Source organism: Pseudescherichia sp. L3, from assembly GCF_024656065.1.
Lineage (GTDB): Bacteria > Pseudomonadota > Gammaproteobacteria > Enterobacterales > Enterobacteriaceae > Pseudescherichia.
In genome coordinates this window covers 1,610,308-1,725,067 of record NZ_JANKYC010000001.1, presented here as the reverse complement: position 1 = coordinate 1,725,067, position 114,760 = coordinate 1,610,308, and the positions used below count along the sequence as shown (strand labels likewise).

Below are 114,760 nucleotides of genomic sequence, written 5' to 3'. Positions count from 1 at the left end.
GCGGATAGGTTCATACAAGCGTCCTGACCGGGAGATCCATATGACACATCACTGCCCCCAGTAATCAGCAGTTGATGCGTCTATGGTCTCGCCTGACCGAAACGCCTCAGCTATTCGATCCGTACGTGCCACGTTTTGCAACGAGTATGTTGACACGCACATTTCCGGGAACAGGAAATTGGCTACTCCCCAACGACGGGCGCAACCTTAACATATTTTGATAAACTAAAACAATAACCGAAGTTCATTATTTCACTGTGCTAGTGATAACGATTTTCATTTGACCGCAAGAGTAAAAATAACGTTAAAAAAGAGGGTGAATTGCGCGGGTAATAATATAGCCACGGCTATGTTTCAGGAGGTCTGTATATCATAAACATAGACGTGGCTATATTTTAAATTATTGAGTTTTAACCATAATCTTGTAGATTTTTTCCAGATCGTCGATATTTCGTACACGAATCAGCAGGCGGCGCTGCTCTAATTGCACCACCAGCACGCCATCTTCTGATAGCTGCATCGCTTTAATACGCCCATATTCAATCCAGATATTCGCAAAGAAAAAGCCGTTTTCTTTGAAGATGATTTTTGGGGCGCGGATCCAGAAAAGATATATAACCACCAGCGCTAGCATAGATAATAGCCACGTGGTTAAAATAGCACCATGATGCGTGACGTTATTATAGATAACAATAGCCAGCAGGCCGGTGAAGATCACGCTATCGGCGCGGCTGCGGCGCAGCAGGGGAGCGGTGAGCAGCGTTGCGCCGTGGCGGCGCGGCATAATAAACTCGTCATAGATAGCGTAAGCCAACAGCCCAGCCACGCACAGCACCAGCACGTAGTCCGTTAACGACATTCATCCTCCAGAAATAAAAACCGGGGGCAGTGCCCCCGGCGTGATATCTACCGCTTACAGGCCGAGCAGGCCAACGGCGTAGCCCGCAATACCGATGACGAAGAAGCCAACGATAATCCACAGCGGGTTCACTTTCCTACGCAGCAGCCACATGCAGGCGAAGGTCAACAGCAGCGGCACCAGGCCCGGCATCAGCTGGTCCAGGATAGTCTGCACGGTGGTAACGTTCGTCTTCCCGGTCTGGTCGGTGATCTCCGATACCACCAGCGGGATATTAACATGCGTCCACTTGTTTACCAGCGCCCCCATGACAAACAGGCCGAGGATTGACGCCCCCTCGGTCAGCTTCTGCAGGAAGCCGCCGCCCATATCTTTAACGATGTCTACCCCTTTACGGTAGCCGTAGGCAACCCCGTAGTAGCGGGTTGCCAGACGTACCACGTTAAAGAGGATAAAGAACAGCAGCGGGCCGAGCAGGCTGCCGCTCATGGCGATCCCCGCCCCGAGCGCGGCAAACACCGGACGCACCGTACCCCAGAAGATCGGGTCGCCGACGCCTGCCAGCGGCCCCATCAGGCCAACTTTGATGCCGTTGATGGCCCCATCGTCAATCTCTGCCCCGTTGGCACGCTGCTCCTCCATCGCCAGGGTAACGCCGAGCACCGGCGCGGCAACGTAGGGGTGGGTGTTAAAGAACTCCAGATGGCGTTTGATCGCCTGACGGCGTGCCTCGTTATTCTCCGGATAGAGGCGTTTGATAGCCGGTACCATAGAGAAGCAGAAGCCCAGCGCCTGCATACGCTCGAAGTTCCATGACCCCTGGAAGAGGTTAGAGCGGAGGAACACGCCGCGGATATCGCCAGGCGTGAGTTTTTTCTCGGACGTCGTTTTTGTCATATCAACCATGTCGCTCACCTGTTAATCCAGTTCGTTATCGAGATCGTTAGCACCGGCAGCCTGAACAGGCGCGCCCGCCGAGCGGTTATATTTCGGGCTAAGCTGAATGTAGAGAATGGCCATCACGGCACCGATTACCCCCAATGCCACCAGGTTAAAGTTGGTGAAGGCGGCGGTAACGAAGCCCAGATAGAAGAACGGCATCAGGTAGCCAGCGCGCATCATGTTGATGACCATCGCATAACCCACTACCACGATCATCCCACCGGCAATGTTCAGGCCGCTGGTCACCACTTCCGGAATGGCGTTGAGCATGCTCTGTACTTCACTGGTACCCACGGAGTAGGCCACGATCACCGCCGGGATAGCGATACGCATTGCCTGCAGGAACAGGGAAGAGACGTGGATCCAGGAGAGCGCCGTCAGGTTGCCGTTTTCGGCCGCCTTATCCGCTGCGTGCTGGAAAGCCACGGTAATGGTACGAACGATAATGGTCAGCACCTGGCCTGCCGCTGCCAGCGGAATAGCCAGCGCGATACCGGCCCCAATGCTCTGACCACCGGCGATAACCAGCACGGTTGAGATGATGGATGCCAGCGCGGCATCTGGTGCGACCGCCGCACCGATGTTCATCCAGCCGAGGGCGATCATCTCCAGGGTACCGCCGATGATAATGCCTTTTTGCATATCACCCAGCACGATACCGATTAACGTACAGGCCACCAGCGGACGGTGAAACTGAAATTCATCCAGCACCGACTCCATACCGGCAATACAGGCCACGACAAACACCAGCACAATCTGAAGAGTGGTAATCTCCATTGTACTTCTCCTATAACAATACAGAATAAAGTGTAAAAACAGCGTCGCTCAGCGGATGCTGGTTACTTCGCCACTTTGCTGATTAAATCCATCATTTTCAGGCGTTGATCGCTGGACACTTTCCGCACCTCCAGTTCAATGCCCTGGGCGTTGAGCTTTTTAAACGCGGCGATATCCTGCTCATCCACCGACACGGCATTATTCACCTGGGTTTTACCCTGGCGGAAGGCCATGCCGCCAATGTTGACAGAGGTAATCTTTACCCCCTCATCAACGAGGCGTACCACGTCGGTAGGATTGGTAAACAGCAGCATTACGCGCTCACCAGCATATTTCGGGTTATTGTAAACGCGGACCATCTTGGCGACATCCACCACGTGCGCGGTAACGCCGGGCGGTGCCACCTGGGTGAGCAGCGTCTTGCGTACAGTGTCGGCGGCGACTTCGTCACTGACGACAATAATACGTTGCACGTTGGTCTCTTTGGTCCAGCGCGTGGCCACCTGACCATGAATCAGACGATCGTCGATTCGCGCCAGGCCAATGGTCATATAGTCCGCTGGCCCCATCGGTTTTTGCGGCACGGCGGCGCGGGGAGCGGCGGCAGGGGCGGGAGCAGCAGGCTGCGCCTTCTCCACCGGCTGCGCCTTCAGCGCCTTCACGCCTTCGCGGCCTGCCTCAACGGCGACGGCCACCAGATCGTCAAACGTCGGGTTGTCATCGCGGCCCATCAAGGTCTCAACCAGCATAGGAATATTGACCCCGGCCACGACCTCATAGTGCTCTTTATCGACGACAATACGGCTGGCAGCGTTAAACGGGCTGCCGCCCCATGTATCGACGAGAAACAGCACGCCCTGACCGGTGTCGAGCTTCGCCAGCTGCGCGGTGTATTTTTCGATCAGCGTTTCGGCGTTTTCACCTGGTACGAAATCGATCCAGCCTACGTTCTCTTGTTCGCCCAATAGCATTTCAGCTGTTTTAAGCAGCTGCTCTGCAGCCCAGCCATGTGTGCCTATCACAATAGCAATGGTCACTTGCTACCTCCTTTATTATCGTGAACACATCCGTAGCAGATGCATTGTGAATCGTTACGTCATAGCGAATCGATTCAGAGAGGGATGACATAGAAAATTCAGTCTTCGCGAATTATTTTAGATAGTGAAAAAATAATTTATGTGATTCAGATCCGTAATTTAGCTTTAATGAGAAAAGAAATTTTGTTGCGCAAAATATCTCCGAAAATGCAAATTCTGGTAAATCTTTGCAAAATCTTAATTCCCTCTGTTATGTTTACTTTCTGTTTATAATCACTGGAGTAGAGGGCAGCTGCCCACCGTATGGACCGTCACCGACGTCAGTTTACCTTCAGGCCGCGTAGCGCCTGTGTTAACCCCCTTTCTGTTGTCATCACGCCTGCATGTTGTAAGGCCCCCTTGTTTTGTCACTCCCTTAGCAGGAGCCTGTCATGGAATTCTTAATGGACCCCTCCATCTGGGTGGGATTGTTGACGCTTGTCGTACTTGAAATCGTTCTCGGTATCGATAACCTGGTGTTTATCGCCATTCTGGCTGACAAACTGCCGCCGAAGCAGCGAGACAAGGCCCGACTGATTGGCCTCTCCCTTGCGCTGGTGATGCGCCTGGCGCTGCTCTCCGTTATCTCGTGGATGGTGACGCTGACCCAGCCGCTCTTTTCGGTAATGGATTTCACCTTCTCTGGCCGCGATCTCATCATGCTGCTCGGGGGGATATTCTTACTCTTTAAAGCGACAACAGAATTACATGAGCGCCTGGAGAACCGCGAGCACGATAGTGGCCAGGGGAAAGGGTACGCCAGCTTCTGGGTGGTGGTGGTACAGATCGTTATCCTCGATGCGGTCTTCTCTCTTGATGCGGTGATCACTGCGGTAGGGATGGTGAACCATCTGCCGGTAATGATGGCGGCAGTGGTGATCGCCATGGCGGTGATGCTGCTGGCCTCGAAGCCGCTGACGCGCTTTGTTAACCAACACCCTACGGTGGTGGTGCTCTGCCTGAGCTTCCTGCTGATGATCGGTCTGAGCCTGGTGGCGGAAGGCTTTGGCTTCCACATTCCAAAAGGCTACCTCTACGCGGCAATTGGCTTCTCGATCATCATTGAGTTCTTTAACCAGGTGGCGCGTCGCAACTTTATTCGCCATCAGTCCACGCTGCCGCTGCGGGCGCGTACCGCCGATGCGATCCTCCGTCTGATGGGCGGCCGCCGTCAGGCTGCTGTTCAGCACGAGCCGGACAGCCAGTCACCGGTTTCGGTGCCGGAAGGGGCGTTTGCGGATGAAGAGCGCTACATGATCAACGGCGTGCTGACCCTGGCGTCACGCTCTCTGCGTAGCATCATGACGCCGCGAGGCGAGATCAGCTGGGTTGATGCCAACCTTGACGTGGACGCCATTCGCCAGCAGCTGCTCTCCTCACCGCACAGCCTCTTCCCGGTGTGTCGGGGCGAGCTGGATGAGGTCATCGGCATTGTGCGTGCGAAGGAGCTGCTGGTGGCGCTGGAAGAGGACGTTGACGTGGCGGCTATCGCCTCGGCATCACCGGCCATCGTAGTACCGGAAACGCTGGATCCCATCAAGCTGCTGGCGGTTCTCCGCCGCGCGCGGGGGAGCTTCGTGATGGTAACCAACGAGTTTGGCGTGGTGCAGGGCCTGGTAACTCCGCTTGACGTGCTGGAAGCCATTGCCGGTGAGTTCCCGGACGCCGATGAGACGCCAGAAATTGTCATCGACGGCGACGGCTGGCTGGTAAAAGGTGCGACCGATCTTCACGCGCTGCAGCATGCGCTACAGATGGACAACCTGGTGAACGATGAAGAGGATATCGCCACCGTTGCAGGGTTGGTCATTGCGATCAATGGTCAAATTCCCAAGCCGGGCGAGGTGCTGCAGCTTGCGCCATTAACCATTACTGTCGTTGAGGCGAACGACTATCGGGTCGATCTGGTACGCGTTGTTAAAGAGCAGCCGGTACAGGACGACGAAGAGGAGTAGCCTCGCTCAGCGTAGCGGCGTCATGGGCATCACATGCCCACTATAAGTGGCTGGGGGCGGCGTACTGCCTGCCAGCCACGTAGGGAAATCTTTTAGCGGCATAGGCTTCGCGTAGAGAAATCCCTGAAAAATCGTTACCCCGCGCTGGCGCAAACGCTGCGCCTGCAGCGGGGTTTCCACTCCCTCCGCAATCAGCTCAATTTTAAGCCGCCTACCCAGCGCGATAATAATATCTGTCACCGTCGAGTTCACCGCATCGGTGCCCACCGCCGAGGTATAGGACTTATCGATCTTCAGCACGTCCGGACGCAGCTTCTCCAGCCATGAGAGTGAAGTGTTGCCGGTACCAAAGTCATCAATCGCCAGCTTTACCCCGCGTCGGTGCAGGGCCCGCACGAGCCGGTAATCGATGTCGGTGATCGCTTCCCGCTCGGTCAGCTCAATGGTGAGCTGCTGAACCGGATGAGCATGGAACCAGAGGCGGTTAAGATCCTTCAGCAGCGCACCGTCACGGAAATGGCTGGCGGAGACGTTGATCCCGATATGGAACTGGCTGCTGGCCGGGAACAGGCCTATCTGGCGGTGGGTCTCTGCCAGCACGTAGCGCGTCAGAGGAGCAATCAGGTTCTGCTCCTCGGCAATGGGGATAAAGATATCCGGCGAGATCCAACCCTGCCGCGGGTTATTCCAACGCAGCAGGATCTCCACCCCCTCACACTGATGGGTACGGGCGTTCAGCAGCGGCTGGCAGAAAAGCTCAAACTCATGCGCCGCCATACCGAGATTGATCTCCCATGAGAAGCTCATCCGGTTAGCGGTGACAATCCAGGCGATATAGCCCATCAGCAGGCTGATGATCACTGCCAGCGGCAGTTGAGAAGGGAGGTGACGCAGCGCCAGCTCGCCTGCGCCTGGGCCCCGCACGCTAATGGTAAAGGGGAACTGGTCCGAGCTCTGCTGAAACCGCGTCTCGCTGACCAGCGGTGGCAGGCTATCCACGACCCCGGCACCGTAGATCAAATGCCGATTACCTACCGTTACGCTCGCCCCGGTAATCAGCGGTTTCTGCGGCTCCAGCATCATGCGGGTGAGCAGATCGATATTGATCACCTCCATTACCCCATCCTGTCCATTCTGGGTCAGGGGAAACCACTGGATCAGTATCGGGCTGCCGTGCAGCAGAGAGTTATCGGTAGTGAGCAAGAGCAGTGGCTGAGCGGTAGGGAGTGCGGGTTGAAGCTGGTGAAGGGGGACGTTGCGATAACCGAAAATGCTGGAGCAGTAGAGGATGCCGTTTTTGATGAGGCCGATAGAGCGTACGGTTTGCATCGTAGCGGCCTGCTTTCGTAGCGCCAGGTGCGCTTCGTCGCAGGGCTGGCCCACCAGCGGCAGAAGCACCCCCCGGCCCTGGGCAAGTGGGATAAGGATCCGATCCAGCGATGAGACCGCGTGATTGGTAAAAGAGAGGATCCGCTGCTGATTAGCGTTGCGCTCGGAAATGTAGCGCGAGCCAAGCGTCAGCAAGAGCGTGAAGATCGCGACAATCACGCAGACGATGGCGCGTTTTCGACGGTAGCTTCTTATAATTTGCTGTGCTGTTTGCATGTCCCGACGGTTCCCAGGAGGGCCGTTGGCGAAAAAGCAAACGGCAACACAGCAAGTGTAGTGGGGAAAAATTAATCGGCATCAAAAAGGGAAATAATTAGCCCTTTCGGGTGAAAGGGCTGGGTAACGTATTAGTCGCACTGCACCTTGATCGCCAGCCCGCCGCGAGAGGTTTCGCGGTACTTCGCGTTCATGTCTTTGCCGGTTTCATACATGGTTTCGATCACCTTATCCAGCGACACGCGCGGGGCGCTGGTACGACGCATCGCCATGCGGGAGGCGTTGATGGCCTTCACCGAGGCAATAGCATTACGCTCAATGCACGGCACCTGTACCTGGCCGGCGACCGGATCGCAGGTCAGTCCCAGGTTATGCTCCATGCCGATCTCTGCCGCCACGCAGACCTGCTCCGGGCTGGCACCCATCAGCTCCGCAAGGCCCGCTGCCGCCATAGAGCAGGCAACGCCAACTTCACCCTGACAGCCCACCTCTGCGCCAGAGATTGAGGCGTTCATCTTGTAAAGCGTACCGATTGCGCCTGCGGCCAGGAAGTAACGGGTGTAGATATCCGGGGTAACCGGCTCGATAAAGTGGTCGTAGTAGGCCAGCACCGCAGGCACGATGCCACATGCGCCGTTGGTTGGGGCGGTAACGACTCGGCCACCAGCGGCGTTCTCTTCATTCACCGCCAGCGCGAACATGTTGACCCAGTCAACTACTACCATCGGATCGCTGGAGTGCTTGTCGCTGGCGACCAGCAGGCGGCGCAGAGCTGAGGCACGGCGCGGTACCCGCAGCGGACCCGGCAGCACGCCTTCGGTGTTCATGCCGCGATCGATACAGGCCTGCATGGTCTGCCAGACGTGGGCGAAATAGTCGGCAATCTCTTCTTTGCTGTGCAGGGCCAGCTCGTTCTGCATCACCATGCCGGAGAGGGACAGGCCGGTCTCTTTGCACCAGTTCAGTATCGCCTGGGCAGAGTTATACGGGTAGGGCACGCTGACGGCCTGAGCGCTCTCTTTACCGAAGTGCTCTTCATCAACGATAAACCCGCCGCCGATGGAGTAGTAGGTTTTGCTGTAGATCTCTTTCTCGCCCTGATATGCATGGATGCACATGCCGTTCTCATGCAGCGGCAGGTTGTCGCTCTGGAAACGCATCCCGTTATCAGCAGGGAAGTCCACCTCATGACGTCCATGGGCCAGCAGCAGGCGGCCACGGGTCTCTACGTCGCGGATGAACGCCGGAATCGCATCGATATCGACGGTCGCTGGCTCGTTACCGGCGAGGCCCATGATAATGGCGATATCGGTATGGTGACCGCGGCCGGTCAGCGACAGCGAACCATAAACATCCACCGCCACGCGGGTGACGCTCTCCAGCAAACCCTTTTCGACCAGATCATCGACGAACTGTTTCCCGGCCTTCATTGGCCCAACAGTATGAGAAGAGGAAGGACCAATTCCCACTTTAAACATGTCGAATATACTAATCACGCTAACACTCCTGACAGGGTTGCCGGACCCTCCGGCAACGATGTAATAATTGGGCATAGTGTAAGAGGGAACCGGGGGAACGGTTTAACTATTCACATGAATTAAACTAATAGCCAACCTCTATTTTACTAATGCTGAGAGGCAGGTCACGCCCGGTGAAAAACGGGCGCTGTGTAAAGTATAGTCAGGGTTTGAGGCCGATTTGTAATGCCAGCTCACGAATAATGCCCGCCGTCATGCCCCAGACAAAGTAATGCTGATACCAGGAGAGCCACACCCGGTGCGCATTGCCGCGTCGGTGAATATCCAGCGGGTGATAACGACCCAGGCGCAGTGCTTCGGCCAGCGGCATCTCAAATACCGCTGCCACCTCATCCTCGCTGGCGTGATAGTGCAGATCCGGCGGGATAATGCCCACCACCGGGGTAACCTGAAAGCCGGTCACGCTGTCTACCGGCGGCAGAACGCCAATCACCTCAACCGACTCGGGCGGAATGGCGACCTCCTCCTCGGCCTCGCGCAGGGCGGCGGCAATAATAGACGCATCGCTGCTGTCTACGGCGCCACCGGGGAAGGCCACCTGGCCCGCGTGCTTACGCAGGCGCGCCGAGCGCTGGGTCAGCAGCAGCCCGGGCTGCTCGCGGCGCACCACGGGGATCAGCACCGCCGCCTGGCGATTGTTCAGGCTCGCACCGCTAGCCTGCGGGCGTAAAAGTTGAAAGCGTGATAAAAAATCGTCCAGGGTCAGGTTTGTGCTCTCCACCTGTTATCTCTCCAGCTGTTGCAGAATCCGATTAACTTTATCAAAGGTTTCCTGATATTCCGCCTCTTGCTGACTATCGGCAACGATGCCGCCCCCGGCGGAGCAGTAAAGCTGACCGTTGCAGGCGCTCAGGGTGCGGATAGTGATGCTGGTGTCCATAGTGCCGCAGAAGCTGATATAGCCAATGGAGCCACACCAGGCGCTACGCCGCTGCGGCTCCAGCTCGTCAATGATCTGCATCGCCCGCACCTTCGGCGCACCGGTGATCGAGCCGCCGGGAAAGGCAGCCCGCAGCAGATCGCAGGCGTGCTGCGAGGCGGGCAGGCGAGCGGTAACGGTGCTGACCAGATGGTGCACCGCAGGAAAGGGCTCCACCACAAACAGCTCCGGGACGCGCACCGATCCGGGCACCGCAACGCGGCCAATGTCGTTGCGCATCAGGTCAACGATCATCAGGTTTTCAGCGCGATCCTTCGGCGAGGTCGCCAGCTTTTCCGCCTGCTGGCGATCGGCCAGCGGATCCGCCAGCCGGGGCAAGGTTCCTTTGATAGGCCGGGTCTGAATGCGATCCCGTTCCAGATGGATAAACCGCTCCGGCGACAGGCTCAGGATCGCCCCTTCCTCAAGACGCACGAAGGCGCTGAACGGCGCGCGGTTGCTGGCGTTGAGGCGAATGAACGCCTGCCACTCATCGCCTTTATAGGTAGCCTGAAAGCGCTGGGCCAGATTGACCTGATAGCAGTCGCCGCTCTGCAAATAAGCCTGCACCCGGGCAAATTTATCGGCATACTGCGCTGGCGTCATATTGGCGTGCCAGCGGGAGGTGAGGCAAAAATCCTCGCTAACGGGGGGCTGCTGCACCTCCAGCCAGGCAAGACGGGCATTGACGTCGCCGTGGCTCAGCAGCGAAACACGTTTCTTATGGTGGTCGACAATCATCGCCCAGTCATAGAGCCCCACCGCCATATCCGGCAGGGCGATGTCGGCCTTCGCCCGCGTGGGCAGGTTTTCAAAGCGTCGACCCAAATCGTAACCAAATAGCCCCAGTGCACCGCCCTGGAAAGGAAGATCGGGATTGACCTCGGCAGGCAGCGCCAGCGACGTCAGCGCCTGCTGAAGCAGCGCCAGCGGATCGGCCGTGGAAACCTCCGTGCCGTCCAGCGTCATGCGCGTGCGCTCACCGGTGGTCACCAGCGTGCCACGCGGATCGGCGACCAGGATATCGAAGCGGCTGTAGGCGTGATCGGCATGGCCGGAGTGCAGCAGCATCGCCCACGGCAGGTGGCTGAGACGCGCAAACCAGAACTCGGCGGCGTCGTGACGCCACGGTAGGGTGATAACGGTAGGGGGAAGCGTGTTCATCTATGGCAAACAACCAGGCAGCGTGAAATAATTAGCGCTGATAATCTAGCAGGAGTTAACGATGTTTGCAGGTTTACCTTCGCTCAGTCATGAGCAACAGCAGCAGGCGGTAGAGCGTATTCAGCAGCTTATGTCCGAAGGCATGAGCAGCGGGCAGGCGATCGCAGTGGTCGCCGAAGAGCTGCGTGCCAACCACACCGGGGAGCGGATCGTGGCACGCTTTGAAGATGAGGATGAAGACGAGTAGTTCTATACCGCGGCGATAATTTTAATTTCGACCCGGTACTGCGGGTTCATCAGCGTCGCCTGTACGGTGCAGCGTACCGGCGCATGACCTGCTACCACCCATGCATCCCAGGCGCGGTTCATTGCCGCAAAGTCATCGCTGTTGGCCAGAAAAATCGTGGCGTCAAGAATGCGCGTTTTATCGCTACCCTGTTTTGCCAGCACGGCGTCAATCTGCGCCAGGGTGTTGGCGGTCTGCGCCTCGGCGTCGGCCTCAAGGTTCTCCGGTACGCCGGTATAGTACAGCGTCTGGTTATGGATCACGGCATCGGACCAGCGGGCCTCGGCATCAATACGTTTAATCGTCACTTTTCACTCCCTTATTGCTTTTTGGCAGGGCCAAGAGTGCCACACGGGTAGCGATCCTGTCACCACTTCGGCTAGCTAAAAATTCCCGCGCCTGACATAATCACTGGCGATATAACCAGGGGGCGGCGTGGCAGAGAACAGTGTAACGGACGATTTTGCACCAGACGGGCAGTTAGCGAAAGCGATACCGGGGTTTAAACCGCGTGAGCCACAGCGGCAGATGGCCCAGGCGGTCAGCGCTGCCATTGCTAATACCCAGCCGCTGGTGGTTGAGGCCGGAACCGGGACGGGGAAAACCTACGCCTATCTGGCCCCGGCCCTGCGCGCCGGGAAAAAGGTCATTATCTCCACCGGCTCGAAGGCGCTGCAGGATCAGCTCTACAGCCGCGATCTGCCCACCGTCTCCCGGGCGCTGGAGTATACCGGCCGCCTGGCGCTGCTGAAGGGGCGCTCCAACTACCTCTGCATCGAACGTCTTGAGCAGCAGGCGCTTGCCGGCGGCGATCTGCCGGTGCAGATCCTCAGCGACGTTATCCTGCTGCGGTCATGGTCGAGCCAGACCCTTGATGGCGACATCAGCACCTGCGCCAGCGTGGCGGAGGACTCCCAGGCCTGGCCGTTGGTCACCAGCACCAACGATAACTGCCTCGGCAGCGACTGCCCGATGTATAAAGATTGCTTCGTGGTCAAGGCGCGTAAGAAGGCGATGGACGCCGACGTGGTCGTGGTTAACCACCACCTCTTTCTCGCTGACATGGTGGTGAAAGACAGCGGCTTTGGCGAGCTGATCCCCGAGGCCGACGTCATGATCTTTGACGAAGCGCACCAGCTGCCGGATATCGCCAGCCAGTACTTCGGCCAGTCGCTCTCCAGCCGTCAGCTGCTGGATCTGGCGAAAGATTTCACCATTGCCTACCGCACCGAACTGAAAGATACCCAGCAGCTGCAGAAGTGCGCGGATCGCCTGGCGCAGAGTGCGCAGGACTTCCGTTTACAGCTGGGCGAGCCGGGCTATCGCGGCAACCTGCGCGAGCTGCTGGCGGACAGCCACGTCCAGCGCGCGCTGCTGCTGCTCGATGATGCCTTAGAGCTATGCTACGACGTAGCCAAGCTCTCTCTAGGCCGCTCGGCGCTGCTCGACGCGGCCTTTGAACGGGCTACGCTTTATCGCACGCGCCTCAAGCGGCTGAAAGAGATCAACCAGCCTGGCTTCAGCTACTGGTACGAGTGTACCTCTCGCCACTTTACCCTCGCCCTGACGCCGCTCACCGTGGCAGAGAAGTTCAAAGAGGTGATGGCCCAGAAGCCGGGAAGCTGGATCTTTACCTCGGCCACGCTCTCGGTGAACGACGACCTGCACCACTTTACCTCCCGCCTCGGGATTGAAACGGCAGAGTCAATGCTGCTGCCCAGTCCGTTTGATTTCGCCCGTCAGGCACTGCTCTGCGTGCCGCGCAATCTGCCGCAGACCAACCAGCCCGGCGCGGCGCGCCAGCTGGCAGCGATGCTCAGGCCAATGATCGAGGCCAACAACGGTCGCTGCTTTATGCTCTGCACCTCCCACGCCATGATGCGCGATCTGGCAGAGCAGTTCCGCGCGACCCTGTCGCTGCCGGTGCTGTTGCAGGGCGAAACCAGTAAGGGCCAGCTGCTCCAGCAGTTTGTCACCGCCGGAAACGCGCTGCTGGTGGCAACCAGCAGCTTCTGGGAAGGGGTGGACGTGCGCGGCGATACGCTGTCGCTGGTGATCATCGACAAGCTGCCCTTTACCTCACCGGACGATCCGCTGCTGAAGGCGCGGATGGAGGATTGCCGCCTGCGTGGGGGCGATCCTTTTGATGATGTTCAGCTGCCGGACGCGGTGATCACCCTCAAGCAGGGGGTAGGCCGCCTGATCCGCGACATCGACGACCGTGGCGTGCTGGTGATCTGCGACAACCGGCTGGTGATGCGTCCCTATGGTGCAACCTTCCTCGCCAGCCTGCCGCCGACCCCGCGCACCCGGGACATCGCCCGCGCGGTGAGATTCCTGGCCGGGGTCTCGACGCAGTAATTTGCCGCAGAGTGTGCTAAGATGCGCGCCATTTTATTGAATCAACACCCCGAGAGCGCGAAGACCGATGCGAATTCTGGCTATTGATACCGCCACAGAGGCCTGTTCCGTTGCCCTGTGGAATAACGGTACGACCTCTGCCCACTTTGAACTCTGCCCAAGAGAACATACCCAACGTATTTTACCCCTGGTTCAGCAGACGCTGAACGACAGCGGCGTCACCCTTGCCGAACTCGACGCGCTGGCCTTTGGCCGTGGACCGGGCAGCTTTACCGGCGTGCGGATTGGCATTGGTATTGCTCAGGGCCTGGCGCTGGGTGCCGAGCTGCCGATGATCGGCGTCTCAACCCTGGCCACCATGGCGCAGGGCGCGTGGCGTAAAACCGGCGCGACGCGCGTGCTGGCCGCCATCGATGCCCGCATGGGCGAAGTCTACTGGGCCGAGTACCAGCGGGATGAGCAGGGCGTCTGGCACGGCGAAGAGAGTGAGGCGGTGCTGAAGCCGGAAGCGGTCAGCGAACGCCTGGCCCAGCTCAACGGATCCTGGGCTACGGTGGGCACCGGCTGGCCGGCATGGCCTGATCTTGGCAAAGAGAGCGGGCTAACCCTCACCGACGGCGGCGTCCTGCTGCCTGCGGCTGAAGATATGCTCCCGCTCGCCTGCCAGCTTTTTGCCCAGCAGCGCACCGTTGCCGTGGAGCATGCGGAGCCGGTTTATTTGCGCAACGAGGTGGCCTGGAAGAAACTTCCGGGCAGAAAATGAATCTCAGCTATATACATAACGTAACAATGTAAATAGCAGGAAGGTGGTAAGTGAAGGTATCCCAACAGGTGGGGCAAAGCAGGTCCAGGCGCTGGCTGCTGGCAGGCTTAGCCGCCTTAGCGCTGAGCGGTTGCGTCTCGGTGCCTGACGCCATTAAAGGCAGCAGCCCAACGCCGCAGCAGGATCTGGTTCGGGTGATGAATGCGCCTGAGCTATACGTCGGCCAGGAGGCGCGCTTCGGCGGTAAAGTTATCGGCTTGCAGAACAAGCAGGGGCAAACCCGGCTGGAGATTGCCTCGGTACCGCTGGACAGCGGCGCGCGTCCCGTTCTGGGTGAACCTTCCCGCGGGCGTATTTACGCCGACGTGAACGGCTTCCTCGATCCGGTGGATTTCCGTAACCAGTACGTGACCGTGGTCGGCACCATTAGCGGCGTTGAGCAGGGCAAAGTGGGCGAGACGCCCTACAAGTTTATGGTCATGAAGGTGAGTGGCTATAAACGCTGGCATCTCCAGCAGCAGGTTATGCTGCCGCCGCAGCCAATCGACCCCTGGTACTGGGGACCGGGTCCGAATCCCTGGCGTTACGGCGGCTACGGCGGTTACGGCTGGTACAACGCCGGTCCGGCCCCGGTGCATACCGTCGTAACAGAGTAACTCCCTGTTAAATAAGAGAAGAGACAGCGGACTATCCGCTGTTTCTCCTTTTTTATGACCATAACAAGAATAAAAGAGTGACGCGCTTCGCAACCTGTGAATCGGCCAATTAATAAACTGGTACAATGAGTTAATATAATGTTAACGGCATGTTTATTAAGCGGAGTTGCGATGACGACGAATTTTCATTTCAGAGGTGACGCATTGAAGAAGGTTTGGCTTAACCGTTATCCCGCCGACGTGCCAGCGGACATCAACCCCGATCGCTATCAATCCCTTGTGGAACTCTTCGAAAATGCCGCCATCCGCTACGCGGACCAGCCGGCGTTTATCAACATGGGCGAGACCATGACCTTCCGCAAGCTGGAAGAGCGCAGCCGCGCCTTTGCCGCCTGGCTACAGCAGGGATTGGGGTTAAAGAAGGGCGATCGCGTTGCGCTGATGATGCCTAACCTGCTGCAGTATCCGGTGGCGCTGTTTGGTATTTTGCGTGCCGGTATGGTGGTAGTGAACGTTAACCCTCTCTATACCCCTCGCGAGCTGGAGCATCAGCTCAACGATAGCGGCGCGGCGGCTATCGTCATTGTCTCTAACTTTGCCCACACCCTTGAAAAAGTGGTAGATAAGACCCAGGTGCAGCACGTGATTTTGACCCGCATGGGGGATCAGCTCTCTGCGGCGAAGGGGACGCTGGTCAACTTCGTGGTCAAGTACGTTAAGCGACTGGTACCGAAATATCACCTGCCGGACGCCATTTCGTTTCGCCAGGCGCTGCACAACGGCTACCGCCTGCAGTACGTCAAGCCGGAGGTGGTCCCGGACGATCTCGCTTTCCTGCAATACACTGGCGGCACCACCGGCGTGGCTAAAGGGGCGATGCTGACCCACCGCAACATGCTGGCCAATCTCGAACAGGTGAACGCCACCTACGGGCCGCTGCTGCACCGGGGAAAAGAGCTGGTGGTTACTGCTCTGCCGCTGTATCACATCTTTGCCCTGACCATGAACTGCCTGCTGTTTATCGAGCTGGGCGGGCAGAACCTGCTGATCACCAACCCGCGCGATATTCCAGGGCTGGTGAAGGAGCTGTCAAAGTATCCCTTTACCGCCATGACCGGGGTGAATACCCTGTTCAATGCGCTGTTGAACAACAAAGAGTTTCAGCAGCTCGACTTCTCTACGCTGCACCTCTCCGCAGGTGGCGGGATGCCTGTCCAGCAGGCGGTCGCCGAGCGCTGGGTGAAGCTTACCGGGCAGTATCTGCTGGAGGGCTACGGCCTGACGGAGTGCTCTCCGCTGGTGAGCGTGAACCCGCACGATATCGACTACCACAGCGGCAGCATCGGCCTGCCTGTGCCCTCTACGGAGGTGAAGCTGATTGACGACGAGGGCAGGGAGGTGCCGCACGGCGAACCGGGCGAGCTGTGCGTCAAGGGGCCGCAGGTAATGCTGGGCTACTGGCAGCGCCCTGACGCCACCGACGAGATCATCAAAGACGGCTGGCTGATGACCGGCGATATTGCGGTAATGGACGACGAAGGCTTCCTGCGCATTGTCGATCGTAAAAAAGATATGATTCTGGTCTCCGGCTTCAACGTCTACCCTAACGAGATTGAAGACGTCGTGATGCAGCACCCAGGCGTGCAGGAGGTGGCCGCCGTCGGCGTGCCGTCAACCAGCAGCGGTGAAAAGGTAAAAATTTTCGTGGTGAAGAAGGATCCCGACCTCAGCGAAGAGGCGCTCATTACCTTCTGCCGCCGTCAGCTTACCGGCTATAAGGTACCGAAGCTGGTGGAGTTTCGTGAGGAGCTGCCGAAATCCAACGTCGGCAAAATTTTACGGCGAGAATTACGTGACGAAGCGCGCGGCAAAGTAGACAATAAGGTCTAAGCTTCGAGTGAGTCGCCCAACGCCGGTTAGCCCGGCGTTTTTTATGGGCGCAAACCAAAGAGAGTATGATTTGAACTACCAGATGATCACCACCAACGACGCGCTGGCGACCATGAGCGAGGCGGCGCGCGCGTTTCCGGCTCTAGCCATCGATACCGAATTTGTCCGCACCCGCACCTACTATCCGCAGCTGGGCCTGATCCAGGTCTACGACGGCCAGCAGGTTTCGCTGATCGATCCGCTGGAGATCACCGACTGGACGCCGTTCCGCGAGCTGATGATGGATCGCGCGGTCACTAAGTTTCTCCACGCTGGCAGTGAAGATCTGGAAGTTTTTCTCAACGTGTTTGGCGAGCTGCCGCAGCCGCTGATCGATACCCAGATCCTTGCCGCCTTCAGCGGCCGCCCGCTGTCGTGGGGCTTCGCCTCTATGGTTGAGGAGTATACCGGTCTGGCGCTGGATAAAAGCGAATCCCGCACCGACTGGCTGGCGCGTCCGCTGACCGAGCGCCAGTGCGACTACGCCGCCGCCGACGTCTGGTATCTGCTGCCTATCGCCCACAAGCTGATGGCGGAGACCGAGGCGGCGGGCTGGTTGCCCGCTGCGCTGGACGAGTGTCGCTTGATGCAGGAGCGCCGTCAGGAAGTGCTGGCCCCGGAAGAGGCGTGGCGCGATATTAGCAACGCCTGGCAGCTGCGTACCCGTCAGCTGGCCTGCCTGCAGCTGCTGGCGGCGTGGCGTCTGCGTAAGGCGCGCGAGCGCGATCTGGCGGTAAACTTTGTCGTGCGGGAAGAGAACCTGTGGGCGGTCGCGCGCTATATGCCGGGCAGCCTCGGCGAACTGGACAGCATTGGGCTCTCGGGGAGCGAGATCCGCTTCCACGGTAAAACGCTGCTGGCGATGGTCGCTCAGGCCCAGGCGTTGCCGGAAGCGTCGCTCCCGGAGCCGCTGCTGAACCTGCTTGATATGCCGGGCTATCGCCGGGCCTTCAAGGCAATTAAGGCGCTGGTGCAGGAGGTGAGCGTGGCAAAAGGGGTGAGCGCCGAGCTGCTGGCCTCGCGTCGACAAATAAATCAGCTGCTTAACTGGCACTGGAATATTAAATCGTTCGCCACCCTGCCGGAACTTATCTCCGGCTGGCGCGGTGAATTAATGGCGTCGAGCCTTCAGGCACTGCTGCTGGAATTTCCTCGCTAGCGAATGCGCCACTGTAAATAAACACAGTGAATACGCATAAATAAAAAAGGCAGCGCTTAATGGGCTGCCTTTTTAATGAAGGAGATAACGGTAAAACCTTATTTCGTCTCTTCGGCTTCCGGTAGGGTAACGTTCAGCTCAAGAATAGAAATATCGCCGTCTTTTTGTTCCAGCTGTACCGTCACCATTTCTGGATCGATCTGCACATACTTACAAATGACTTCCAGAATATCTTTGCGCAGCTGCGGCAAATAGTGCGGCTCGGCATCGCTGCGGCGACGCTCGGCCACGATGATCTGCAGGCGCTCTTTCGCTATGTTAGCGGTACTCTTCTTTCGTGAGAGAAAAAAGTCTAGTAATGCCATAATTTATCCTCCGAACAGGCGTTTGAGGAAACCTTTCTTCTCTTCTTCGATGAAGCGGAAAGGGCGTTCTTCTCCCAGCAGACGTTCCACGGTATCAGCATACGCTTTACCGGCATCTGATGTCGCGTCCAGGATCACAGGTTCGCCCTGGTTAGAGGCGCGCAGCACGGACTGATCTTCCGGGATAACCCCGACCAGCTTGATGCGCAGGATCTCCAGCACATCTTCCATGCTCAGCATGTCGCCTTTGCTGACGCGGCCCGGGTTGTAGCGCGTCAGCAGCAGATGCTCTTTGATCGGCTCTTGACCGTTCTCGGCACGCCGCGATTTGGAGGAGAGAATGCCCAGAATGCGGTCCGAGTCGCGTACTGAGGAGACCTCTGGGTTAGTGGTAATAACGGCTTCATCTGCGAAGTAGAGCGCCATCAGCGCACCGGTTTCGATCCCGGCAGGGGAGTCGCAGACGATGAAATCGAAATCCATCTTCTTCAGATCGTCGAGCACTTTCTCGACGCCGTCACGGGTCAGCGCGTCTTTGTCACGCGTCTGTGAGGCAGGAAGAATATAGAGGCTTTCCGTGCGCTTATCTCTGATCAGCGCCTGGTTTAAGGTGGCATCGCCCTGAATAACGTTAACGAAATCATAGACTACACGGCGTTCACAACCCATGATCAGGTCGAGGTTACGCAGGCCGATATCGAAGTCGATAACGACGGTCTTCTTTCCCTTCTGGGCCAAACCAGTCGCGATGGCCGCGCTGGATGTCGTTTTACCGACGCCCCCTTTACCCGAAGTAACAACAATAATGCGTGCCATAGGTGTTCCTTGTTATAAGGGCTTAATTCAATGGTTGAACAGTCAAAGCGTTATCCGCGAGGAGCAGGCGTGCCGCTTTGCCATAATATTCGGCCGGGATTTGATCGCTCAGCCAGTATTCTCCCGCGATGGAGACCAGCTCCGCGGTGAGATGTGTGCAAAAAATTTGTGCTTCTCTGTCGCCGTTGGCCCCCGCCAGCGCCCGTCCACGCATCATGCCATAGATATGGATATTGCCATCGGCGATCAGCTCTGCGCCCGCGCTGACGTTGCTGGTAACGATCAGATCGCAGCCCGGGGCATATATTCTCTGTCCGGAACGGACCGGAACATCAATTAAGCGTGTTTTTGTGATCGGCGCGACAACCGGCTCTTCAACAATTGGTGTCTTAACAATCGGCGCTTCAACGTCCTGGGCCTCAATAGCAGGCGGCTGGCGCAGTTTTTCTTTGCCTTCCGTCAGCAGTGGGAGCCCGGCGCGGTCAATCTCAGCCTTCAGCTCGGCCTGTTTACAGCCGCTGACGCCAATAACACGTAAACCGGTGCTGGCAATGGCTTTATGCAAGGCAGACCAGTTAACCGCTTCGTCCAGCGCGGAAATGTTAATAACAACGGGAGCATGCTGTAAAAAAGCGGGAGCCTGAGCGATTTTGTCTTCTAAGGCCTGACGAATAACCTCGGGTTTCGCATCATGCAAATGAACCACTGATAAGGTAAAACTACTGCCTTTAAGCTCGATGGGCGTGTTTGACATCCTGACCTTACTCATTTAGCTATTATCCCCCGCATAGCGGGTGATATTCCGAAGACTCTCAGGCATGTTATAGTCCCTGCTATATTGAGGCAAGACACCTCCCCTTAATTAAGAGTAAAAGTATGTTTTGTGTGATCTACCGAAGTGCTAAGCGTGAACAGACCTATTTGTATATCGAGAAAAAAGATGATTTTTCTCGGGTTCCTGAGGCATTAATGAAAAGTTTTGGCCAGCCGGTCATGACGATGCTGCTGCCCCTCGACGGGCGCAAAAACTTAGCCAATGCTGAACTGGACAAGGTTAAAGCGGCGCTCAAGGAGCAGGGATACTATCTGCAAATGCCGCCGCCGCAGGAGGATCTCCTTAAGCAGCATCTGCAAAGCAGCGGGAAGATTGACAAATCCTGAGACGGCGGTGATAGTCAAATTCCACACGCGTTCAAAGGGTTACTCAGGGGGTAATATGTATCAGCATCATAACTGGCAGGGTGCACTGTTAGATTTTCCCGTCAGTAAGGTTGTTTGCGTTGGCAGTAACTATGCGAAACATATTCAGGAGATGGGCAGCGCCACGCCGGACGAGCCGGTACTGTTTATCAAGCCTGAAACCGCGCTCTGCGATCTCCGCCAGCCGCTGGCCTTGCCGCAGGGGCTAGGATCGGTGCACCACGAAGTTGAGCTGGCGGTGCTGATTGGCGCTACGCTGCGTCAGGCCTCGGAAGAGCACGTTCAGCAGGCGATTGCCGGCTACGGCGTGGCGCTGGATCTGACGCTGCGCGATGTTCAGGGCAAAATGAAGAAGGCCGGGCAGCCGTGGGAGAAAGCCAAGGGCTTTGACAACTCTTGTCCGCTCTCCGGGTTTATTCCGGCAGCGGAGTTCGCAAGCGATCCGCAGAACACGCCGCTGGGGCTGAAGATCAACGGCGAGGTGCGCCAGCAGGGCACCACGGCGGATATGATCCACAAAATCGTGCCGCTGATTGCCTACATGAGCCGCTACTTCACCCTGCGCGCCGGGGACGTCATTCTGACCGGTACGCCGGAAGGCGTCGGCCCGCTGCACAGCGGCGACGAGCTGGAAGTGAGCTTTAACGGCCAGTCCCTTACCACCCGCGTGCTGTAAACCGTCTGTGTAATGTTTTGCCGTCGAAAGGGCGGCAAAACTTGCATCCCTGTGCCAGAGTGGTTATAAGGTGCAGCTGAAATTTCACGGCGGACTTCCTTATGAGCGATACACCTTTCTGGCAGAGCAAAACCCTTGAGCAGATGACCGATGCCGAGTGGGAGTCGCTGTGCGACGGCTGCGGCCAGTGCTGCCTGCACAAGCTTCAGGATGAAGATACCGACGAGATCTACTTCACTAACGTCGCCTGCCGTCAGCTTAATATCAAAACCTGCCAGTGCCGCAACTACGCGCGGCGCTTCGAGTATGAGCCGGACTGCATCAAGCTAACGCGGGAGAATCTGCCGACCTTTGAGTGGCTGCCGCCGACCTGTGCCTATCGCCTGCTGGCGGAGGGGAAAGCACTGCCGCTCTGGCATCCGCTGCGTAGCGGATCAAAAGCGGCGATGCACGCCGAGCGCATCTCGGTCCGCCACATTGCGGTAACGGAGTCCGAGGTGCGTAACTGGGAGGATCACATCCTCAACAAGCCCGGCGCTTAACGACCAAAGAGATCGCGTTTTTTCGGTTTGAACGCCTGGGCAATCAGTACAAGGATGGCCACGGCGAAGTAGGCGATAAAGATCCCTACCAGCCACTGCGGCATCTCCAGGGTCAGGAAGGACCACTGGCGTTCGGCGCAGTCGCCGGAGGCAACAAAGACCTGCGGCAGCCACTTATCCAGCGGCAGCCAGCTCGGGAAACGGGCGGCGAAATCGCAGGTCATAAACGGGTTAGGGTGCAGCTGGATCATCGTATGCTCCCACGCCAGCTGAATACCGCGCCATGCGCTGTAGAGCCAGATAGCAATCGCCACATAGCGCAGCGGCGTTTTTGGCGCGATTGCGCCCACCAGCCCGGCGCCCATTACGCCAAACAGGGCGCAACGCTCATAAATACATAAAACGCACGGTTTAAGCAGCATCACATGCTGGAACCATAAAGCCACCAGCTCAAGCGCCAACGCCGTCAGTGCCATAAGTAACCAGGCACCGCGCCCGTGAGAGCACTTGTTTAAAAATTGTAACATAATCATTTCCCTGGGAGATGCTAGACAGCGCAGTGTAAACGAATTCACCCTGAGATGACAAAGGGTTCAGAAGCGGGGGAAAGTAGGGGAAATAAGCGTTGTTTATGCTGGGAGTGCAAAAGCGTGGCAAAGGGTAAACGGCCAGCACAATGCGCTGAAAATGGCCGTTTAAGAAAAGCGTAAAAACAGAACGGCGATCCCTTTTTCTTCCCGTTTCGTGCTATCTGCTGCCCCCTCGCTCTGGTATGATGAGTCTCTTTGTTTCGCTGTGTAATGGAAATTTCTCTATGGTCATTAAGGCGCAGAGCCCGGCGGGGTTCGCGGAAGAGTACATCATTGAAAGTATCTGGAATAATCGCTTTCCACCGGGAACGATCCTGCCAGCTGAAAGAGAACTTTCCGAACTGATTGGCGTCACCCGCACTACGCTGCGCGAGGTGCTACAGCGTCTGGCACGTGACGGCTGGCTGACCATCCAGCACGGTAAGCCGACCAAAGTGAATAACTTCTGGGAGACGTCCGGCCTTAATATTCTGGAGACGCTGGCCCGGCTCGATCACGAGAGCGTTCCCCAGCTGATCGACAACCTGCTGTCGGTGCGTACCAACATCGCCACCATTTTCATCCGCACTGCGTTTCGCCAGCATCCGCAAGATGCGCTGGACGTCCTGGCCCGCGCACGTGAGGTAGAAGATCACGCCGATGCCTTCGCCGAGCTCGACTACAACATTTTCCGCGGCCTTGCGTTTGCGTCAGGTAACCCTATCTATGGGCTGATCCTCAACGGCATGAAGGGGCTCTACACCCGTATCGGGCGGCACTACTTTGCCAACCCCGAGGCGCGCAGCCTGGCGCTGGGCTTCTACCACCGCCTGGGCGAGGTGTGCGAGCGCGGCGATCATGACAAGGTGTATGATATTGTGCGCCACTATGGACGCGACAGCGGAGAGATCTGGCACCGGATGCAGAAAAACCTGCCGGGCGATCTCGCCATTCAGAGTCGTTGAGCTCAGAGATAAACAGCAAAAGCCCTCTCCGCCAGGAGAGGGACAGGCATTACAGGCTGTTCTGACGCGGCGGGCAGCGATCCAGTAGCTCTACGCTGCCATCTTCGTTCTGCTGCTCCAGCATCACATCAAATCCCCACAGGCGGTGCACGTGCTTGAGCACCTCCCGGCGGCCCTTATCCAGCGGCGCACGGTTGTGCGGCACATAGCGCAGGGTTAACGAGCGGTCTCCACGCAGGTCGACGTTCCATACCTGGATATTCGGCTCAAGGTTGCTGAGGTTGTACTGCGCCGAAAGCTTAGCGCGGATCTCACGGTAGCCGTCTTCGTTATGAATAGCCGCAATCTCCAGATAGTTATTGCGATCGTCATCCAGCACCGTGAAGAAGCGGAAGTCACGCATTACCTTAGGTGACAGGAACTGGCTAATAAAACTCTCGTCTTTAAAGTCGCGCATGGCGAAGTGGAGCGTCTCCAGCCAGTCCGATCCGGCAATATCCGGGAACCAGTACCTGTCCTCCTCGGTAGGGGACTGACAGATCCGTTTGATATCCTGGAACATGGCGAAGCCCAGCGCGTAGGGGTTGATCCCACTGTACCACGGGCTGTTGTAGGGCGGCTGGAACACCACGTTGGTGTGGCTATGGAGAAACTCCAGCATAAAGCGATCGGTCACTTTCCCCTCATCGTAGAGATGGTTGAGGATGGTGTAGTGCCAGAAGGTCGCCCAGCCCTCGTTCATGACCTGGGTCTGCTTCTGCGGATAGAAGTACTGGCTCACCTTACGCACGATGCGTAAAATCTCGCGCTGCCACGGCTCAAGCAGCGGGGCATTCTTCTCCATAAAATAGAGCAGATTCTCCTGCGGCTCTGAGGGGTAGCGTCGGACTTCAGCAACCGTTTTCTCCTCCTCGCGCTTCGGCAGAGTACGCCACAGGGTGTTCACCTGGCTCTGCAGATACTCTTCCCGGCTCTTCTGCCGCGCTTTCTCCTCCTGAAGGGAGATCTTCTGCGGCCGTTTGTAGCGATCGACGCCGTAGTTCATCAGGGCATGGCAGGAGTCGAGCAGCTTCTCAACCTCGACCACGCCATAGCGCTCTTCGCAATCGGTGATGTAGTTACGGGCAAAAATCAGGTAGTCAACAATGGAGCTGGCATCGGTCCAGCTGCGGAACAGGTAGTTATTTTTGAAAAAGGAGTTGTGCCCGTAGCAGGCATGGGCCATCACCAGCGCCTGCATGGTAATGGTGTTCTCCTCCATCAGGTAAGCGATACACGGGTTGGAGTTGATCACAATCTCGTAGGCCAACCCCTGCTGCCCGTGCTTATAAAGCCGCTCGGTCTCGATAAACTTTTTACCAAACGACCAGTGGGTATAGTTAATCGGCATTCCGACGCTGGAGTAGGCGTCCATCATCTGTTCGGAGGTGATGACTTCGATCTGGTGGGGATAGGTATCAAGCCGGTAGAGTTTAGCTACCCGATCGATCTCGGCCAGGTAGGTATCAAGCAGTTCGAATGTCCAGTCGGGTCCATCGCTGAGACGGGAGGTGTCCTTATTCATGGAGTCAATCGTAGCCATTAGCGCACCCTCATTGTTGGCGACTCTCTCTTGCAGGAGAGTCTCCTTTCAAGCATAGATCACCGCACCGGAAACCGGGCTGGCGAGGAAATTTTTTCTTCGCCATTTCGCCGTGTAAAAAGGGGGGTAGGCCAGGCATTTGCGCTATTTTATGCTGCGTTACATGGCGGCTCAGCAGGAGATACCAAATAGCCCCCATCCGCCGTCATAGGCAGAGATGTGAGTTAAGTCACCATAAAAAAGCCGTATGTTGAATAACATTTTCATCTGAGTTATCAATTTGTAATCAGATGATTGTTCTTAACCGATGATCGTTCTTAACTCGTCAGTTTTACTCATAGGGAGTGGCTATGCGCGTTGTGGTTCTGGGAAGTGGCGTCGTGGGCGTGACCAGCGCCTGGTATCTGAGTCAGGCGGGGCATGAGGTAACGGTAATTGAACGGGAGCCGGGATCGGCGCTGCAAACCAGCGCGGCTAACGCCGGACAGATCTCACCAGGCTATGCTGCCCCCTGGGCCGCACCGGGTGTCCCTCTGAAGGCGATCAAATGGATGTTTGAACGCCATGCCCCGCTGGCGATCGGCCTTGACGGAACGTCGTTCCAGCTCAAGTGGATGTGGCAGATGCTGCGCAACTGTGACACCCGCCACTACATGGAGAACAAGGGACGGATGGTGCGTCTGGCCGAGTACAGCCGCGACTGCCTGAAGGCCCTGCGCGATAGCACCGGCATTGAGTATGAGGGGCGACAGGGCGGCACGCTGCAGCTCTTCCGCACAGAACAGCAGTATGAGAACGCGACCCGCGACATCGCCGTGCTGGAAGATGCCGGGGTTCCCTATCAGCTGCTGGAGTCTGCCCGGCTGGCAGAGGTTGAACCTGCCCTCGCCGAAGTGGCGCACAAGCTCACCGGCGGCCTGCGCCTGCCCAATGACGAAACCGGCGACTGTCAGCTCTTTACCCAGCGTCTGGCGCAGATGGCCGAGCAGGCGGGTGTGGTGTTTCGCTACAATACGCCGGTCGATCGCCTGCTTTATGAGGGCGAGAAGATCTACGGCGTGAAGTGTGGTGATGAGGTGATCAAGGCCGATGCCTACGTGATGGCCTTTGGCTCATACTCCACCGCTATGCTGAAGGGCATCGTCGATATTCCGGTCTATCCCCTGAAAGGCTACTCGCTCACCATTCCCGTGGCGGAGGAGAGCGGTGCGCCCGTGTCGACTATCCTTGATGAGAGCTACAAGATTGCCATTACCCGCTTCGATAACCGCATCCGCGTTGGCGGGATGGCAGAGATTGTGGGCTTCAATACTGAGCTGCTGCAGCCGCGTCGGGAGACGCTGGAGATGGTGGTGCGCGATCTCTTTCCACGCGGAGGCCACGTTGAAGAAGCCACCTTCTGGACCGGCCTGCGTCCGATGACGCCGGACGGCACGCCGGTGGTGGGACGCACGCCGTTTAAAAATCTCTGGCTCAACACCGGGCATGGCACCCTTGGCTGGACCATGGCCTGCGGCTCCGGCCAGCTGCTGAGCGATCTGATCTCTGGCCGCTCACCGGCTATTCCACACGAAGATTTAGGCGTAGCCCGCTACGGCGCCGATTTTACTCCCGCGCGGGCCAACCATCTGCATGGCGTACACAATACATAAGGGGCAGTCATGACGCGTCCTGTTCAGGCCACGCTAAATTTATCGGCCTTACAGCATAATTTACAGGTTGTTCGCCGCGCCGCGCCTGGGGCGCGGGTGTGGTCGGTGGTAAAAGCCAACGCCTATGGGCACGGAATCGACCGCATCTGGCGCGCGCTGGGCACCACGGACGGTTTTGCCCTGCTCAATCTGGAGGAGGCGGTGCTGCTGCGCGAGCGCGGCTGGAAAGGGCCGATTCTGCTGCTGGAGGGGTTCTTTAATGCCGACGAGCTGCCGCTACTGGATAGCCTGCGTCTGACCACCAGCATTCACAGCAACTGGCAGCTAAAGGCGCTGCAAAATGCCCGGCTTAGCGCCCCGCTGGATATCTACCTGAAGGTCAACACCGGCATGAACCGGCTGGGGTTCATGCCGGAGCGGGTCAGTTCGGTATGGCAGCAGCTGCGGGCGATGAAAAACGTGGGTCAGATGACGCTGATGTCGCACTTTGCCTCGGGGGAGAAGCCCGACGGCATTGTCGAGGCGATGGTGCGAGTAGAGCAGGCGGCGGAAGGACTCAACTGTCCGCGCTCTCTCGCCAACTCGGCCGCCACGCTCTGGCATCCTCAGGCCCATTTTGACTGGGTCAGGCCAGGTATTATTCTCTACGGCGCATCGCCCTCCGGGCAGTGGCACGACGTGGCAAATAGCGGCCTCAAGCCGGTGATGGCTCTGCACAGCGAGATTATCGGCGTGCAGACCCTGAAGCGGGGCGATCGGGTGGGCTACGGCGGGCGCTATCAGGCCACGGGCGAGCAGCGGATCGGCATCGTTGCGGCAGGCTATGCCGATGGCTATCCACGCCACGCTCCGGACGGCACGCCGGTGCTGGTAGACGGCGTACGCACGGGGATTGTCGGAACGGTCTCAATGGATATGCTGGCGGTAGATCTCACCCCGTGCCCGCAGGCTGGGATCGGTACACCGGTTGAGCTGTGGGGCAGCGAAATCAAGATTGATGACGTCGCCGCCGCGGCGGGCACGGTGGGGTATGAGCTGATGTGCGCGCTCGCTCCCCGCGTGCCGGTTGTTACGCAATGATTGTGACAGTGTAACCGCAAGGCATGTAGGCCGGGTCAGGCGTGGCCGCCACCCGGCGATACCTCACTCCGTTTCGTGTTCGGCTACCCGGACACCCACCTTACGCACGGCGTTATCCTCTTTTTCGGCCACCGTCCAGATCATGCCGGCAAACTCCACCTGGTCACCGACCACCGGCGCAGCACCAATCAGCTTCTGCACAATATCTCCCAGCGTCTGCTGTTTGTCGGGATACTCCGTTCCCTGATCGAGGCCGTAGATCAGTGCCACGTCAGCAAACTTGGCGCTGGCCTCCAGAATAAAGTCCCCGAAGAAGCGCTGATCCAGCGCCACCGGCGGCGAGTGGCTAAACAGTTTGCCCAGCGCAGGCAGGTCGCGCTCGCGGCCAATCACGCACAGCACATCGCCTTCGCGCAGGTGGGTGCTGCCGGTCGGGTGCAGCAGCGCGTTGCCACGGAACAGGGCGGCAATACGCGTCTCCGGCGGCATATGCAGATCGCGCAGCGCCGCACCGACGCACCACTTATCGGCGCTCAGCTGGTAGATAAACTGCTCCCAGGCGTTCTCCGGGCTGATGTCCAGCCCGACCCGTGACTCGGGCCAGCCCACCGGGGGAACCACGACCTTGGCTTTTTTTGCCGCCCAGCTCAGAGAGGTGCCCTGGAACAGCAGGGAGACCAGCACCACAAAGAAGGCGACGTTGAAGAACAGCCGGGCGTTTTCCAGACCGGCCATCATCGGGAATACCGCGAGGATGATGGGAACCGCGCCGCGCAGCCCCACCCAGCTAATAAAGATCCGCTCGCGCAGGTTGAAGCCGCGAAACGGCAGCAGGCCAGCAAACACCGACAGCGGGCGAGCCACAAAAATCATCCACGCCGAGAGCAGCAGGGCCGGAACGGCAATCATCAACAGGTCGGAAGGGGTAACCAGCAGCCCCAGCACGAGGAACATACCGATCTGCGCCAGCCAGGCCAGACCGTCAAAGTTCTGTTGAATGTTATAGCGGTTACGAATGGGGCGATTGCCGAGCACAAAACCGCACAGGTAGACTGCCAGGATGCCGCTGCCATGGATTGCCGTAGTGACCGCGAAGATCAGAATACCGCCGCTCAGGGCCAGCAGCGGGTAGAGCCCGGCGGGCAGCGCGATCCGGTTAATCATCTGCTGCAGCAGGTAGCCACCCGCCAGGCCGACGATAATCCCGAGGCCAAACTCCTGAACGATATGCAGGGCAAACTTCCAGTCCAGCCCAAGCTGATGATGCTGGATCATATCTATCAGGGTGATAGTCAGAAACACGGCCATCGGATCGTTACTGCCGGACTCAATCTCCAGCGTCGAGCCGACACGCTCGTTAAGCCCCTTGCCGCCCAGCAGGGAGAAGACTGCCGCCGCATCCGTCGAGCCGACAATAGCGCCAATCAGCAGGCCTTCCATCATGTCTAGCTTGAACAGCCAGGCGGCCATCATACCGGTGAGTCCGGAGGTGATCAGCACCCCGACCGTGGCCAGCGACAGCGCAGGGCCAAGGGCGACGCGAAACGAACTGGCCTGGGTGCGCATGCCGCCATCCAGCAGAATGATCGCCAGCGCGAGGTTACTGATCATATAGGCGAGCGGATAGTTATCGAAAGGGATGCCGCCGACGCCGTCGACACCGGCCAGCATGCCGATGGCGAGAAAGATAACCAGGATGGGAATACCAAGGCGTGATGAAAAAGAACTTAATAAGATACTGCAGGTTACAAGCACTGAACCCAAAATGAAAAGACCGATAATCGCCTCAGCTTCCAATGTCGCTTTTCTCCTCTAAATGCATTTACCACCCAAACGGGGCCGAGGGCGCTCGCGCCAGAGATGGCGCGGCACGACCCTCTAAAACATTACCATATCCACGGCGGTAACAGCGCTTTAATAGAGGCTAAAAACGATATTTTTATTCACTTAAAACAGGATGGCCGCTAAGAGTAAGCTGCGTATGAAAATCCTGGTGCTGCAAGCGCGCCTGCGCCCCCAGCGGCAGGGTCACCGTCTGTGGCTCATGGCCAAAGGCGAGGCCGCTCACCACCGGGATCGCCAGGCGCGTGCGCAGGTAGGCTATCATCGCATCGAGATCGAACCCGGCATCGTAGTCGTTAGGCGCGCTGCGGCTGAAGCTGCCGAGGATCAGCGCTTTCTGCCGCGACAGGATCCCCGCATGGTGCAGCTGGAGCAGCATTCGCTCCACGCGGAACGGGTGCTCATTAATATCCTCGACCACCAGAATGCCGTTTTCTATGGCTGGCAGCCACGGCGTGGCAATGAGCGAGACCAGCATCGCCAGGTTTCCCCCCCAGAGCGTCCCTTCAACGTCGCATGCTGGCCCCGTGCCTTCCCAGGTCACGCTAAAGGTCTCATTGCGCAGCGCGCGCCAGAAGTGCTCCTGCGTAAAGTCATCCAGCGCCTCCGCACCAAAGTTAGCTGCCAGCATCGGCCCACTAAAGGTGATAACGTTATCCGTCGCCAGCAGGCCAAGCTGCACGGCGGTAAAATCGCTGTGGCCGCAGATGAGCAGCGGCGCGTGGCGCTGGCGCTCGGCCAGTCCCTGCCAGTCGATCTTTTCCAGCAGACGGCTGGCACCGTAGCCGCCGCGAACCGGCATCACAATCGTGTTCGGCGTGTCCAGCGTCACCAGGGCGTTGAGATCCGCCAGCCGCTCGGCGTCGTCACCGGCGAAGCGCCGATCGCGGCGGGTAATCACCTGCTGGTTCTCTACGCGGTGGCCTGCGTCCGCAAGACGCTGGATACCTTTGAGGGCGGCAGACTGATTAATGCAGTAGCCGGAGGGGGCGATCAGATGAATCCGGGACATGGCAAATCCTTGCTGACATTCTTAATGAAATAGTAGATGAAACGGTTATCATGCCGCGTAGGATTGTCATTGTCATCTAAACTCCCGGTAAAAGGATTGTTGGTGTGAAACTGAGATGGTTTGCTTTTTTGGTGGTGCTGCTGGCAGGGTGTAGTTCGAAACAGGATTATAAAAATCCGCCGTGGAACCCGGAGGTCCCGGTGAAACGGGCGATGCAGTGGATGCCGATCAGCGAGAAGGCGGGTGCGGCGTGGGGCGTCAGCCCGCGGCTGATAACGGCCATTATCGCCGTAGAGTCTGGCGGAAACCCGACGCTGGTGAGTAAATCCAACGCCGTGGGCCTGATGCAGCTTAAAGCCTCCACCGCCGGAAAAGAGGTTTACCGACACATGGGCTGGAGCGGGCAACCCTCGACCAGCGAGCTGAAGAACCCGGAGCGCAATATCTCTATGGGGACGGCCTACCTGAGTATTCTTGAACACGGCGTGCTTGCGGGGATTAAAGATCCGGAGGTGATGCAATACGCGCTGGTGGTCTCCTACGTCAACGGCGCAGGGGCGCTGCTGCGCACCTTCTCATCGGATCGCAAGAAGGCCATTAGCGAGATCAACGACCTGGACGCGGATGAGTTTGTCGAGCACGTTGCCGAAAATCATCCTGCGCCGCAGGCACCACGCTATATCTGGAAGGTGCAGAAAGCCATGGATGCGATGTAGATCATCGCACCTTATTGGCCCGCTCGCGCGCCTCACGCTCCAGCGAGAAGATGATCCGCTGGAGCTCGCGCTCCACCGCTGGGTTAGTATTCAGAAAGCGGAAACTCAAACGCGGGGTGGTAACGGTATCGTTCTTGCCGTCTACCACCTTACGCTCGCTGATAGAGATCAGTTGGGCATCAAAATAGAACTGCCCCCAGCCGCCCATATCCAGCTCAATCTGCGAGAAACGCTGCCCCTCTTTCACGCCTTCCGGCGTGGCCCCTTCCAGCAGCGCGCCCATGCCGCCTACCGACAGGTCATACAGACGAAAACGCATCGGGCGCTTGTCCGGTAGCGTAGCCTTGCCAAAGTAAGCCGGATGCAGCGGGGCGCTAATACGGAAGTATTCCCGGCGCTGAATAAACCATACGGAGGAGGGGAGCGGCGTTACAAACGCCGGCAGTGCCTGATAATCACTCATCTGCAAGCCGGAGACGGTAAATTCAACCTTCGCCCCTCGGGTCTCTGCGGTGATGGACAAACTGTCGACACGCTGCACCGCTTTGTTCTCATACTCCTGGCTGCCGAGGTCCACCACCAGCCTGTCGAGATCCGCATCGAGGATCTTGCTGATGAATTGCCCGCTGCCCCAGGAAATACAGATCGGCACCTGCTCTTTGTGCAGATCGCGCAGTATGCCCAAAACGGCCAGAGGGGTTTGTTTCAGGAACTGCTCACTGTAGTTGCTCACGCCGGATGGCTCCTTGCTGACTAATAGCCCATCGTTGATTTATCGGCACGCGGGGCGGGAACTTCAGCCGTAATGTAAATTTTTTTAGCAACAAAAAAATTAATAAGTCTGTGACATTTAACCTTTTTTGGATCTATTGCCTATACTCAATTCACGGTGCAGGCGTTTGGGCCTGCAAAGTAAGCAACCATGTAAAAGGAGACAACGCAAAATGGGTATTATTGCGTGGATTATTTTTGGCCTTATTGCCGGTATTATCGCTAAGTTCATCATGCCAGGACGCGACGGGGGTGGTTTCATCATTACCGTTATTCTGGGTATCGTTGGTGCCGTAGTCGGTGGCTGGCTGGCGACGATGTTTGGCGTTGGCGGTGACGTTACAGGCTTCAATTTACCAAGTTTCCTCGTCGCAGTAGTGGGTGCGATTGTGGTTCTGGCTATCTACCGGATGGTACGTCGGAACTAACGTTCTATGCCAGCCGGCGACCTTGCCGGCTGGCATCTCACTTAGCTTATCCTATCAAAAATCATATCCCACCGTGGCAAGAACGCTGCGCTCCGCACCAAAGTAGCAGTTGTTTGTCCCATAGCAGCCCGAGATATAGTCCCGATCGCCCAGATTGCTGGCGTTAACCTGCACAAATGCGCCTTTCAACTGCGGCGACCATGCGCCAAGATCGGCCCTGACCGAGGCATCAAGCAGCGTGACCGACGGCAGCCGTGCCGTATTCGCATCATCGGCATACTGTTTGCCAATGTAGCGCACACCTGCGCCCACGCTTAACCCGTAATCAAACTGATAGTGCGCCCACAGCGAGGCCATCTGGTCCGGAGTGAGCTGCGGCGTATTAGACTCGTTGCCGTCCAGCGAATCCTCGAAGCGTAGATGATTCCACGTGTAGCCAGCAATGGTGCTCAGGCGCGACGTCAGCTGGTTGCGCGCTTCAATCTCCACGCCCTGGGAGTGCACCTTCCCGGCCGGCAGATAGGTGGCGGTAGCGATATTGATATCGCGGGTTGCCACATCTTTCTGCGTCAGGTCGTAGAGAGCAATGCTGTAGATATCCGACGTGCCCGGCGGCTGAAACTTGAGGCCAGCCTCATACTGCTCGGCAGTGGTCGGCTTCAGCAGCTTACCGTCTGCGCCCGGCAGCGATGCCGGCGTGATCGACTGGCTGTAGCTCAGGTAGGGCGAGAGGCCATTATCGAACGCGTAAAGCAGAGAGGCGCGGCTGCTGACGTGGTCATCAGAGCGGCGGCTGTCGGTGCCAAAGGTGTCGCTGGCCTGCTCGGAGACGATGCGGTCGTAGCGTCCAGAGAGATCCAGATGCCAGCGGTTCCACTCCATCTCATCCTGCAGATAGGCACCCGCCTGATAATAGCGACGATTATTGTCATCGCTATAGGTGACAGTGTAACCGTGCTGCGGCGTATAGCCGGTGAACGGGTTAAGCGGGGCGGCAGAGCCTGCGCCGGTCCAGAGATCGTTGCGGTAGCGGTGATACTCCCCGCCGAGGATCACGGTATGCGTTACCTCGCCGGTGGCAAAGTCGGCCTGCAGGCGGTTATCGGTTGACCAGGCGTCAAGGGAGCCGCGCGAGCCGCTGTAGCCTCGTGCCAGATCGTCTGAGTTAGCAATCCAGCCGGTCTGGTAGACCTGATCGAGGGCAACGTTGGCGTGGGTATAGCTGCCGCTGGAGTGTACTGACCAGACGTCGTTAAACTGGTGGTCAAACTCTACGCTATAGAGCTGCTCGCGACGGCGATAGCCATCCCCGCTCTCGCCCTCGTTGGTGCTGTTCGCCAGCCGCTTGCCGTTGTGGTCAAAGCGCGCTCCGTCCATGGGCAGCGAGCCGTGGTAGCCGCCGGAGGGATCTTTTTGCAGGTAGGCGCGGAGCAGCAGGCTGGTATCCGAGTCCGGCTGCCAGAGCAGGGACGGCGAAATGGCGTAGCGCTCTTCGCGGGTATTGTCATACTGAGTGTCGCTGCTGCGGGTCATCCCGGTCAGACGAAACGCCCACTGGTCGTTAATGGCGTCGGTGTAATCAAACGCGCCGCCCTTGGTATTCTGCGTGCCGCCGGAGAGTCGGAAGTGGCCTTCGGACTTAAACTGCGGGCGCTTCGAGGTGAGGTTGACCAGCCCACCGGGGACGCTCTGACCATACAGCGCCGAAGAGGGACCCTTCACCACGTCGATGCGTTCGATAAACCACGGGTCGATCTGCAATACGCTGTGGCTCCCGCCATCGCTCATCAGGCGCATGCCGTCGAGGAAAATGTTATCCACGTCGCCGCCGTGGAAGCCGCGTAGCGAGACGGTGTCAAAGCGCGTTGCGCCACCGCCAAAGTTGGAATTGACGCCCGGGGTATAGCTCAGCGCCTGGTTGACGTTCATCACGCCCTGATCTTCCATCTGCTGACGGGTGACCACCGATACCGACTGGCCGGTAACAATCAGCGGCTGATCGGTTTTGGTTGCACCGCGGGTGCTCTGCACCGTGTAACCCTCGGTCGGCGCCGTGGCTGACTGCGGTGCGGTAGCGCTAACGACGACGGTATCTTCAGCCAGAACGGCATGAGGAAGGGCAATGCCCAACGCGCAAAACCAGACAGAGCGTTTTAATGTTGTTTTCATTCGCAATCCATACTCTCATAAGCGGAACGCGAATTATTATTGTTTATATTTGCGTATACAAGCTTTTTACGGGGGAGGAGTCCGCCTCGCTACCAGATTTGGTAGCGGGGCGGGGAGAGGTTTACTGCGCCACTTTCTGTGCTTCAGGTGCGCTCTGCGGAGCAGGCTGCTGAGTAGTAGATGGAGCAGTAGTAGATGGAGCAGAGTTTGATGGCGTAGAAGAGGCTGTCGCCGCAGGCTGTGCTTTCGGCACGCTGTCGCACGGCTGGGCCTTCGGACAGACCAGATCCAGCATCATCAGCGTAACGCCGTTAGTCCAGCCGAAGCCATCCTGTAGCGGATATTCGCCGCCGCCACCGCCGGTGCCGGTGCTGCTGACGTCATACTTCTCAACCAGCTTTTGTTCGCGATCGTAGGTGTGCTGGACGTTGGAAAGAAAACGCCAGGTGACATCCATCGCCAGCTTATCCTGATCGTAGTTTTGTAGACCGGTGGTGGCGACCCACTGCAACGGTGCCCAGCCATTGGGCGCGTCCCACTGCTGGCCGCTGTTGACCGTGGTGGTAGCGATGCCGCCGGGCTTCAGCAGGTGAGCCTGGGTAGCGGCCGCAACCCTGGCAGCGCGATCCTTCGCCGCCGCGTTGACGTACAGCGGGAAGAGTGCCGCCGCCGTTAGCGGGCTACGTACTTTTTTGGTCTTCAGATCGTAATCCGCATACCAGCCCTCTTTATCGTTCCACAGGTTGGCCTCCATCCCTTTCTGTCGGGCGCTGGCCATGGCGTCATACTGGCTCGATTTGGCGCTGTCCCCGGCGGCCTGGCTGGCGCGGGCCAGCACTTTTTCCATTTTGAACATCAGGGCGTTAAGGTCCACCGGCACGATGCTGGTGGTGCGGATGCTGCCGAGCTGGTTAGGATCGTCCATCCAGCGCGAGCTGAAGTCCCAGCCCGACGCGGCGGCAGAGCGCAGATCGCGATAGATCTCCGTCGCCGGACGGTTTGGATTATTCTTCGCGGTAGTGACGTCATCAAGCCAGGATTCCGGACGCGGCGTATCGCGATCGTCCCAGTAGCGGTTGAGAACAGAGCCATCCTCCAGCTTCACCACGCGCTTGTTGGCCTGACCCGGCTGCAACGTGTCTGCTCCCTCCATCCAGTAGCTATACTCTTTCTCCAGCTGCGGGCGATAGGTTTTCAGCGCCTCGTCGCCGTTGTGGCTTGCCAGCAGTTCCACCATAAAGGCAAAGAACGGCGGCTGGGAGCGGCTGAGGTAGTAGGTGCGGTTGCCGTTAGGGATATGGCCCCAGGCATCGATTTCATGGGCGAAGTTTGCCACCATATCTTCCACTTTATCCCAGTGGCCGCTCTCGGCCAGGCCGAGCATGGTGAAGTAGCTGTCCCAGTAGTAGATCTCGCGGAAGCGGCCGCCTGGCACCACGTAGGGCTCAGGCAGCGGCAGGAGTGAATCCCACTTGTCTGTGCGATCGGTGGTGCGGGTCAACACCGTCCACAGGCCGTCAATGTGCTGGCGCAGCGTCTGTCCGGCAGGCGGGACGTACTTCTCGTTCTTCGCTGGCAGGGTAAAGTTCATCTCAACAAAGTGGCGCAGGTCGAAGCCGGACTGGTTACGCTGCATTCGGTAGTCGGCCAGGATCATGTAGGGATCGCTTTTCGGCACGGCGTCGGCGAAGGTTTTCTGATCGGGAAAGAGTTTAGCGGTCTGCACATCGGCAAACAGCGGGCCAAGCAGGATGTCCGGGGACTGGATCGGGGTTTGGCTCTCAGTCTCGGCGGCCAGCGCCTGTGCGGAAGTCAACGCGAGAAACGCGCCCCCTAGCGCCAGCTGCATGGCAAAAAACAGCGTCTGGGGTCGGCGCGATAAATTTATTCTCATCTATTATTCTCCTTAGCAATGAACAGCGTCCCGCTGTAATCAACCTTTGAAAACAGTAGACGAATATCCGACGCCCGGAGTACCAGAAGTAAAAATTTGCGTCCTTACAAACATTTTTTGCTAAAAAAAGCCCCGCGTGAGCAGGGCACCACCACGCCTTTAACCCTGGGGGTTGATGAGCCAGGTACCAGGTGTAACCACCGTCAGCGTTTCGCTGCGGCGCTGGCTACCGTTCTGTAGGGTAAACTCATACTTGCCCGCAGGCAGCTGGAGATAGGCAAAACCGCTGGGTGCGGGCGCGATCTCCTGCGGCTTGCCGTTCACCTGCAGCCTGTCGGCATCGCTCATGCGAATGTAGATCCGGGCGATGGGGCCGCTGGCGGGCGCACTGGCTACTTTCGCCTCCGGGGCCGCTACGGACTGAGTAGAGGAGGCAGCCGCCGCCGTCTCCGTATCGCTATGCGTCGAACCAAAGATCAGCGCGCCCGCAATAATGCCGACTAGCACGCCAGCCGCAATCTGTGCCGGGGTTTTAACACGCTGCCACAGGGACGCGGCGGCGGAGGGTGGCTCCTCCACGGGAACCAGCATGGTGCCGGTTTTTTTCACCGCCGGGAGCTGCCCGGTGTCGCCTACGGTAATCCCGGCCAGGGCGGCAAACTCCGCGATGCTCTGGGGACGATCCTCTGGCTTCAGCGCCAGGGCGCGATCGACCGCCTGCAGCAGCGCAGGGGAGTAGCCCGGCGGTGGGTTCTCTGCCAGCGGGGCGCAGCTCTCCTGAATGCTGCGCGCAACGCTGGCGGGCGGCGGAGAGCCGGTAATCAACGTATAGAGCACCGCCCCCAGCGCATAGATGTCCGTCCACGGCCCGAGAAGGTTCTCACTGGCGTCCGCGTACTGCTCAAGAGGCGTAAAGCCAGGGTTAAGTAGCCGCTTGCTGGTGTCGCTAAGCTCGCCCGTGGTGGCAGGCGCGGCGGCAACGTCAAGGAGCAGCGGCTGGCCGCTCTCCTCAATCTGAATACTCTTGAGAGAAATATTGCGGTGCAGCTCGCCCGCGTGGTGCAGAGTGGCAAGCGCGCTGCACAGCATGGGCAGCCGCTGTAAAATCCAGGCTTCGTTGATGACGTCCGGCTGCTGCTGATGCAGCTCCGCCAGGGTGATGCCGTCATAGCGCGGCGTCAGGATATAGGCGGTATCGTTATGCTGCCAAAAGCGCAGGACCAGCATCAGGTTAGGATGGGTAAAGCGTGCCAGCTGGCGGGCCTGCTGGACAAACGCGTTCAGGCCAGCGGCAAAGGCAGCGCTGTCCTGTTTACTCCGCAGTACCAGACGCATCTCTTCGCCGCGCAGGCTCAGCGCGCGGGGCATATACTCCCTGACGATGACCGGACGCTCAAGTTCGCGGTCAAGGGCGTGATAGAGAATATGGGTGTGGCTGGTTTGAATAACGTCCTGGATCTCTAGCTCATCGAAACGAAAACCCGGCGGCAACGCGTCGGGTGTGCTCGGATTGTTCTCGCTGTCTGTCATTATTTGCGGATCTCTGTTCAAAACTGACGGCTATTCAGAATAGGTATTTCAGGATCACTTTTGCGTGCGCCAGGCTCCGGCTGCCGGATCCCGCAGCTGCGGATGCAGATTATCGATCAGCAGCAGCGTCAGGCTGGTGCCCGGCGTCAGAAAGGCGGACCACACTTTACGCACCTCGGTAAGCCGGGTTTGCAGACGCGCGTCGTCCAGCGCCTGATCCCGCGATACCTCTACCGCCACCGTGCCGCTGTTTTTCCAGCCGTTGAGCTGCGGATCGTAGGGCATAATCAGCCAGCTTTGGGGAGCCTGGCTGTTGCTCACCACCATGCGTTCATTATTGACGCTGGTGATCAGCAGGCTGTCGGCGTTGGCTTTATCGCTCAGGCCGCTGACCGGGAAACCGTGCACAAAGGTCATCACCGAGCGCTTTTCACCCTTCTTACCCTGCTGGATCACCTCGCTGCGGCCGTTAAGCCAGCCGCCGCGCTCGCACTTGCCGTTGGCTTTCGCGGGGATAAACAGCGCCGAGGCGTTGTCGTCACCCTGCCAGAAGGTGCGCAGATGGCAGCCATCCTGCAAGGTAAATTCAAGCCACGGTGTGCGGTCGGCCGTCGGGGAGGGCTGCTGCGCCACCGCTGCGTTGGCAGCAGACTGTGCCGCACGCGGCGTAATGACAACCGCCCATTCGCTCTCTTTGGTGGCGATGCCTTCGGCGAGCAGTTCACCTTCAGGATCGACCATCCGCCAGTTGACCTGGCCGATGGTGCTGCACTGGTTCTCCAGCAGCGCGCCGAGGCGCGGCATAAAGCTGGTAAGAATCGAGGGCGCTTTGTCACCGCTGGCAACAATGCGCAGCGGTAATTTTGCGGAACACCAGCTTTGCGGCGATTTATCGTTAACGTTGTCTATCCAGACATCCAGCTTCTGAGAGGGGGATTGGGCAATACGATAATTCCCTGCCGACACGGTTGTGGATGCTAAAAGCAATGCCAAACCCGAAAGCCAGACTTTCATAAAATTCCTTGTTAGCCAGAGTAATTAATCAATAATCCAGGTGCCGCTATCGCCTTTTTGGCATGCCTTGCTGCCGTCATCCACCGCCACGCAGGTCGCTTTTTTCGCGGCGCGCTTAGGACGGCGGCGATCGTTTTTCAGCGTCTGCTCGTAGAGGGCGCTTTTTACCATCGCACGCGGCGGCACGTAGCCAATCAGCTGCTCGTTATCCTGCTCGGCGATGGCCAGCCAGGCGTTATCCACCTCGCCGAGGACGGTATAGGTTTCACCGTTTTTCAGCTGGCCGAGAACTTTACCGCCGTAGGTAGGGGTGCTGAGAATTGAGCCGGGGTAGAGCGCCCGGTAGGCCTCGTTGACGGGCGTAAAGGTAGAGGGTGGCGAGACCGCATAGCGGTGCGTAAGCGTAACGCCATTGACCTGACTGGTCACCAGCGTATCGTCCGTCATCTTCGGCGGTGGCGCTTTACAGCCGACAACGACAGTGACCATAAGAAGAAGTAACAGGCCTCGCAATTTCATTATACCTTTCCCTGAAAAAATGATTAAACCCGACCGCCGCTGACTATTAAAGATTAATTCAGCTTAAGCATAGTCTGATGATTCTACATTGAGTTTATAACAATTCAATCGCCTTCTGATGGGGAGAGATTGTTAAATATGATGTTTACATGAGTATATTCTTATTGAGGTGATTTTTGCTCGCGTCATTGAGTAGGGGAATGTATTAGTAATCGCCGCGCACGCAGCAGGTCTTGTGCCAGACCAAGATCGGCACGCGTATCTACATCGCGCACAATACCGTCGTCTGCAACGGGCAGATCCTGGACGTTACCGCAGGCTCTTGCCTCTCGCACAATGGCTGCGGCACCCACGTCGCCCCGCAGCGAAGCCAACGCATTAACGTAGCTGCGCCCGAATCCCACCGGGTGACCCTGCTGCTGGTGAAAGTGGGGCACAACAATAGCCTGCTCCGCCAGCGCCTCTGCAACACGTTGGAGAGTTGTGGCCTGAACAAGGGGCAGATCGCCGGGCAGGATCAGCCAGCCTGCGGCCTCAGCCGTGGCCTGCACGCCCATCGCGATGGACTCCCCCATGCCGCCGGTGCCGCCCTCGGGGCGGACAAGATGCCACGCCAGGCCAGAAGCGTGCACCGCCTCAAGGGTGTGAGAGAGCACCGCTTTGCCGTCGAGCAGCGTATCAAGCTTGTGGGCTGCGCCACCCGACGCGAGAAACCGCTCGCCCCGTCCAGCCGCCAGCACAATCACTACGGGCAGAGTGGGCACCACGGGTAGTGCAGACATTACGACGACCTCTGGCCGCGGGCTGCCGCCACGTCTGCCAGTACCGATAGCGCCAGCGAGCTGGCATCCCGTGCCTGGGGAAAGATGCCGATTGGCGCTTTGATCCGCGCAATCTCCTCGGGATGAAACCCGCGCTCGGTCAAGGCGCGGATCCGTTTTTCATGCGTGCGTCGGCTACCCAGCGCGCCGATGTAAAAGGGCGCGGCAGTCAGGGCGGCACTCAACAGAGGCAGCTCCCGATCAAGATCGTGCCAGAGAAAGATCACTGCCGTATGGGCATCGATCAGGCCAGACAGGGTCCGCAGCCGGGAGCCGTCGTCGATGTGAACATCATATCCTGCCGTCTCGGCGAGCTTCGCCGTCATCTCGGCCTCAACGGAGCGGCCAAAGATAATCACCCGCGTCGCAGGGCGGTAGCGGATAACAAACTCCTCCTCTTGCCAGCCGGTCTCTTTATCAGGCGCGTCAACGTCCAGCGTCTGGTTGCGGGGCCTGTAGCGCAGCGCCGGAGCATGACGTCGCTCCAGCGCCGACAGCACCGCCAGCAGAGGACGTGCCGAGCGTAGCGGGTGAATGCTGAGCGTGATCCCGCCCCCGCAGGGCAGGACAATATCAAACCAGGGCGATCCCTCTCCGTAGGTTACCGTGCGATCTGCCCCCGATTTGATCGCCTCCAGCCCCTCCCAGGCCGCAGCAGCCTCAACGCAGCCACCGGAGACGAAGCCGCAGTAGAGACCGTCCTCACGAACGGCCATCTGCGCCCCGAGGGGACGCGCCGCGCCGCCGCGGATTTCCGTCAGGACGATCAGCGCTGCCGCCATGCCGGAGGCCAGCGCCTGCGCCGCGAAGCGCAGCACCGCCACGTTGTCGTCGGTTAAGAACGCCCGCTGCGGCGTCGCAGCGGGTTCGCTCTCGGTTACAGGGAAAACCGGTTGTGATGGAGCCAAATGTGGCAGCACGTCTCTCTCCTATATCGCTTCCGGCAGGCCGTTCAGCAGCTTGTCGAGCGTAATAGGGTAGTCGCGTACCCGCACGCCGGTGGCGTTGTAGATCGCATTGGCAATGGCGGCACTGACGCCGCACAGCCCCAGCTCGCCGACCCCCTTGGCTTTCATCGGGGAAGAAACCGGATCGGTATCGTCAAGGAAGATCACCTCCTGCACCGGGATATCGGCATGGACCGGCACCTCATAGGCGGCGAGATCGTGATTGACGAAGTAGCCCAGCCGGGTATCCACCGCCAGCTCCTCCATTAATGCCGCGCCGAGGCCCATGGTCATCGCCCCGATCACCTGGCTGCGCGCCGTTTTCGGGTTGAGGATCCGGCCGGCGGCGCAGACGGCCAGCATTCGGCGCACCCGCACCTCTCCGGTGGCGATATCCACGCCGACCTCGACAAAGTGTCCGGCAAAGGTGGACTGCTGGTACTTCTCCTGCAGGTCGCCAAACTCGATAGTGTCTTCAGCGCTGAGCGTCCCGGCTGCGGCGGCATCGGTGAGCGGAGCGCTGCGGCCATCCGCGCTGACGTTGCCATCGGCAAAGACCGCATTTTGCGGATCAAACCCAAGCTTGTTTGCCACCGCTTCGCGCAGCTTAACGCAGGCAGCATAGACGCCTGCCGTGGAGCTGTTGGCCCCCCACTGGCCGCCCGAGCCGGCAGAGACCGGGAAGGTTGAATCCCCCAGTTGCACCACCACCTTCTCCAGCGGCAGGCCCAGCATTTCCGCTGCCGTCTGGGCAATAATGGTGTAGCTGCCGGTCCCGATATCGGTCATGTCGGTCTCAACGGTGAGCGTACCCTCGGCATCAAGATGCACCCGCGCCCCGGAGGTCATCACCAGGTTATTACGAAAACCGGCGGCAACCCCCATGCCCACCAGCCAGCGGCCGTCGCGGATCTGCCCCGGCGTGGGATTGCGCTGCTGCCAGCCAAAGTGTTGAGCACCGGTACGCAGGCACTCCACCAGCTGGCGGCGGGAGAAGGGGCGATCCGGATTGGTGGGGTCGACCTGGGTATCGTTCAGAATGCGGAACTCCACCGGATCGACGCCTGCCTTCTCGGCGATCTCGTCGATAGCTATCTCCAGCACCATCATGCCCGGCGCTTCACCTGGGGCACGCATGGCATTGCCCTCGGGCAGATCCAGCTCCGCCAGCCGCAGGCCGGTGTGGCGGTTCGCGCCGGCATAGAGAAAGTTTGTCTGCTGCACGGCGGTCTCTGGCTCGCCTTCCGGCAGGTTGCCGGACCAGCTCTCATGGGCGATGGCGGTAATATGCCCGGCTTCGTCGGTGCCAATCCGCACCTGCTGGATGGTGGCTGGGCGGTGAGTGGTATTGTTAGGGATCAGCGGTCGGGAGAGCATCACCTTTACCGGGCGCTTCGCTGCCCGAGCACCCAGCGCGGCCAGCAGGGCATCGCTGCGCAAGAACAGCTTGCCGCCAAAGCCGCCGCCGATGTAGGGCGACAGCACGCGGATGTTCTCTTTCGGCATATTCAGCGTTAGCGCGAGGTCGGAGCGGCACCAGTCAATCATCTGGTTAGAGGTCCAGACGGTAAGCTTATCCCCCTCCCAGACCGCCATAGAGGCGTGCGGCTCCATCGCCATATGGCTCTGATCCGGCGTAGTGTAGGTCGCATCGAGCTTGACCGGAGACGAGGCAAAGGCGGTAGCAAAATCACCGGTCACGCTGTCCGGCTGATCCTTCTGCGGAGCGGTGACGCTGGGTTTAACTTCCGCTAAATCGTATTCGCCCCGATCCCGCTGGTAATCTACCTCGATCAGCGACGCTGCCGCACGCGCCTGCTCGAAGGACTCCGCGACGACTACGGCGATGGCCTGGTGATAGTGCTGGATCTCCGGGCCGCCGAGCAGAATGGCGGTATTCTTTTCACCTTTGCCGAGTTTTCCCGCATTGTCGGCGGTGACCACAGCCAGCACGCCGGGCGCACTGCGGGCGGCCTGAATATCAATACTGCTAATTCGCCCTTTGGCGATCCCCGCCCCGAGCACGTAGCCGTAGGCCGCGTTGGGCACTTTGTCATGCCACTCGTAGGCATAGTGCGCGGTGCCGGTAGTTTTTAGCGGGCCATCGATGCGATCGTGTGGGCGGCCGACCACCTTCATTTGATCGATAGGGTTTTCCGTGGCTGGATTATCAAATTTCATCGCTTTATGCCCTCGCTTCTGCCAGCACCGAGGCGATGGTGCGCTTCGCCAGGGTTAATTTAAATGCGTTCTCATGGGTTGGCTGGGCCTCGGCAAACAGCCGGTCATAGACCGCCTGCGCACCCTGAGCCACCGCCGCATCGGCATCGTCCCGACGCCAGGGCTGATGAGCTACGCCCCCCAGCGCGATCCGGCCGCTGCCGTCCTGCTGCACGATGGCGGCGACGGAGACCAGCGCGAAGGCGTAGGAGGCCCGATCCCGCACTTTGCGGTAGATATGGCTCCCGCCCACCGGCGCTGGCAGGGTGACGGCGGTGATCAGCTCCCCAGCTGCGAGGTCTGTCTCAATATGCGGCGTCGTACCCGGCGCACGGTAAAATTGGGCGATAGGGATCGCTCGCGTTTGACCATCCGGGCGCACCGTCTCTACCACTGCATCAAGCAGGCGCATGGCGACGGCCATGTCGCTGGGATGAGTAGCGATGCAGGCTTTGCTGGTGCCCACTACCGCATGCTGGCGGCTGAACCCCTCCAGCGCCGCGCAGCCGCTGCCGGGAAGACGCTTGTTGCAGGGCTGGTTAGTGTCGTAGAAGTAGGGGCAGCGGGTGCGCTGAAGCAGGTTACCCGCCGTGGTGGCCTGGTTACGCAGCTGCCCAGACGCACCGGCCAGCAGGGCCCGGGAGAGCACGGCGTAGTCGCGACGCACCCGCTCATCGGCTGCCAGATCGGTATTACGCACCAGAGCACCGATGCGCAGGCCGCCTTCGGAAGTCTGTTCAATCTTATCCAGCGCCAGGCTGTTAATATCAATAAGGTGCAGCGGAGCCTCGATCTCCAGCTTCATGAGATCGAGCAGGTTAGTCCCGCCCGCGATAAATTTGGCGTGGGGGGTGCGCCCGGCGCTGGCTGCCGCTTCCGCCGGGGTGTTGACGCGCTCATAGGTAAACGCCTTCATGATTTCAGCCCTCCGGCAACGTCATCAATGGCGGCGAGGATATTGCTGTAGGCCCCGCAGCGGCAGATATTGCCGCTCATCCGCTCGCGGATCTCATCTGGCGTGGCCTGTGGAGAGGAGACCAGATCTACGGTCACATGGCTGGGAATACCTGCTTCAATCTCTTTTAGCACCGCCACCGACGAGCAGATCTGCCCTGGCGTACAGTAGCCGCATTGAAAGCCATCGTGTTTCACAAAGGCGGCCTGCATCGGGTGCAGGTTATCCGGCGTGCCCAGTCCTTCAATGGTGGTGATCTCGGCATCCTGGTGCATCACGGCCAGAGTCAGACAGGCGTTGATTCGGCGACCGTCAACGATAACGGTGCAGGCCCCGCACTGGCCGTGATCGCACCCTTTTTTACTGCCGGTGAGGTGCAGATGTTCGCGCAGGGCGTCGAGCAGGGTGGTGCGCGTATCCAGTTCAAGCTGATGAACTTCACCGTTGACCTTGAACGAGACCGGCATCGTTTCAGGCGGTGGCGTTACCGGAGACTCCCCCGCGCCGATCGCAACGGAGGGTGAAATGGCCGCCGCTGCCGCAGACGCCGCGCTGGCCTTGATCAGCACCCTACGGGTTACGCTGAAATCGTACGGCCCTCTGTCCGCTTCGTTGCTCTGATTGCTCATAATTGCCTCCACATCTATAGCGTTGTTTTTATACGTGCGATAAATAATAGTAGGCGGTGAAACGGGGATTACCCTCGCTTTTTGCATATGCTACTGAGCCGAGGGCATTAATGAGGCAGAGAGAGAGGTATTATTGCCGTGGCAAGCCAGCGTGAAGCCGCCCGGATTTTTTCAGGATCCGTACCGCACCGCAGGCCAGCAGAATCAGCACGATGAGGCCTGCGGAGATTATCCAGCCACGGGCGTCGGCGTGAAGTGCCCGGGCGGCCAGCAGCACCAGCATGAGCAGGGTCATACAGAGGGTGGTGTACTCCTTCACCACCACCCGCCGCCAGTTAAAGGCAAAGGTTCGCAGCGTCTTGCCTAATCCCCTCAGGCGCGGCAGCAGGCGCGGCGTACGTGCGCAGTAGTGTCGGTAGTCGTCGCCAAAGCGCCCCAGCAGATAGTGTTCTTCCGCAGCAATGATGCAGGCGTAGCCCAGAAAAAAGAGCGGCATCGCGATCGTCAGATACCACGAGTTATTGGCGGCAACGCCGAAGCCAATAATCATCAACAGATTGCCCAGGTAGAGGGGATTACGGCAGTGGGCAAACAGCCCGGTCTGCACCAGGCTGTCGGCATACACTTTACGCTGGCGTCCACCGCGTACGATATAGTCCAGCCCGACGGTCAGGACCCGGATCCCCTGTCCGAGCAGGGCAACGGCAGCACCGGCAATCAGCATGGCAACGGCGGCCTGGCTGACCCGCTGCTGGCCTATAAACAGCGTCAGGTAGAGCAGCGGAAAGAGCACGTTGCGGGTACGAAAAAGAAAGTTGCCGACGGTGATCCTCATTTTATTGCCACCATTGCGCAGAAGTTATACCAGCGGAAGAAGACCTCTACGCTGCGAAAGCCGGTGTCGGTGAGCATCTGCCGATTTTCGCCTTCGCTATAGGGGATCAGCACGTTCTCCAGCGCCTCGCGCTTCTGGCCGATCTCCAGCTCGCTGTAGCCGTGGCGACGCTTCATAGCGTAGTAATAGTTAATAAAGCGCCTGTTGAGATCCGGCGAGTCGCAGACCACCTTCTCTACCAGAATCAGCGCGCCGCCGGGGTTGAGCCCCTCGTAGATAGATGACAGGAGCTTTCGGCGGTGCAGAGGGCGGACAAACATCAGCGTCAGGATCATCGCCACCACCGAGGCGTTATCTAACGTCATCCTCTCTTTGAGATCCTGACAAAGGAAATACGTCTCACGTGCAGAATTTAGCTGGGCGAATTTGTCCCGGCACTTCTCCAGCATATCCGGCGAGTTGTCGATGCCGGTAAAGGCGATATTCTGCGGCAGCACGCCGTCCAGCAAGGCGAGGGTAGTGCCGGTGGCGCACCCCAGGTCGTAAAGCTGACTCCCTTTGGTAGCGTACTCTGCCGCCAGCTCGCCCACCATGCGCTGAATTTCCTGATAGAAGGGCACGGAGCGGTCGACCATGTTGTCAAACACGCCCGCAACCTGGCTATCAAAGCGAAAATCTTCCGCACTCTTCTCTACAGCAAAAACCTTATCCTGACCCATAACGACTCCAGTGAGATATATCGAAAATCAATACATGAAACCAGATGCATTCACGTTACAAATGATTGATTTCATTAGGTATTTAAGTGAAGGTTATAGGCTTTACGAGGACAGTTCTAGTTGAGATGTATTGCAAAGTGTTGTTATTGATACAAGCCTGCGTAAAGTTTGGTGATGATTTAAGCACAGCGCTTGCTGGGCAAAAAAACGGCGGTAGAATAGGCTAACTCCCGCCGCTTTTTACTTCCCTACAGGTGCCATGATCGCTCTCAAAACAGTTTGTCTGAGTTTGCTGTGTATTATCCTACTCTCTCTTGTTGCCAGCATCGCCCAGGCCGTCAGCCAGCGCGACGCAAAGGCCAGTGAGGGGTGGTGGTCTGCCCGCCGCGATTCATCCGGCATCGCGCCCGATCCGGTTAAGTTTGCCCGACTGGCAATCGTCCAGGTCTATGCCGCCCCCACTTACGGCTGGAAAGGGGCGGTGGCCGTGCATCCATGGATCATCTTCAAGCGTGCCGGGGAGACCCACTACAGCCGCTACGAGGTGATCAGCTGGGGCAGCGGCGACAAGGTGCGCCGTAACAGCAACCTCGCGGATGGCTACTGGTACGGCTCCAGGCCGCGCCTGCTGGTGGATCGCCGGGGGCCGGAAGCCGAAGCACTGATCCCGCAGATTAAAGCGGCAATTGCCTCTTACCCATGGCCGACCACCTATCATGCGTGGCCGGGCCCCAACAGCAACACCTTCATTGCTCATATTGGACGAGAAGTGCCTGACCTGAGGCTCGATCTGCCTGCTAACGCAGTAGGGAAAGACTATCGTCCGCTCTATCGGCCCATCGGCTTGCCGCCGTCGGGGCGCGGCCTGCAAATCTCGCTGCTGGGCGTGGCGGGAGTGACTCTGGGGGCCGAGGAGGGGTTCGAGCTTAACGTTCTCGGGCTTAACGTCGGTCTCGACTTTACGCCTCTGCGTCTACGACTGCCGTTTATCGGCGGCGTAGGGTCGGATAATTTGCAGGAGCAGTAAAAACCCACGCGAACGTGGGTTTAGGACGACTTACTCGCTCGCTACCTGCGCCTGCAGGTGCTTGCTGCGTTTCTGCTTGCGCAGCTTATCGATCAGGCGGTGCGCCTCGGCATGCGTCGCCACCGCCGGTGAGGAGCCGCTGAGCGGCTTCTGGGCCGTCTCGCGCAGAGTCAGGACCGTAATCAGGCCGATAATCCCCGCACCCATCATGTAGTAGGCAGGCATCATCACGTTGTGGGTGGTGTCCACCAGCCAGGCGGTGACCAGCGGCGTGGTACCGCCGAACAGCGAGACCGACAGGTTGAAGCCAATCGCCAGCGCGCTGTAGCGGATATCGGTAACGAACAGGGCCGGGAGCGTCGCAGGCATGGTGCCGCTAAAGCAGGTGTGCAGCACGCCAAGAATAACCAGCCCGCCAAATACCGCCAGCATATTGCCGGAGCCGATCAGCATAAAGCTCGGGATCGCCAGCAGGATCAGCCCGGCAGCGCCGAGGGCGATGACCGGACGACGGCCGATGCGATCGGTCCAGTAGCCCCATGCAAGGGTTAACGGCATCATCACAAACATGATCACCATCACCAGCAGCAGGCCGGTCAGCTCGCTCATGCCCAGCACGCTGGTCAGGTAGCTTGGCATGTAGGAGGTCAGCATGTAGTTCGAGACGTTGAATACCAGCACCAGGCCGATGCACTTCAGGATCTGCTTGCGATGTTTGTTCAGCATCTGGATCAGGCTAAGCTGTGGCTTGCTGTGCTCCAGCGCCTCTTGCTTATCCATGTGATCTTTAAACGCCGGTGTCTCCTCAAGCTTAAGACGAATGTAGAGGCCAAACAGCCCCAGCGGCGCAGCGAGAAAGAACGGAATACGCCATCCCCAGGAGTGCATCGCCTCGGTAGGCAGAACCGCGATCATAATCGTCACGAGGCTGGCACCCAGCAGATAGCCCCCGAGGGTACCGAACTCCAGGAAGCTGCCCATAAATCCGCGGCGTTTATCGGTGGAGTACTCTGCGATAAAGGTTGCTGCACCACCATATTCGCCCCCTGTGGAGAAGCCCTGCACCAGACGCGCCACCAGCAGCAGGATCGGTGCGGCGATGCCAATGCTGTCATAGTCGGGGATCAGGCCGATGCTGAACGTACCGATCGACATCATGATCATCGTTAAGGCCAGGATCTTCTGGCGACCAAAGCGATCCCCCAGCGGGCCGAAGACCATCCCACCGATAGGGCGTACCAGGAAGGCGGCGGCGAAGGTGCCGAAAGAGGCGATCAGCTGTGCGGTACTGCTGGCACCCGGGAAGAAGACCTGGCCGATGATCACGGCCAGATAGCTGTAGACCCCGAAGTCGAACCACTCCATGGTGTTACCGAGCGCGGCTGCGCCGACGGCCTTTTTAAGCAGGCCGCTATCGATAACGGTGATATCGTCTACGGTTAACTCGTTGCTTGTTGAAGCGTTATTCTGGTGCTGGTTTAACGTCGTTCCGTTGCTCATAAACTCCCCATGAGTGTGGATGGCGCAACCTTATAGCTTTCGCAGCCGTAAAACCCAATTCAAAGGAAATGAAAGCTATAAGATGCAGATAATGATGGTTCGCCACGTTTAGCGGCGGGGGTACACCATAAATAAAATAGTCGAGGGGTGCAACTTTTTGGCGGGATAAGCTGCTTTTCTCTGAAATGGTGGCGATATCAGCTTAATCTGAACGGTGTGGTAGCAATAAATAAACCCCCTAAACTACAGGGAATATTATTTCGCCTGCTAACGATCTATTTAATTGCGGGCATTAGCACTATCATGGGGCAACCCTTTTTTATATTTTTCTGTAGTGATGACTATCTCAATGAACCCCCAGCGGCAAGCCGATCTTCTCCTTATTATGGTCACCCTTATCGCCGCCTGCGGCTGGATTTTTTCCCGTGAGGGGATCTCTGGAATGCCGGTTTTTGCCTTTTTAGGGCTACGTTTTGGCTGTGCCGCTCTGGTTCTGCTGCCGTTCTGCCGAGGCCAGCGCATTGCGCGTGAACAGATCGTAAGAGTGCTTATCAGCGGGGGCTGGATGGCGCTGACTATGTGCCTGTGGATCTACTCTGTTTCAACCACTCCCTCGATCGGCGAAGGCGCATTTATCATGAGCCTGTCGATGCTGTTCGTGCCGCTGGTGGCATGGGGGATGATGAAGGTCCGGCCCGCGCGTGCCTACTGGGAGTGTCTGCCGCTGGCCTTTGTGGGACTGGGGCTGCTCAGCTTACAGTTCCCGATATCGTTTCACGCCAGCCAGGGGTGGTTTTTGTTGACTGCCGTGGTGCAGTCGATCTCGTTCTGCTACACCAGCCGCTGCGCCAGAGAAGTGCCGCTGCTGCCGCTGACGGCGGTGCAGCTGGGGATGACCGGCGTAGTGGGTTTAGTACTGTCAGGGCTGACAGAGACGTGGACTCAGCCGTTCACCGCGACCACCGCGATGTGGTTGCTTGCCAGCATCCTGATCGCCACCAGCCTGCGCTTCGGCCTTCAGCTTCAGGGGCAGAAGCATGCCGCCGTCGCCAATGCGGCAATTATCATGGTTCTCGAGCCACTATTGACGGTGATTGCGGCGGCAATCTGGTACGGAGAGAAGCTGCCGATGCAGAAGATCACCGGCGGAATACTGATTTTGGTGGCCCAGCTGTGGTTTAGATGGCGGATGGTAGTGCGGTCGTAATAGGGGATAGGGTGAGTAAAAGATGGTGTAGGGTGGTAGGCCGGGAGAAGCCGTCGCTCTGATACCGCACCTCGCCGAAGCTGCCGTACTGGCCGCTCCAGCAGATATGGCTCTATCATTGAGCGACTTTATCGTTACTCGGTTAAGGCCAATACTAAACCATAAGGTATTGCCTATTCACTTGTTATATATGTGTGATCTACCATGATGCTGTTTCGATCCCATATTCGCTCGCGAATATGACAAACCCTTTGCTTAAGTCTTTATTAATAAAAATCTTTTCATCTGTATGATTTGTTAATTTATTTTGATACCAGAAAAAATCTAAATTATTCTTTACGGAGTTATAAGGCAAAGATAAGAAGAAAATATTACTATCCGTTTTTATCATCAAAGTCACGAAATCTTGGCCCGAAATTTTAGCGAGGAAACTTTCAAAAAGTACCTTCTCAGACTCAATATCATAATGATTTTTTCTAAGCTTAAGTTTGTCGTGAGATTTATTAACAACTTCTTGATAAGTTATATGACGGCAGTTAATATCTTTTCCTTGCAGATTCGTCTCAAGTATAATCTTCTTTATGAGTGTTTTTAGCTCACTATTTCTTTTTGCTTCCTTCAGCTTGTTTTTTAGATCTATGGACATTTCTTTTTGCCTCTCATGTCTGTAATGCCCCTTTTTTCTTCAGGAATATGCCCGACGTGTTGATTGTATCTAATGTTTTTTTCTAACGGGTTACCATGAAGATCATCTGCAGTATGTAAGTGTGGGCCTCGGCCAAATTTATCCTCTTCATGCATTATTATGTACTTTTTGACACCATTGTCATCAAATTCCCAAACAGTACGGTTTTCATACTTATTGTCAAAAACTTTTGTAGAAACAGGTATGTTAGTTTTTTTTGGTATAGCTAGCTGTCTTTTGGCTGCTCGAAATTGAGATTTGAATGTAATAGGAGAATCGTTCAATCCCCATGGATCAATCCACCCCAGCGGATTCGGCGCATACTGATAAAGATTCAGCCCACCTAATAACCCAATCGGATCAACTCACATTATCAGACCTACACGAGTATCATACTACCGGAATGTTACGTTGGATCCAGATAAAATCACGTCATAGTTCATACGCTACCACCATAACCTAGTAAATCCGCCTATCTTTACCCGCACGGTCTTACTGAAGTAAAGCTTCAGATGTTCAATTTTTTGATAATTAATAGTCAAGTGAACATATTAATATCATCAAGGGCATCTTCAGCTCTCGATGACACCATCTCATTTGAATTTAGCATTTTATCTTTCAAAAAAGGGATTACTACATCTTTGTCTATTTTTCCATTTACTCTGGCTAAATGCCCCAGACAGGTTAAAGCCAACCCACTAATATCATCGTCATAATTATTTGCCATCCTCATTAACTGCTTTTCAGCCCATTCCACGTCACTTATGTTATAGGCAATATAAAGAAGAGTATCGGTTACTTTGCTTGATTCACCAGAATCAAGCAATTTTTCTAAATGTAGCTTATTTTCATCCACCACAAATTTTTCCTTTTCTAGTTGTCTTGGCATATTTTCTTAACGCAGATTGTTGCTTGTTATCCAAAGCATCCCAATCACGTACATGTCCATGGTATTCATCTATATTATCTGTTAAAGATCGAGTTTTATCTAATACAACAATTTCATTGTTAGCAATATCAACACCAACTCGTCTTGGTGATGTTGGTTTTACTTGAACGGAATTGTCTAAGGCGGTCTGACCATTTGTTGGTGCTCGGCTTTTTACTGAATTATCAAAAGTACTATGGTAAGGCGCGTCCTTATAGACGTTTACCTTATCACCACTTAATCCAAGAGGATCAATCCACCCCAGCGGATTCGGCGCATACTGATAAAGATTCAGCCCACCCGCCAGCCCAGTCGGGTCCTGCACCGTGAAGCGTCCCACCTGCGGGTCGTAATACCTGAACAGATTATAGTGCAGCCCCGTCTCGCTGTCGGCGTACTGTCCGGCGTAGCGCAGCGGCTGATGATACAGGATTCCGTTCTGCAACAGTCGTGAGAAGCCGTCGCTCTGATACCGCACCTCGCCGAAGCTGCCGTACTGGCCGCTCCAGCAGATGCTGCCCTGTTCATCCGTGACGTCCAGCGGGGCACCGTTCAGATCGGTGCTGAACCAGCAGATATCGCCCTGGCTGTCGTTCCTGAGATGGTCGATACGCGCCAGCGGGCTGTAGGCTTCGTTCGGATCATAAACATAGGTCCGGCAGCGATCTTTTTGCTGCTCCTGCAGCAGGCGGTAGCCCTGCCACAGGAAGCGGGTCTCTGACGTACCGCGCTGCGTGGTGACGGTTTTTCGGGTCCGACGGCCCAGGGCGTCATAGTGATACTGCGCCGTAAACCTGCCTTCCGGTCCCGTGCCTTCTGCCTTTATCAGCCGGTTTTCCGCATCATAGACATAATGCTGATCGCCCGTGGCGCTGCGGCGGCTGATAAGGTTGCCCCAGGTATCATATTCCATTACCCGGTGCTGCCAGTGCAGCAGGCGATTACCGGTGACCGGCAGGGCAGGCAGGTTATCATCCGGCAGCAGGTTACCGGCGGCGTCATAGCGAAAATGTGCGGTGCTGTGCCCCCGACGGGCTTCATAATGTTTCAGCAGGCGGCCTTCGGCGTCGTAGCCGTAGTGTATTTCACCCCGCAGGGTGTCGCTGACGCCTGCCAGCTCGCTGCGTCCGGTATAGCGATAAATACGCTCCAGCATCGCCTGTTCCGGCAGCGTGACGTCGGGAAGCCGTGCGCTGCGTTGCAGGCTGCGTCTGCCGAGTCTGTCATACTCCCGCTGCTGGGTGCGTACTCCCTGGCTGCGTTCGGTTTCCCGGTGCAGGCGGTCACGGGTGAAGTCGCTGATGGTCTGCTGGTTAAAGCGGACGGCGCTGACGTGGCCGGAGCCGTAATGCAGCCATGACAGCCGCTGCCCGCCGGGCAGGGTGAGGGCGGTCAGGTTACCCAGCGCGTCACAGACATAGTGCAGCTCACCGTTGACACCCTGTTCACCGAGCAGGTTTCCCGCAGCGTCATAGGTAAACTGAATCTCATCCTCACTGACACCCCGTGCCATGCCGTCGGCTGTTGGCGTGCGCAGCAGGCCGGTAAGTTGCCCGTTCTGGTTACGCCGGTAGCGGTATCCGGCATCACGGGTGGTCCGTGCAGTAAGCAGGCCGCTGTCGTCATAGCCGAACTGCTGCCACCGACGACCAGCCCCGCCGTCGGCGGCAGGGCTGCCGCGCTCTTCAAGCGCAGTGAGAAAACCCCGCGTGTCCCACTGCATCTGCCGTGACGTCTCATCGGGCCGGATCTCGCTCAGCGGGTGGCCCGTGGCGTCATAAGTAAACCGGTATTCAGCGCCGTTGCCGTTCTCCAGCCGTAACAGATTGCCACGCGGATCGTAGTGCCAGCGGCGGGTATGCCCGGTACGGTCGGTGAAGCTGACGGGCAGGCCCAGGACGTTATACGCCTGGCGCACCTCGCTCTCCAGCGGATCGCGCCAGCCCGTGAGCTGTCCGCGTCTGTTCCATATCAGCGATTCGCGGCTGCCGTCGGGGTGAATAACGCCGCTGAGCTGCCCGGCCGCGTTCCATTCCCGGCGGGTGATGTGACCTTCGGCATCCTCGCTGCGGACAAGCTGCCCGAAACGATCGTACTCAAACCGCGTGACGCTGCCGGCGCAGTCGGTGCGGCCTGTCAGCAGCCCCTGATGGTTCCACTGCAGCTGAACCACGCCGCCGGAGGCATCCGTGATGCTGTCCGCCAGAGGATCGTTATCGTCCGGGTAGTGGTATGTGGTGCGGTGTCCACCGGGATCGGTTTCAGACTCCAGCCGCCCCCGCAGATCATATGCCGCCTGCGAGGCGGCCTGGTCAGGATAAACGATGCGGGTCAGGCAGCCGGTCTGACGGTACCAGTGGTACGCTGTGGTTCGTCCTTCCGGGTCGGTCTCCTGCGTCAGGCGTCCGTACCTGTCCCATACGCTGCGGCGAATGGCTCCGCCGGGAAGAATGACGTCTGTGAGCTCCCCGTCGCGGTAGACAAAGGCGGTCCGGCGTCCGTCAAAATCCGTATAGCTGGCGACGTTGTCATCGTCATCAACCAGCCAGTGCGCCTGTGCACCATCGTCCCGGATGACCCGGCGTGTGCCGCTCTCAATGTCATAATCCAGCGTCAGCTGTTTGCCGCCGCTGTGCCGGAAGGTCACCACGCGGGGCAGGCCTGCAAGGGTCTGCCAGCGGTACTCGCTCAGCAGACCGTTTGCATCCTCATGGGCAGTCATCAGGCCATCCTGCCAGCAAAACCGTCTGCGCACGCTACCGCCCCGGCCCGTCACGGTGACGAGCTGGCCCTCAGCGTCATAAGCATAACTGACCAGGCAGATCTCATCATCCAGCCAGGCGCTGTCAAGACGCCCGCCCTGATAACGGCACACCACGCGCTGACCGGCGCTGTCGGTCAGGGCATATAACGTCCGATCGGCGTTCCACTCGAACAGAATATCGTTGCCGCAGGGCGCTGAAATGCGCCGGAGCAGAGCACGTTCATCCGGTTTGAAGGGGGCATAGTGCCAGCGCTCGCCGCTGGTATCATACACCGACCAGGTATCGTCCTGATGATGTTCCAGCCAGCGCTTTTCGGCCTGACAGTAGACGCGCTGGCCCTCCGGCACCCCCGGGAAGGAGATACAGTCCCCCGACGGCGCGCGCCACACCAGCCCGTCACCGTAGCGTTCAAGGGAGGTTTCCCAGAACAGGCTCCAGCCACGACCCAGCACGCTGTCGCCAGGGTTACCGCTGCGCCAGCAGCGCTGCCAGCGTACCGGCAGGCGGGAAGGGAGGGTAAAATCCAGCTCGTCATCACCACAGAGAAATTTTTGTCCGCTGACGATATCCACCGGGCGGGCGATAATGCCCACCGCGGCGACACCGGCCATCAGCTGTCCGGCACGACAGGCGATGCGCGCCAGTTTGTTAATACCCGGCAGTTTACTCAGCAGGCTGCCGAGCGCACCGGCTTCCCCGCCAGCGCCACCGGCTCCCCCGAGCAGTCCGGCGAACAGCAGCGTCAGATCCGAGGCTTTGTATAATCCGTCCGGGACCTCAGCCTGCACGGGCAGGGTCTGCTCTGAGGCACCGCCAATCAGCACATTGGGCGAGCCGGAGATGATGGTCGCCCCGCAGGTAGTCCGGTCCCCCAGGCGTGCAGCAGGCAGGCCGTTGATGTAGACCCGTGACGATCCTTCGGCCAGGTGCTGAGCGCCATCCTCCTGACAGGAGACCAGACTGGCGGTGGCCACTGCGGCAGGCCTGCCGTTGATGAAGACATTGGGTGAGCCAGTAGTGATGACGCCCTGCTGCGTCATGCTCCCGGCTCCGCCCTCTGCCAGCGAGTCCCTTGCCGCCGTTGCCAGCTCACCGGTAAGCCAGCCCACAGCAACGCTGAGTCCGACAAGCAGCACGCCCACGCCCAGGCAGGACGCGCCCATTCCGGCAATAAACAGCGCCCCTGCGGCAAGGCCTCCCGCTGCGGCAATAAATCCACCCACAACGGTACCGGCCATCATCCCGGCCAGGGCGGCGGAGTGACCGATGTCATCCCCAACGCGTGCGGCTGCAAACATAACAACTCTCCCTGTTGTCAGGCGTGAAGACGAAAGCTTTTAAGCAAGGAGTGGAACAGGACACTGTCCGCCTCTGTCAGCACCACCGTTGCGGTCATGGTGAACACAAGGATGTGTGCTCCTTGCGGATTAAACACCGCCTGCTGCTGCCAGACCTGCCTCCCGCTGCGCTGGTAGCTGCCATGAACAATCTCACCGTGCGACAGGTTCTCGCCCAGGGTGGCAGGGCAGCGCGCGCTCTGCTGCCACTGTTTAAGGTGCTGCTGCATCTGAGCGAGCTGGCGGTCAATGTAGGCAGCAAGGGCTTCGTTTGGCCCCAGACTATCGCGGGAAACGGTGAATGAGGGGGCGTCCTTAGCAAAGGACGTGAAGATATTGACGGTGCGATCCTGATAGCCTTCAGGAAGCGTTACCTGACCTTCATTGAGCAGACCGAATGAATTGAGTTCCGACATGTAGCGCGTCCCTGACGTATGTTGCAGATAAGTAGAAGGTCTCTAATGCTCTGGCATTAAATACCTCCGACAGGAAATTTCAATCGACAAGATGGAGTTACGCGCTGTTAATTTGATTTAGGGCAGGGTTGTTGCTGAAATTTGAAAATTCAGACAGCTTGAGACTATCTGGCTGATTATTAGAGGAGTTATTAATAGGGATGAAAAAAAATCCACGCCGAAGCGTGGATTCCTATTTGCAGCAGGAGAGGTTAGACGTTGAACAGGAAGTTCATTACATCGCCATCTTTCACGATGTAGTCTTTGCCTTCGGCACGCATCTTACCGGCCTCTTTCGCACCCTGTTCGCCTTTATAGGTAATAAAGTCTTCGAAAGCGATGGTCTGGGCACGGATGAAGCCCTTCTCGAAATCGGTGTGGATCTTGCCTGCGGCCTGCGGGGCGGTTGCGCCCACCGGGATAGTCCAGGCGCGAACCTCTTTCACACCAGCGGTGAAGTAGGTTTGCAGGTTCAGCAGTTCATAGCCAGCGCGAATAACGCGGTTCAGGCCCGGCTCTTCCAGACCCAGCTCGGCCATAAATTCATCACGGTCGGCATCGTCCAGCTCGGCAATGTCAGACTCCACGGCGGCGCAGACGGCAACTACAACTGAACCTTCTGCGGCAGCAATTTCACGCACTTTGTCGAGGTACGGATTGTTTTCAAAACCGTCTTCGTTGACGTTAGCGATGTACATGGTCGGTTTCAGCGTCAGGAAGCTCAAGTACTTAATGGCAGCCTTGTCTTCTTCCGTCAGGTTTTTCAGCGCGCGCAGCATGCCAGCGTTTTCCAGCTGCGGCAGGCATTTTTCCAGCGCGGCCTGTTCCGCTTTTGCGTCTTTATCGCCGCCTTTGGCTCGTTTCTGCACGCGATGCAGGGCGCGCTCGCAGGTGTCGAGGTCGGAAAGCGCCAGCTCGGTGTTGATCACCTCGATATCGTCAGCGGGATCCACTTTGTTATTTACGTGGATGATGTTGTCGTTCTCAAAGCAGCGCACTACGTGACCGATAGCTTCGGTTTCACGGATGTTGGTCAGGAACTGGTTACCCAGGCCTTCACCTTTGGACGCGCCTTTGACCAGGCCTGCGATGTCAACGAACTCCATCGTGGTCGGCAGAATGCGCTGGGGCTTAACGATCTCCGCCAGCTGATCGAGGCGCGGATCCGGCATCGGCACCACGCCGGTATTCGGTTCAATAGTACAGAACGGGAAGTTGGCAGCTTCGATGCCCGCCTTGGTCAGCGCATTGAACAGGGTAGATTTACCGACGTTCGGCAAGCCGACGATACCGCATTTGAATCCCATGGTTTACATCACCTTAATATCTTGATAATCAACCTGTTAGATGAAACAGATTGCTGAAAAGTTAATAACTTAGCCTATTATACACGTTACAGACGCGCTGCGCGGCAAAAATGGCGTCGCCCAGGGCTACTGCGCCTTAAACGCGTGCAGTCGATTGGTCGCTTTGACCAGATCCTCTTTCAGCCACAGCTCGGTGCAACGCACCGCTTCGTCAACGGCATCATCGATTAGCTTCTGCTCAGAGGCGGGCGGTTTGCCCAGTACAAAGCCCACAACTTTGTTTTTATCCCCCGGATGCCCAATTCCCACGCGTAAGCGGTGAAAGTTAGGGTTATTGCCAAACTTGCTGATGATATCTTTCAAGCCGTTATGACCGCCGTGGCCGCCACCCAGCTTAAACTTTGCCACGCCGGGAGGAAGATCCAGCTCGTCGTGGGCCACCAGCACCTCGTCCGGGTTGATACGGTAGAAGGTTGCCATCGCCGCCACGGCTTTACCGCTGAGGTTCATAAAGGTTGTCGGCACCAGCAGGCGAACATCTTCGCCCGCCAGGTTAATACGTGAAGTAAAGCCAAAGAATTTAGGCTCTTCCCGCAGCGGGGCGCGGTAGCGTTCGGCCAGCAGGTCGACATACCAGGCCCCGGCGTTATGACGGGTAGCCGCATACTCTGCGCCCGGGTTGGCAAGGCCGACAATCAGTTTAATCGTCACGTCTCTTTTCCTGAAAAGTTCACTCTTTGGCGCGTAGTTTACGTGGTAGCGCCGGCATTGACAAAATTCTGCCGCTAAAAGATAAAAACAGGAATAATTGCTTTAAACAACTATTAGAAGTTGATTGAGTTCAGCGGTTTATATGTAAAGTTCTGTGAATAAGATATTTATAAATGTGATCCCGCCCGCACCCTGTCAAAGAGGCCCTGCCTATACTTTATCCATAAGGATTGGGGATGTTTCCCGTTCAGCCCACAACGCCGGAGGTGACATATGAAACGCAAAAACGCATCGAGACTCGGTAATGCGCTTATGGGTTTAGGGTTAGTGGTGATGGTCGTTGGCGTCGGTTACTCCATCTTAAATCAGCTTCCGCAGCTTAACCTGCCGCAGTACTTCGCCCACGGGGCCATTCTTAGCATCTTCCTGGGGGCTATTCTCTGGCTGGCAGGGGCACGCATCGGTGGCCACGAGCAGGTGTGCGACAAGTACTGGTGGGTGCGCCACTACGACAAGCGCTGCCGTCGGGATCAACATAAGCATAGCTGATGATAACCAGCAATTTTGTCGGGTGGCGCTGCGCTTACCCGACCTACCCAACACTAAACGACTCTCGGGAGTCGTTTTTTTTACATTTTTTTTGCGAGTCCATTGACCCTCACGTAACGTAAGGCCCCAGAGTAGCGCTACTGGTTAGGACAAGGAGCAGCAATGTTAATTCAGGTAGGCGAGCTGGCAAAACGCGCTGGCATCACCGTTCGCACGTTACATCACTACGAACAAACCGGGTTGCTGCCGCCTTCCGCCAGAAGCGAGGCAGGCTACCGGCTCTATAACCTTGCGGATGTACAGCGCCTGCATATGATCCAGGCGCTGGCAAAAGCAGGGCTGGAGCTTGCCGAAATCAAGGACTTTCTGGAGCAGGATACGCTCTCACTTCCCGAACTGCTCGATGCACAAATCGCGCTACTGGACAGGCAGCTGCGCAGCATCCATACGCTACGCGACCAGCTTTGCATGCTGCGTACCGGGCTGGAAAATGAGAGCGAACCGGATCTGGAGTCCTGGCTACAGACTCTGGAGTTAATGACTATGTACGATCGCTGGTTTACCAAAGAAGAGCTACAGCAGCTGCCGTTCGCTGCCGAAGGCGAACGACTGGCCTCCCTCTGGGCGGCGCTGGTCAAGGAAGCGCAGACCCTGATGGCGCAAAAGATTACCGAGACCGATGCCAACGCCATGGATCTGGCGATCCGCTGGATGGATCGACTGGAGCAGGATACGGCGGGCAAGCCGGAGTTTCTGACCCGGCTTAATGAGATGCACAGCGTGGAACCGCAGATGCGCGAGCGGACGGGCATTACGCCGCAGATTATCGACTACATCACCCGCGCCTTTGCAGAGAGCAAGCTGGCTATCTGGCAGCGTTATCTTACCCCGCAGGAGATGGCTTTTACCCGTGCGCACTATTTTGACCGGCTAATGGAATGGCCACCGCTGGTGGCGAAGCTGCACCAGGCCACGCGGGAGGAGTGCGATCCTGCGTCTGAGCAGGGCCAGCAGCTGGCGCAGAACTGGCTGGTGCTTTTCCAGTCCTACGCCGGGGATCATCCCGCTACCCAGCAGAAATTCCGCGTGGCTATGCAGCAGGAGCCGCTGCTGATGAAGGGGACCTGGATGACTCCTGAGGTGCTGGCCTGGCTGCAGCAGGCGATTGGGGTAATGATGCAGCGCCGATACGCTGCATTCTAATTATTACAGGTCCGCCAGCGCCGCTTGCCGGTCAGGGTAGAACGCCAGCCGCCCGGCAATCGGCTTCACGCCTGCGCGCGCCATCGTGCGCAGGGGCTGAAACTCCAGGTTGCTGACCCGCAGCTCACAGCCTTCCGGCAGCCGTTTAACAAAGCGCTGGAATGCATCCAGTCCGCCTGCGTCCAGCACCGGTACCGCATCGCACTTCAGCACCACGATTCGCTTGCCAGCAATCCGTGACTCCAGATCGGTAAACAGCCCGTCGGCCGCGGCGAAGAAGAGCGGCCCAATGACCCGCAGCACGGTGACGTCATCGGGTACCTCGACGTTAACCGGCGCGAGGCGGGTCATACGGGCGATGCGGCGCATAAAGAGCAGCGATGCCAGCACGATGCCGACGCTGATAGCGATTACCATATCAAACAGCACCGTCAGCGACATGCACATCAGCATCACCATGATGTCATCCGTCGGTGCGCGTCGCAGCAGGTTAACGACCTTATGCGCTTCGCTCATGTTCCAGGCTACCATCAGCAGCAGGGCAGCCATTGCCGACAGCGGCAGCCATGAGAGCAGGGGGGCGAGCGCCAGCAGGGCGAGGATCACCAGCAGGGCGTGGATAATCGCCGCCACTGGCGAAGTTGCGCCCGCGCGCACGTTGGCCGCCGAGCGGGCAATTGCCGCGGTCGCGGTAATGCCGCCGAAGAAGGGGGCGATCAGGTTGCCCAGACCCTGACCGATCAGCTCGTTATTGGCTTTGTGCCGCGTGCCGGTCATGCCGTCGAGCACCACCGCGCAAAGCAGAGACTCAATTGCCCCAAGCATCGCCATGGAAAATGCGGCGGGCAGCAGCGCCTGCACCGAGGTCCAGCTCAGGGTAAACGAGGAGCCGGGCATCTGCCACGGCAGCACCAGCTGGGGCAGAAGCTGCGGAATACCGCTGCCCTGGGTACCATCGGCCAGCAGATAGTGAAAGCGCGATCCGATGGTCGCCACGTCAACGCCAGCCAGCTTAACCAGCGCCATCACCGCGCAGCCAGCCAGCAGGGCGGGAAGATGGCCTGGAAGGCGGATCCCGAGGCGCGGCCAGAGAATGAGCACCCCAAGGGTAACCACGCCGATGGCGGCATCCCCCAGGTTAAGGGTAGGCATCGCCATCACCAGCGCGCCAACCTTCTGCAAATAGTGCTCTGGCACCTGAGCCATCTGCAGCCCAAGAAAATCTTTTATCTGCATGGTGCCGATGGTGATGCCAATCCCGGCGGTAAAGCCCAGCGTGACGGGGAGCGGAATGTACTCGATCAGGCGACCAAAGCGGGCGAGGCCGAAGAGGATCAGAAACAGTCCGGAGAGAAGCGTGGCCACCAGCAGCCCCGCGAGACCAAACTGCTGGGAGACGGGATAGAGGATCACCACAAATGCCGCCGTAGGGCCGGAGACGCTAAAGCGCGAGCCGCCGCAGAGGGCAATGACAATCCCGGCCACCGCCGAAGTGTAGAGGCCATACTGCGGCGCGACGCCGCTACCGATAGCCAACGCCATCGCCAGTGGAATGGCAATGATGCCGACGGTAATGCCCGCCACCAGGTCGCGGGTGAAACGTGGGAAGGTATATCTCTCTTTCCAGCATGCATCGATTAGCGCGCGGAAGGGTAAAATCTCTGAAAGGTTCATCATCTTCATAAAGGCTAGTCATTCATACACGTATTATCCGTCATATGAATGTTAGATAATGCGTGAATACATCATACAAATGGTTTTCAGATACAAAAAAACCCGCCGAAGCGGGTTTTTAGTATACAGCGCGATTAATGCTCAAACATCGCGGAGATGGATTCTTCGTTGCTGATACGACGAATCGCTTCGGCCAGCATGCCGGAGAGCGTCAGGGTACGCACGTTCGGCAGGGCTTTGATCTCAGCGGAGAGCGGGATAGTGTCGCAGACAACCACTTCATCGATCACCGAGTGACGCAGGTTGTTTACCGCGTTGCCGGAGAAGATCGGGTGGGTAGCGTAGGCGAAGACACGCTTCGCGCCGCGCTCTTTCAGCGCTTCTGCTGCTTTACACAGCGTACCGCCGGTATCGATCATGTCGTCAACCAGCACGCAGTCGCGACCAGCAACGTCACCGATGATATGCATAACCTGAGAAACGTTTGCACGCGGGCGGCGCTTGTCGATGATAGCCATATCGGTATCGTTCAGCAGCTTAGCAATAGCACGCGCACGCACCACGCCGCCGATGTCCGGAGAGACAACGATAGGGTTATCGAGATTCAGCTGCAGCATATCTTCCAGCAGGATTGGGCTGCCGAACACGTTATCAACCGGAACGTCGAAGAAGCCCTGGATCTGCTCGGCGTGCAGGTCAACGGTCAGGACACGGTCAACGCCCACGCTGGAGAGGAAGTCGGCAACCACTTTTGCGGTGATAGGCACACGCGCGGAGCGCACGCGGCGGTCCTGACGGGCATAGCCGAAGTAGGGGATAACAGCAGTGATACGGCCTGCGGAAGCACGACGCAGCGCATCAACCATGACAACCAACTCCATCAGGTTGTCATTCGTTGGAGCACAAGTGGACTGGATGATGAAAATATCACCACCGCGTACATTTTCGTTGATTTGTACGCTGACTTCGCCGTCGCTAAAGCGACCTACGGCGGCGTCGCCGAGAGAAGTGTACAGGCGGTTGGCAATACGTTGTGCTAGTTCCGGGGTGGCGTTACCAGCAAAAAGCTTCATATCAGGCACGAGAAGAACCTCAGGCATGCGTCCAGTGGTGGATAGCGTCGCCGAAAACTGTGCGGGCCAGGCTACGCTATCCAGGCGATGTGTTTAAAGAGCGCGATGCAACGTCTGGATCAGAGGTGACGTTGTCACCGAGTCTCAATTAGCTCCGAATTGACCAGTTTTTTATGCAGCGGTGACACGTTTACGCCGCGCGCGACAAAACCCTGCAGCCATTCCGGGGCTTGCTCAAGCACCTGACGAGCGGAGGACTCTGAGTCAAATTCAGCAAAGACGCAGGCTCCTGTGCCAGTCAGGCGCGACGGCGCGTATTCTAACAGCCAGGAAAGCGCCGCATCAACCTCGCGAAAACGTTTTCTTGCGATAACCTCGCAATCGTTGCCGAATTCACAGTTTAGTAACGTATTAATTGGCCGCTTTGGCGTATTGCGAGGCAAATCAGGATCGTTGAAGATGGCCGGGGTCGAAATGTGTACGCCAGGGTGTGCCACCAGATACCACTTCTCCGGCGGATCTACAGGCGTCAGCTCCTCGCCAACGCCCTCAGCAAAGGCCGCATGGCCGTGGACGAAAACCGGGACGTCCGCGCCAAGGGTTAACCCCAGCGCCGCCAGCGCCTCCACCGACAGTCCGCAGCCCCAGAGATGGTTCAGCGCGACCAGCACCGTCGCCGCGTTAGAGGAGCCTCCCCCCAGCCCGCCGCCCATCGGCAGACGTTTATCGATGCGAATGTCCGCGCCGCTGCCCGCAGGCAGGGAGTCGCGCTCAGTGGCCGCCTGCTGAAGTAGCCTGGCGGCGCGCACGATCAGGTTATCGCTCTCCGCCACGCCCTCTACCGGGGTCAGCAGACGGATCTTCCCGTCGCTGCGCGGTTCAATGCTCAGGGTATCGCCATAGTCGAGAAACTGAAACAGCGTCTGCAGGTCGTGATAACCATCGCGCCGCTGGCCGGTGATATATAAAAAAAGATTAAGTTTTGCCGGCGAAGGCCACTGGGTCATCATTTTACAATCCAGTTATCCATCTTCAGTTTGATCCGCTGACCGTCCTGGTTGAGCTCCATGTTGGACGGCATTGCAGGAGTAGATTTCGCATCGTAGCCGCCATAGGTGACCTTCCAGGTCTTGCCGTTCTGGGTATAGTTGAGCTCGCTCAGACGGTACTGGCTATCCAGCTTATAGTCGGTGGCGTCGCCAGGCAGGCCGAGGATCCACTGGCGCAGGCTGTTCAGCGGGATCGGCATGCCGGTCAGCTTGCCAATCATCTCTTCGGCGTCGGTGGCGGTATAGTGCTGACCTTTGTTATCCACCAGCTCTACGCTGCCCGGTCTGGCGTTCAGCTCCAGCTCGGTGCTGCCAAGGGGATTGGTCAGCAGCAGGCGGTAGTTATCCTGGCCGGTCTGCTGCCAGAAGAAACGGGCGTATACCTTTTGGCTATCGGAGAGGTAAGCAAAGGCCCCGCGCGTCTGGTACTGGCTCAGGTTACGCACCTCCTGCTGATGCTGACGCCACTGCGGCGAGTCCGGACTTTTACCCGGGCCTTTCGGCGCATGAATAGAGCAGGCGGTAAGTACCAGGCTTGCAAGCGGTAACAGGCGAAGCAGTCGACGGTCCGGTAAAGTCATAATGAGGACAAATCCTTGTGGTGCGTTTCGGTTATAATCTTTAATGCTAGCGCTGAGCAGGAATACCGTCTACGTTCAAGTTGTCTTAAATCATGAAATTACCAATTACTCCAAAAGGGGGCTGTCTCTTTTATTGACCCGACGCATCCTGTATGATGCGCACAGACTAACCTTATCAACGCTGGTACTACTCCCGCTGACATGACTCTTTTAGCGCTCGGCATCAACCACAAAACGGCACCTGTCTCACTGCGGGAACGCGTTACGTTCACGCCGGACACGCTCGACCAGGCCTTAGAGAGCCTGCTGGCGCAGCCCATGGTGCAGGGTGGGGTAGTCCTGTCAACGTGTAACCGCACCGAGCTATACCTGAGCGTAGAAGAGCAGGACAACCTGCAGGAAGCGCTTATTCGTTGGCTGTGTGACTATCATCACCTGGATGAAGCCGAGCTGCGTAAAAGCCTCTACTGGCACCAGGACAACGATGCCGTTAGCCACCTGATGCGCGTTGCCAGCGGCCTCGATTCGCTGGTGCTGGGCGAGCCGCAGATCCTGGGCCAGGTGAAAAAAGCCTTCGCCGATTCCAGCCGCGGACACCTGAACGCCAGCGCGCTGGAGCGTATGTTCCAGAAATCCTTCTCCGTGGCCAAACGGGTACGTACCGAAACGGATATCGGCGCCAGCGCCGTATCGGTGGCCTTTGCCGCCTGTACGCTGGCGCGGCAGATCTTTGAGTCGCTCTCCAGCGTGACGGTGCTGCTGGTGGGCGCGGGTGAAACCATTGAGCTGGTGGCCCGTCATCTGCGCGAGCATAAGGTGCAGAAGATGATCATCGCCAACCGCACCCGCGAACGCGCCGAGCTGCTGGCCGGTGAGGTGGGCGCAGAGGTGATCTCCCTCAGCGATATTGACACCCGCCTGCAGGATGCGGATATCATCATTAGCTCTACCGCCAGCCCGCTGCCGATAATCGGTAAAGGCATGGTTGAGCGCGCGCTGAAATCCCGGCGTAACCAGCCCATGCTGCTGGTGGATATCGCCGTTCCCCGCGACGTCGAGCCGGAAGTCGGCAAGCTGGCAAACGCCTATCTCTACAGCGTTGATGACCTACAAAGCATTATTTCGCACAACCTGGCGCAGCGGAAAGCCGCCGCCGTGGAAGCAGAGACCATCGTTGCTCAGGAGAGCAGCGAGTTCATGGCCTGGCTGCGCGCCCAGAGCGCCAGCGAGACGATCCGTGAATATCGCGGCCAGGCAGAGCAGGTGCGCGACGAGCTCACCGCGAAAGCCCTTGCCGCCCTTGAACAGGGTGGCGATGCCCAGGCCATTGTGCAGGATCTGGCCCGTAAGCTGACTAACCGCCTGATCCACTCTCCAACCAAATCACTTCAGCAGGCTGCCCGTAACGGGGACGATGAACGCCTGCATATTCTGCGCAACAGCCTCGGGCTGGAGTAGCACAACAACCTCTTATTACAGGGTGCATTTACGCCTATGAAGCCTTCTATTGTTGCCAAACTGGAAGTCCTGCACGAACGCCATGAAGAAGTTCAGGCGCTGCTCGGCGACGCGGGAACCATCGCAGATCAAGACCGCTTTCGTGCGCTGTCGCGTGAATATGCGCAATTAAGCGATGTCTCGCGCTGCTTTACTGACTGGCGACAGATTCAGGAAGATATCGAAACCGCACAGATGATGCTCGACGATCCCGAGATGCGCGAGATGGCGCAGGAAGAGCTGCGCGAGCTGAAAGAGAAGGGTGAGGAGCTTGAAGCCCACCTGCAGGTTCTGCTCCTGCCGAAGGATCCCGACGACGAACGCAACGCCTTCCTTGAGGTCCGCGCCGGAACCGGCGGTGATGAAGCCGCGCTCTTTGCCGGGGATCTGTTCCGCATGTACAGCCGCTACGCCGAATCCCGCCGCTGGCGTGTGGAGATCATGAGCGCCAACGAAGGCGAGCATGGTGGCTTTAAAGAGGTGATTGCCAAGGTGAGCGGCGAGGGCGTTTACGGACGCCTGAAGTTTGAATCCGGCGGCCACCGCGTACAGCGCGTCCCGGCTACTGAGTCGCAGGGGCGTATTCACACCTCCGCCTGTACCGTGGCGCTGATGCCGGAGCTACCGGAAGCGGAGCTGCCGGACATCAACCCGGCGGATCTGCGTATCGATACCTTCCGCTCCTCCGGTGCGGGCGGCCAGCACGTTAACACCACCGACTCGGCGATCCGTATTACCCACCTGCCCACCGGCATCGTGGTGGAGTGCCAGGACGAACGTTCCCAGCACAAGAACAAAGCCAAAGCGCTGGCGGTGCTCGGCTCGCGTATTCGTGCCGCCGAGATCGCCAAACGCCAGCAGGCAGAGGCCTCAACCCGTCGCAACCTGCTGGGCAGCGGCGATCGCAGCGACCGTAACCGGACCTATAACTTCCCGCAGGGGCGCGTTACCGATCACCGTATCAACCTGACGCTCTATCGTCTGGACGAGGTGATGGAAGGCAAGCTCGATATGCTGATTGAGCCTATCGTGCAGGAGTACCAGGCCGATCAGCTGGCGGCGCTGGCCGAGCAGGAATAATGGATTATCAGCACTGGCTACGCCAGGCGGTAAGCCAGCTTGCGGCGAGCGAAAGTCCCCGCCGCGATGCGGAGATCCTGCTGGGTTTCGTTACCGGCAGGGCGCGCACCTTTATCCTGGCCTTCGGCGAAACCGCGCTGCTGCCCGCCGAGCAGGCGCAGCTTGAAGCGCTGCTGGCCCGTCGCCAGCGCGGCGAGCCGGTGGCCCATCTGGTGGGTACGCGCGAGTTCTGGTCGCTGCCGCTGTTTGTCTCTCCGGCCACGCTCATCCCCCGCCCGGATACCGAGTGCCTGGTTGAACAGGCCCTCGCCCGTCTGCCGGCTACGCCGTGCGATATCCTCGATTTAGGTACCGGCACCGGCGCGATTGCGCTGGCACTGGCCAGCGAGCGTCCCGACTGCCATATCACCGCCGTGGATCTTATGCCCGACGCCGTGGCCCTTGCCCAGCGTAACGCGGAGCACTTAGGCATCGCTAACGTGACCCTGCGGCAGAGCCACTGGTTCAGCGCGCTTACCGGCCAGCGCTTTGCCACTATCGTCAGCAACCCGCCCTATATTGACGAGCAGGATCCGCATCTTGCCGAGGGCGACGTACGCTTTGAGCCGCGCAGCGCGCTGGTGGCGGCAGAGTGCGGGCTGGCAGACCTGGCGTGGATTATCGAGCAGGCGCGCGCGTTTCTTCTGCCTGACGGCTGGCTGCTGCTGGAGCATGGCTGGCAGCAGGGCGACGCCGTGCGGGCACTTTTTGCTAAATATCACTACCAGGACGTTGAAACCACGCGGGATTACGGCGGCAACGAGCGGCTGACTGCGGGTAGGTTAGGACCATCGCATCCATAAGCAAGGCTGACTGAAGCGCCGTTTGGCGTTATCATCAACGTCGAATACCGTGACTGGGGTAAGTAATGAGGTCGTTAGCCGATTTCGAATTTAATAAAGCACCGTTATGCGACGGGATGATCCTCGTTTCACAACTTATCCGCGACGACTTTCCGTCGCAGTATGTCTGTGAGGAGCTGGAGAAGCTGGTTGCGCTGGCCCGCGAAGAGATTAGCGAGGTGCAGCCGCAGGAAGGGCAGCTAGAGAAGCTGCTTGCCCTCTTTTATGGCGACTGGGGTTTTCAGGATTCGCAGGGCGTCTATCGCCTGTCGGATGCGCTGTGGCTTGATAGCGTGCTGAAAAACCGCCAGGGCAGCGCCGTCTCCCTGGGTGCGATCCTGCTGTGGGTAGCCGAGCAGCTGGATATTCCGCTGTCGCCGGTGATCTTCCCGACGCAGCTGATCCTGCGCGCCGAGTGGATGGACGGTGAAATGTGGCTGATCAATCCGTTTAACGGCGACACGCTGGATGAGCACACGCTGGAAGTATGGCTGAAGGGCAATATCAGCCCGATGGCAGAGCTGTTTAACGAGGATCTCGACGAGGCGGATAACGCCGAAGTGATCCGCAAGCTGCTCGACACGCTGAAATCGGCGCTGATGGAAGAGCAGCAGATGGAGCTGGCGCTGCGGGCCAGCGAAGCGCTGCTACAGTTTAACCCGGAAGATCCCTATGAGATCCGCGATCGCGGGCTGATTTACGCCCAGCTCGATTGCGATCACGTCGCGCTGCATGATTTAAGCTATTTTGTGGAGCAGTGTCCGGAAGATCCGATCAGCGAAATGATCCGCGCACAGATAAATACTATTTCGCATCGGCAGATTACGCTGCATTAATCCGATGAGTTCCGATTCAAACCTGATAAGGCGATTCTATGAAACAAAAAGTGGTTAGCATTGGCGATATTAACGTGGCAAACGATCTGCCGTTCGTGCTGTTTGGCGGCATGAACGTGCTGGAGTCACGCGACCTTGCGATGCGTATTTGCGAGCACTACGTTACCGTGACCCAGAAGCTGGGCATTCCGTACGTGTTCAAGGCCTCTTTTGATAAAGCCAACCGCTCCTCTATTCACTCCTATCGTGGCCCAGGCCTCGAAGAGGGGATGAAAATTTTCCAGGAGCTGAAGCAGACCTTCGGCGTAAAAGTGATCACCGACGTGCATGAAGCTCACCAGGCGCAGCCGGTATCTGAGGTTGTTGATGTGATCCAGCTTCCCGCTTTCCTTGCTCGCCAGACCGATCTGGTAGAAGCGATGGCGAAAACTGGCGCGGTGATTAATGTGAAGAAGCCGCAGTTCGTGAGTCCTGGACAGATGGGCAACATCGTCGACAAGTTCCGCGAAGGCGGCAACGAGAAGGTGATCCTGTGCGACCGTGGCGCAAACTTTGGTTACGACAACCTGGTTGTAGACATGCTGGGCTTCAGCGTGATGAAAAAGGTCTCTGGCAACTCGCCGGTGATCTTCGACGTCACCCACGCCCTGCAGTGCCGCGACCCGTTTGGCGAAGCCTCCAGTGGCCGTCGTGGTCAGGTGACCGAGCTGGCGCGTGCCGGTATGGCGACCGGACTGGCGGGCCTGTTCATTGAGGCGCATCCGGATCCAGCCCATGCTAAATGTGACGGCCCGTCCGCGCTGCCGTTGGACAAGCTGGAGCCGTTCCTCAAGCAGATCAAAGCCATTGACGATCTGGTGAAGAGTTTCGACGAGCTCGACACCGAGAAGTAATAAAAAAACCCGCCTCGGCGGGTTTTTTTATGGCCATCACATCAGGCAAATATCGTCATCAGATAGGCAACAAATAGCGCCAGGTGCGCCGCGCCGTTTAACACGTTGGTGCGCCCGGTAGAGAACGAGATCTGGCACAGCAGCAGCGAGGCCAGCATCACAATCATCTCTGGCCCACCAAGGGCAAACACCAGGTCGTTGCCGGTGACCCAGGCAATCAGTGTTACCACTGGCACCGTCAGAGAGATGGTCGCCAGCACCGAGCCAAAGAAGAGGTTCATTGCGCGCTGAACCTGGTTATTCAGCACTGCCCGCAGCGCCCCCAGACCTTCTGGAGAGAGGATCAGCAGCGCGACCAGGAAGCCAGTAAAGGCCACCGGGGCGTTCATCTCCGTTAGCAGCGTCTCCAGCGGATTGGCGTTCATCTTCGTAACTGCAATCACCGCCACCAGATGGATAATCAGCCACACCGCGTGCCAGAGGCTGCTGTGTGCCGACGGCTTACCGTGGTGCGGATCGCTGTCGTCACCTTCATCCTCATGCTCATAGACAAACAGGCTCTGGTGGGTTTTGGTCTGGATCAGCAGGAAGACGCCGTACATGGCCGCTGAGATCAGCGCAACCAGCAGCGCCTGGCCGGTGGTGAAGTTAGCCCCCGGCAGCGCCATGGGGAAGACCAGCACAATCACCGCCAGCGGGAAGAGGGCGATTAAATACTGTTTGATACCGAACAGATTCATGTACTGGGTGGCAAACTTCTGCCCGCCCAGCAGCAGCGAGAAGCCTACCAGACCCCCGGTAACAATCATGATGATGGAGTAGAGCGTGTCGCGCATCAGCGTCGGCGCAGCGTCGCCGGTGGCCATCAGGGCTGAAATCAGGCTAACTTCAAGAATAACCACCGAAAGGCTTAAAATCAGCGAGCCGAAGGGCTCCCCGAGTCGGTGTGCTAAAACGTCCGCATGGCGGACAACGCTAAAGGCGCTGCTAAGAATGCCCACTAACGCGAGCAGGTTGATACCGATGACGGCTGGCAGTGACTGGGTCGTCCCCCAGAAAAAAAGCACTGCCAGCGCCAGTACCGGGAAAATGAGCGTGGTCTCCTTATGGCGGGTTTTAACCGCCTCATGCGTCGCTGTCATCGTGGCTCTCCGTAGTGTGCTGTTGCTGATGAGTATAGTTAAGATTTTTTCAGGACATTAAAATAGCAGAACAGGGGCGAATTTAAGTCAATTTTTACCTTTTTTTACGGCATTGGCATTTTTTTGGCGCATGACGGGCAGATTACGATGCTTTGTTGAAAATTGGTTTAATAAATAGAAACTTAAAACCAGGAATTCGCAGATTTAGGCCGTGGGTGGCGAGGCGCGGCGTTGTCAGCCACACTTAAGGTTTGATAACCAAAAGGAGAGGTCACATGCCCTACAAAGCAAAAGGCGATCTGCCAGACAACGTCAAAAACGTCCTGCCTGCTCACGCTCAGGATATCTATAAAGAGGCATTCAACAGCGCCTGGGATCAGTACAAAGATAAAGACGACCGGCGCGGAGATGACAGCCGGGAAGAGACCGCGCATAAGGTGGCCTGGGCGGCGGTGAAGCATGAGTATGAGAAGGGCGACGACGATAAATGGCACAAAAAGAAATAAGCCGCTGAAATAGCTGTCGTTAACGCTAAACCCCCTTTTTTTGCGTTGCCGCTTTCGTGCGGCATGGCGCGCTGCACGCTTGCAAGCGGCCCGCGAATTGCATATCGTCTCCACAGGCTGCGCTTTTATTCAGCAGCTAAATGCACGGAAGACAAGATAACGGTCGCATGGAAGCACGCAGTGGTGGAGGTAGAAAGTGTTAACACGCGACTTTTTAATACAGGCGGATTGCAAAACCGCCTTTGGTGATATTGAGGCGGCGCTGCTCTGGTCCGCTGAACAGCGCGCGGCGTCGCTGGCGGCTACGCTTGCCTGCCGGCCCGACGATGGCCCGGTATGGATTTTTGGCTACGGATCGCTGATGTGGAACCCGGCGCTGGAGTTTAACGAATCCTGCACCGGCACGCTGGTGGGCTGGCATCGCGCCTTCTGTCTGCGTCTCACCGCCGGTCGCGGCACGGCCTGCCAGCCTGGGCGAATGCTTGCCCTAAAAGAGGGCGGACGCACCACCGGCGTCGCCTACCGCCTGCCTGACGAAACTCTTGAACAAGAGCTGACCCTGCTGTGGAAACGGGAGATGATCACCGGCTGCTATCTGCCGACCTGGTGTAAGCTTGCTCTGGACGATGGCCGCACGGTAAACGCTCTGGTATTTATTATGGATCCGCGCCACGCGCTCTACGAGTCAGATACCCGCGCCCAGGTGATCGCCCCGCTGATCGCGGCGGCCAGCGGCCCGCTGGGCACCAACGCGCAGTATCTCTTCTCGCTGGAGCAGGAGCTGATCAAGCTCGGCATGCATGACGACTGCCTGAACGATCTGGTTGGGAAGGTGAGAGGACTGCTTGGCGGCGAAGAACCGGGCCCGTCATTGCAGCCCGGTTTTGCCTGAGAAGAGATTAGGCAGCCACGTAGCTGATAGAGTGCTCCAGCGACTGGCTCTGGCTGTCGATTAACACGTTCCAGGTCCCGCTGTAGGGCACGGTCAGGTACGCACTGTTACGATCCTGTACGCTCAGAATATCGGTCTGGGCGTTTGCCGTATGGCTCTTCGCACTCATCAAATGGATATGGCAGCTCTCCGAACAGCGGACCACTACCGTATCGCCACCAAACAACGTCAAACTTGCTTTCACCAGCGCCATTCTCTTTACCCCGTTAATCACTTTAAAGCACTCCCTGCTGGATAATCCCCGTGTGATTTTGTTCACACTTGCTCCCTGCATCACACCAAACGGACGGAGCCACGATGCTGATTTTGATCAAAAAAGAGCGCAACGATTAAACAAAAGTGACATTGTGCGTTGAAGGCGCTTCCCGGCGCGCTAAACCGTTCCAAAAGCGCGCCGGGAGGGGATTAAATGCGGAAATGGCCTGCGGTCTCCGCCAGCTCTCCCGCCTGCGACTGAAGCGCCCCGGCGGCAGCGGCAGACTGCACCACCAGTTCGGCGTTCTGCTGCACCATGCGATCGAGGTCGATTACCGCGTGGTTGATCTCCTGGATACCTTTCATCTGCTCGCTGGTGGCGACGGTGATCTCGCGCATAATAACCGACACGCTGTCGATGCTGGAGACAATATCGGTCATGCTCTCACCCGCCAGGCGGACATAGCGCGAGCCGGTGGCGACGCTCTCCGTCGTCGATTCGATCAGGGTTTTGATCTCTTTCGCCGCCTGAGCGCTGCGGCTGGCCAGGGTGCGAACCTCGCCCGCGACTACCGCAAAGCCACGACCCTGCTCACCGGCACGGGCGGCCTCTACGGCGGCGTTGAGCGCCAGAATGTTGGTCTGGAACGCAATCCCGTCAATCACGCTGGTGATATCGCCGATTTTAGCCGAGGCCTCTTCAATGGCCTGCATGGTCGAGATCGCCTGCGACACCACGCTGCCGCCGCGCGATGCCGCTTCAGAGGCGGTATGCGCCTGGCTGTTCGCCTGGGCAGCGGAGTCAGTTGACTGGGCCACCGAGGCGGTGATCTGCTCTACGGCGCTGGCGGTTTCCCGCAGGCTGGAGGCCGCCTGCTCGGTACGACCGGAGAGATCCTGGTTACCGGCGGCAATCTCCTGGGCCGCATGCTGTACCGAGGTGCTGGAGTCGCGCAGTTTCACCATCACCACCGCCAGCTTATCACTGAAGATGTTAAAGGCGTGGGCAATCTGCGCCACCTCATCATTACCGCTCTCCGGCAGGCGCTGGGAGAGATCGTCCGTGCCGTCGCCGATGGCCAGCATCGCATCGCGGATCGCCACCAGGCGTTTCAGCATCGTTGTTACCAGCAGCAGCATCACCGCTACACCAATCAGCACCAGCACGATCAGCGACAGGGCCGACGCCTTCAGCAGGGCACGCATGCCGCTGGTGGCATCGTTAGTGTCAAGGGCAACGACCAGCAGCCAGCTGGTACCCTTAACCGGTTTCGCCATCAGCGCCTTCTCCGCCCCGTCAAACTCGCCGTCTACCGGGCTGCCCGCCTGCAGTTCACTAAAGTCAGCCTTGTGGATAGCCTCGCCGAACGGCTTCAGGGTCAAATCGGCATTGCTGGCGGCAATCACCGTTCCGTCGCTGTTGATCAGCAGGCCGCTGCTCTGCGGCGTCGGCTGAATGGTGCGCACGTTAGCGACCACGCTGTCCATGGCCACGTCGCCTGCCACCACCGCCGTTAGCGTGCCGTTCTCTTTCACCGGAACGGCGAAGGTCACCACCAGCTTGCCGGAGGCGGCATCAACATAGGGGGCGGTGACGATCGGCGCATCGGCTTTCGCCGCCTGCTGATACCAGGGCCGAATAGTGGGATCGTAGTCGGCCGGAATGCCGTTGGAATCTGAGAACTTCGCCGTTTTGCTGGCATAGCCAGCATAGACGTTGATAAATCCGCCCGCCTGGGCGATCTGGGCGAAGCTGGGAACCGGATCCGCCGTCAGCGCAGCGCTTTGCAGCGAGGCGATCATCGTCATCTTGCTGTTTACCCAGTCGGCAATCGCGCCGCTGTGGCTGATGCTGGTGCTGGAGAGGATATCCCGCTGGGACTGCTGGTTATCCTGGCGTGTTACCTGGTAGTTGATCACGGTGTTGATCAGTAAAGCGACAGCCAGACAGCCTGCGGTGGCTGCGGTAATGCGTGCGCGAATTGTCTTGAACATAGTTGTTATACCTGCTGTGTTGTTTAAAAGCCTATCGGCAACACAGCAGGTAAACTTGATGTCCAGCGAGGAACTATAAGAAAAATATATTTTAGGCGAGTTATTATTAAAAAGTTAATACTTTATCCGCCGCCAGCGTCCACTGAGCCAGCTCGACGAGCGTACCAATTTCAACGCCGTCAATAAGCGGCAGCTCGGTGATGCCGCGCCCGTCGGTGCAGGTTTTACACAGCTTCACCGCCACGTTCTGCACCGTCAGGATCTCCAGCATCTGCTGAATATTGTAGCCCTCGGCAGGCTTCTGACCGCGCAGCCCGGCGGTGACCGCATCGGACATCAGAAACAGGCGCAGATCCAGCTCCTCGGCCTGCTCGCGCAGGGCAATGGCCAGACGCAGGCTGTTAAACAGGGACTCACTGCCGTAGGCCGCGCCGTTGGCGACAATCACGATCTTTTGCATTTTTCTTCCTTATAAAAACTACTGCCCGAAGCGGCCAATCAGGCCGGTGGCGGCCAGGGCTTTACCTTTCAGCTTCTCGAACAGCGCTTCGCGGGTCAGACCGGCGGGAAGATCCGGTGCCTGGCTGGTGGCGATAAGCGTAAAGGTATAGTGATGCGCGCCGCTGCCGGGCGGCGGGCAGGGGCCAAACCAGCGATCGGTGCCGGGGCTATTTTTGCCGCCGGTAAACTCTTTGCCGTCGCGCAAGGCGTTAGCAGGAAAACCGGTGGCGGACGGAGAGATATTGTACGCTACCAGATGCGTGACGCCGAGACCTTTTGCCCCCTCTGGATCGTGAACAATCAGGGCAAAGCTTTTAGTCTCTGCCGGTGGATTATTCCAAATTAATACCGGAGACTGATTTTCACCGGTGCAGTTAGGGTTATCCTTGGCGTTACCGGCAAACTTTTTATCCAGCGGGCCATTATCGGCAAACGCCGGCGACTGCAGGGTAAACAGCTCGCTGGCCTGCGAGGCTGCGCCATAAAACATCAGTGAACTCCACAGAGCCCATTTTAGCGTTTTGCTGATAGTGACCATTCGACATACCTTGCAATAAATAGACGTATTAAGAGATAAATTAACTGTAGACCTGACGAGACGGGAGCCGTTAAGGTTTTTCCTGAAATTGTGCTTAAGGCTGAAAAACGTCGTAAAAATCGATAAAATAACGCTTTAACCGTTGGCCAGACCGGAGGCGCAACCGCTGAATTTACGCTCAAACGCGCTGATGAAAACTCGACTTCTTCTACTCTTGCTGCTGGCAGGAGGCGTGACCGATGCCCGCGCCATCTCACAGCAGACGCCGCATAACCCCTTTGACAACGATAGCCTGCCGGATCTGGGGCTGGCCTCGACCGGTGACGCCAACATAAAGAGCGTAGCCGAGATGGCGAAAGCCTTTGGTGAAGCCAGCCAGACCGATAACGGCCTTACCGCCGGGCAGCAGGCCCGTCAGTTCGCTTTTGGTCAGTTCCGTGACGTCCTCAGCGAGAACGTTAATGAGCAGGTAGAGTCGTGGCTCTCACCCTGGGGCAACGCTAGCGTTAACGTGCTGGTTAACGATGACGGACGCTTCACCGGCAGCCAGGGCAGCTGGTTTATTCCGTGGCAGGATAACAACCGCTATCTGAGCTGGAGCCAGCTGGGGTTAACCCAGCAGGATCAGGGCCTGGTGAGCAACGCCGGTATCGGTCAGCGCTGGGTTGCCGGGCACTGGCTGCTGGGCTACAACACCTTCTACGATAATCTGCTGGATGAGAATTTGCAGCGGGCCGGACTGGGGGCGGAGGCCTGGGGCGAGTATCTGCGCTTCTCGGCCAACTATTACCAGCCGCTTTCAGGCTGGGACTACTCCGGTGCAGCGGTGCAGCAGCGGCTGGCGCGGGGCTATGATGTTACCGCCCAGGCACGTCTGCCGTTCTATGAACATATCAATACCAGCCTGAGTCTTGAGCAGTACTTTGGCGACAATGTCGATCTCTTTGACTCTGGCTCGGGCTACCACAATCCTGTCGCGGTTAACGTTGGCGTGAACTATACCCCGGTGCCGCTGGTTACCGTCACCGCCCAGCATAAGCAGGGGGAGAGCGGAGAGACCCAGAACAACCTTGGCCTCAATCTCAACTATCGCTTCGGCGTGCCGCTCAAAAAGCAGCTCAGCGCCAGCGAGGTTGCCGATAGCCGCTCCCTGCGGGGCAGCCGCTATGACAGCCCGACGCGCAATAATCTGCCGGTGGTAGAGTATCGCCAGCGGAAAACCCTGTCGGTATTTCTGGCCACGCCGCCGTGGGATCTTAAACCGGGCGAAACGGTACAGATGGTGGTTCAGGTTCGCAGTCGCTACGGCATCCGATCTATTACCTGGCAGGGGGATACCCAGGCCCTGAGCCTGACCCCGCCGGTGAATGCCAACAGCAGCGAAGGCTGGAGCATTATTATGCCCGCCTGGGACAGTCAGGAGGGTGCGAATAATACGTGGCATCTGTCGCTAACGGTGGAGGATGAGAGGGGGCAGCGCGTCTCTTCCAATGAGATCGCGCTCACGCTGGCTGAGCCGCTGGTGAGTGCGCAGAACACCGCTCCGCGCTGGCCGCAGCTGCCGGAGGCTAATTAGAAAATACGTTCCTGGTGCACCCAGACCGCCGCTTCCACGCGGGATTTGAGCTTCATCTTCTTCAGCATATGCTTAACGTGAACCTTCACTGTGCTTTCGGTGATATCCAGACGGCGGGCGATCATCTTGTTAGGCAGCCCCTGGGCAATGAGCTTCAGAATATCGCGCTCGCGCGGCGTCAGCTGGGTCACGTCCCGGTCAGAGGTGGCGCGGTTGGCGCGCAGGCTGGCGGCCAGCACCGGCGTCAGCGCTTCGCTCAATACCATTTCACCCGCCGCAGCCTGCTGCAACGCCTTCAGCAGATCCTCGGGCTCCATGTCCTTCAGCAGGTAGCCGTCCGCGCCGCGCTTCAGGGCGGTGACCACGTCCTCTTCATGGTTAGAGACGCTGAAGACTACCACGCGCCCGGAGAGGGCCTTCTCCCGCAGCTTGTCCAGCGTTTCCAGACCGTTCATGCCGGGCATGTTCAAATCGAGCAGGATTAGATCGGGATCCAGCGTCTCAGCCAGCTCAATTCCCTGTTCCCCGTTGCTGGCTTCGCCGATGACGCGGACGTCGCTCGCCATGCTAATAAGCTGCCGAACGCCGGTACGCAGCATCGGATGATCGTCAATCAGCAGAATGGTCGCAGGTTCCTGATTATTCATGTTTATCTCCTTGTACGGATGAGAGAAGCTTTTCGGGTATAAATGTTACCACCACCTCGGTTCCGCCGGACTCTCGCCGCCGAACCTGACAATCTCCGCGCAGGCTCTGGGCGCGATCGCGCATGATAATTAAGCCATAGTGGTTGGTACGTTCGGCGTTGTCCGGCACGCCGCAGCCGTTATCGGTAATGCTGACCTTCACCTGCCGCCCCTGCTGAACTGCCATGACGGTCACCTCGCTGGCCCCCGAATGCTTCAGGGCGTTACTCAGCGCCTCGCGGGCAATCTGTAGCAAATGAATAGCCTGGTGTGAGGGCACGAAGCGCGGCGGCAGCTGGTAGTCCAGCTTGATTGGGAAGCCAAAGTGGGCGCTGTACTCCTGGCAGCTCGCCTCCAGCGCCGGACGCAGACCCGGCTCGTTGAGCTGCAGGCGGAAGGTGGTCAGCAGCTCGCGAAGCTGGGCCCAGGAGGTATTCAACTCGTTACGGATCTGCCCCAGCAGCTGCTGACTGGAGTCGGGCAGGCTTTCGCCCTGCATCTGCAGGCAGCTGACCTGCATCTTCATACAGGAGAGCGACTGGGCAATCGAGTCGTGCAGCTCGCGGGCAATAGTGGCGCGCTCTTCCATCACCATCAGCTGCTGCTGGCGCTCCTGATGACGATCCAGCGCCAGGGTAGCGGTAAGCTGCTCTACCAGAGTATCAACCAGCTGCTGTTGATCGTGGCTCAGATGCCGTCCGGCAGGCAGGGTCGCCAGCAGCAGGCCGTATTGCATATGGTTATCCGCCAGCCGCCACTTCAGGGTTGTGCCGCCGCTGCCCGTAGGCAGGATACCGCGCGGGCAGAGGTGGCAGCCGATATCATCGCAGGTCATGTCCGGCTGGCAGGTAAACTCCTGGCGGTTATCCTCATCTTCCAGATCGTAGACCCGCAGCTCAATGTCATGCAGCAGGGTAAGATTTTGCAGGCCGTTAAGCACCGGCGAGAGGCGCTCGCACAGCGGAACCTGCATGTGCAGGCGGCGGTTGGCCTGCCAGAGAAAGGAGAGGATCTCGTTTTTTTGCTCCAGCCCGGCGGTCTTCTCTTTTACCCGCTGCTCCAGCACCGCATAGCTCTGGGCCAGCTCGCTGGACATGTTGTTCAGCGCCATGCCGAGCTTGGCCATCTCGTTACGCCCGCTGATATGCGCCCGCTGGGAAAAATCGCGCTGGCTAACGGCGTGGGCCATGCTCAGCAGCTGCCGCCAGGGCTGCAGCAGACGCGCCCGCAGCCAGATCACGGTAAAGACCAGCAGGAGGGCCATAAAGATTGCCATGCCGCGCTGCACCAGCAGAACGCGATCGATCCGCTGTTCGGTGCGACGATCGAAACTGCTCACCAGACGATCGATGCGGTTAACAAAGGTGGCAACCTCGCCAGAGACGGCCGCGGCGTCCTGCGCCTGCACCAGGGCTGGAATAAGATTGCGCTGCCAGTAGCGCTGAAGCGCCTGGAGCTGCGGAAGCTGGCCGTCGCGCAGCGCGGCCTGGGTCAGCTCCGGGCTAAAGGCCGTGCGGGTCATCTCGTCGATCAGCGGCTGGTCAGTTTCCGTGAGCGGCATAGCGGCCAGCAGGCGATAGCTCTGCATACGCAGCGAGCCCGCTTTGTTAATGGCGTGCGCGCTGCCCTGTACGCCCTGTACAAGCCAGCCAGAGATAGCCATCCCGGTTACGCCAATGGCGGTAGAGAGCAGAACGATCAGCGCCAGTTGGTTGACCAGCGTCAGCGGTGAAAAGAGGCGTTTTAGCATATACGGCAAGACTCCTGACCCGGCAAGTCACCGGGAGTAGGGCTATTTTCGGCTATACCCTGGAGTATACCCATACCCCAAAAGAGTTACTCCTTTATTGTCGCAGCAGGCACGGGCTGGAGTGAAGGAAACGGCAAAGACGTCACTGGCGTGAAAAACCACAGTTTTTCTGGCGGTTTCAGCTGCTCATTTAGGGGTAGTCCAGTTTATGGGCGGCTTAAATGACAACTTTTCCTTTGATTTATATCAACTTAAGCGCTGGCGTAAACCCTATGGTGGCAGGGGTTAAAATCCCTAATCAGAGGTGTCTATGAGTCACTCTTCAATACCTGAAAGGACCACCGGAGCCGTCATTACCGACTGGCGACCGGAGGATCCTGCGTTCTGGCAGCAGCGTGGCCAGGCCGTGGCGAGCCGCAATCTGTGGATCTCCGTGCCCTGTTTGCTGCTGGCGTTTTGCGTCTGGATGCTGTTTAGCGCCGTGGCGGTTAATCTTAATAAAGTTGGCTTTAATTTTACGACCGATCAGCTCTTTATGCTGACCGCGCTGCCCTCGGTTTCCGGGGCGCTGCTGCGGGTGCCGTACTCGTTTATGGTGCCTATCTTCGGCGGTCGCCGCTGGACCGCGTTCAGTACCGGGATCATGATCGTTCCCTGCGTCTGGCTGGGCATTGCCGTCCAGGACACCAGCACGCCGTTTAGCACCTTTATCATCATCTCTCTGCTCTGCGGCTTTGCCGGGGCAAACTTCGCCTCCAGCATGGCCAACATCAGCTTCTTCTTTCCGAAGCAGAAGCAGGGTAGTGCCCTGGGGATCAACGGCGGGCTGGGTAACCTCGGCGTAAGCGTGATGCAGCTGCTGGCCCCGCTGGCGATCACCTTCTCGCTGTTTGCCTTTTTTGGCGCGACCGGCGTGCAGCAGGAAGATGGCTCTATGCTCTACCTGGAGAACGCGGCGTGGATTTGGGTGCCTTTCCTGATTGTCTTTACCCTCGCAGCCTGGTTTGGCATGAACGAGCTGGCGACCTCGAAAGCCTCGCTGCGCTCGCAGCTGCCAGTACTGAAGCGGGCGCATCTGTGGATCCTGGGTTTCCTCTATCTGGCAACCTTTGGCTCGTTTATTGGTTTTTCGGCAGGCTTCGCCATGCTCTCCAAGACCCAGTTTCCTGACGTCAACGTTCTGCACTTCGCCTTTTTTGGCCCGCTGGTGGGCGCGCTGGCCCGTTCCGCGGGTGGGGCGCTCTCTGACCGTCTCGGCGGCGTTCGCGTCACGCTGGTGAACTTTGTGGCCATGGCGATCTTCAGCGCGCTGCTGTTCCTGACCCTGCCATCAGCGGGAAGCGAGGGGAGCTTTAGCGCCTTCTTCGCTGTCTTCCTGATGCTGTTTCTCACCGCCGGGCTGGGCAGCGGCTCCAGCTTCCAGATGATCTCGGTCATCTTCCGCAAAATGACGATGGAGCGGGTAAAGGCCAAGGGTGGCACCGAGGAGCAGGCGCTGCGTGAAGCGGCAACCGATACGGCGGCGGCGCTTGGGTTTATCTCGGCCATTGGCGCGATTGGCGGCTTCTTTATTCCTAAAGCCTTTGGTACCTCGCTGGCGCTTACCGGCTCGCCGGCCGGAGCAATGAAAGTCTTTCTCGTGTTCTATATTGCCTGCGTATTTATCACCTGGGCGGTGTACGGACGTAAAGCTAAAACAAAATAAAGCACTGTTGATTATCCTTGCGCGGCGCAATGCCGCGCTTTTTTTACCTTGTATATAGTTACAACATACTTATTTTAGGGAGGGCATTCAGCACGTTGGCTTCCGCGTCGAGAGAGCCAGACAGAGGATCTACCCCCTAATACCTCCGGTACAGAAATACCACGGTAAAAAAAGTGGATTAAGCCATAAAGATAAATAAAATCAATAAGATAAAAAATAGAGTTTCCTGCCACTTTGGGGGTAGGTGAAAAATGCAGCGTTTTTGCTATGCCAGCCTGCCTTGATCGTCATCAATTCTCACGTCCTTTCAGCGCGTTAACGTCGCCGCATTCGCAGCAATGTCGCTTTTTCAGAGAGCCAGCAGGCTCCACACAGGAGAAACCCGATGAGTAAATTCCTGGACCGGTTTCGCTACTTCAAACAGAAGGGCGAAACCTTTGCCGATGGGCATGGCCAGATCCATGAAACAAACCGGGACTGGGAGGATGGATACCGCAGCCGCTGGTCGCACGATAAAATTGTGCGCTCTACCCATGGCGTAAACTGCACCGGCTCCTGCAGCTGGAAGATCTACGTCAAAAACGGGCTGGTAACCTGGGAGACCCAGCAGACCGACTACCCACGTACCCGTCCAGATATGCCTAACCATGAGCCGCGCGGCTGCCCGCGTGGGGCCAGCTACTCCTGGTATCTCTACAGCGCGAACCGCCTGAAATACCCTCTGATGCGCAAACGCCTGATGAAAATGTGGCGTGAAGCGAAAGTTCAACACAGCGATCCGGTTGCGGCATGGGCTTCTATTATTGAAGACGCCGACAAGGCGAAAAGCTTCAAGCAGGCACGCGGTCGCGGTGGCTTTGTCCGCTCCTCGTGGCAAGAGGTCAACGAGCTGATCGCTGCCTCTAACGTTTACACCGTGAAAACCTACGGCCCGGACCGCGTGGCGGGCTTCTCGCCGATCCCGGCAATGTCGATGGTCTCCTATGCCTCCGGCGCGCGCTACCTGTCACTGATCGGCGGCACCTGCCTGAGCTTCTACGATTGGTACTGTGATCTGCCGCCAGCCTCCCCGCAAACCTGGGGTGAGCAGACCGACGTGCCGGAATCCGCCGACTGGTACAACTCCAGCTACATTATCGCCTGGGGCTCTAACGTTCCGCAGACCCGTACCCCGGACGCCCACTTCTTTACTGAAGTCCGCTATAAAGGCACTAAAACCGTTGCCGTTACCCCGGACTATGCCGAGATCGCCAAGCTATGCGACCTGTGGCTGGCGCCGAAGCAGGGCACCGACGCCGCAATGGCCATGGCAATGGGTCACGTCATGCTGCGTGAGTTCCATCTCGACAAGCCGAGCCAGTACTTTACCGACTACGTGCGTCGCTATACCGATATGCCGATGCTGGTGATGCTCGAAGAGCGCGACGGCTACTATGCGGCAGGCCGCATGCTGCGTGCCGCCGATCTGGTGGACGCCCTCGGTCAGGAGAACAATCCCGAGTGGAAAACCGTGGCCTGCAATGACAGCGGCGAGCTGATTGCCCCTAACGGCTCTATCGGTTTCCGCTGGGGCGAAAAAGGGAAGTGGAACCTTGAGCAGCGCGACGGCACCAGCGGGGCAGACGCCGAGCTGCGCCTGAGCCTGCTCGGCGGTCACGATGATATCGCCGAGGTGGGTTTCCCGTACTTTGGCAACGAAGGATCCGAACACTTCAACCGCGTAGAGCTGCAAAATATCCTTCTGCACAAGCTGCCGGTAAAACGCCTGCAGCTGGCGGATGGCAGCACCGCGCTGGTCACCACCGTTTACGATCTGACCATGGCTAACTACGGTCTCGACCGGGGTCTGGGCGATGTCAACGCCGCCGCCAGCTATGACGAAGTGAAAGCGTATACCCCGGCGTGGGCAGAAAAAATCACCGGCGTACCGCGGGCGCACATTATCCGTACTGCCCGTGAATTTGCTGATAACGCCGATAAGACCCATGGCCGTTCGATGATCATCGTGGGTGCGGGTCTGAACCACTGGTTCCACATGGACATGAACTACCGGGGCCTGATCAACATGCTGGTGTTCTGCGGCTGCGTCGGTCAGAGCGGCGGCGGCTGGGCGCACTACGTGGGCCAGGAGAAACTGCGTCCGCAGACCGGCTGGCAGCCGCTGGCGTTTGCCCTCGACTGGCAGCGTCCGCCTCGCCATATGAACGGCACCTCCTTCTTCTATAACCACTCCGGCCAGTGGCGCTATGAAACGCTGACCGCGCAGGAGCTGCTTTCACCGCTGGCGGATAAGTCTCGCTACAGCGGCCATCTGCTCGACTTTAACGTCCGCGCTGAGCGTATGGGCTGGCTGCCTTCCGCGCCGCAGCTGGGCACCAACCCGCTGCGCATCGCTGCGGAAGCAGAAAAAGCGGGCATGTCGGCGGTGGATTACACCGTTAAGGCGCTGAAAGAGGGCACTATCCGCTTTGCGGCCGAGCAGCCGGAGAACGGCAAGAACCATCCGCGCAACCTCTTCATCTGGCGCTCTAACCTGCTTGGCTCCTCCGGGAAAGGCCATGAGTATATGCTGAAGTACCTGCTGGGTACCGAGAACGGCATTCAGGGTAAAGATCTGGGCGAGCAGGGCGGCGTGAAGCCGGAAGAGGTCGAGTGGCATGATAACGGCCTCGACGGCAAGCTGGATCTGGTGGTCACCCTCGACTTCCGCCTGTCGAGCACCTGCCTCTACTCCGATATCGTCCTGCCGACGGCGACCTGGTATGAGAAAGACGACATGAATACCTCGGATATGCATCCGTTTATTCATCCACTCTCTGCCGCCGTCGATCCCGCCTGGGAGTCGAAAAGCGACTGGGAGATCTATAAAGGCATTGCCAGGAAATTCTCCGAGGTGTGCATCGGCCATCTGGGCGTCGAAACTGACGTGGTGACTCTGCCTATCCAGCACGACTCCGCCGCCGAGCTGGCGCAGCCGCTGGACGTTAAGGATTGGAAAAAGGGCGAGTGCGACCTGCTCCCCGGCAAAACTGCACCGCATATCATTCCGGTTAAGCGCGACTACCCGGCGACCTTTGAGCGCTTTACCTCCATCGGTCCGCTGCTGGATAAAGTGGGCAACGGCGGCAAGGGCATCGCGTGGAACACCGAAAGCGAGATGGATCTGCTGCGCAAGCTGAACTACACCAAGGCGGAAGGCCCGGCGAAAGGCCAGCCGATGCTCAATACCGCCATCGATGCGGCGGAAATGATCCTGACCCTCGCCCCGGAGACCAACGGTCACGTGGCGGTTAAAGCCTGGGCGGCGCTGAGCGAGTTTACCGGCCGCGACCATACCCATCTGGCGACCAATAAAGAAGAGGAGAAGATCCGCTTCCGGGATATTCAGGCCCAGCCGCGCAAAATCATCTCCAGCCCGACCTGGTCCGGCCTTGAAGATGAGCATGTCTCCTACAACGCCGGCTATACCAACGTGCACGAGCTGATCCCGTGGCGTACGCTCTCCGGCCGCCAGCAGCTGTATCAGGATCACCCGTGGATGCGCGACTTTGGCGAGAGCCTGCTGGTCTATCGTCCGCCGATTGACACCCGTTCGGTGAAAGCGGTGATGGGCGAGAAGTCCAACGGCAATCCAGAGAAGGCGCTGAACTTCATTACCCCGCATCAGAAGTGGGGGATCCACTCGACCTACAGCGACAACCTGCTGATGCTGACCCTGTCACGCGGCGGCCCGATCGTCTGGATGAGCGAGGTAGATGCCAAAGAGCTGGGCATAGAGGATAACGACTGGATCGAAGCCTTCAACAGCAACGGCGCGCTTACCGCCCGGGCGGTAGTGAGCCAGCGCGTGCCGGCTGGGATGACCATGATGTACCACGCCCAGGAGCGTATCGTGAACATTCCTGGCTCGGAGATCACCGGCCAGCGCGGCGGGATCCACAACTCGGTCACCCGCATCAGCCCAAAACCGACCCATATGATTGGCGGCTACGCCCAGCTGGCGTACGGCTTTAACTACTACGGCACGGTCGGTTCCAACCGCGATGAGTTTGTGGTGGTCCGTAAGATGAAGAACATTAACTGGTTAGATGGCGAAAACAACGACCAGGTACAGGAGAGCGCAAAATGAAAATTCGTTCACAGGTAGGCATGGTGCTGAACCTTGACAAGTGCATCGGCTGTCATACCTGCTCGGTCACCTGTAAAAACGTCTGGACCAGCCGGGAAGGGATGGAGTACGCCTGGTTCAACAACGTTGAGAGCAAGCCTGGCGTAGGTTTCCCGGACGACTGGGAGAATCAGGAGAAGTGGAAGGGCGGCTGGATCCGCAAAGTGAACGGCAAGCTGCAGCCGCGTATGGGGAACCGTGCCACGCTGCTGGGTAAAATCTTCGCCAACCCGCATCTGCCGGGCATCGATGACTACTATGAGCCGTTCGACTACGACTATCAGCACCTGCACACCGCGCCCGAGGGCAAGCATCAGCCCATCGCCCGCCCGCGGTCGAAAATCAGCGGTCAGCGGATGGATAAGATCGTCAGCGGTCCGAACTGGGAAGAGATCCTCGGCGGCGAATTTGAGAAGCGCAGTCAGGACCAGAACTTCGAAAACATGCAGAAGGCGATGTACGGGCAGTTTGAAAACACCTTCATGATGTACCTGCCGCGCCTGTGTGAGCACTGCCTGAACCCGGCCTGCGTCGCGACCTGTCCGAGCGGCGCGATCTACAAGCGTGAAGAGGATGGCATTGTGCTGATCGATCAGGACAAGTGCCGCGGCTGGCGGATGTGCGTTACCGGCTGCCCCTACAAAAAGATCTACTTCAACTGGAAGAGCGGCAAGTCCGAGAAGTGCATCTTCTGTTATCCGCGTATTGAGGCCGGGATGCCGACCGTCTGCTCCGAGACCTGCGTGGGGCGCATCCGCTACCTGGGCGTGCTGCTGTATGACGCGGACGCCATTGAAAACGCGGCGGCAACGGAGAGCGAGAAAGATCTCTACCAGCGTCAGCTGGACGTCTTCCTCGACCCGAACGATCCGGCGGTTATCGAGCAGGCGCTGAAGGACGGCGTGCCGCAGAGCGTAATTGATGCCGCGCAGAAGTCACCGGTCTGGAAACTGGCGATGGACTGGAAGCTGGCCCTGCCGCTGCACCCGGAGTATCGCACTCTGCCGATGGTCTGGTACGTGCCGCCCCTGTCACCGATCCAGTCGGCGGCCGACGCGGGCGAGCTGGGCAGTAACGGCATCCTGCCGGACGTCGAAAGCCTGCGCATCCCGGTACAGTATCTCGCTAACCTGCTGACGGCGGGAGATACCCAGCCGGTGCTGCTGGCGCTGAAACGCATGCTGGCGATGCGTCACTACAAGCGTGCCGAGACCGTGGATAACGTTAACGATATTCGCGCTCTGGAAGAGGTGGGCTTAAGCGAAGCCCAGGCGCAAGAGATGTATCGTTATCTGGCGATTGCCAACTACGAAGACCGTTTCGTTATTCCTTCCAGCCACCGCGAGCTGGCGCGGGATGCATTCCCGGAACGTAACGGCTGCGGCTTTAGCTTCGGTGACGGCTGCCACGGCAGCGACACCAAGTTCAACCTGTTTAACAGCCGCCGTATTGATGCCGTTGATGTGACCAAGAAAACGGAGCCGCGCCCATGATTGAACTCGTCGTGATTTCCCGCCTGCTGGAGTATCCCGATGCTGCCCTGTGGCAGCATCAGCAGGAGCTGTTTGATGCCCTGGCGGAGAGCGAGCACCTGTCGCTTAAGGATGCCCATCAGCTGGTCGTCTTCATTCGTGACCTGATGAGTCAGGATCTGCTTGATGCCCAGGCGGCCTATAGCGAGCTTTTCGATCGCGGTCGCGCGACCTCACTGCTGCTGTTTGAGCATGTGCATGGCGAATCCCGCGATCGCGGTCAGGCGATGGTGGATCTGCTGGCGCAGTATGAGCGCCACGGTCTGGTTATCGACCGCCGTGAGCTGCCGGATCATCTCCCGCTCTATCTGGAATATCTGGCCCAGCTGCCGGTGAACGATGCGCTGGAGGGTCTGGAGGATATCGCGCCGATTCTGGCCCTGCTTAACGCCCGTCTGCAACAGCGCGAGAGCCGCTATGCCAGCCTCTTTGAGCTGCTGCTGCGGCTAGCCAAAACCGACGTCGATCGGCAGAAGGTCGGCGAGAAAATTGCCGGTGAAGCCCGGGATGATACTCCCCAGGCGCTGGACGCCGTCTGGGAAGAGGAGCAGGTGAAGTTCTTTGCCGACCAGGGCTGCGGTGAGTCGGAGATCGCTTCCCATCAGCGCCGGTTTGCCGGGGCGGTGGCACCGCAATATTTGAATATCTCAACCGGAGGACAGCAATAATGCAGTTCCTTAATATGTTCTTCTATGACATCTATCCCTATATTGCCGGCACGGTATTTCTCGTCGGCAGCTGGCTGCGCTATGACTACGGGCAGTACACCTGGCGAGCTGGCTCCAGCCAGATGCTGGATCGCAAAGGGATGAACCTGGCCTCAAACCTGTTCCACATCGGGATTATCGGGATCTTTGCCGGTCACCTGGTGGGGATGCTCACGCCGCACTGGATGTATGAATCCTTTCTGCCGATTGACGTCAAACAGAAGCTGGCCATGATCGCCGGGGGGGTATTCGGCATCATGACGCTGGTGGGCGGCCTGCTGCTGCTTAAGCGCCGCCTGTTCAGCCCGCGCGTGCGCGCCACTACTACCACGGCAGATATTCTGATCCTGACTCTGCTGATGGTGCAGTGCACGCTGGGCCTGCTGACGATCCCGTTCTCAGCTCAGCATATGGACGGGAGCGAAATGATGAAGCTGGTAGGCTGGGCGCAGTCAATTGTCACCTTCCACGGCGGTGCATCGCAGCATCTCGACGGCGTGGCGTTCATTTTCCGCGTGCATCTGGTGTTGGGGATGACGCTGTTCCTGCTCTTCCCGTTCTCGCGGCTGGTACATATCTGGAGCGCGCCGGTGGAGTACATGACGCGCAAATACCAGGTGGTACGCGCCCGTCGCTAATGAGTTTCCTGTTTAATTCCAACCTCGCTACGGCGAGGTTTTTTTTCGCCCCAGCCAAGATTGTTTCCCGCTGCCGCAAGAAGGATCAGCGCCCCGCCTGCCAGCTGCGTGACGCTAAGCGTGTGGCCAAAGGCCAGATTATCCACCACAATCGCCACCACCGGATAGATAAACGACAGCGATCCAATAATTGGGGTAGGCAGTTTCTGAATCGCGCTGTAAAGCAGCTGATACATGATGCCGGTGTGAACGATGCCAAGGGTCAACAGTATTCCCCAGGGGAACTCGCGGGAGAAAACCGGCATATGCGCTAGCGGCAGCAGTATTACCACGCCCGTAAGCACCTGAATAAAAGCAATATGCTGTGGCGGAATAGGGCGCAGCTTGCGTGTAACCATCGCGGTGAGTGCATAGAAGAACGCTGCGCCCAGCGCCAGCGCAATCCCCGCTAGCCAGCCGGCGGCATGGCCCTGCATGAGCTCGCTGGAGAGCAGGACTACCACGCCGACAAAAGCGAGAACCAGCCAGCCCCATTTTACCAGACTAACCCGCTCACCAAACAGCATGCCCATCAGCACCAGCATAAAGGGCTGTGTGTTGTAGACCACGGTTGCCAGCCCAATAGAGACGCGCTCGTAGGCAGCGAACAGCAGCAGCCAGTTAATAACCAGCGCCACGCCGCCGAGGATGGCGAGGGTCAGGGTAACGCGGGTTAAACGGCTGAAAGGCTGCTTGCTGAGGCGGATAAAGATATAGAGCGCAATAGCACCGATGACACAGCGCCAGAAGACAATTTCCGTTACCGGTAGGCCGGAAAGTAAAACAAAGGCACCGATAGAGCCAGAAATTAGCATCGCCAGGCTCATCTGCCAGACGCCTTTTTGAATATCGCGCATATCGACCTCCTCGTTTTGATACCCTATTATCAGAAAAGTAAGAGGGATTTGATATAACCTTTATAAGGTGGTTGACGCAGTTAACTTTTATAAATTAGGTGAAGTTTATGGATTACCTGATCGATGATATTGACCGCCAGATCGTAGGCTGTCTGGCAGAAGATGCGCGCATGTCGCTAAAAATGCTAAGCGCTCGGGTTGGGTTGACCTCTCCCAGCACGGCGGAAAGAGTAAAGCGCCTTGAAGAGCGTGGCGTGATTCAGGGATATGGGGCACACGTTAACCTTGCAGCGATGGGCTATACGCTACAGGCGCTGGTCCGTGTCCGACCTATGCCAGGCATGCTGCATAAGGTTGATAAAATGATCCAGGCCATTCCCGAATGTATTGAGTGCGATAAGGTGACGGGGGAGGATTGTTTCGTAATGCGTCTGGTCGTGCGCTCAATAGAGCAACTGGATGAGCTGCTGGACGGGCTGGCAGAGTATGCCCAAAGCAACACCGCTATTGTTAAAAGCTCGCCGGTAAAGCGCCGTCTGCCGCCGATATGATGTTGGTGAAGTGATGTGGCTCGGTCGTGTAGCCCCGGTAAGCGCAGCGCCACCAGGGAGATCTCTCATGCAGCGGAGTACAACGCCGGGTGGTGGCTTCGCCTGACCCGGCCTACGTTGCTACATCCACAGGGTGCTCCGATCGTGTAGCCCTGGTAAGCGCAGCGCCACCGGGGAGACCGGTGGTGGGGGAAGGATTACTCGGTGCTTCGCACCTCGCCCTTCGGGTCGTTGCCTGCGGCAACGCTTTCTCGCTGCCGCTCGAATCGAACCTTGGTCGAAGCTTCTCATCCTTCCCTGTACGGAATGGTATGTAGCTATGAGGTTTGATTTAACTGGAGTGCTTTATAAGAAGATGGTGGTGGGGGAAGGATTACTCGGTGCTGCGCACCTCGCCCTTCGGGTCGTTGCCTGCGGCAACGCTTTCTCGCTGTCGCTCGAATCGAACCTTGGTCGAAGCTTCTCATCCTTCCCTGTACGGAATGGTATGTGGCTATGAGATTTGATTTAACTGGAGTGCTTTATAAGAAGATGGTGGTGGGGGAAGGATTACTCGGTGCTGCGCACCTCGCCCTTCGGGTCGTTGCCTGCGGCAACGCTTTCTCGCTGTCGCTCGAATCGAACCTTGGTCGAAGCTTCTCATCCTTCCCGGTACGGAATGGTATGTAGCTATGAGGTTTGATTTAACTGGAGTGCTTGATAAGAAGATGGTGGTGGGGGAAGGATTCGAACCTTCGAAGTCGATGACGGCAGATTTACAGTCTGCTCCCTTTGGCCGCTCGGGAACCCCACCAGGGGTAATATTTTGCTTGTAGAGATGGTGGTGGGGGAAGGATTATTCGTCGCTTCGCTCCTCACCCTTCGGGCCGTTGCCTGAAGGCAACGTTCTCTCGCTGTCGCTCGAGTCGAACCTTAGTCGAAGGTTCTTACCCTTCCCCGATAAGTGCATACGTCAGCTTAACTCATCAGGTTTACCACACTGCTGTGGTGAATAATGGTGGTGGGGGAAGGATTCGAACCTTCGAAGTCGATGACGGCAGATTTACAGTCTGCTCCCTTTGGCCGCTCGGGAACCCCACCACGGGGTAATGCTGGTAATGGCCCGCTTCCCTTGGGAAGCGGGGCGCATCATATCAAATGACGCGCCGCTGTAAAGCATTCCTTTTAAAGAAATGAACCGTTTGCATGCTTTTTATGCGTAACGCATTATTGCTAAGCAATTCATTTCATCAGCCGCTTACAGAATAATCGTTCGGTTGCCGTAGACAAATACCCGCTGCCCCAAAACTTCGTACAACGCCCGGCTGAGTACGTTCTTCTCAACGTCGCGACCCGCGCGCATCATATCTTCGGCAGTGTAGGTGTGATCGACGTGAATAACGTCCTGCATAATAATCGGACCCTCGTCCAGATTATCATTCACATAGTGCGCAGTCGCACCGATGATCTTCACGCCGCGCTCGTAAGCCTGGTGATAAGGACGGGCACCAATAAACGCCGGTAAGAATGAGTGGTGAATATTAATGATCTTATTCGGGAAGCGAGCAACAAAGGTGGGCGTCAGCACACGCATATATTTCGCCAGCACCACATAGTCTGGATCGTAGGCTTCAATCGCCTGAGCCATCTTCTCGTCGTGATCTTCGCGGGTCAGCCCTTCATGACTTACCAGCTCGAAAGGAATATCAAAACGCTCTACCAGTGTGCGCAGCGTGTCATGGTTGCCAATAACCGCCGCAATCTCTACGTCGAGACCGCCATAGTTGGCCTTCATCAACAGATCGCCCAGGCAGTGGGCCTCTTTGGTCACCAGAATCACGATGCGGCGACGTCCGGCTGGGGTTAGCTCCCGCACGGAACCATCAGGCAGAGCGCTGTCGAGATCGGCCAGCAGGGTCGCATCGTTAAAGATGCCTTCCAGCTCAGTACGCATAAAGAAGCGCCCGGTACGGTGATCGACAAACTCATTGTTCTGCACAATGTTCAGTTCGTGCTTGTAGCAAATATTGGTGATGCGTGCGATCAGCCCCTTTTGATCGGGACAGATAGTACGCAGAACTTTTCGTTGTAGTGAATGCATTGCCGGGTAAATCCTTGACGTGTTTGCTATGAGGTACCGCTGGGTTTATTGCCCGCAGCACTTTTTAAATTTTTTGCCCGAGCCACAAGGGCAGGGATCGTTACGGCCAAACTGGGGCCGCGTGCCATCAATATAATACCATTGGCCGTTTTCTTTTAAGAACCTGGAGCGCTCGATAATTGCGCCCGTTTTGCCGCTCTCACGAAAGCGAGCTACAAAACTGACGAACCCTTCACCACTATGGCTGCCTTCACTCTCTTCAAAGAGCGTCAGGCCCAACCACTCGGTTCCGGCAAAGCCGGCTTCGATCTCCTGGCGGAACGTCGCAGCCTCACAGGAGGGATGCCAGGTTTGGATCAGATAGTCAGCACACTTTTCCACAAACGCCGTATAACGCGAGCGCATCAGAAGGCCAGGATTGGACGCAATCACTTTTCCAGACAGATAAGGCTGGCAACATAGGCTATACTCCAGTGCGCTACCGCAGGGACAACGGTTTGACAAAATAGGTATCCTGAATAAATGAGAGCGCAGATGCGCCTTTACAGCACTATGTTAACTGAGCGATGACGATGACGCTATGCCAGCAGGGTTTAGGAGAGGATATATTCTCCAGTGCTGGTCATAAGGTCAAAAATTTAGTACGTTTCGGCATAGGCGAGTGGCGAGCAGCGCTAAGAGAGGCGTTTAGCCGCCGCAATATTTTGGCATCACGACGTTTCTGGTTCAGTCACTTACGCATGGTATATCACTGCCATAACGCGCCAGATGGGCCTTTGATCCTGATGAAACCTATTTGTCCTGTTTTTCTGCCGGCCTGGTGTGCGGCAGCGCGTACTGCTGTTTTTCAGCAGGACGAGAGAGGGTACTGGGCGAATTGTAACCACTTGGTGCACATAAAATGTTTGAGTACTTGGTTTTTCGCTTTTTGAAGCAAAATCTGACAGGCGGTAGTTGCAATAGCGTGCCACTATTGAACTATCGTAAGGCAGGGGAGAGAACATGACGCAGCCATTGGCCGGAAAACATATGTTAATCGTTGAAGACGAACCCGTTTTCCGCTCACTGCTGGACTCCTGGCTTTTGTCTCTTGGGGCATCCACCACCCTCGCGGGTGACGGAGTGGAAGCTCTGGAGATGTTTGCCAGGGTCAAACCAGATCTGATGATCTGTGATATCGCAATGCCGCGGATGAACGGCCTTAAGTTGGTGGAGCATCTGCGCAACGAAGGCGATCAAACGCCGATCCTCGTGATTTCGGCAACCGAGAATATGGCTGACATTGCCAAGGCGCTTCGTCTCGGCGTGCAGGATGTGTTGCTCAAGCCGGTAAAAGATTTTGCTCGCCTGCGGGAAACCGTATTGGCCTGCCTCTATCCCAACATGTTTAATTCCCGGGTAGAGGAAGAGGAGCGGCTCTTTCAGGATTGGGATGCGTTAGTAAGCGATCCGCGTGCAGCTGCAAAGCTGCTGCAGGAATTACAGCCTCCCGTTCAGCAGGTCATGTCCCAGTGCCGGGTTAATTATCGTCAGCTTGTTGCCGCCGATCAGCCCGGCCTGGTATTAGATATTGCGCCACTCTCCGATCACGACCTCGCCTTTTATTGTCTGGATGTGACACGCGCTGGCGATAACGGTGTCTTAGCCGCACTGTTATTACGTGCACTCTTCAATGGCTTGCTGCAAGAGCAGCTCTCTCAGCAACGTCAACGCCTACCTGAACTGGGTGCACTCTTAAAGCAGGTTAATCAATTACTGCGCCAGGCCAATTTACCCGGCCAGTTTCCTCTGCTGGTGGGTTATTACCACAGCGAACACAAAAATTTGATATTAGTCTCCGCCGGCCTTAACGCAACGCTGAATACCAGCGAGCAGCAGGTGCAGATAAACAGCGGGGTGCCGTTAGGCACGCTGGGGAATGCTTACTTAAATCAAATAAGCCAGCGCTGTGAAGACTGGCAGTGTCAGGTGTGGGGAATGGGCGGACGTTTGCGCTTAATGTTGTCTGCGGAATGAGCGATCGCACCGGGCTAACCATTTTGCTTTACCGCAAAAACGAGCCGGGTGCTACCATCAGGATAGTCTTATAGGTAATTGTCTTAATTACAGGTCAATGAGTTCAATTCAGACCAGGCTCACAGTTTGATACTGATATACTCAATGCACTATTCATTGACGAACGTGTTCTAGTTTGAACAGTCCAGGAGATTTTAAATGGCTGCCGTTAATTCAAAAGTAACAAAAGCAGTTATCCCGGTCGCAGGATTAGGTACCCGGATGCTGCCCGCCACGAAGGCTATCCCAAAAGAGATGCTGCCGCTGGTTGATAAACCCTTAATTCAATACGTCGTAAATGAATGTATTGCGGCGGGTATTACGGAAATCGTTTTAGTTACTCATTCATCTAAAAACTCCATCGAAAACCACTTCGACACCAGCTTTGAGCTGGAAGCCATGCTGGAAAAACGCGTTAAGCGCCAGCTGCTGGAAGAGGTACAGTCTATTTGCCCGCCGCACGTGACTATTATGCAGGTGCGTCAGGGTCTGGCTAAAGGTTTAGGCCACGCGGTACTGTGCGCGCATCCGGTTGTAGGTGATGAGCCCGTTGCCGTTATTCTGCCCGACGTTATTCTTGATGAATATGAATCCGATCTCTCCCAGGATAACCTGGCTGAAATGATCAAACGCTTCGATGAAACCGGCTGCAGCCAGATTATGGTTGAGCCTGTAGAAGACGTTACCGCTTACGGCGTTGTAGACTGTAAAGGCGCGGATTTGAAGCCGGGTGAAAGCGTGCCAATGGTTGGCGTGGTTGAGAAGCCTAAGGCTGACGTTGCACCTTCTAACCTCGCCGTCGTGGGCCGTTACGTCCTGAGCGCTGAAATCTGGCCTCTGCTGGCGAAAACACCTCCGGGAGCAGGGGATGAGATCCAGCTGACCGACGGTATCGATATGCTTATCGAGAAAGAGACCGTTGAGGCTTACCATATGAAAGGTAAAAGCCATGACTGCGGCAATAAGCTGGGCTATATGCAAGCGTTTGTCGAATACGGTATTCGTCATAACACGCTGGGTGAAGAATTTAAAAGCTGGCTGGAAAATGAGATGGGTCTTACGAAGTAAGGCCTTTCTGAACGCCGTCTGACACAGGCCGGAGATATCACCGTTACGTACGGACTATCTCCGGCTTTTTTATTGCTGGTTGTTTCTAAGTGGCAACAAGCGTCAACGCAGACGTTGCGTTAGCAGCAATAAAAAATCCCGCCGTGGCGGGATTTTTTGCATCAGACGAGGGATTATTCCTTGATCAGGAAGTCTTCCAGCTGTTTGCCTTGCTCGTCCATGGCTTTCTTAATAACTGCTGGTGTACGGCCCTGGCCGGTCCAGGTTTTAGTTTCGCCATTTTCGTCAACGTAGCTATATTTAGCCGGGCGTGCTGCACGCTTAGCTTTAGTACCGACTTTCGCGGCCGCCATGCTGTTCAGCAGTTCGTTCGGGTCAATACCGTCAGCAATCAGCATTTCACGATACTGCTGCAGTTTACGCGTACGTTCTTCAATTTCAGCTGCGGCAGCGTTATCTTCTTCACGACGCTCGTTAACAACAACTTCTAATTTTTCCAGCATTTCTTCGAGCGTTTCGAGAGTGCATTCTCTTGCCTGTGCACGAAGAGTACGGATGTTGTTCAGAATTTTAAGTGCTTCGCTCATTGTAGTAATCTCAAACTTATAATGGGTGGTTTGTTGAGCTAATAATAGAGCGATAATTTGAGTTGTGCAATACCCGCCAATGTAAGGAATTCAAAATTACCCATTATTTTTTGGTTTTATTAATTCCGCTATCTTAAATTTTTCTGCCGTGGACCGGCCCTGCAATGGTTATCCAATGCATTACCCCTGATCTGTTCGGGGTTAGATTAACGAAGAATTGTAATCGCGCATTTTCGATTAATCCTCGCGGTACTATAGCTGAGATGGATAAATATCAACCTTTCTTATTAGTCTGACATAAGCCTGCTGAGCTTAAATTACTAATACTTTCTGTAACCTAAGTTAGAAATCCACAAAGCCAAAAGCCTACGCACCATGCGGCATAGAGATAAAGCGCCAATCTTTCAGTCAGGCATCCAGAGTTATGGCGTTCATAAATGTTATAAAATGTGTATATCACGGCAAGATGTAAGGATTACCATTAACAGAGTCACTGCCGTCCTGACGCATGTTAACTGCGCAAATTATGTTACAATCCGCGCCGTTAAAATTACATCTTGATTGGGGTCTCCAGACCAATGGCACAGCTATATTTCTACTATTCGGCAATGAACGCCGGCAAATCAACGGCGCTTTTGCAGTCTTCCTACAATTACCAGGAAAGGGGGATGCGCTCGCTGGTCTACACAGCTGAAATTGATAACCGTTTCGGTAGTGGAAAAGTCAGCTCACGTATCGGCCTCTCTTCACCGGCAAAATTATTCAACCAAAACACTTCGCTGTTTGATGAGATCCGCGATGAGCATGCGCAGGAGCCAGTCCACTGCGTGCTGGTGGATGAGAGCCAGTTTTTAACGCGTGAGCAGGTGTATGCGCTCTCTGAAATTGTCGATAAGCTTGATATTCCTGTGCTGTGCTATGGGCTACGAACCGATTTCCGCGGCGAGCTATTTACCGGCAGCCTCTATTTGCTGGCGTGGTCAGATAAGCTGGTCGAGTTAAAAACCATCTGTTTCTGTGGCCGTAAGGCCAGTATGGTGTTACGTCTCGATCAGGATGGGCGTCCCTATAATGAGGGAGAGCAGGTGGTTATTGGCGGCAACGAGCGCTATGTCTCAGTGTGTCGCAAACATTATAAAGAGGCGCTTGTAGAAGGCTCTCTGACAGCGATTCAGCGCCGTGTGCGTGGGTAGGTACCGATAAGCCGCAAAAAGGCCCAGCGCGCCGCTGAGGCCATAAAAAAACCCGCCGAGAGGCGGGTTTTTGTTAGCACGAAAAATTAAGCGGGTTTTTTCACTTTTTTATCGGCTTTTACCGGTACAGCAACCTCAACCTGTGCAGGTGCAGCGTCGCCTTCTTTGTATTCACGACCGTAGTAGGTATCCAGCAGGATCTGTTTCAGCTCGGCGATCAGCGGGTAGCGCGGGTTAGCGCCGGTGCACTGGTCATCGAAAGCGTCTTCAGACAGCTTATCAACGTGTGCAAGGAAGTCAGCTTCCTGCACGCCTGCTTCGCGGATAGATTTCGGAATACCCAGTTCGGCTTTCAGGCTGTCCAGCCATCCCAGCAGTTTCTCAATCTTCGCTGCGGTGCGATCGCCCGGTGCGCTCAGGCCCAGGTGGTCGGCAATCTCTGCGTAGCGACGGCGAGCCTGCGGACGGTCGTACTGGCTGAAGGCGGTCTGTTTGGTTGGGTTATCGTTGGCGTTATAGCGGATAACGTTACCAATCAGCAGGGCGTTGGCCAGGCCGTGTGGAATATGGAACTGTGAGCCAAGCTTGTGCGCCATGGAGTGACAGACCCCGAGGAAGGCGTTAGCAAACGCAATCCCGGCGATGGTTGCCGCACCGTGCACGCGTTCGCGGGCAACCGGGTTTTTCGACCCTTCGTGGTAAGAGGCAGGCAGGTACTCTTTCAGCAGCTTAAGCGCCTGCAGAGCCTGACCATCAGAGAATTCAGAGGCCAGTACCGATACATAGGCTTCCAGCGCGTGGGTCACCGCATCCAGGCCGCCAAAGGCGCACAGGGATTTCGGCATATCCATTACCAGGTTGGCATCGACAATCGCCATATCCGGGGTCAGGGCGTAGTCAGCCAGCGGGTATTTCTGGCCGGTGGCATCGTCGGTTACGACCGCAAACGGCGTCACTTCAGAGCCAGTACCGGAGGTGGTGGTGATAGCAATCATTTTTGCTTTCACGCCCATTTTCGGGAACTTGTAGATACGTTTACGGATATCCATAAAGCGCAGCGCCAGCTCTTCGAAGTGGGTTTCCGGGTGTTCGTACATAACCCACATGATTTTTGCTGCGTCCATCGGGGAACCGCCGCCCAGGGCGATGATCACGTCAGGCTTGAAGGAGTTGGCCAGCTCAGCGCCCTTACGGACGATGGTCAGGGTCGGATCCGCTTCAACTTCAAAGAACACTTCTGTTTCAACGCCAGATGCTTTCAGCACGGAGGTGATCTGGTCCGCATAGCCGTTGTTAAACAGGAAACGGTCGGTGACGATCAGCGCGCGTTTGTGACCATCGGTAATCACTTCATCCAGCGCGATGGGCAGGGAGCCACGGCGGAAGTAGATTGATTTCGGAAGTTTATGCCACAGCATGTTTTCAGCTCGCTTAGCAACGGTTTTCTTGTTGATCAGGTGCTTCGGACCGACGTTTTCAGAGATGGAGTTACCACCCCATGAGCCGCAGCCCAGGGTCAGGGACGGGGCAAGTTTGAAGTTGTACAGGTCGCCGATACCACCCTGAGAGGCCGGGGTGTTGATCAGAATACGGGCGGTTTTCATCTTCTCGCCGAAGAAAGCCACGCGCTCCGGCTGGTTGTCCTGGTCAGTATAGAGACAGGAGGTGTGGCCGATCCCGCCCATGGCAACCAGTTTTTCCGCCTTAACAACGGCGTCTTCGAAATCTTTCGCGCGGTACATTGCCAGCGTCGGAGAGAGTTTTTCGTGCGCAAACGGCTCGCTCTCATCAACGTTGGTGACTTCGCCAATCAGGATTTTGGTGCTGGACGGAACGGTGAAGCCCGCCAGTTCAGCAATTTTAACCGCTGGCTGACCGACAATGGCCGCGTTCAGCGCGCCGTTTTTCAGGATGATATCCTGAACGGCTTTCAGCTCCTGGCCCTGCAGCATGTAGCCGCCATGGCTGGCGAAACGTTCACGCACGCTGTCATAGACGGAATCAACGACTACGACAGACTGCTCGGAAGCACAGATAACGCCGTTATCAAAGGTTTTTGACATCAGTACAGAGGCGACTGCACGTTTGATATCGGCGGTTTCGTCGATCACCACCGGGGTGTTACCTGCACCTACGCCGATAGCCGGTTTACCGGAGCTGTACGCCGCTTTTACCATGCCTGGACCACCGGTCGCGAGGATCAGGTTGATATCCGGGTGGTGCATCAGGGCATTAGACAGCTCTACGGAAGGTTGGTCGATCCAGCCAATCAGATCTTTCGGTGCGCCCGCTGCGATAGCGGCCTGCAGAACGATATCGGCGGCTTTGTTGGTTGCATCTTTAGCACGCGGATGTGGAGAGAAGATAATCGCGTTGCGGGTCTTGAGGCTAATCAGCGACTTAAAGATAGCTGTAGAGGTTGGGTTAGTGGTCGGAACAATACCGCAGATAATACCGATAGGTTCAGCGATAGTGATGGTACCAAAGGTGTCGTCAGTAGAAAGCACACCGCAGGTCTTCTCATCTTTGTATGCGTTATAGATATATTCAGAAGCGAAGTGGTTTTTAATCACTTTATCTTCCACAATACCCATACCGGATTCTGCAACGGCCAGCTTAGCGAGAGGGATTCGCGCATCGGCGGCAGCCAGAGCGGCGGCACGGAAGATTTTATCAACTTGTTCTTGAGAAAAGTTGGCATATTCACGCTGGGCTTTTTTCACGCGTTCAACGAGTGCGTTAAGTTCAGCGACGTTAGTAACGGCCATAATGATCTCCTGATAATGTTAAACTCTTTTAGTAAATCAGTTGCTCAACGGATCAACACAACAGTATAGTAAGAGCCGTAGCAGCCTGCATTACCCTATCAAAAACAAGAAGTTATCAATGATACCTGCACCCATGATTTACTAAAAGAGCCTCGCCTCAGCATCATACCGTTTGATACTTTTTTTCTCCCTGGCGGCGTAAACAAGGTTACTCACTTCTGAGTAGTGATTACGTGATCCAGATCAAAAATAGTCCAAGCTGACACCTTTCAGCAGGCTCTTTTTATTCATTTGTATCAAATGTTAATAATTTCAGGGATGGAGTAGAAATAAGCTATCATACTTTCTACAATTAAATAACATACGTTATCTCACCCGTTTTTGAGAATATTTCTGGTGAAGTATGCTGATACCAGGCGTATCTTTAGCACTGTTTTTTTATGGCTAAAATTTTGCCTTCGGCGTTGATTCTCTGCGGAGTTTACCGTGATCCAGTCGTTGTTTGATTTTCCGACCTACCTGAAGTTTTTCATTGGTCTCTTTGCGTTGGTTAACCCGGTCGGGATTATCCCTGTCTTCATCAGTATGACCAGTTACCAGACAGCGGCGGCAAGAAACAAAACCAACCTGACGGCCAGCGTCTCGGTGGCCATTATTCTGCTCACCTCGCTCTTTCTGGGCAGCACCATCCTGCAATTGTTTGGCATCTCTATTGACTCCTTCCGTATTGCCGGGGGCATCCTGGTGGTGACAATTGCGATGTCGATGATTAGCGGCAAGCTGGGGGAAGATAAGCAGAACAAACAGGAGAAGTCAGAGACGGCGATTCGTGAAAGCATTGGGGTAGTACCACTCGCGCTGCCGCTCATGGCGGGGCCGGGGGCCATCAGCTCCACCATTGTCTGGGGAACACGTTTTCACAGTTGGCCCCATCTGCTCTGTTTTTCCATCGCCATTGCCCTGTTTGCGCTCTGCTGCTGGGGGCTGTTTCGTATTGCGCCGTGGCTGGTTCGTTTATTGGGCCAGACCGGCATTAACGTCATTACCCGTATCATGGGCCTGTTGCTGATGGCGCTGGGTATTGAATTTATTGTTACCGGAATCAAAGCCATTTTCCCCGGCTTAATGCACTGATTGCTTTCACTCGAAAAATGCCATCCTGAACGGAGCATCCTGCTCCGTTTCTTTTCATCATTATTAGTAAAACATATAACTAATGTTGAAAAGCAGCGCAATCATAATAAATCACGCTGGCAGAATTAAATCGTTAGCGATCAGCAGGTTAAATTCCTTTCCTTGTCACGTTTGCTTACATTTACCGCTTTCCACCTGTTATTTTACTCACATGATACGCTGGGGCTTGCTGTGGGATTATCGAAATGATATTAGTAAATTAATCATCCACGCAGATGAATGTGCTAGAAAATGCTCGCTTGTTACGTTTTTGTGTAAAAAACAATCAGACTGAGATTCAACCAGACTCTGCCGAATCGTGTAAAAGAGAATTGCTTAACAAATTTGCAAATTGTATTGGCGGACGATAAATGCATTTGATACTTTCCGGGCCACTATTTGCAGCAGAATAGATGCAGATGAGAATCATTTTCAAATATGATCCTCGTCGGATATAAGAGACGCCTCTAACAGGGGAGGCGGTAAAAAATCGACGCCAGGCTGCCGCCATGAGCAGCCAGTAATAATAAAAGTCGGTGATAGCAAGCAGTAAAACCTTGCGGATGCAAAAGCTCCTGCGCCGTAAAGGAACCCCTACGGGGGGGGTATAAAACAGGCTGGCACAAAAGCCAGTAATTATAATGAGTGGAGTACCAACACAATGTCCATCATCACAAAAAAAAGCTTGGTAGCGGCAGGGATTTTGACTGCGCTAATCGCGGGTAACGTTGCCATGGCGGCAGATGTACCTGCAGGTGTTCAACTGGCAGAGAAGCAAACCCTGATCCGAAATAACGGTGCCGAGCCGCAGTCGCTCGATCCAAATAAGATCGAAGGGGTACCAGAATCCAACGTCAGCCGCGATCTCTTTGAAGGCCTGCTGATTACCTCTCCGGTTGACGGCCACCCTGTTCCGGGCGTTGCTGAATCCTGGGACAATAAAGATTTCAAAGTCTGGACCTTCCATCTGCGTAAAGATGCTAAGTGGTCCAACGGCGAACCTGTGACCGCCCAGGATTTCGTCTATAGCTGGCAGCGCCTGGTGGATCCAAATACCGCCTCGCCTTATGCAAGCTATCCGCAATATGGCCATATCGTAAACGTTGATGCGATCATCGACGGTAAAATGAAGCCGAGCGAGCTGGGCGTTAAGGCAATTGATGACCATACGTTGGAAGTGACCCTGAGCGAACCGGTACCTTACTTCTATAAGCTGCTGGTTAACCCGGCAATGTCCCCGGTAAATAAAACCGCCATCGAAAAATTTGGCGAAAAGTGGACTCAGCCAGCAAATATCGTCTCCAACGGTGCGTTTAAACTGCAGGACTGGGTGGTGAACGAACGTATTGTGATGGTGCGTAACACCAACTACTGGAATAACGGCAAAACCGTTCTCGATCAAATTACCTATCTGCCAATCTCCTCCGAAGTGACGGATGTGAACCGCTACCGCAGCGGCGAGATTGACATGACCTATAACAACCTGCCGATCGAGCTGTTCCAGAAGCTGAAAAAAGAGATCCCGCAGGAAGTTCACGTTGACCCGTATCTGTGTACTTACTACTACGAAATCAACAACCAGAAAGCACCGTTTACCGACGCTCGCATCCGTACCGCGCTGAAGCTGGGTCTGGATCGCGACATCATTGCTAACAAAGTGAAAGCGCAGGGCGATCTGCCTGCCTATGGCTACACCCCGCCGTACGCCGACGGTGCGAAGCTGACCAAGCCAGAGTGGTTTGGCTGGACGCAGGAAAAACGCAACGAAGAGGCGAAAAAACTGCTGGCAGAAGCGGGCTATACTAAAGACAAGCCGCTGACCTTTAACCTGCTGTACAACACCTCCGATCTGCACAAGAAGCTGGCTATCGCTGCCGCTTCAATCTGGCAGAAAAACCTCGGCGTGAACGTCAAGCTGGTGAACCAGGAGTGGAAAACCTTCCTTGATACCCGTCATCAGGGTAACTTCGACGTGGCCCGTGCCGGCTGGTGTGCAGACTATAACGAGCCGACCTCGTTCCTGAACACCATGCTCTCCGGCAGCTCAATGAACACCGCGCACTATAAGAGCGAGGCGTTTGACCGCATCATGGCCGATGCCGTGAAAGCCAGCGACGAAGCGAAACGCAGCGAGCTGTACGATCAGGCTGAGCAGCAGTTGGGCAAAGACTCGGCGATCGTTCCAGTTTACTACTACGTGAACGCGCGTCTGGTGAAGCCGTGGGTTGGCGGTTATACCGGTAAAGACCCAATGGATAACGTCTACGGTAAAGATCTCTACGTTATCAAACATTAATGGCAATATGTGGGGCAGGGCGTAACCGTGCTAAGACGCGGCGTCGCACTGCCCCATCGTGTCTTATTTTATCGCACTGCATACACAGGCGTGCTTACGTCACGTGTATAAGGCACAGGCCAGAAGGTACGGGCAATGTTGAAATTTATTTTACGTCGCTGTCTGGAAGCAATTCCGACGCTCCTGATTCTTATTACGATCTCCTTCTTTATGATGCGTCTTGCGCCGGGTAGTCCTTTTACCAGCGAGCGCGCGCTGCCGCCGGAAGTGATGGCGAACATTGAAGCGAAATATCACTTAAACGATCCGATCATGACCCAGTATTTCAGCTATCTGAAACAGCTGGCGCACGGTGATTTCGGGCCGTCATTTAAATATAAAGACTATTCGGTCAACGATCTGGTGGCGTCCAGCTTCCCGGTGTCGGCGAAATTAGGCGCAGCTGCCTTTTTCCTCGCCGTGGTGCTTGGCGTTGCGGCAGGCGTTATTGCGGCGCTTAACCAGAATACAAAGTGGGACTATACGGTCATGGGGTTTGCGATGACCGGGGTAGTGATCCCAAGCTTCGTGGTTGCGCCGCTATTGGTGCTTATTTTCGCTATCACCCTGAAGTGGCTGCCAGGCGGCGGCTGGAACGGTGGGGCACCGAAATTTATGATCCTGCCGATGGTGGCGCTCTCTCTGGCCTATATCGCCAGCATTGCGCGTATTACCCGTGGGTCAATGATTGAAGTGCTGCACTCTAACTTCATCCGTACCGCCCGCGCCAAAGGCCTGCCCCTGCGCCGGATCATCATGCGCCACGCCCTGAAGCCCGCGCTGCTGCCGGTTCTCTCCTATATGGGCCCTGCGTTTGTCGGCATCATCACTGGCTCGATGGTTATCGAAACCATCTACGGTCTGCCGGGTATCGGCCAGCTGTTTGTTAACGGCGCGCTGAACCGCGACTACTCCCTGGTGCTGAGCCTGACCATTCTGGTCGGCACGCTGACTATTTTGTTTAACGCGATCGTGGACGTGCTCTATGCCGTTATCGATCCGAAAATCCGTTACTAACGCTGGGGTACGCCATGATGTTAAGTAAGAAAAACAGCGAGGCGCTGGAAAACTTCAGTGAGAAACTGGAGGTCGAAGGGCGTAGCCTGTGGCAGGACGCGCGTCGCCGCTTTATGCACAACCGCGCTGCGGTAACCAGCCTTGCCGTACTGGTGCTCATCGCCCTGTTCGTCGCCTTTGCCCCACTGCTGTCGCAGTTTACCTATTTCGATACCGACTGGGGCATGATGTCCAACGCGCCAGATATGGCGTCTGGCCACTACTTCGGCACCGACTCCTCAGGGCGTGACCTGCTGGTGCGCGTGGCTATCGGCGGCCGTATCTCTCTGATGGTCGGCATCGCCGCGGCGCTGGTGGCGGTCATCGTGGGCACGCTCTACGGATCGCTCTCCGGTTACCTTGGCGGCAAAGTCGACTCGGTCATGATGCGCCTGCTGGAGATCCTCAACTCCTTCCCGTTCATGTTCTTTGTGATCCTGCTGGTGACCTTCTTTGGTCAAAACATCCTGCTGATCTTTGTGGCGATCGGGATGGTCTCCTGGCTCGACATGGCGCGTATCGTGCGCGGCCAGACGCTGAGCCTGAAGCGCAAAGAGTTTATCGAAGCGGCGCAGGTCGGCGGCGTATCGACGGCCAGCATTGTAGTGCGCCATATCGTACCGAACGTGCTGGGCGTGGTGGTGGTGTATGCCTCGCTGCTGGTGCCGAGCATGATCCTGTTTGAGTCCTTCCTGAGCTTCCTTGGCCTTGGTACCCAGGAGCCGCTCAGCAGCTGGGGCGCGCTGCTCAGCGATGGCGCAAACTCGATGGAAGTATCCCCGTGGCTGCTGCTCTTCCCGGCGGTGTTCCTGGTCGTGACCCTGTTTTGTTTTAACTTTATCGGCGATGGCCTGCGTGATGCCCTCGACCCGAAAGATCGTTAAGGAGTGCTGTTAATGAGCATTATTGAAACCTCATCGCCGTCGGTGGCACAGCAGCAATCTAACGTTCTGCTGGATGTCAAAGACCTGCGGGTGACCTTTAAAACGCCGGATGGGGACGTGACGGCGGTCAACGACCTCAACTTTAGCCTAAGCGCCGGGGAGACCCTCGGGATCGTGGGTGAATCCGGCTCGGGTAAATCGCAGACGGCGTTTGCGCTGATGGGCCTGCTGGCTACTAACGGCGTGATCGGCGGGTCGGCAAAATTCAACGGCAGAGAGATCCTCAACCTGCCGGAGCGCGAGCTGAACCGGCTGCGTGCCGAGCAGATCTCAATGATATTCCAGGATCCGATGACCTCGCTGAACCCGTACATGCGCGTCGGCGAGCAGCTGATGGAAGTGCTGATGCTGCACAAAGGCATGGGCAAAGCCGAAGCGTTTGAAGAGTCGGTGAAGATGCTTGATGCGGTGAAAATGCCGGAAGCGCGTAAGCGCATGCGCATGTATCCCCACGAGTTCTCCGGCGGGATGCGCCAGCGCGTGATGATCGCCATGGCGCTGATGTGCCGTCCGAAGCTGCTGATCGCCGATGAGCCGACCACCGCGCTGGACGTGACCGTGCAGGCACAGATCATGACCCTGCTCAACGAGCTGAAGCGTGAGTTTAATACCGCCATCATTATGATCACCCATGACCTCGGCGTCGTGGCGGGCATCTGCGATAAGGTGCTGGTGATGTATGCAGGCCGTACCATGGAGTACGGTGCCGCGCGCAACGTCTTCTATCAGCCTGCGCACCCGTACTCGATTGGCCTGCTGAACGCCGTACCGCGTCTGGATGCGGAAGGGGAGTCTCTGCTGACGATCCCGGGGAACCCACCGAACCTGCTGCGGCTGCCGAAAGGTTGCCCGTTCCAGCCGCGCTGCCCGTACGCGATGGAAATTTGTAACACTGCGCCGCCGCTGGAGGAGTTTGCCCCAGGCCGCCTGCGCGCCTGCTTTAAGCCGGTGGAGGAGCTGGTATGACTACCCAGACCGAAGAGAGAAAAGTTCTGCTCGAAATTGCCGACCTGAAAGTGCATTTCGATATCAAAGATGGCAAGCAGTGGTTCTGGCAGCCAGCCAAGACTCTGAAGGCGGTTGACGGCGTCACCCTGCGCCTCTATGAAGGGGAGACCCTGGGCGTGGTAGGCGAGTCCGGCTGCGGCAAATCAACCTTTGCCCGCGCCATTATCGGTCTCGTGAAAGCCACCGACGGTAAGGTCGCCTGGCTGGGCAGAGATCTGCTGGGGATGAAGCCGGACGAATGGCGCGACGTGCGCAGCGATATCCAGATGATTTTTCAGGATCCGCTGGCTTCGCTGAACCCGCGAATGAATATCGGCGATATCATTGCCGAGCCGCTGCGCACCTACCATCCGAACATGCCGCGCCAGGAAGTACGTGACCGGGTAAAAGCGATGATGATGAAAGTTGGCCTGCTGCCTAACCTGATCAACCGCTACCCGCACGAGTTCTCTGGCGGCCAGTGCCAGCGTATCGGCATCGCCCGGGCGCTGATCCTTGAGCCGAAGCTGATCATCTGTGACGAGCCGGTCTCCGCGCTGGACGTGTCGATTCAGGCGCAGGTGGTGAACCTGCTGCAGAAGCTGCAGCGCGAGATGGGCCTGTCGCTGATCTTTATCGCCCATGACCTGGCGGTGGTGAAGCACATCTCCGATCGCGTGCTGGTGATGTATCTGGGCCATGCGGTAGAGCTGGGAACCTATGACGAGGTTTACAACAATCCGCTGCACCCCTATACCAAAGCGCTGATGTCGGCCGTGCCGGTTCCCGATCCGGATCTGGAGAAGAACAAACAGATCCAGCTGCTGGAAGGGGAGCTGCCATCGCCTATCAACCCGCCGTCAGGCTGCGTGTTCCGCACCCGCTGCCCGATTGCCGGGCCGGAGTGCGCCCAGACGCGTCCGGTACTGGAGGGCAGCTTCCGCCACGCCGTTTCCTGTCTTAAGGTTGACCCGCTATAATCCCGCAGGGCTGGCATGACGCCAGCCCTTTTTCGTTGCGAGGATAACCCGTGTCCAACCGATCTTTTTCGCTACGCCAGACGCTCTTCCACCGCCTGTTCGATCAGCAAACCCGCTCCGGTCGCCGCTTTGAGGCTCTGTGCGGCCTGCTGGCGCTACTAAGCGTTATCACGATCTTTATTGAATCCAGCATGGGCAGCCAGCTGACCTTTACGCCGCAGGAGTGGCATCTCTTTATCTGGATAGAGATCGGCTTTACCCTCATCTTTACTCTTGAGTACATTTTACGGGTTATCGCCTGGCCCAGGCCCGTACGCTACGTCTTTAGCTTCTGGGGCGTTATCGATCTGGCCACCATGCTGCCGCTTTACGTCCTGTGGCTCTGGCCCGAGCTGGCTATTCACTACTTCTTCGCCTGGCGGGCGATGCGGGCGATACGCGTTTTGCGCATCCTTAAGCTGCTGCGCTACATGCCTGCGCTGCACAGCCTGTGGCGAGCGGTCATTAATGCCCGTCATCAGCTCATTCTGTTCTATGCGTTTGTAGGTATTGTGATGGTGTCGGCCGGGGCGCTGATGTACGCCATTGAAGGGGAGGCGAGCGGCTTTACCAGTTTGGGCGTGGCGGTTTACTGGGCGGTGGTGACGGTCACCACGGTAGGCTACGGCGATATTACGCCTCACTCGGTTTCCGGACGGTTTGTGGCCTCGGTGTTGATTTTAATTGGCTACTCGGTGATTGCGATTCCGACGGGGATCCTGACGGCGCAAATGAGCAACGAGCTCCAGCAGAGCAAGCGTGCCCGCAGCTGTCCGCGCTGTCATCTGGAGGATCATAACCCGGAGGCGCACTACTGCATGCGCTGCGGGGAACAGCTGCCGCAACTAAAAGAAACTTACCCAGAAGAGAAACAGTAAAAGAGACATAGCGCGGCATTCACCGCGCTAAAAGCTTACTCACGCCACAGAATGTGGCAAATCTTGTGGTCTTTCTCGCGGCACAGCAGCACGCGGGCGAAGATGTCGTTGATTTCACCCCCGTCGGTATCCGCCAGGCCGATAACCACCTCCGAGAAGAAGTCGGGGTTCAGATCGTAATCGACATGCTCCTGCCAGTCTTCAGCCGGATCGAACAGCTCCGCGCCGCCGCGCTCTTCAAACTGCAGGTTAAAAAGAATCACGTCTGCCGGATCGAGATTATCCATCGCCAGCTCAAGAAAAATATCGTAGGCCTGCTCAAGCGTTTCATCTTCAGTCAGGCGATTGTTCAGATCCATTTCCATAGTAACACCCTGGTTTAATCGCTAATGGGCACGTTTTACAGCAACGGACTAAAGAAGTAAAACAGTCGCTCGACAATCCGCTGCCATAGCGGACGTTTCAACCAGCGCGTGGCATCCAGCAGCCGGGAGCGAGAGATATAGTCATCCTGAACCGCCGCCAGATCGCCGCCAAAACCGGCATCATCAATGACCAGCGTGATTTCAAAGTTGAGCCACAGGCTGCGCATGTCGAGGTTTACCGTGCCTACCAGGCTCAGCTCACCGTCCACCAGCACGCTTTTGGTATGTAGCAGACCGCCTTCAAACTGGTAAATTTTCACCCCGGCCGCCAGCAGCTCGCTGAAAAAGGCCCGGCTGGCCCAGCCCACTAACAGGGAGTCGTTTTTGCGCGGCAGAATAATACTCACGTCCACGCCGCGCTGGGCAGCGGTACAAATGGCGTGCAGCAGATCGTCACTCGGCACAAAGTAGGGCGTTGTCATGATCAGATATTCCCGCGAGGCGTAGACGGCTGTCAGCAGCGCCTGGTGGATCAGATCTTCTGGAAAGCCAGGGCCGGAGGCGATGGTGTGAATAGTATGGCCGCTGGCCTGTTCAAACGGCATGACGTTGTTATCCGGCGGCGGCGGAAGAATACGCTTGCCGGTCTCAATCTCCCAGTCGCAAGAGTAGACCACGCCCATCGAGGTGGCGATCGGCCCCTCCATGCGTGCCATCAGATCAACCCACTGGCCAACGCCCGCGTCCTGCTTAAAAAAGCGCGGGTCCACCAGGTTCATGCTGCCGGTGTAGGCGATGTAGTTATCAATCATCACCATCTTGCGGTGCTGACGCAGATCCATGCGGCGCAGGAAGACACGCATCAGGTTCACCTTCAGCGCTTCCACTACCTCTACGCCCGCATTGCGCATCATGGCGACCCACGGACTGCGGAAGTAGGTCACGCTGCCCGCTGAGTCGAGCATGAGACGGCAGTGAACGCCGCGCCGGGCCGCCGCCATCAGCGACTCGGCGACCTGGTCGGCCATTCCGCCGGGGTGCCAGATATAGAACACCATCTCGATATTATGGCGGGCAAGTTGGATGTCGCGGATCAGCGCCTGCATCACATCATCAGAGGAGGTCAGGAGCTGAAGCTGGTTACCTTTTACGCCGCCGATACCCTGGCGGCGCTCACAGAGCTGAAACAGCGAGGTGGCCACCGGGCTGTTCTCTTCGGCAAAGATATGTTTGCAGGCTTTAAGATCGTGGAGCCATTTGGCGGTGGAGGGCCACATGGCGCGGGCACGCTCGGCCCGCCGCTTACCAAGATGCAGCTCACCGAACGAGAGGTAGGCGATGATCCCCACCAGCGGCAGAATATAAATAATTAATAGCCAGGCCATAGCTGAGGGAACGGCGCGGCGCTTCATCAGGATGCGTAACGTTACGCCGGCAATCAGCAGCCAGTATCCTAAAATGACCAGCCAACTCACAACGGTGTAGAAGGTTGTCATAGTTAAAAAAGTCCTTTTCAGTACGCCATACACTGAGTGTACGCATAAGCATCCATCTGGCAAATAAAAACGGCCGAGAAAGCGCTGGTACGGCGTCGGCAAGGGTCTATAATGGAGCCTTCGTTATTAGCAGAGTTGCTGTCATGAAGCGTAGTAGAACGGAAGTGGGGCGCTGGCGGATGCTTCGTCAGGCGAGTCGCCGCAAAGCCCGCTGGCTGGAAGGCCAGTCGCGTCGTAATATGCGCATTCACTCCATCAGAAAGTGCGTGCTGAACCACCAACGCAACGCGTTGCTGTTCGCGATTACCCCGTACTGAGATCGTTTGAGGGCACGTTTTGGTGCCCTCACTCTTAGAGCCTAGAATACTTTTTTGTACGGCTTAATCGATACGGTCTGGTAAACGCCCGCCGCTACGTAAGGATCGGCCTCTGCCCAGGCTTTTGCCTCTTCCAGCGATTCAAACTCCGCAATGACCGTTGAGCCGCTAAATCCAGCCGCGCCCGGATCGTTACTGTCTACCGCAGGCATGGGGCCCGCCGTCAACAGGCGCCCCTCGTCGCTAAGCAGCTGCAGGCGCGCCAGGTGCGCCGGACGCACGGAGAGACGTTTTTCAAGTGAGTTGGCAATATCTTCAGCGTAAATCACATAAAGCACGAGTAGAGTTCCTTAAATGATAAAATGACTCCAGGACGCTAACACACCTTGCAGGCCGCACGCTACCCTCATGATTTTATGCACCCTGAAAAGCTAAAACTGGACCGGAAAAGTTGTCCGCAACGGCTAAAATGCGCGATAGATGTGATGGCTTATTGAATATGATTGCTATTTGCATTTAAAATCAGGACCTGGCTTTTCAACTGAAACGATTATGACTGCAATGACCCTTGATCTACCTCGCCGCTTTCCCTGGCCGACGCTGCTGTCTGTTGGTATTCATGGTGCTGTTGTGGCGACTCTGCTTTACACCTCAGTACATCAGGTTATTGAAATGCCCGCACCCGCACAGCCTATTGCCGTTACTATGGTGACGCCTGCCGAGCTGGAGCCGCCGCAGGTGGTACAGCCCCCACCGGAGCCGGTGGTAGAGCCTGAACCGGAGCCGGAACCGATCCCCGAGCCGCCTAAAGAAGCGCCGGTGGTGATTGAAAAGCCAAAACCGAAGCCCAAGCCGAAACCTAAACCTAAACCGAAGCCGGAGAAGAAGGTTGAGAAGAAGGTCGAGCAGCCGAAGCGTGACGTTCGCCCGCTAGAGACGCGTCCCTCCGCACCGTTGACCAATACCGCACCGTCGCGCCCGCTGACCAACAGCGCACCGGCGGCCAGCAAACCGGTGGCATCCGTGCCGAGCGGCCCGCGAGCGGTGGCCCGCAGCCAGCCGCAGTATCCGGCCCGCGCCCAGGCGCTGCGCATTGAAGGCCGCGTACGCGTGAAGTTTGACGTCACCGCCGACGGACGCGTAGAGAACGTGCAGATCCTCTCTGCCCAGCCGTCAAATATGTTTGAGCGTGAAGTAAAAACGGCGATGCGTAAATGGCGCTATGAAGCAGGTAAACCGGGCAACGGTTTAATTGTGAATATCGTATTCCGTCTTAACGGTGGTGCATCGGTGGATTAAATGCCGCCGGTTAGCCGTAATAAAAAAGCCTCCTTACGGAGGCTTTTTTTATGCTTGCGGGGGAAGGGCGCGGGGCTTGCCTTCGCTGTCTACCGCCACATAGATAAACAGCGCCTCGGTGGCTTTATAGCGCTGGCCGATGGGCTCAGAGGAGACCTTCTTCACCCACACCTCAACGTTGATGGTCACCGAGGTCGTGCCGCGTTTAACGCAGCGCGCATAGCAGCACACCACGTCACCCACCGCAACCGGACGCAGGAAAGTCATGCCGTCGACCCGGACGGTGACCACGCGGCCATGGGCGATCTCTTTCGCCATGATTGCGCCGCCCATGTCCATCTGCGACATCAGCCAGCCACCAAAAATATCGCCGTTGGCGTTGGTATCTGCCGGCATCGCCAGCGTGCGTAATACCAGCTCGCCCTGTGCTGCTTCGTTTACATTACTCATCAGGACTTATCTTCCTGCGGCAGGTGACGATAGATATAGAGGCCGCTCAGCAGCGTAAAGATCAGCGTCAGGGCAGTTAAACCAAACACCTTGAAGTTCACCCAAATATTTTGCGGCAGCCAGAACGCAATATAGATATTGGCCAGTCCACAGATAATGAAAAACAGCGCCCAGGCGAGGTTGAGCTTTGACCATACCGTTGCGGGCAGGGCGATCTCTTTACCCAGCATGCTCTGGATCAGCGGCTTTTTCATCACCCACTGGCTAAACAGCAGCGCACCGGCAAACAGGGCGTAGATCACCGTCACTTTCCACTTAATAAACTCATCGTTATGGAAAAAGAGCGTCAGACCGCCAAACACCGCTACCAGCACGAAGGTCACCAGCGCCATTTTTTCAACTTTGCGATAGCGCACCCAGCTGTAGATCAGCACCACCGCCGTCGCCACGATCAGCGCCGCCGTTCCGGCATAGATGTCATAGAGCTTATAAAAGGCAAAAAATACAATCAGCGGCAAAAAATCAAGAAACTGCTTCATTCTTCGATTCCGTAATAGATGCAGCCTGCCTGTTAAGCACGCTGCGGGATGTTAAGGGCGGATCAGCATATAGAGACGATAAAGATAAACAAGCAGCGCCGCCGAGATCAAATTGCTGAGCGTATTGGCCAGGATTGCACCCACCGTTGGCGTCAGGACAGCGAAATTAGGGGCGAACATCAGCAGCAGCGTTTTTGCCAGCAGCCAGCCCATCACCGCCGGAGCCACCAGGCGCATATTGCCCCAGCCCAGACGCATGCTGTTACGGATCGACTGAAAGACCCCCATTTTATCCTGCACCATCATTACGGGCGCAAAGGCCAGCAGGATCGCAAGGATAACCCCTGGGACCACGATAAACATGATGCCGATCTGCACCATAAAGGTGGTCAGAAAGATCAGGATAAACAGCTTTGGCAGCACCGGAGCGCTGGCCCCAATGGCCCGCAGCGCGCTTACGCGCTGGCCCGCAGAAATCAGTTGGAGCAGCAGCAGCATCCCGCCCGCCAGGATGGCGTTGCCAAACAGCCCGGAGAAGGTGGAGGCGGCAGAGGCACGCAGCAGCACCTGCTGCTGTTCAGGCGTCATGTTTTGTACCAGCTCAAACAGCCCGGCGCTGCCGGACAGGTTGTCACCCTCGCGCAGGATGGCGAGCTGCTCATCAGTGGGTGAAAAAACGTGGCCAAGCATGACCGTGATAAACGCACACAATAGGGCAATCAGCAAAATAGTGATGAACTGATTGCGAACAAAATTTCCCGTGTCACGGTAAACGGACTTCGCCGTGATAGACATGCACTCTCCTTGAGTAAACCGGTATTAATTTGCTGACGATTGTAACCTGGTTAGCGTCGCAGTGGCAGCACTCTCCCGTGTATGGAAAAGCATAGCTTTGTAAAACAGTCTCACCCTGAAAATTGAGCTACACCCAAACATATAGTTTCCTGATGATTAAGGAAAATTAATCCAGATCAATGAATGTTACTTTATAGGGTTAAATGTGATCTGCGCTAGATCACTTTGTACTTCAATGTAGGTATATTCACCGCGCCAGAAAAATAACCCTATCGATGGAGCGGAAAAGAATGAAAAAATTAGCGGTGGTAGCGTTGGTGTTAAGTGCATTTTCAGCTGGGACATATGCTCATGACGCGGGCGAGTTTTTTGTGCGTGCCGGTTCGGCGACGGTAAGACCTACCGAAGGGTCTGATAATGTGTTAGGCAGTCTGGGCGGGTTTAACGTCAGCAACAACACCCAGCTGGGTTTGACCTTCACCTATATGGCAACGGAGAACGTCGGCATTGAGCTGTTGGCCGCTACGCCGTTCCGCCATCATGTTGGCACCGGCCCAACGGGCAACATTGCCACCGTTGAGCATCTGCCGCCAACCCTGGTTGCCGAGTGGTATTTCGGTGACAGCAGCAGCAAAGTCCGCCCCTATATTGGCGCAGGCGTGAACTACACCACGTTCTTTGATGAGAAGTTTAACGATACCGGTAAAGCGGCGGGCCTCTCCGACCTAAGCCTGAGTGACTCCTGGGGCGCAGCGGGCGTGGTGGGGCTGGACTACCTGATCAACCGCGACTGGCTGATTAACGCCTCGGTGTGGTACATGGATATCGATACCGACGTGAAATTTAAGGCGGGTGGGGTGCAGCAGACCGTTGATACGCGTCTGGATCCGTGGGTGTTTATGTTCTCTGCGGGCTACCGCTTCTGATCCATAAGTTAAGGTGAGAAACTGACCAATGAAGCCTGTTTCTCACCTTAACGAATCAGCTTACTCGCGTCGCCGCTTTTAGACCCTGAACAAACTCCCTCAGCTCGGTCAGCATCTTAACGGGCTTATCAAGGTTATTCTCAATAATCTTAACGATGGCGGAGCCGGAAATTGCCCCTGCTGCGCCTGCCTCCAGCGAGGTCTTCACCTGCTCCGGCGTCGAGATACCAAAGCCCTGCAGCGGCGGGGCAGCATTGTACTCAGCCAGCTTCGCAACCAGATGCTGTAGCGGCAGGGCCACGCTGTTCTCTGCGCCAGTTACCCCGGCGCGTGAGAGCAGGTAGGTGTAGCCGCGTCCGTAGGATGCAATCTGACGCAGCAGATCGTCATCGGCGTTCGGCGGGCAGATGAAGATCGGCGCAACGTTATGGCGCATCGCCGCCTGACGGAACGGGGCTGACTCTTCCACCGGCACGTCCGCCACCAGCACCGAATCAACGCCCGCTTTTTCGCACTTAGCGTAGAACTCATCAATACCCTGGCTGAATACCAGGTTGGCGTACATCAGCAGGCCGATAGGGATAGTCGGGTGCTTCTGGCGCACGGCAGCCAGCATCTCAAAGCACTGGGCGGGGGTAGTACCTGCGGCAAAAGCACGCAGAGTGGCATTCTGGATAGTAGGGCCGTCGGCCAGCGG

The 114,760-nt window shown here is 57.1% G+C and carries 107 protein-coding genes, 2 tRNA genes, 4 other RNA genes, 1 pseudogene and 1 riboswitch (2 of these 115 running past the window's edge); of the genes and pseudogenes, 47 read left to right on the top strand and 67 right to left on the bottom strand.

Annotated elements, in window-relative coordinates; genetic code table 11:
• From mntP to manX, 5 genes are all read right to left on the bottom strand, one after another.
• Positions 1-14 carry the 5' portion of a manganese efflux pump MntP gene (gene mntP, locus NR795_RS08445; RefSeq protein WP_257757904.1) on the bottom strand. The gene continues 553 nt to the left of window position 1, outside the view, so only the first 14 of its 567 coding nucleotides appear in the window; the start codon lies at positions 12-14; the stop codon falls past the left edge of the window.
• 18 nt (positions 15-32) lie between these two features.
• A riboswitch (yybP-ykoY riboswitch) is annotated at positions 33-203 on the bottom strand.
• Positions 204-400: 197 nt separating this feature from the next.
• Positions 401-859, bottom strand: coding sequence for a DUF986 family protein (locus NR795_RS08440; protein WP_144818667.1), 459 nt, complete (start codon positions 857-859; stop codon positions 401-403).
• A gap of 54 nt (positions 860-913) precedes the next feature.
• Positions 914-1,765 (bottom strand): PTS mannose transporter subunit IID, encoded by an 852-nt coding sequence (locus tag NR795_RS08435; protein ID WP_144818669.1) that lies wholly within the window; start codon positions 1,763-1,765, stop codon positions 914-916.
• Positions 1,766-1,777: 12 nt separating this feature from the next.
• Positions 1,778-2,578, bottom strand: coding sequence for a PTS mannose/fructose/sorbose transporter subunit IIC (locus NR795_RS08430; RefSeq protein ID WP_042391300.1), 801 nt, complete (start codon positions 2,576-2,578; stop codon positions 1,778-1,780).
• Between the two features lie 62 nt (positions 2,579-2,640).
• Positions 2,641-3,615, bottom strand: coding sequence for a PTS mannose transporter subunit IIAB (gene manX, locus NR795_RS08425; RefSeq protein WP_144818671.1), 975 nt, complete (start codon positions 3,613-3,615; stop codon positions 2,641-2,643).
• A gap of 303 nt (positions 3,616-3,918) precedes the next feature.
• Between manX and NR795_RS20705 the strand changes: the two genes are divergently transcribed.
• Positions 3,919-4,059 (top strand): hypothetical protein, encoded by a 141-nt coding sequence (locus NR795_RS20705; protein ID WP_374544025.1) that lies wholly within the window; start codon positions 3,919-3,921, stop codon positions 4,057-4,059.
• Entirely contained in the window at positions 4,047-5,609 is a 1,563-nt protein-coding gene (yoaE, locus tag NR795_RS08420; RefSeq protein WP_222888109.1) for a CNNM family cation transport protein YoaE, read from the top strand. Before NR795_RS20705 ends, yoaE begins: the two co-directional genes overlap by 13 nt.
• Positions 5,610-5,615: 6 nt before the next feature.
• Here yoaE and NR795_RS08415 read toward each other — a convergent pair whose 3' ends face one another.
• The 4 genes from NR795_RS08415 to pabB form a co-directional block, all read right to left on the bottom strand.
• Entirely contained in the window at positions 5,616-7,214 is a 1,599-nt protein-coding gene (locus tag NR795_RS08415) for an EAL domain-containing protein (protein WP_144818675.1), read from the bottom strand.
• Positions 7,215-7,345: 131 nt separating this feature from the next.
• Complete coding sequence (gene sdaA / locus NR795_RS08410) at positions 7,346-8,710, bottom strand: L-serine ammonia-lyase (protein WP_257757903.1); 1,365 nt, start codon at positions 8,708-8,710, stop codon at positions 7,346-7,348.
• Between the two features lie 184 nt (positions 8,711-8,894).
• A complete protein-coding gene (locus NR795_RS08405; protein ID WP_144818679.1) occupies positions 8,895-9,473 on the bottom strand; it encodes a CoA pyrophosphatase in 579 nt (192 codons plus the stop codon).
• Between the two features lie 3 nt (positions 9,474-9,476).
• Positions 9,477-10,835, bottom strand: a complete 1,359-nt coding sequence (gene pabB / locus NR795_RS08400) for an aminodeoxychorismate synthase component 1 (RefSeq protein WP_257757902.1) — start codon at positions 10,833-10,835, stop codon at positions 9,477-9,479.
• Positions 10,836-10,896: 61 nt separating this feature from the next.
• Here pabB and NR795_RS08395 point away from each other — a divergent pair, with 61 nt between their 5' ends.
• On the top strand, positions 10,897-11,082 hold the full coding sequence (locus NR795_RS08395; RefSeq protein ID WP_144818683.1) for a YoaH family protein: 186 nt from the start codon (positions 10,897-10,899) through the stop codon (positions 11,080-11,082).
• 2 nt (positions 11,083-11,084) lie between these two features.
• Here the strand turns inward: NR795_RS08395 and NR795_RS08390 are convergent, their stop codons facing one another.
• On the bottom strand, positions 11,085-11,429 hold the full coding sequence (locus tag NR795_RS08390) for a RidA family protein (protein WP_257757901.1): 345 nt from the start codon (positions 11,427-11,429) through the stop codon (positions 11,085-11,087).
• A 127-nt stretch (positions 11,430-11,556) separates the two neighbouring features.
• On the opposite strand from NR795_RS08390, the gene NR795_RS08385 reads away from it, so the two are divergent.
• The 5 genes from NR795_RS08385 (at position 11,557) to rnd (ending at position 17,989) form a co-directional block, all read left to right on the top strand.
• A complete protein-coding gene (locus tag NR795_RS08385) occupies positions 11,557-13,482 on the top strand; it encodes an ATP-dependent DNA helicase (protein ID WP_257757900.1) in 1,926 nt (641 codons plus the stop codon).
• Between the two features lie 67 nt (positions 13,483-13,549).
• A complete protein-coding gene (gene tsaB, locus NR795_RS08380) occupies positions 13,550-14,245 on the top strand; it encodes a tRNA (adenosine(37)-N6)-threonylcarbamoyltransferase complex dimerization subunit type 1 TsaB (RefSeq protein ID WP_257757899.1) in 696 nt (231 codons plus the stop codon).
• Between the two features lie 68 nt (positions 14,246-14,313).
• Complete coding sequence (locus NR795_RS08375) at positions 14,314-14,901, top strand: Slp family lipoprotein (RefSeq protein WP_257758284.1); 588 nt, start codon at positions 14,314-14,316, stop codon at positions 14,899-14,901.
• Positions 14,902-15,105: 204 nt separating this feature from the next.
• Positions 15,106-16,791 (top strand): long-chain-fatty-acid--CoA ligase FadD, encoded by a 1,686-nt coding sequence (gene fadD / locus NR795_RS08370; RefSeq protein WP_257758283.1) that lies wholly within the window; start codon positions 15,106-15,108, stop codon positions 16,789-16,791.
• A 70-nt stretch (positions 16,792-16,861) separates the two neighbouring features.
• Complete coding sequence (rnd, locus tag NR795_RS08365) at positions 16,862-17,989, top strand: ribonuclease D (protein WP_144818765.1); 1,128 nt, start codon at positions 16,862-16,864, stop codon at positions 17,987-17,989.
• A 98-nt stretch (positions 17,990-18,087) separates the two neighbouring features.
• Here rnd and minE read toward each other — a convergent pair whose 3' ends face one another.
• Genes minE through minC form a run of 3 tightly spaced genes read right to left on the bottom strand, consistent with a single transcriptional unit; the run spans position 18,088 to position 19,924 of the window.
• Positions 18,088-18,354 (bottom strand): cell division topological specificity factor MinE, encoded by a 267-nt coding sequence (gene minE, locus NR795_RS08360; RefSeq protein WP_042391279.1) that lies wholly within the window; start codon positions 18,352-18,354, stop codon positions 18,088-18,090.
• Between the two features lie 3 nt (positions 18,355-18,357).
• Complete coding sequence (gene minD / locus NR795_RS08355) at positions 18,358-19,170, bottom strand: septum site-determining protein MinD (protein WP_042391277.1); 813 nt, start codon at positions 19,168-19,170, stop codon at positions 18,358-18,360.
• 22 nt (positions 19,171-19,192) lie between these two features.
• Positions 19,193-19,924, bottom strand: a complete 732-nt coding sequence (minC, locus tag NR795_RS08350; protein ID WP_257757898.1) for a septum site-determining protein MinC — start codon at positions 19,922-19,924, stop codon at positions 19,193-19,195.
• A 122-nt stretch (positions 19,925-20,046) separates the two neighbouring features.
• On the opposite strand from minC, the gene NR795_RS08345 reads away from it, so the two are divergent.
• The 3 genes from NR795_RS08345 (at position 20,047) to NR795_RS08335 (ending at position 21,588) form a co-directional block, all read left to right on the top strand.
• Positions 20,047-20,331 (top strand): YcgL domain-containing protein, encoded by a 285-nt coding sequence (locus tag NR795_RS08345; protein WP_144818691.1) that lies wholly within the window; start codon positions 20,047-20,049, stop codon positions 20,329-20,331.
• A 55-nt stretch (positions 20,332-20,386) separates the two neighbouring features.
• Positions 20,387-21,046, top strand: coding sequence for a fumarylacetoacetate hydrolase family protein (locus NR795_RS08340; RefSeq protein ID WP_042391273.1), 660 nt, complete (start codon positions 20,387-20,389; stop codon positions 21,044-21,046).
• Between the two features lie 101 nt (positions 21,047-21,147).
• The gene (locus tag NR795_RS08335) at positions 21,148-21,588 is read left to right on the top strand and encodes a YcgN family cysteine cluster protein (protein WP_144818693.1); all 441 of its coding nucleotides are present in this window, start codon (positions 21,148-21,150) and stop codon (positions 21,586-21,588) included.
• On the opposite strand, the gene dsbB is transcribed toward NR795_RS08335, so the two are convergent.
• Positions 21,585-22,115: a disulfide bond formation protein DsbB gene (dsbB, locus tag NR795_RS08330; protein ID WP_042391268.1), complete on the bottom strand. Its 531-nt coding sequence runs from the start codon at positions 22,113-22,115 to the stop codon at positions 21,585-21,587. The genes NR795_RS08335 and dsbB overlap by 4 nt on opposite strands.
• Positions 22,116-22,402: 287 nt before the next feature.
• On the opposite strand from dsbB, the gene fadR reads away from it, so the two are divergent.
• Positions 22,403-23,122, top strand: coding sequence for a fatty acid metabolism transcriptional regulator FadR (gene fadR, locus NR795_RS08325; protein ID WP_042391266.1), 720 nt, complete (start codon positions 22,403-22,405; stop codon positions 23,120-23,122).
• A gap of 49 nt (positions 23,123-23,171) precedes the next feature.
• On the opposite strand, the gene NR795_RS08320 is transcribed toward fadR, so the two are convergent.
• A complete protein-coding gene (locus NR795_RS08320) occupies positions 23,172-24,704 on the bottom strand; it encodes a SpoVR family protein (RefSeq protein WP_042391264.1) in 1,533 nt (510 codons plus the stop codon).
• A gap of 350 nt (positions 24,705-25,054) precedes the next feature.
• Between NR795_RS08320 and NR795_RS08315 the strand changes: the two genes are divergently transcribed.
• On the top strand, positions 25,055-26,356 hold the full coding sequence (locus NR795_RS08315) for a D-amino acid dehydrogenase (protein ID WP_144818695.1): 1,302 nt from the start codon (positions 25,055-25,057) through the stop codon (positions 26,354-26,356).
• Positions 26,357-26,365: 9 nt separating this feature from the next.
• Positions 26,366-27,436: a catabolic alanine racemase DadX gene (dadX, locus tag NR795_RS08310; RefSeq protein ID WP_257757886.1), complete on the top strand. Its 1,071-nt coding sequence runs from the start codon at positions 26,366-26,368 to the stop codon at positions 27,434-27,436.
• Between the two features lie 63 nt (positions 27,437-27,499).
• Here the strand turns inward: dadX and NR795_RS08305 are convergent, their stop codons facing one another.
• Positions 27,500-29,233, bottom strand: a complete 1,734-nt coding sequence (locus tag NR795_RS08305) for a potassium/proton antiporter (RefSeq protein ID WP_144818699.1) — start codon at positions 29,231-29,233, stop codon at positions 27,500-27,502.
• A gap of 142 nt (positions 29,234-29,375) precedes the next feature.
• Positions 29,376-30,290, bottom strand: coding sequence for a muramoyltetrapeptide carboxypeptidase (gene ldcA / locus NR795_RS08300; protein WP_257757885.1), 915 nt, complete (start codon positions 30,288-30,290; stop codon positions 29,376-29,378).
• Between the two features lie 104 nt (positions 30,291-30,394).
• Here ldcA and emtA point away from each other — a divergent pair, with 104 nt between their 5' ends.
• Entirely contained in the window at positions 30,395-31,006 is a 612-nt protein-coding gene (gene emtA, locus NR795_RS08295) for a membrane-bound lytic murein transglycosylase EmtA (RefSeq protein ID WP_144818703.1), read from the top strand.
• A 1-nt stretch (position 31,007) separates the two neighbouring features.
• Here emtA and NR795_RS08290 read toward each other — a convergent pair whose 3' ends face one another.
• Positions 31,008-31,739: a flagellar brake protein gene (locus tag NR795_RS08290; protein WP_222888074.1), complete on the bottom strand. Its 732-nt coding sequence runs from the start codon at positions 31,737-31,739 to the stop codon at positions 31,008-31,010.
• A gap of 211 nt (positions 31,740-31,950) precedes the next feature.
• On the opposite strand from NR795_RS08290, the gene NR795_RS08285 reads away from it, so the two are divergent.
• Positions 31,951-32,205, top strand: coding sequence for a GlsB/YeaQ/YmgE family stress response membrane protein (locus NR795_RS08285; protein ID WP_042391252.1), 255 nt, complete (start codon positions 31,951-31,953; stop codon positions 32,203-32,205).
• A 54-nt stretch (positions 32,206-32,259) separates the two neighbouring features.
• Here NR795_RS08285 and NR795_RS08280 read toward each other — a convergent pair whose 3' ends face one another.
• The 12 genes from NR795_RS08280 to cmoA all read right to left on the bottom strand — a co-directional run bounded on the left by NR795_RS08280 (position 32,260) and on the right by cmoA (position 46,457).
• The gene (locus tag NR795_RS08280; RefSeq protein WP_257757884.1) at positions 32,260-34,374 is read right to left on the bottom strand and encodes a TonB-dependent siderophore receptor; all 2,115 of its coding nucleotides are present in this window, start codon (positions 34,372-34,374) and stop codon (positions 32,260-32,262) included.
• 121 nt (positions 34,375-34,495) lie between these two features.
• Positions 34,496-36,268 (bottom strand): alpha,alpha-trehalase, encoded by a 1,773-nt coding sequence (locus NR795_RS08275; protein WP_257757883.1) that lies wholly within the window; start codon positions 36,266-36,268, stop codon positions 34,496-34,498.
• Positions 36,269-36,427: 159 nt separating this feature from the next.
• Positions 36,428-37,798 (bottom strand): protein kinase, encoded by a 1,371-nt coding sequence (locus NR795_RS08270; protein ID WP_257757882.1) that lies wholly within the window; start codon positions 37,796-37,798, stop codon positions 36,428-36,430.
• Between the two features lie 54 nt (positions 37,799-37,852).
• Entirely contained in the window at positions 37,853-38,812 is a 960-nt protein-coding gene (locus tag NR795_RS08265) for a hypothetical protein (RefSeq protein WP_257757880.1), read from the bottom strand.
• 24 nt (positions 38,813-38,836) lie between these two features.
• Positions 38,837-39,331 carry an SH3 domain-containing protein gene (locus NR795_RS08260; protein WP_144818715.1) on the bottom strand — a complete coding sequence of 165 codons (495 nt, stop codon included), beginning with the start codon at positions 39,329-39,331 and terminating at the stop codon, positions 38,837-38,839.
• Between the two features lie 185 nt (positions 39,332-39,516).
• Positions 39,517-40,113: an NTP transferase domain-containing protein gene (locus tag NR795_RS08255; protein ID WP_257757878.1), complete on the bottom strand. Its 597-nt coding sequence runs from the start codon at positions 40,111-40,113 to the stop codon at positions 39,517-39,519.
• Positions 40,113-41,072: an XdhC family protein gene (locus NR795_RS08250; RefSeq protein ID WP_374544014.1), complete on the bottom strand. Its 960-nt coding sequence runs from the start codon at positions 41,070-41,072 to the stop codon at positions 40,113-40,115. The genes NR795_RS08255 and NR795_RS08250 overlap by 1 nt, the downstream gene beginning before the upstream one ends.
• A gap of 9 nt (positions 41,073-41,081) precedes the next feature.
• Positions 41,082-43,280, bottom strand: coding sequence for an aldehyde oxidoreductase molybdenum-binding subunit PaoC (gene paoC, locus NR795_RS08245; protein ID WP_257757876.1), 2,199 nt, complete (start codon positions 43,278-43,280; stop codon positions 41,082-41,084).
• 4 nt (positions 43,281-43,284) lie between these two features.
• The gene (locus NR795_RS08240) at positions 43,285-44,235 is read right to left on the bottom strand and encodes a xanthine dehydrogenase family protein subunit M (protein ID WP_257757874.1); all 951 of its coding nucleotides are present in this window, start codon (positions 44,233-44,235) and stop codon (positions 43,285-43,287) included.
• Positions 44,232-44,903 carry an aldehyde dehydrogenase iron-sulfur subunit PaoA gene (paoA, locus tag NR795_RS08235; RefSeq protein WP_144818723.1) on the bottom strand — a complete coding sequence of 224 codons (672 nt, stop codon included), beginning with the start codon at positions 44,901-44,903 and terminating at the stop codon, positions 44,232-44,234. The genes NR795_RS08240 and paoA overlap by 4 nt, the downstream gene beginning before the upstream one ends.
• 130 nt (positions 44,904-45,033) lie before the next feature.
• On the bottom strand, positions 45,034-45,738 hold the full coding sequence (locus NR795_RS08230; protein ID WP_257757863.1) for an isoprenylcysteine carboxylmethyltransferase family protein: 705 nt from the start codon (positions 45,736-45,738) through the stop codon (positions 45,034-45,036).
• Positions 45,735-46,457: a carboxy-S-adenosyl-L-methionine synthase CmoA gene (gene cmoA, locus NR795_RS08225; RefSeq protein WP_257757861.1), complete on the bottom strand. Its 723-nt coding sequence runs from the start codon at positions 46,455-46,457 to the stop codon at positions 45,735-45,737. Before cmoA ends, NR795_RS08230 begins: the two co-directional genes overlap by 4 nt.
• Before the next feature lie 259 nt (positions 46,458-46,716).
• Between cmoA and NR795_RS08220 the strand changes: the two genes are divergently transcribed.
• Positions 46,717-47,484, top strand: coding sequence for a DUF3750 domain-containing protein (locus NR795_RS08220; protein WP_144818743.1), 768 nt, complete (start codon positions 46,717-46,719; stop codon positions 47,482-47,484).
• A gap of 30 nt (positions 47,485-47,514) precedes the next feature.
• On the opposite strand, the gene proP is transcribed toward NR795_RS08220, so the two are convergent.
• A complete protein-coding gene (proP, locus tag NR795_RS08215) occupies positions 47,515-48,984 on the bottom strand; it encodes a glycine betaine/L-proline transporter ProP (protein WP_144818745.1) in 1,470 nt (489 codons plus the stop codon).
• Between the two features lie 349 nt (positions 48,985-49,333).
• On the opposite strand from proP, the gene NR795_RS08210 reads away from it, so the two are divergent.
• Entirely contained in the window at positions 49,334-50,191 is an 858-nt protein-coding gene (locus tag NR795_RS08210) for a DMT family transporter (protein ID WP_144818771.1), read from the top strand.
• A gap of 199 nt (positions 50,192-50,390) precedes the next feature.
• On the opposite strand, the gene NR795_RS08205 is transcribed toward NR795_RS08210, so the two are convergent.
• The 7 genes and pseudogenes from NR795_RS08205 to pth all read right to left on the bottom strand — a co-directional run bounded on the left by NR795_RS08205 (position 50,391) and on the right by pth (position 58,379).
• Complete coding sequence (locus tag NR795_RS08205) at positions 50,391-50,837, bottom strand: hypothetical protein (protein WP_257757858.1); 447 nt, start codon at positions 50,835-50,837, stop codon at positions 50,391-50,393.
• Positions 50,828-51,238: pseudogene (locus tag NR795_RS08200) on the bottom strand (HNH/endonuclease VII fold putative polymorphic toxin); the annotation flags it as partial. The pseudogene NR795_RS08200 and the gene NR795_RS08205, both read right to left, overlap by 10 nt.
• Positions 51,239-51,414: 176 nt before the next feature.
• Complete coding sequence (locus NR795_RS08195) at positions 51,415-51,735, bottom strand: hypothetical protein (RefSeq protein ID WP_257757856.1); 321 nt, start codon at positions 51,733-51,735, stop codon at positions 51,415-51,417.
• A complete protein-coding gene (locus NR795_RS08190) occupies positions 51,725-55,867 on the bottom strand; it encodes an RHS repeat-associated core domain-containing protein (RefSeq protein WP_257757855.1) in 4,143 nt (1,380 codons plus the stop codon). The genes NR795_RS08195 and NR795_RS08190 overlap by 11 nt, the downstream gene beginning before the upstream one ends.
• A gap of 17 nt (positions 55,868-55,884) precedes the next feature.
• Positions 55,885-56,322, bottom strand: a complete 438-nt coding sequence (locus NR795_RS08185) for a DUF1795 domain-containing protein (RefSeq protein WP_257757854.1) — start codon at positions 56,320-56,322, stop codon at positions 55,885-55,887.
• A 251-nt stretch (positions 56,323-56,573) separates the two neighbouring features.
• Positions 56,574-57,668: a redox-regulated ATPase YchF gene (gene ychF, locus NR795_RS08180; RefSeq protein ID WP_144814688.1), complete on the bottom strand. Its 1,095-nt coding sequence runs from the start codon at positions 57,666-57,668 to the stop codon at positions 56,574-56,576.
• A 126-nt stretch (positions 57,669-57,794) separates the two neighbouring features.
• Positions 57,795-58,379, bottom strand: a complete 585-nt coding sequence (pth, locus tag NR795_RS08175) for an aminoacyl-tRNA hydrolase (RefSeq protein ID WP_144814691.1) — start codon at positions 58,377-58,379, stop codon at positions 57,795-57,797.
• Positions 58,380-58,652: 273 nt separating this feature from the next.
• Here pth and ychH point away from each other — a divergent pair, with 273 nt between their 5' ends.
• Positions 58,653-58,928: a stress-induced protein YchH gene (gene ychH, locus NR795_RS08170; RefSeq protein ID WP_144814695.1), complete on the top strand. Its 276-nt coding sequence runs from the start codon at positions 58,653-58,655 to the stop codon at positions 58,926-58,928.
• A 162-nt stretch (positions 58,929-59,090) separates the two neighbouring features.
• Entirely contained in the window at positions 59,091-60,131 is a 1,041-nt protein-coding gene (locus NR795_RS08165; RefSeq protein WP_257757853.1) for a MerR family transcriptional regulator, read from the top strand.
• A 3-nt stretch (positions 60,132-60,134) separates the two neighbouring features.
• On the opposite strand, the gene dauA is transcribed toward NR795_RS08165, so the two are convergent.
• From dauA to lolB, 4 genes are all read right to left on the bottom strand, one after another.
• Positions 60,135-61,814, bottom strand: coding sequence for a C4-dicarboxylic acid transporter DauA (dauA, locus tag NR795_RS08160; RefSeq protein ID WP_257757852.1), 1,680 nt, complete (start codon positions 61,812-61,814; stop codon positions 60,135-60,137).
• A gap of 125 nt (positions 61,815-61,939) precedes the next feature.
• Positions 61,940-62,887, bottom strand: a complete 948-nt coding sequence (gene prs, locus NR795_RS08155; protein ID WP_144814705.1) for a ribose-phosphate diphosphokinase — start codon at positions 62,885-62,887, stop codon at positions 61,940-61,942.
• A gap of 125 nt (positions 62,888-63,012) precedes the next feature.
• Positions 63,013-63,888 carry a 4-(cytidine 5'-diphospho)-2-C-methyl-D-erythritol kinase gene (ispE, locus tag NR795_RS08150; RefSeq protein WP_144814711.1) on the bottom strand — a complete coding sequence of 292 codons (876 nt, stop codon included), beginning with the start codon at positions 63,886-63,888 and terminating at the stop codon, positions 63,013-63,015.
• Positions 63,885-64,508 (bottom strand): lipoprotein insertase outer membrane protein LolB, encoded by a 624-nt coding sequence (lolB, locus tag NR795_RS08145; protein ID WP_144814713.1) that lies wholly within the window; start codon positions 64,506-64,508, stop codon positions 63,885-63,887. The genes ispE and lolB overlap by 4 nt, the downstream gene beginning before the upstream one ends.
• A gap of 201 nt (positions 64,509-64,709) precedes the next feature.
• Between lolB and hemA the strand changes: the two genes are divergently transcribed.
• The 5 genes from hemA to kdsA all read left to right on the top strand — a co-directional run bounded on the left by hemA (position 64,710) and on the right by kdsA (position 69,695).
• Positions 64,710-65,966, top strand: a complete 1,257-nt coding sequence (gene hemA, locus NR795_RS08140; RefSeq protein ID WP_144814716.1) for a glutamyl-tRNA reductase — start codon at positions 64,710-64,712, stop codon at positions 65,964-65,966.
• A gap of 36 nt (positions 65,967-66,002) precedes the next feature.
• Positions 66,003-67,085, top strand: a complete 1,083-nt coding sequence (prfA, locus tag NR795_RS08135) for a peptide chain release factor 1 (RefSeq protein WP_144814719.1) — start codon at positions 66,003-66,005, stop codon at positions 67,083-67,085.
• Entirely contained in the window at positions 67,085-67,927 is an 843-nt protein-coding gene (gene prmC / locus NR795_RS08130) for a peptide chain release factor N(5)-glutamine methyltransferase (RefSeq protein WP_257757850.1), read from the top strand. Before prfA ends, prmC begins: the two co-directional genes overlap by 1 nt.
• Positions 67,928-67,992: 65 nt before the next feature.
• On the top strand, positions 67,993-68,802 hold the full coding sequence (gene sirB1, locus NR795_RS08125; RefSeq protein ID WP_144814726.1) for an invasion regulator SirB1: 810 nt from the start codon (positions 67,993-67,995) through the stop codon (positions 68,800-68,802).
• Between the two features lie 38 nt (positions 68,803-68,840).
• Positions 68,841-69,695 carry a 3-deoxy-8-phosphooctulonate synthase gene (gene kdsA / locus NR795_RS08120; RefSeq protein WP_222888031.1) on the top strand — a complete coding sequence of 285 codons (855 nt, stop codon included), beginning with the start codon at positions 68,841-68,843 and terminating at the stop codon, positions 69,693-69,695.
• 41 nt (positions 69,696-69,736) lie between these two features.
• Here kdsA and chaA read toward each other — a convergent pair whose 3' ends face one another.
• Complete coding sequence (gene chaA / locus NR795_RS08115) at positions 69,737-70,837, bottom strand: sodium-potassium/proton antiporter ChaA (RefSeq protein ID WP_144814732.1); 1,101 nt, start codon at positions 70,835-70,837, stop codon at positions 69,737-69,739.
• Positions 70,838-71,112: 275 nt separating this feature from the next.
• Here chaA and chaB point away from each other — a divergent pair, with 275 nt between their 5' ends.
• Both chaB and NR795_RS08105 read left to right on the top strand, forming a co-directional pair.
• Entirely contained in the window at positions 71,113-71,343 is a 231-nt protein-coding gene (gene chaB / locus NR795_RS08110; RefSeq protein ID WP_042396109.1) for a putative cation transport regulator ChaB, read from the top strand.
• Between the two features lie 196 nt (positions 71,344-71,539).
• Positions 71,540-72,235, top strand: coding sequence for a gamma-glutamylcyclotransferase (locus tag NR795_RS08105; RefSeq protein WP_144814736.1), 696 nt, complete (start codon positions 71,540-71,542; stop codon positions 72,233-72,235).
• Positions 72,236-72,242: 7 nt separating this feature from the next.
• Here NR795_RS08105 and NR795_RS08100 read toward each other — a convergent pair whose 3' ends face one another.
• The 4 genes from NR795_RS08100 to NR795_RS08085 all read right to left on the bottom strand — a co-directional run bounded on the left by NR795_RS08100 (position 72,243) and on the right by NR795_RS08085 (position 75,476).
• Positions 72,243-72,488: a DUF1883 domain-containing protein gene (locus NR795_RS08100; RefSeq protein ID WP_144815989.1), complete on the bottom strand. Its 246-nt coding sequence runs from the start codon at positions 72,486-72,488 to the stop codon at positions 72,243-72,245.
• A 212-nt stretch (positions 72,489-72,700) separates the two neighbouring features.
• The gene (locus tag NR795_RS08095) at positions 72,701-74,485 is read right to left on the bottom strand and encodes a methyl-accepting chemotaxis protein (protein ID WP_257757845.1); all 1,785 of its coding nucleotides are present in this window, start codon (positions 74,483-74,485) and stop codon (positions 72,701-72,703) included.
• Positions 74,486-74,591: 106 nt separating this feature from the next.
• Positions 74,592-74,945 (bottom strand): DsrE/DsrF/TusD sulfur relay family protein, encoded by a 354-nt coding sequence (locus NR795_RS08090; protein ID WP_042396102.1) that lies wholly within the window; start codon positions 74,943-74,945, stop codon positions 74,592-74,594.
• A gap of 18 nt (positions 74,946-74,963) precedes the next feature.
• A complete protein-coding gene (locus NR795_RS08085; protein WP_238084947.1) occupies positions 74,964-75,476 on the bottom strand; it encodes a YbhB/YbcL family Raf kinase inhibitor-like protein in 513 nt (170 codons plus the stop codon).
• A gap of 238 nt (positions 75,477-75,714) precedes the next feature.
• On the opposite strand from NR795_RS08085, the gene NR795_RS08080 reads away from it, so the two are divergent.
• Positions 75,715-77,100 carry a YchO/YchP family invasin gene (locus tag NR795_RS08080; protein ID WP_144814746.1) on the top strand — a complete coding sequence of 462 codons (1,386 nt, stop codon included), beginning with the start codon at positions 75,715-75,717 and terminating at the stop codon, positions 77,098-77,100.
• Here the strand turns inward: NR795_RS08080 and narL are convergent.
• A complete protein-coding gene (gene narL, locus NR795_RS08075) occupies positions 77,097-77,747 on the bottom strand; it encodes a two-component system response regulator NarL (RefSeq protein WP_144814750.1) in 651 nt (216 codons plus the stop codon). The two genes, NR795_RS08080 and narL, sit on opposite strands and share 4 nt — an antisense overlap.
• The gene (gene narX, locus NR795_RS08070) at positions 77,740-79,536 is read right to left on the bottom strand and encodes a nitrate/nitrite two-component system sensor histidine kinase NarX (RefSeq protein ID WP_144814753.1); all 1,797 of its coding nucleotides are present in this window, start codon (positions 79,534-79,536) and stop codon (positions 77,740-77,742) included. The genes narL and narX overlap by 8 nt, the downstream gene beginning before the upstream one ends.
• 310 nt (positions 79,537-79,846) lie before the next feature.
• On the opposite strand from narX, the gene NR795_RS08065 reads away from it, so the two are divergent.
• From NR795_RS08065 to narI, 5 genes are all read left to right on the top strand, one after another.
• Positions 79,847-81,241: a NarK family nitrate/nitrite MFS transporter gene (locus NR795_RS08065; protein ID WP_144814757.1), complete on the top strand. Its 1,395-nt coding sequence runs from the start codon at positions 79,847-79,849 to the stop codon at positions 81,239-81,241.
• A 385-nt stretch (positions 81,242-81,626) separates the two neighbouring features.
• Positions 81,627-85,370, top strand: a complete 3,744-nt coding sequence (locus NR795_RS08060) for a nitrate reductase subunit alpha (protein ID WP_257757844.1) — start codon at positions 81,627-81,629, stop codon at positions 85,368-85,370.
• The gene (narH, locus tag NR795_RS08055) at positions 85,367-86,902 is read left to right on the top strand and encodes a nitrate reductase subunit beta (protein ID WP_144814763.1); all 1,536 of its coding nucleotides are present in this window, start codon (positions 85,367-85,369) and stop codon (positions 86,900-86,902) included. Before NR795_RS08060 ends, narH begins: the two co-directional genes overlap by 4 nt.
• On the top strand, positions 86,899-87,609 hold the full coding sequence (gene narJ / locus NR795_RS08050; protein ID WP_257757843.1) for a nitrate reductase molybdenum cofactor assembly chaperone: 711 nt from the start codon (positions 86,899-86,901) through the stop codon (positions 87,607-87,609). Before narH ends, narJ begins: the two co-directional genes overlap by 4 nt.
• Positions 87,609-88,286: a respiratory nitrate reductase subunit gamma gene (gene narI / locus NR795_RS08045; RefSeq protein WP_238084940.1), complete on the top strand. Its 678-nt coding sequence runs from the start codon at positions 87,609-87,611 to the stop codon at positions 88,284-88,286. Before narJ ends, narI begins: the two co-directional genes overlap by 1 nt.
• Here narI and NR795_RS08040 read toward each other — a convergent pair.
• On the bottom strand, positions 88,283-89,182 hold the full coding sequence (locus NR795_RS08040) for a DMT family transporter (protein WP_144814774.1): 900 nt from the start codon (positions 89,180-89,182) through the stop codon (positions 88,283-88,285). The genes narI and NR795_RS08040 overlap by 4 nt on opposite strands.
• Before the next feature lie 107 nt (positions 89,183-89,289).
• On the opposite strand from NR795_RS08040, the gene NR795_RS08035 reads away from it, so the two are divergent.
• On the top strand, positions 89,290-89,733 hold the full coding sequence (locus NR795_RS08035; protein WP_144814778.1) for an Lrp/AsnC family transcriptional regulator: 444 nt from the start codon (positions 89,290-89,292) through the stop codon (positions 89,731-89,733).
• Positions 89,734-89,913: 180 nt separating this feature from the next.
• On the opposite strand, the gene NR795_RS08030 is transcribed toward NR795_RS08035, so the two are convergent.
• From NR795_RS08030 to NR795_RS07995, 8 genes are all read right to left on the bottom strand, one after another.
• Positions 89,914-90,045: non-coding RNA, RtT sRNA (locus tag NR795_RS08030), on the bottom strand.
• 44 nt (positions 90,046-90,089) lie between these two features.
• Positions 90,090-90,221: non-coding RNA, RtT sRNA (locus tag NR795_RS08025), on the bottom strand.
• 44 nt (positions 90,222-90,265) lie between these two features.
• A non-coding RNA gene (locus NR795_RS08020) (RtT sRNA) lies at positions 90,266-90,397 on the bottom strand.
• Positions 90,398-90,441: 44 nt separating this feature from the next.
• Positions 90,442-90,526 (bottom strand) — tRNA-Tyr (locus NR795_RS08015).
• A 25-nt stretch (positions 90,527-90,551) separates the two neighbouring features.
• Positions 90,552-90,684: non-coding RNA, RtT sRNA (locus NR795_RS08010), on the bottom strand.
• A gap of 44 nt (positions 90,685-90,728) precedes the next feature.
• A tRNA-Tyr gene (locus NR795_RS08005) sits at positions 90,729-90,813 on the bottom strand.
• Positions 90,814-90,970: 157 nt separating this feature from the next.
• The gene (purU, locus tag NR795_RS08000) at positions 90,971-91,813 is read right to left on the bottom strand and encodes a formyltetrahydrofolate deformylase (RefSeq protein WP_042394430.1); all 843 of its coding nucleotides are present in this window, start codon (positions 91,811-91,813) and stop codon (positions 90,971-90,973) included.
• 45 nt (positions 91,814-91,858) lie between these two features.
• A complete protein-coding gene (locus NR795_RS07995; RefSeq protein WP_144814781.1) occupies positions 91,859-92,317 on the bottom strand; it encodes a YchJ family protein in 459 nt (152 codons plus the stop codon).
• A gap of 498 nt (positions 92,318-92,815) precedes the next feature.
• On the opposite strand from NR795_RS07995, the gene rssB reads away from it, so the two are divergent.
• Positions 92,816-93,829, top strand: a complete 1,014-nt coding sequence (gene rssB, locus NR795_RS07990; protein ID WP_144814783.1) for a two-component system response regulator RssB — start codon at positions 92,816-92,818, stop codon at positions 93,827-93,829.
• Positions 93,830-94,027: 198 nt separating this feature from the next.
• Positions 94,028-94,936 carry a UTP--glucose-1-phosphate uridylyltransferase GalU gene (galU, locus tag NR795_RS07985; RefSeq protein WP_144814786.1) on the top strand — a complete coding sequence of 303 codons (909 nt, stop codon included), beginning with the start codon at positions 94,028-94,030 and terminating at the stop codon, positions 94,934-94,936.
• A gap of 173 nt (positions 94,937-95,109) precedes the next feature.
• Here the strand turns inward: galU and hns are convergent, their stop codons facing one another.
• A complete protein-coding gene (gene hns / locus NR795_RS07980; protein ID WP_103820001.1) occupies positions 95,110-95,523 on the bottom strand; it encodes a histone-like nucleoid-structuring protein H-NS in 414 nt (137 codons plus the stop codon).
• Between the two features lie 578 nt (positions 95,524-96,101).
• On the opposite strand from hns, the gene tdk reads away from it, so the two are divergent.
• Positions 96,102-96,716: a thymidine kinase gene (gene tdk, locus NR795_RS07975; RefSeq protein WP_144814789.1), complete on the top strand. Its 615-nt coding sequence runs from the start codon at positions 96,102-96,104 to the stop codon at positions 96,714-96,716.
• Between the two features lie 86 nt (positions 96,717-96,802).
• Here the strand turns inward: tdk and adhE are convergent, their stop codons facing one another.
• A complete protein-coding gene (gene adhE / locus NR795_RS07970; protein WP_257757833.1) occupies positions 96,803-99,484 on the bottom strand; it encodes a bifunctional acetaldehyde-CoA/alcohol dehydrogenase in 2,682 nt (893 codons plus the stop codon).
• 486 nt (positions 99,485-99,970) lie between these two features.
• Between adhE and NR795_RS07965 the strand changes: the two genes are divergently transcribed.
• From NR795_RS07965 to NR795_RS07935, 7 genes are all read left to right on the top strand, one after another.
• On the top strand, positions 99,971-100,618 hold the full coding sequence (locus NR795_RS07965) for a YchE family NAAT transporter (RefSeq protein ID WP_144814795.1): 648 nt from the start codon (positions 99,971-99,973) through the stop codon (positions 100,616-100,618).
• Positions 100,619-101,318: 700 nt separating this feature from the next.
• Entirely contained in the window at positions 101,319-102,953 is a 1,635-nt protein-coding gene (oppA, locus tag NR795_RS07960) for an oligopeptide ABC transporter substrate-binding protein OppA (RefSeq protein WP_144814798.1), read from the top strand.
• A 135-nt stretch (positions 102,954-103,088) separates the two neighbouring features.
• Positions 103,089-104,009: an oligopeptide ABC transporter permease OppB gene (gene oppB, locus NR795_RS07955; protein WP_144814801.1), complete on the top strand. Its 921-nt coding sequence runs from the start codon at positions 103,089-103,091 to the stop codon at positions 104,007-104,009.
• Between the two features lie 14 nt (positions 104,010-104,023).
• Complete coding sequence (oppC, locus tag NR795_RS07950; RefSeq protein WP_042394398.1) at positions 104,024-104,932, top strand: oligopeptide ABC transporter permease OppC; 909 nt, start codon at positions 104,024-104,026, stop codon at positions 104,930-104,932.
• A gap of 12 nt (positions 104,933-104,944) precedes the next feature.
• Positions 104,945-105,958, top strand: a complete 1,014-nt coding sequence (locus tag NR795_RS07945) for an ABC transporter ATP-binding protein (protein ID WP_144814804.1) — start codon at positions 104,945-104,947, stop codon at positions 105,956-105,958.
• Complete coding sequence (gene oppF / locus NR795_RS07940) at positions 105,955-106,959, top strand: murein tripeptide/oligopeptide ABC transporter ATP binding protein OppF (RefSeq protein WP_257757830.1); 1,005 nt, start codon at positions 105,955-105,957, stop codon at positions 106,957-106,959. Before NR795_RS07945 ends, oppF begins: the two co-directional genes overlap by 4 nt.
• Before the next feature lie 50 nt (positions 106,960-107,009).
• A complete protein-coding gene (locus NR795_RS07935) occupies positions 107,010-107,876 on the top strand; it encodes an ion transporter (protein ID WP_257757828.1) in 867 nt (288 codons plus the stop codon).
• A gap of 35 nt (positions 107,877-107,911) precedes the next feature.
• Here the strand turns inward: NR795_RS07935 and NR795_RS07930 are convergent, their stop codons facing one another.
• On the bottom strand, positions 107,912-108,241 hold the full coding sequence (locus NR795_RS07930) for an HI1450 family dsDNA-mimic protein (RefSeq protein WP_042394392.1): 330 nt from the start codon (positions 108,239-108,241) through the stop codon (positions 107,912-107,914).
• A gap of 35 nt (positions 108,242-108,276) precedes the next feature.
• Positions 108,277-109,737, bottom strand: coding sequence for a cardiolipin synthase (gene cls, locus NR795_RS07925; RefSeq protein ID WP_222888003.1), 1,461 nt, complete (start codon positions 109,735-109,737; stop codon positions 108,277-108,279).
• 143 nt (positions 109,738-109,880) lie between these two features.
• Here cls and NR795_RS07920 point away from each other — a divergent pair, with 143 nt between their 5' ends.
• Positions 109,881-110,054: a YciY family protein gene (locus NR795_RS07920; RefSeq protein WP_144814817.1), complete on the top strand. Its 174-nt coding sequence runs from the start codon at positions 109,881-109,883 to the stop codon at positions 110,052-110,054.
• Between the two features lie 41 nt (positions 110,055-110,095).
• Here NR795_RS07920 and NR795_RS07915 read toward each other — a convergent pair whose 3' ends face one another.
• Positions 110,096-110,392 carry a YciI family protein gene (locus NR795_RS07915; protein WP_144814820.1) on the bottom strand — a complete coding sequence of 99 codons (297 nt, stop codon included), beginning with the start codon at positions 110,390-110,392 and terminating at the stop codon, positions 110,096-110,098.
• A 223-nt stretch (positions 110,393-110,615) separates the two neighbouring features.
• Here NR795_RS07915 and tonB point away from each other — a divergent pair, with 223 nt between their 5' ends.
• Positions 110,616-111,353: a TonB system transport protein TonB gene (tonB, locus tag NR795_RS07910; protein ID WP_257758281.1), complete on the top strand. Its 738-nt coding sequence runs from the start codon at positions 110,616-110,618 to the stop codon at positions 111,351-111,353.
• A 48-nt stretch (positions 111,354-111,401) separates the two neighbouring features.
• Here the strand turns inward: tonB and yciA are convergent, their stop codons facing one another.
• Genes yciA through NR795_RS07895 form a run of 3 tightly spaced genes read right to left on the bottom strand, consistent with a single transcriptional unit; the run spans position 111,402 to position 113,137 of the window.
• On the bottom strand, positions 111,402-111,803 hold the full coding sequence (gene yciA / locus NR795_RS07905; protein ID WP_144814826.1) for an acyl-CoA thioester hydrolase YciA: 402 nt from the start codon (positions 111,801-111,803) through the stop codon (positions 111,402-111,404).
• Entirely contained in the window at positions 111,803-112,342 is a 540-nt protein-coding gene (locus tag NR795_RS07900; RefSeq protein ID WP_042394355.1) for a septation protein A, read from the bottom strand. Before NR795_RS07900 ends, yciA begins: the two co-directional genes overlap by 1 nt.
• Before the next feature lie 51 nt (positions 112,343-112,393).
• Positions 112,394-113,137 (bottom strand): YciC family protein, encoded by a 744-nt coding sequence (locus tag NR795_RS07895; protein WP_257757827.1) that lies wholly within the window; start codon positions 113,135-113,137, stop codon positions 112,394-112,396.
• Between the two features lie 290 nt (positions 113,138-113,427).
• Between NR795_RS07895 and ompW the strand changes: the two genes are divergently transcribed.
• Entirely contained in the window at positions 113,428-114,063 is a 636-nt protein-coding gene (ompW, locus tag NR795_RS07890) for an outer membrane protein OmpW (protein ID WP_144814832.1), read from the top strand.
• Positions 114,064-114,118: 55 nt separating this feature from the next.
• On the opposite strand, the gene trpA is transcribed toward ompW, so the two are convergent.
• A protein-coding gene (gene trpA, locus NR795_RS07885) for a tryptophan synthase subunit alpha (protein WP_144814834.1) crosses the window boundary here: on the bottom strand, positions 114,119-114,760 show its 3' portion. 168 nt of this gene lie beyond the right edge of the window; 642 of the gene's 810 nt are visible here — the last part of the coding sequence; the start codon falls outside the window, past its right edge; the stop codon is at positions 114,119-114,121.

Coding starts and splice junctions, on each gene's coding strand:
- NR795_RS08165 (WP_257757853.1), top strand. CDS start 59,091: ATGTTAATTCAGGTAGGCGAGCTGGCAAAACGCGCTGGCATCACCGTT.
- ispE (WP_144814711.1), bottom strand. CDS start 63,888: ATGATGACCCAGTGGCCTTCGCCGGCAAAACTTAATCTTTTTTTATAT.
- NR795_RS08270 (WP_257757882.1), bottom strand. CDS start 37,798: ATGACAGACAGCGAGAACAATCCGAGCACACCCGACGCGTTGCCGCCG.
- NR795_RS08335 (WP_144818693.1), top strand. CDS start 21,148: ATGAGCGATACACCTTTCTGGCAGAGCAAAACCCTTGAGCAGATGACC.
- dauA (WP_257757852.1), bottom strand. CDS start 61,814: ATGAAGATGATGAACCTTTCAGAGATTTTACCCTTCCGCGCGCTAATC.
- NR795_RS08085 (WP_238084947.1), bottom strand. CDS start 75,476: ATGTTTTATGGCGCAGCCTCGCAGGCCAGCGAGCTGTTTACCCTGCAG.
- NR795_RS08040 (WP_144814774.1), bottom strand. CDS start 89,182: ATGCGCGATATTCAAAAAGGCGTCTGGCAGATGAGCCTGGCGATGCTA.
- NR795_RS08395 (WP_144818683.1), top strand. CDS start 10,897: ATGTTTGCAGGTTTACCTTCGCTCAGTCATGAGCAACAGCAGCAGGCG.
- NR795_RS08435 (WP_144818669.1), bottom strand. CDS start 1,765: ATGGTTGATATGACAAAAACGACGTCCGAGAAAAAACTCACGCCTGGC.
- oppB (WP_144814801.1), top strand. CDS start 103,089: ATGTTGAAATTTATTTTACGTCGCTGTCTGGAAGCAATTCCGACGCTC.
- NR795_RS08315 (WP_144818695.1), top strand. CDS start 25,055: ATGCGCGTTGTGGTTCTGGGAAGTGGCGTCGTGGGCGTGACCAGCGCC.
- oppF (WP_257757830.1), top strand. CDS start 105,955: ATGACTACCCAGACCGAAGAGAGAAAAGTTCTGCTCGAAATTGCCGAC.
- adhE (WP_257757833.1), bottom strand. CDS start 99,484: ATGGCCGTTACTAACGTCGCTGAACTTAACGCACTCGTTGAACGCGTG.
- NR795_RS07900 (WP_042394355.1), bottom strand. CDS start 112,342: ATGAAGCAGTTTCTTGATTTTTTGCCGCTGATTGTATTTTTTGCCTTT.
- dsbB (WP_042391268.1), bottom strand. CDS start 22,115: ATGTTACAATTTTTAAACAAGTGCTCTCACGGGCGCGGTGCCTGGTTA.
- NR795_RS08240 (WP_257757874.1), bottom strand. CDS start 44,235: ATGAAGGCGTTTACCTATGAGCGCGTCAACACCCCGGCGGAAGCGGCA.
- prmC (WP_257757850.1), top strand. CDS start 67,085: ATGGATTATCAGCACTGGCTACGCCAGGCGGTAAGCCAGCTTGCGGCG.
- NR795_RS08280 (WP_257757884.1), bottom strand. CDS start 34,374: ATGAAAACAACATTAAAACGCTCTGTCTGGTTTTGCGCGTTGGGCATT.
- NR795_RS08265 (WP_257757880.1), bottom strand. CDS start 38,812: ATGAAAGTCTGGCTTTCGGGTTTGGCATTGCTTTTAGCATCCACAACC.
- NR795_RS08275 (WP_257757883.1), bottom strand. CDS start 36,268: ATGAGAATAAATTTATCGCGCCGACCCCAGACGCTGTTTTTTGCCATG.
- rssB (WP_144814783.1), top strand. CDS start 92,816: ATGACGCAGCCATTGGCCGGAAAACATATGTTAATCGTTGAAGACGAA.
- yoaE (WP_222888109.1), top strand. CDS start 4,047: ATGGAATTCTTAATGGACCCCTCCATCTGGGTGGGATTGTTGACGCTT.
- hns (WP_103820001.1), bottom strand. CDS start 95,523: ATGAGCGAAGCACTTAAAATTCTGAACAACATCCGTACTCTTCGTGCA.
- NR795_RS08065 (WP_144814757.1), top strand. CDS start 79,847: ATGAGTCACTCTTCAATACCTGAAAGGACCACCGGAGCCGTCATTACC.
- ychH (WP_144814695.1), top strand. CDS start 58,653: ATGAAACGCAAAAACGCATCGAGACTCGGTAATGCGCTTATGGGTTTA.
- galU (WP_144814786.1), top strand. CDS start 94,028: ATGGCTGCCGTTAATTCAAAAGTAACAAAAGCAGTTATCCCGGTCGCA.
- tsaB (WP_257757899.1), top strand. CDS start 13,550: ATGCGAATTCTGGCTATTGATACCGCCACAGAGGCCTGTTCCGTTGCC.
- hemA (WP_144814716.1), top strand. CDS start 64,710: ATGACTCTTTTAGCGCTCGGCATCAACCACAAAACGGCACCTGTCTCA.
- ychF (WP_144814688.1), bottom strand. CDS start 57,668: ATGGGATTCAAATGCGGTATCGTCGGCTTGCCGAACGTCGGTAAATCT.
- NR795_RS08430 (WP_042391300.1), bottom strand. CDS start 2,578: ATGGAGATTACCACTCTTCAGATTGTGCTGGTGTTTGTCGTGGCCTGT.
- NR795_RS07895 (WP_257757827.1), bottom strand. CDS start 113,137: ATGTCTATCACGGCGAAGTCCGTTTACCGTGACACGGGAAATTTTGTT.
- NR795_RS08080 (WP_144814746.1), top strand. CDS start 75,715: ATGAAAACTCGACTTCTTCTACTCTTGCTGCTGGCAGGAGGCGTGACC.
- NR795_RS08440 (WP_144818667.1), bottom strand. CDS start 859: ATGTCGTTAACGGACTACGTGCTGGTGCTGTGCGTGGCTGGGCTGTTG.
- NR795_RS08260 (WP_144818715.1), bottom strand. CDS start 39,331: ATGAAATTGCGAGGCCTGTTACTTCTTCTTATGGTCACTGTCGTTGTC.
- proP (WP_144818745.1), bottom strand. CDS start 48,984: ATGAGCAACGGAACGACGTTAAACCAGCACCAGAATAACGCTTCAACA.
- minC (WP_257757898.1), bottom strand. CDS start 19,924: ATGTCAAACACGCCCATCGAGCTTAAAGGCAGTAGTTTTACCTTATCA.
- NR795_RS07930 (WP_042394392.1), bottom strand. CDS start 108,241: ATGGAAATGGATCTGAACAATCGCCTGACTGAAGATGAAACGCTTGAG.
- NR795_RS08100 (WP_144815989.1), bottom strand. CDS start 72,488: ATGGCGCTGGTGAAAGCAAGTTTGACGTTGTTTGGTGGCGATACGGTA.
- NR795_RS08035 (WP_144814778.1), top strand. CDS start 89,290: ATGGATTACCTGATCGATGATATTGACCGCCAGATCGTAGGCTGTCTG.
- NR795_RS07945 (WP_144814804.1), top strand. CDS start 104,945: ATGAGCATTATTGAAACCTCATCGCCGTCGGTGGCACAGCAGCAATCT.
- pabB (WP_257757902.1), bottom strand. CDS start 10,835: ATGAACACGCTTCCCCCTACCGTTATCACCCTACCGTGGCGTCACGAC.
- NR795_RS08255 (WP_257757878.1), bottom strand. CDS start 40,113: ATGTCTGCACTACCCGTGGTGCCCACTCTGCCCGTAGTGATTGTGCTG.
- lolB (WP_144814713.1), bottom strand. CDS start 64,508: ATGACTTTACCGGACCGTCGACTGCTTCGCCTGTTACCGCTTGCAAGC.
- dadX (WP_257757886.1), top strand. CDS start 26,366: ATGACGCGTCCTGTTCAGGCCACGCTAAATTTATCGGCCTTACAGCAT.
- NR795_RS08345 (WP_144818691.1), top strand. CDS start 20,047: ATGTTTTGTGTGATCTACCGAAGTGCTAAGCGTGAACAGACCTATTTG.
- narL (WP_144814750.1), bottom strand. CDS start 77,747: ATGAATAATCAGGAACCTGCGACCATTCTGCTGATTGACGATCATCCG.
- NR795_RS08090 (WP_042396102.1), bottom strand. CDS start 74,945: ATGCAAAAGATCGTGATTGTCGCCAACGGCGCGGCCTACGGCAGTGAG.
- NR795_RS07920 (WP_144814817.1), top strand. CDS start 109,881: ATGAAGCGTAGTAGAACGGAAGTGGGGCGCTGGCGGATGCTTCGTCAG.
- tdk (WP_144814789.1), top strand. CDS start 96,102: ATGGCACAGCTATATTTCTACTATTCGGCAATGAACGCCGGCAAATCA.
- oppC (WP_042394398.1), top strand. CDS start 104,024: ATGATGTTAAGTAAGAAAAACAGCGAGGCGCTGGAAAACTTCAGTGAG.
- cls (WP_222888003.1), bottom strand. CDS start 109,737: ATGACAACCTTCTACACCGTTGTGAGTTGGCTGGTCATTTTAGGATAC.
- chaB (WP_042396109.1), top strand. CDS start 71,113: ATGCCCTACAAAGCAAAAGGCGATCTGCCAGACAACGTCAAAAACGTC.
- purU (WP_042394430.1), bottom strand. CDS start 91,813: ATGCATTCACTACAACGAAAAGTTCTGCGTACTATCTGTCCCGATCAA.
- NR795_RS08340 (WP_042391273.1), top strand. CDS start 20,387: ATGTATCAGCATCATAACTGGCAGGGTGCACTGTTAGATTTTCCCGTC.
- sirB1 (WP_144814726.1), top strand. CDS start 67,993: ATGAGGTCGTTAGCCGATTTCGAATTTAATAAAGCACCGTTATGCGAC.
- NR795_RS08210 (WP_144818771.1), top strand. CDS start 49,334: ATGAACCCCCAGCGGCAAGCCGATCTTCTCCTTATTATGGTCACCCTT.
- NR795_RS08320 (WP_042391264.1), bottom strand. CDS start 24,704: ATGGCTACGATTGACTCCATGAATAAGGACACCTCCCGTCTCAGCGAT.
- ldcA (WP_257757885.1), bottom strand. CDS start 30,290: ATGTCCCGGATTCATCTGATCGCCCCCTCCGGCTACTGCATTAATCAG.
- minE (WP_042391279.1), bottom strand. CDS start 18,354: ATGGCATTACTAGACTTTTTTCTCTCACGAAAGAAGAGTACCGCTAAC.
- narX (WP_144814753.1), bottom strand. CDS start 79,536: ATGCTAAAACGCCTCTTTTCACCGCTGACGCTGGTCAACCAACTGGCG.
- tonB (WP_257758281.1), top strand. CDS start 110,616: ATGACCCTTGATCTACCTCGCCGCTTTCCCTGGCCGACGCTGCTGTCT.
- NR795_RS20705 (WP_374544025.1), top strand. CDS start 3,919: ATGGACCGTCACCGACGTCAGTTTACCTTCAGGCCGCGTAGCGCCTGT.
- narH (WP_144814763.1), top strand. CDS start 85,367: ATGAAAATTCGTTCACAGGTAGGCATGGTGCTGAACCTTGACAAGTGC.
- NR795_RS08220 (WP_144818743.1), top strand. CDS start 46,717: ATGATCGCTCTCAAAACAGTTTGTCTGAGTTTGCTGTGTATTATCCTA.
- fadR (WP_042391266.1), top strand. CDS start 22,403: ATGGTCATTAAGGCGCAGAGCCCGGCGGGGTTCGCGGAAGAGTACATC.
- NR795_RS08285 (WP_042391252.1), top strand. CDS start 31,951: ATGGGTATTATTGCGTGGATTATTTTTGGCCTTATTGCCGGTATTATC.
- ompW (WP_144814832.1), top strand. CDS start 113,428: ATGAAAAAATTAGCGGTGGTAGCGTTGGTGTTAAGTGCATTTTCAGCT.
- NR795_RS08415 (WP_144818675.1), bottom strand. CDS start 7,214: ATGCAAACAGCACAGCAAATTATAAGAAGCTACCGTCGAAAACGCGCC.
- narI (WP_238084940.1), top strand. CDS start 87,609: ATGCAGTTCCTTAATATGTTCTTCTATGACATCTATCCCTATATTGCC.
- yciA (WP_144814826.1), bottom strand. CDS start 111,803: ATGAGTAATGTAAACGAAGCAGCACAGGGCGAGCTGGTATTACGCACG.
- paoC (WP_257757876.1), bottom strand. CDS start 43,280: ATGAAATTTGATAATCCAGCCACGGAAAACCCTATCGATCAAATGAAG.
- kdsA (WP_222888031.1), top strand. CDS start 68,841: ATGAAACAAAAAGTGGTTAGCATTGGCGATATTAACGTGGCAAACGAT.
- prfA (WP_144814719.1), top strand. CDS start 66,003: ATGAAGCCTTCTATTGTTGCCAAACTGGAAGTCCTGCACGAACGCCAT.
- minD (WP_042391277.1), bottom strand. CDS start 19,170: ATGGCACGCATTATTGTTGTTACTTCGGGTAAAGGGGGCGTCGGTAAA.
- paoA (WP_144818723.1), bottom strand. CDS start 44,903: ATGAGCAATCAGAGCAACGAAGCGGACAGAGGGCCGTACGATTTCAGC.
- NR795_RS08190 (WP_257757855.1), bottom strand. CDS start 55,867: ATGTTTGCAGCCGCACGCGTTGGGGATGACATCGGTCACTCCGCCGCC.
- chaA (WP_144814732.1), bottom strand. CDS start 70,837: ATGACAGCGACGCATGAGGCGGTTAAAACCCGCCATAAGGAGACCACG.
- narJ (WP_257757843.1), top strand. CDS start 86,899: ATGATTGAACTCGTCGTGATTTCCCGCCTGCTGGAGTATCCCGATGCT.
- NR795_RS08095 (WP_257757845.1), bottom strand. CDS start 74,485: ATGTTCAAGACAATTCGCGCACGCATTACCGCAGCCACCGCAGGCTGT.
- NR795_RS08230 (WP_257757863.1), bottom strand. CDS start 45,738: ATGAGGATCACCGTCGGCAACTTTCTTTTTCGTACCCGCAACGTGCTC.
- NR795_RS08205 (WP_257757858.1), bottom strand. CDS start 50,837: ATGTCCATAGATCTAAAAAACAAGCTGAAGGAAGCAAAAAGAAATAGT.
- NR795_RS08185 (WP_257757854.1), bottom strand. CDS start 56,322: ATGTCGGAACTCAATTCATTCGGTCTGCTCAATGAAGGTCAGGTAACG.
- NR795_RS08060 (WP_257757844.1), top strand. CDS start 81,627: ATGAGTAAATTCCTGGACCGGTTTCGCTACTTCAAACAGAAGGGCGAA.
- oppA (WP_144814798.1), top strand. CDS start 101,319: ATGTCCATCATCACAAAAAAAAGCTTGGTAGCGGCAGGGATTTTGACT.
- cmoA (WP_257757861.1), bottom strand. CDS start 46,457: ATGGGTCAGGATAAGGTTTTTGCTGTAGAGAAGAGTGCGGAAGATTTT.